The organism is Spirosoma arboris (assembly GCF_009754945.1).
Lineage (GTDB): Bacteria > Bacteroidota > Bacteroidia > Cytophagales > Spirosomataceae > Spirosoma > Spirosoma arboris.
Genome location: NZ_WPIN01000010.1, coordinates 57,672 through 173,014, shown reverse-complemented (window position 1 = coordinate 173,014; position 115,343 = coordinate 57,672). Strand labels below are relative to the sequence as shown.

The 115,343-nt window shown below is 46.5% G+C and carries 102 protein-coding genes and 1 tRNA gene (2 of these 103 cut by a window edge); 54 read left to right on the top strand and 49 right to left on the bottom strand.

What is annotated here, in order from left to right; translation table 11 throughout:
* Positions 1-124 carry the final stretch of a KAP family P-loop NTPase fold protein gene (locus GO755_RS24815; RefSeq protein ID WP_157588001.1) on the top strand. 2,447 nt of this gene lie to the left of the window's left edge, so only the last 124 of its 2,571 coding nucleotides appear in the window; the start codon falls outside the window, past its left edge; the stop codon is at positions 122-124.
* An 81-nt stretch (positions 125-205) separates the two neighbouring features.
* A complete protein-coding gene (locus GO755_RS24810; protein WP_157588000.1) occupies positions 206-931 on the top strand; it encodes a hypothetical protein in 726 nt (241 codons plus the stop codon).
* Between the two features lie 74 nt (positions 932-1,005).
* Here the strand turns inward: GO755_RS24810 and GO755_RS24805 are convergent, their stop codons facing one another.
* From GO755_RS24805 to GO755_RS24785, 5 genes are all read right to left on the bottom strand, one after another.
* Positions 1,006-1,485 (bottom strand): hypothetical protein, encoded by a 480-nt coding sequence (locus GO755_RS24805; protein ID WP_157587999.1) that lies wholly within the window; start codon positions 1,483-1,485, stop codon positions 1,006-1,008.
* Between the two features lie 459 nt (positions 1,486-1,944).
* Positions 1,945-2,169 carry a hypothetical protein gene (locus tag GO755_RS24800; protein ID WP_157587998.1) on the bottom strand — a complete coding sequence of 75 codons (225 nt, stop codon included), beginning with the start codon at positions 2,167-2,169 and terminating at the stop codon, positions 1,945-1,947.
* Between the two features lies 1 nt (position 2,170).
* A complete protein-coding gene (locus GO755_RS24795) occupies positions 2,171-2,884 on the bottom strand; it encodes a Rha family transcriptional regulator (protein ID WP_157587997.1) in 714 nt (237 codons plus the stop codon).
* Between the two features lies 1 nt (position 2,885).
* Positions 2,886-3,563, bottom strand: coding sequence for a hypothetical protein (locus tag GO755_RS24790; RefSeq protein WP_157587996.1), 678 nt, complete (start codon positions 3,561-3,563; stop codon positions 2,886-2,888).
* A gap of 214 nt (positions 3,564-3,777) precedes the next feature.
* Positions 3,778-3,987 (bottom strand): helix-turn-helix domain-containing protein, encoded by a 210-nt coding sequence (locus GO755_RS24785; protein WP_157587995.1) that lies wholly within the window; start codon positions 3,985-3,987, stop codon positions 3,778-3,780.
* Positions 3,988-4,163: 176 nt separating this feature from the next.
* On the opposite strand from GO755_RS24785, the gene GO755_RS24780 reads away from it, so the two are divergent.
* Positions 4,164-4,862, top strand: a complete 699-nt coding sequence (locus GO755_RS24780) for a hypothetical protein (RefSeq protein WP_157587994.1) — start codon at positions 4,164-4,166, stop codon at positions 4,860-4,862.
* A 15-nt stretch (positions 4,863-4,877) separates the two neighbouring features.
* On the opposite strand, the gene GO755_RS24775 is transcribed toward GO755_RS24780, so the two are convergent.
* Positions 4,878-5,246, bottom strand: a complete 369-nt coding sequence (locus GO755_RS24775) for a hypothetical protein (protein WP_157587993.1) — start codon at positions 5,244-5,246, stop codon at positions 4,878-4,880.
* Between the two features lie 178 nt (positions 5,247-5,424).
* Between GO755_RS24775 and GO755_RS24770 the strand changes: the two genes are divergently transcribed.
* The 5 genes from GO755_RS24770 to GO755_RS24745 all read left to right on the top strand — a co-directional run bounded on the left by GO755_RS24770 (position 5,425) and on the right by GO755_RS24745 (position 12,476).
* On the top strand, positions 5,425-5,607 hold the full coding sequence (locus tag GO755_RS24770) for a hypothetical protein (protein ID WP_157587992.1): 183 nt from the start codon (positions 5,425-5,427) through the stop codon (positions 5,605-5,607).
* A 64-nt stretch (positions 5,608-5,671) separates the two neighbouring features.
* Positions 5,672-8,977 carry a coiled-coil domain-containing protein gene (locus tag GO755_RS24765; RefSeq protein WP_157587991.1) on the top strand — a complete coding sequence of 1,102 codons (3,306 nt, stop codon included), beginning with the start codon at positions 5,672-5,674 and terminating at the stop codon, positions 8,975-8,977.
* A 19-nt stretch (positions 8,978-8,996) separates the two neighbouring features.
* Positions 8,997-11,090 (top strand): hypothetical protein, encoded by a 2,094-nt coding sequence (locus GO755_RS24760; protein WP_157587990.1) that lies wholly within the window; start codon positions 8,997-8,999, stop codon positions 11,088-11,090.
* Between the two features lie 20 nt (positions 11,091-11,110).
* Positions 11,111-11,830, top strand: coding sequence for a hypothetical protein (locus tag GO755_RS24755; protein WP_157587989.1), 720 nt, complete (start codon positions 11,111-11,113; stop codon positions 11,828-11,830).
* Between the two features lie 130 nt (positions 11,831-11,960).
* Positions 11,961-12,476, top strand: a complete 516-nt coding sequence (locus GO755_RS24745; protein WP_157587987.1) for a hypothetical protein — start codon at positions 11,961-11,963, stop codon at positions 12,474-12,476.
* A 942-nt stretch (positions 12,477-13,418) separates the two neighbouring features.
* Here GO755_RS24745 and GO755_RS24740 read toward each other — a convergent pair.
* The 6 genes from GO755_RS24740 to GO755_RS24715 form a co-directional block, all read right to left on the bottom strand.
* Complete coding sequence (locus GO755_RS24740; protein ID WP_157587986.1) at positions 13,419-15,383, bottom strand: sialate O-acetylesterase; 1,965 nt, start codon at positions 15,381-15,383, stop codon at positions 13,419-13,421.
* Between the two features lie 125 nt (positions 15,384-15,508).
* Positions 15,509-15,892 carry a hypothetical protein gene (locus GO755_RS24735; protein ID WP_157587985.1) on the bottom strand — a complete coding sequence of 128 codons (384 nt, stop codon included), beginning with the start codon at positions 15,890-15,892 and terminating at the stop codon, positions 15,509-15,511.
* A gap of 377 nt (positions 15,893-16,269) precedes the next feature.
* Positions 16,270-16,584 (bottom strand): LytTR family DNA-binding domain-containing protein, encoded by a 315-nt coding sequence (locus tag GO755_RS24730; RefSeq protein ID WP_157587984.1) that lies wholly within the window; start codon positions 16,582-16,584, stop codon positions 16,270-16,272.
* A 104-nt stretch (positions 16,585-16,688) separates the two neighbouring features.
* On the bottom strand, positions 16,689-16,928 hold the full coding sequence (locus GO755_RS24725) for a hypothetical protein (protein ID WP_157587983.1): 240 nt from the start codon (positions 16,926-16,928) through the stop codon (positions 16,689-16,691).
* Between the two features lie 213 nt (positions 16,929-17,141).
* Positions 17,142-21,050: a PAS domain S-box protein gene (locus GO755_RS24720; protein ID WP_157587982.1), complete on the bottom strand. Its 3,909-nt coding sequence runs from the start codon at positions 21,048-21,050 to the stop codon at positions 17,142-17,144.
* A 409-nt stretch (positions 21,051-21,459) separates the two neighbouring features.
* Positions 21,460-22,569 carry a DUF4249 domain-containing protein gene (locus GO755_RS24715; protein WP_317165956.1) on the bottom strand — a complete coding sequence of 370 codons (1,110 nt, stop codon included), beginning with the start codon at positions 22,567-22,569 and terminating at the stop codon, positions 21,460-21,462.
* Between the two features lie 246 nt (positions 22,570-22,815).
* On the opposite strand from GO755_RS24715, the gene GO755_RS24710 reads away from it, so the two are divergent.
* Complete coding sequence (locus GO755_RS24710; protein ID WP_157587980.1) at positions 22,816-25,113, top strand: tetratricopeptide repeat-containing sensor histidine kinase; 2,298 nt, start codon at positions 22,816-22,818, stop codon at positions 25,111-25,113.
* A gap of 257 nt (positions 25,114-25,370) precedes the next feature.
* Here the strand turns inward: GO755_RS24710 and GO755_RS24705 are convergent, their stop codons facing one another.
* The 3 genes from GO755_RS24705 to GO755_RS24695 all read right to left on the bottom strand — a co-directional run bounded on the left by GO755_RS24705 (position 25,371) and on the right by GO755_RS24695 (position 30,368).
* A complete protein-coding gene (locus tag GO755_RS24705; RefSeq protein ID WP_227687071.1) occupies positions 25,371-28,025 on the bottom strand; it encodes an ABC transporter permease in 2,655 nt (884 codons plus the stop codon).
* A complete protein-coding gene (locus GO755_RS24700) occupies positions 28,013-28,351 on the bottom strand; it encodes a PadR family transcriptional regulator (RefSeq protein WP_157587979.1) in 339 nt (112 codons plus the stop codon). Before GO755_RS24700 ends, GO755_RS24705 begins: the two co-directional genes overlap by 13 nt.
* Positions 28,352-28,829: 478 nt before the next feature.
* Positions 28,830-30,368 carry a T9SS type A sorting domain-containing protein gene (locus GO755_RS24695; RefSeq protein WP_157587978.1) on the bottom strand — a complete coding sequence of 513 codons (1,539 nt, stop codon included), beginning with the start codon at positions 30,366-30,368 and terminating at the stop codon, positions 28,830-28,832.
* A 448-nt stretch (positions 30,369-30,816) separates the two neighbouring features.
* On the opposite strand from GO755_RS24695, the gene GO755_RS24690 reads away from it, so the two are divergent.
* Together GO755_RS24690 and GO755_RS24685 are read left to right on the top strand one after the other, a co-directional pair.
* The gene (locus GO755_RS24690; protein WP_157587977.1) at positions 30,817-31,602 is read left to right on the top strand and encodes a hypothetical protein; all 786 of its coding nucleotides are present in this window, start codon (positions 30,817-30,819) and stop codon (positions 31,600-31,602) included.
* A 668-nt stretch (positions 31,603-32,270) separates the two neighbouring features.
* Entirely contained in the window at positions 32,271-32,564 is a 294-nt protein-coding gene (locus GO755_RS24685; RefSeq protein WP_157587976.1) for a hypothetical protein, read from the top strand.
* 439 nt (positions 32,565-33,003) lie between these two features.
* Here GO755_RS24685 and GO755_RS24680 read toward each other — a convergent pair whose 3' ends face one another.
* Complete coding sequence (locus tag GO755_RS24680) at positions 33,004-33,282, bottom strand: hypothetical protein (RefSeq protein ID WP_157587975.1); 279 nt, start codon at positions 33,280-33,282, stop codon at positions 33,004-33,006.
* Positions 33,283-33,722: 440 nt separating this feature from the next.
* Here GO755_RS24680 and GO755_RS24675 point away from each other — a divergent pair, with 440 nt between their 5' ends.
* The 5 genes from GO755_RS24675 (at position 33,723) to GO755_RS24655 (ending at position 36,737) form a co-directional block, all read left to right on the top strand.
* Positions 33,723-34,205, top strand: coding sequence for a DUF5681 domain-containing protein (locus GO755_RS24675; RefSeq protein ID WP_157587974.1), 483 nt, complete (start codon positions 33,723-33,725; stop codon positions 34,203-34,205).
* A gap of 488 nt (positions 34,206-34,693) precedes the next feature.
* Positions 34,694-34,885, top strand: coding sequence for a hypothetical protein (locus tag GO755_RS24670; protein ID WP_157587973.1), 192 nt, complete (start codon positions 34,694-34,696; stop codon positions 34,883-34,885).
* 157 nt (positions 34,886-35,042) lie between these two features.
* On the top strand, positions 35,043-35,492 hold the full coding sequence (locus GO755_RS24665) for a hypothetical protein (protein ID WP_157587972.1): 450 nt from the start codon (positions 35,043-35,045) through the stop codon (positions 35,490-35,492).
* Between the two features lie 165 nt (positions 35,493-35,657).
* Positions 35,658-36,125 carry a hypothetical protein gene (locus GO755_RS24660; protein ID WP_157587971.1) on the top strand — a complete coding sequence of 156 codons (468 nt, stop codon included), beginning with the start codon at positions 35,658-35,660 and terminating at the stop codon, positions 36,123-36,125.
* A gap of 132 nt (positions 36,126-36,257) precedes the next feature.
* Positions 36,258-36,737, top strand: a complete 480-nt coding sequence (locus GO755_RS24655; RefSeq protein ID WP_157587970.1) for a hypothetical protein — start codon at positions 36,258-36,260, stop codon at positions 36,735-36,737.
* A gap of 98 nt (positions 36,738-36,835) precedes the next feature.
* On the opposite strand, the gene GO755_RS24650 is transcribed toward GO755_RS24655, so the two are convergent.
* The 13 genes from GO755_RS24650 to GO755_RS24590 all read right to left on the bottom strand — a co-directional run bounded on the left by GO755_RS24650 (position 36,836) and on the right by GO755_RS24590 (position 50,619).
* A complete protein-coding gene (locus GO755_RS24650) occupies positions 36,836-37,759 on the bottom strand; it encodes a helix-turn-helix domain-containing protein (RefSeq protein WP_157587969.1) in 924 nt (307 codons plus the stop codon).
* A gap of 229 nt (positions 37,760-37,988) precedes the next feature.
* Positions 37,989-38,300, bottom strand: a complete 312-nt coding sequence (locus tag GO755_RS24645) for a hypothetical protein (RefSeq protein ID WP_157587968.1) — start codon at positions 38,298-38,300, stop codon at positions 37,989-37,991.
* Positions 38,301-38,362: 62 nt separating this feature from the next.
* Positions 38,363-39,490 carry a DUF6371 domain-containing protein gene (locus GO755_RS24640; protein WP_157587967.1) on the bottom strand — a complete coding sequence of 376 codons (1,128 nt, stop codon included), beginning with the start codon at positions 39,488-39,490 and terminating at the stop codon, positions 38,363-38,365.
* 345 nt (positions 39,491-39,835) lie between these two features.
* A complete protein-coding gene (locus GO755_RS24635; RefSeq protein ID WP_157587966.1) occupies positions 39,836-41,269 on the bottom strand; it encodes a DUF3987 domain-containing protein in 1,434 nt (477 codons plus the stop codon).
* A 173-nt stretch (positions 41,270-41,442) separates the two neighbouring features.
* A complete protein-coding gene (locus tag GO755_RS24630; protein WP_157587965.1) occupies positions 41,443-41,760 on the bottom strand; it encodes a hypothetical protein in 318 nt (105 codons plus the stop codon).
* 177 nt (positions 41,761-41,937) lie between these two features.
* Positions 41,938-43,245: a site-specific integrase gene (locus GO755_RS24625; RefSeq protein ID WP_157587964.1), complete on the bottom strand. Its 1,308-nt coding sequence runs from the start codon at positions 43,243-43,245 to the stop codon at positions 41,938-41,940.
* A gap of 182 nt (positions 43,246-43,427) precedes the next feature.
* Positions 43,428-43,498, bottom strand: a tRNA-Cys gene (locus tag GO755_RS24620).
* Between the two features lie 138 nt (positions 43,499-43,636).
* Positions 43,637-45,424: a 30S ribosomal protein S1 gene (gene rpsA, locus GO755_RS24615; protein ID WP_157587963.1), complete on the bottom strand. Its 1,788-nt coding sequence runs from the start codon at positions 45,422-45,424 to the stop codon at positions 43,637-43,639.
* Between the two features lie 259 nt (positions 45,425-45,683).
* Positions 45,684-46,199 (bottom strand): HNH endonuclease, encoded by a 516-nt coding sequence (locus GO755_RS24610; RefSeq protein ID WP_157587962.1) that lies wholly within the window; start codon positions 46,197-46,199, stop codon positions 45,684-45,686.
* Between the two features lie 190 nt (positions 46,200-46,389).
* On the bottom strand, positions 46,390-46,851 hold the full coding sequence (smpB, locus tag GO755_RS24605) for an SsrA-binding protein SmpB (RefSeq protein WP_157587961.1): 462 nt from the start codon (positions 46,849-46,851) through the stop codon (positions 46,390-46,392).
* Between the two features lie 260 nt (positions 46,852-47,111).
* Positions 47,112-47,711 carry an OmpH family outer membrane protein gene (locus GO755_RS24600; protein ID WP_317165954.1) on the bottom strand — a complete coding sequence of 200 codons (600 nt, stop codon included), beginning with the start codon at positions 47,709-47,711 and terminating at the stop codon, positions 47,112-47,114.
* Positions 47,712-47,767: 56 nt separating this feature from the next.
* Positions 47,768-48,130 (bottom strand): hypothetical protein, encoded by a 363-nt coding sequence (locus GO755_RS24595; protein ID WP_157587960.1) that lies wholly within the window; start codon positions 48,128-48,130, stop codon positions 47,768-47,770.
* A 62-nt stretch (positions 48,131-48,192) separates the two neighbouring features.
* Entirely contained in the window at positions 48,193-50,619 is a 2,427-nt protein-coding gene (locus GO755_RS24590) for a penicillin acylase family protein (protein ID WP_157587959.1), read from the bottom strand.
* Between the two features lie 251 nt (positions 50,620-50,870).
* On the opposite strand from GO755_RS24590, the gene GO755_RS24585 reads away from it, so the two are divergent.
* Positions 50,871-51,731 carry a glycerophosphodiester phosphodiesterase family protein gene (locus GO755_RS24585; RefSeq protein WP_157587958.1) on the top strand — a complete coding sequence of 287 codons (861 nt, stop codon included), beginning with the start codon at positions 50,871-50,873 and terminating at the stop codon, positions 51,729-51,731.
* A gap of 70 nt (positions 51,732-51,801) precedes the next feature.
* On the top strand, positions 51,802-53,325 hold the full coding sequence (locus GO755_RS24580; protein ID WP_157587957.1) for a GH3 auxin-responsive promoter family protein: 1,524 nt from the start codon (positions 51,802-51,804) through the stop codon (positions 53,323-53,325).
* 25 nt (positions 53,326-53,350) lie between these two features.
* Here GO755_RS24580 and GO755_RS24575 read toward each other — a convergent pair whose 3' ends face one another.
* A complete protein-coding gene (locus tag GO755_RS24575; protein WP_157587956.1) occupies positions 53,351-54,631 on the bottom strand; it encodes a hypothetical protein in 1,281 nt (426 codons plus the stop codon).
* A gap of 251 nt (positions 54,632-54,882) precedes the next feature.
* On the opposite strand from GO755_RS24575, the gene GO755_RS24570 reads away from it, so the two are divergent.
* A complete protein-coding gene (locus GO755_RS24570; protein WP_157587955.1) occupies positions 54,883-56,121 on the top strand; it encodes a 4-hydroxy-3-methylbut-2-enyl diphosphate reductase in 1,239 nt (412 codons plus the stop codon).
* A gap of 35 nt (positions 56,122-56,156) precedes the next feature.
* Here the strand turns inward: GO755_RS24570 and GO755_RS24565 are convergent, their stop codons facing one another.
* Entirely contained in the window at positions 56,157-57,869 is a 1,713-nt protein-coding gene (locus tag GO755_RS24565) for a family 10 glycosylhydrolase (protein ID WP_157587954.1), read from the bottom strand.
* A gap of 378 nt (positions 57,870-58,247) precedes the next feature.
* On the opposite strand from GO755_RS24565, the gene GO755_RS24560 reads away from it, so the two are divergent.
* A complete protein-coding gene (locus GO755_RS24560) occupies positions 58,248-58,718 on the top strand; it encodes an Lrp/AsnC family transcriptional regulator (RefSeq protein WP_157587953.1) in 471 nt (156 codons plus the stop codon).
* A gap of 68 nt (positions 58,719-58,786) precedes the next feature.
* On the opposite strand, the gene GO755_RS24555 is transcribed toward GO755_RS24560, so the two are convergent.
* Complete coding sequence (locus GO755_RS24555) at positions 58,787-60,004, bottom strand: tetratricopeptide repeat protein (protein ID WP_157587952.1); 1,218 nt, start codon at positions 60,002-60,004, stop codon at positions 58,787-58,789.
* Between the two features lie 131 nt (positions 60,005-60,135).
* Between GO755_RS24555 and hpt the strand changes: the two genes are divergently transcribed.
* On the top strand, positions 60,136-60,663 hold the full coding sequence (gene hpt / locus GO755_RS24550) for a hypoxanthine phosphoribosyltransferase (RefSeq protein ID WP_157587951.1): 528 nt from the start codon (positions 60,136-60,138) through the stop codon (positions 60,661-60,663).
* Positions 60,664-60,672: 9 nt separating this feature from the next.
* Here hpt and GO755_RS24545 read toward each other — a convergent pair whose 3' ends face one another.
* Complete coding sequence (locus GO755_RS24545) at positions 60,673-61,893, bottom strand: NADH-quinone oxidoreductase subunit D (RefSeq protein ID WP_157587950.1); 1,221 nt, start codon at positions 61,891-61,893, stop codon at positions 60,673-60,675.
* 159 nt (positions 61,894-62,052) lie between these two features.
* Between GO755_RS24545 and rpmG the strand changes: the two genes are divergently transcribed.
* The 17 genes from rpmG (at position 62,053) to GO755_RS24455 (ending at position 80,779) form a co-directional block, all read left to right on the top strand.
* Complete coding sequence (rpmG, locus tag GO755_RS24540) at positions 62,053-62,238, top strand: 50S ribosomal protein L33 (protein ID WP_111346404.1); 186 nt, start codon at positions 62,053-62,055, stop codon at positions 62,236-62,238.
* A gap of 92 nt (positions 62,239-62,330) precedes the next feature.
* A complete protein-coding gene (locus GO755_RS24535; protein WP_012929818.1) occupies positions 62,331-62,486 on the top strand; it encodes a DUF4295 domain-containing protein in 156 nt (51 codons plus the stop codon).
* Positions 62,487-62,723: 237 nt separating this feature from the next.
* Positions 62,724-63,680 (top strand): signal recognition particle-docking protein FtsY, encoded by a 957-nt coding sequence (gene ftsY, locus GO755_RS24530; RefSeq protein WP_157587949.1) that lies wholly within the window; start codon positions 62,724-62,726, stop codon positions 63,678-63,680.
* Positions 63,680-64,162, top strand: a complete 483-nt coding sequence (locus tag GO755_RS24525; protein WP_157587948.1) for a hypothetical protein — start codon at positions 63,680-63,682, stop codon at positions 64,160-64,162. The genes ftsY and GO755_RS24525 overlap by 1 nt, the downstream gene beginning before the upstream one ends.
* A 74-nt stretch (positions 64,163-64,236) precedes the next feature.
* The gene (rimO, locus tag GO755_RS24520) at positions 64,237-65,547 is read left to right on the top strand and encodes a 30S ribosomal protein S12 methylthiotransferase RimO (protein ID WP_157587947.1); all 1,311 of its coding nucleotides are present in this window, start codon (positions 64,237-64,239) and stop codon (positions 65,545-65,547) included.
* 95 nt (positions 65,548-65,642) lie between these two features.
* Positions 65,643-67,190: a bacillithiol biosynthesis cysteine-adding enzyme BshC gene (bshC, locus tag GO755_RS24515; RefSeq protein WP_157587946.1), complete on the top strand. Its 1,548-nt coding sequence runs from the start codon at positions 65,643-65,645 to the stop codon at positions 67,188-67,190.
* Between the two features lie 30 nt (positions 67,191-67,220).
* Complete coding sequence (locus tag GO755_RS24510) at positions 67,221-67,817, top strand: 5-formyltetrahydrofolate cyclo-ligase (RefSeq protein WP_157587945.1); 597 nt, start codon at positions 67,221-67,223, stop codon at positions 67,815-67,817.
* Positions 67,818-67,917: 100 nt separating this feature from the next.
* Positions 67,918-68,571 (top strand): hypothetical protein, encoded by a 654-nt coding sequence (locus GO755_RS24505; RefSeq protein WP_157587944.1) that lies wholly within the window; start codon positions 67,918-67,920, stop codon positions 68,569-68,571.
* 156 nt (positions 68,572-68,727) lie between these two features.
* Positions 68,728-69,741, top strand: a complete 1,014-nt coding sequence (locus GO755_RS24495) for an aspartate-semialdehyde dehydrogenase (RefSeq protein WP_157587942.1) — start codon at positions 68,728-68,730, stop codon at positions 69,739-69,741.
* 74 nt (positions 69,742-69,815) lie between these two features.
* Positions 69,816-70,592: an ABC transporter ATP-binding protein gene (locus tag GO755_RS24490; protein ID WP_157587941.1), complete on the top strand. Its 777-nt coding sequence runs from the start codon at positions 69,816-69,818 to the stop codon at positions 70,590-70,592.
* Positions 70,593-70,597: 5 nt separating this feature from the next.
* On the top strand, positions 70,598-72,268 hold the full coding sequence (locus GO755_RS24485; protein WP_157587940.1) for a hypothetical protein: 1,671 nt from the start codon (positions 70,598-70,600) through the stop codon (positions 72,266-72,268).
* 111 nt (positions 72,269-72,379) lie between these two features.
* The gene (locus tag GO755_RS24480; RefSeq protein ID WP_157587939.1) at positions 72,380-73,465 is read left to right on the top strand and encodes a creatininase family protein; all 1,086 of its coding nucleotides are present in this window, start codon (positions 72,380-72,382) and stop codon (positions 73,463-73,465) included.
* Positions 73,466-73,484: 19 nt separating this feature from the next.
* Positions 73,485-74,627, top strand: a complete 1,143-nt coding sequence (locus tag GO755_RS24475; protein ID WP_157587938.1) for a threonine aldolase family protein — start codon at positions 73,485-73,487, stop codon at positions 74,625-74,627.
* A gap of 184 nt (positions 74,628-74,811) precedes the next feature.
* On the top strand, positions 74,812-75,198 hold the full coding sequence (locus tag GO755_RS24470; RefSeq protein WP_157587937.1) for a hypothetical protein: 387 nt from the start codon (positions 74,812-74,814) through the stop codon (positions 75,196-75,198).
* A 610-nt stretch (positions 75,199-75,808) separates the two neighbouring features.
* On the top strand, positions 75,809-76,837 hold the full coding sequence (locus GO755_RS24465) for a phosphotriesterase family protein (protein WP_157587936.1): 1,029 nt from the start codon (positions 75,809-75,811) through the stop codon (positions 76,835-76,837).
* Positions 76,838-76,921: 84 nt separating this feature from the next.
* Complete coding sequence (locus GO755_RS24460; RefSeq protein ID WP_157587935.1) at positions 76,922-79,702, top strand: DUF7133 domain-containing protein; 2,781 nt, start codon at positions 76,922-76,924, stop codon at positions 79,700-79,702.
* Between the two features lie 39 nt (positions 79,703-79,741).
* Complete coding sequence (locus tag GO755_RS24455) at positions 79,742-80,779, top strand: sugar phosphate isomerase/epimerase family protein (protein WP_157587934.1); 1,038 nt, start codon at positions 79,742-79,744, stop codon at positions 80,777-80,779.
* Positions 80,780-80,897: 118 nt separating this feature from the next.
* Here the strand turns inward: GO755_RS24455 and GO755_RS24450 are convergent, their stop codons facing one another.
* The gene (locus GO755_RS24450; RefSeq protein WP_157587933.1) at positions 80,898-82,601 is read right to left on the bottom strand and encodes a tetratricopeptide repeat protein; all 1,704 of its coding nucleotides are present in this window, start codon (positions 82,599-82,601) and stop codon (positions 80,898-80,900) included.
* A 684-nt stretch (positions 82,602-83,285) separates the two neighbouring features.
* Here GO755_RS24450 and GO755_RS40990 point away from each other — a divergent pair.
* On the top strand, positions 83,286-83,462 hold the full coding sequence (locus GO755_RS40990; RefSeq protein ID WP_198174917.1) for a hypothetical protein: 177 nt from the start codon (positions 83,286-83,288) through the stop codon (positions 83,460-83,462).
* Positions 83,463-83,511: 49 nt separating this feature from the next.
* On the opposite strand, the gene GO755_RS24445 is transcribed toward GO755_RS40990, so the two are convergent.
* On the bottom strand, positions 83,512-84,024 hold the full coding sequence (locus GO755_RS24445; protein WP_157587932.1) for a phosphoribosyltransferase family protein: 513 nt from the start codon (positions 84,022-84,024) through the stop codon (positions 83,512-83,514).
* Between the two features lie 135 nt (positions 84,025-84,159).
* Between GO755_RS24445 and GO755_RS24440 the strand changes: the two genes are divergently transcribed.
* From GO755_RS24440 to GO755_RS24425, 4 genes are all read left to right on the top strand, one after another.
* On the top strand, positions 84,160-84,564 hold the full coding sequence (locus GO755_RS24440) for a DUF4783 domain-containing protein (protein WP_157587931.1): 405 nt from the start codon (positions 84,160-84,162) through the stop codon (positions 84,562-84,564).
* 127 nt (positions 84,565-84,691) lie between these two features.
* Positions 84,692-85,276 (top strand): YcxB family protein, encoded by a 585-nt coding sequence (locus GO755_RS24435; RefSeq protein WP_157587930.1) that lies wholly within the window; start codon positions 84,692-84,694, stop codon positions 85,274-85,276.
* Between the two features lie 117 nt (positions 85,277-85,393).
* Positions 85,394-87,589: a S9 family peptidase gene (locus GO755_RS24430; RefSeq protein ID WP_157587929.1), complete on the top strand. Its 2,196-nt coding sequence runs from the start codon at positions 85,394-85,396 to the stop codon at positions 87,587-87,589.
* A gap of 85 nt (positions 87,590-87,674) precedes the next feature.
* The gene (locus GO755_RS24425; protein WP_157587928.1) at positions 87,675-88,616 is read left to right on the top strand and encodes a carbon-nitrogen hydrolase family protein; all 942 of its coding nucleotides are present in this window, start codon (positions 87,675-87,677) and stop codon (positions 88,614-88,616) included.
* A gap of 77 nt (positions 88,617-88,693) precedes the next feature.
* Here the strand turns inward: GO755_RS24425 and GO755_RS24420 are convergent, their stop codons facing one another.
* Both GO755_RS24420 and GO755_RS24415 read right to left on the bottom strand, forming a co-directional pair.
* Entirely contained in the window at positions 88,694-89,101 is a 408-nt protein-coding gene (locus GO755_RS24420; protein WP_157587927.1) for a Dabb family protein, read from the bottom strand.
* A gap of 167 nt (positions 89,102-89,268) precedes the next feature.
* Positions 89,269-90,489 (bottom strand): NADP-dependent isocitrate dehydrogenase, encoded by a 1,221-nt coding sequence (locus GO755_RS24415; protein WP_157587926.1) that lies wholly within the window; start codon positions 90,487-90,489, stop codon positions 89,269-89,271.
* Positions 90,490-90,670: 181 nt separating this feature from the next.
* On the opposite strand from GO755_RS24415, the gene GO755_RS24410 reads away from it, so the two are divergent.
* From GO755_RS24410 to GO755_RS24395, 4 genes are all read left to right on the top strand, one after another.
* Positions 90,671-91,831: a hypothetical protein gene (locus GO755_RS24410; RefSeq protein ID WP_157587925.1), complete on the top strand. Its 1,161-nt coding sequence runs from the start codon at positions 90,671-90,673 to the stop codon at positions 91,829-91,831.
* 208 nt (positions 91,832-92,039) lie between these two features.
* Complete coding sequence (locus GO755_RS24405; RefSeq protein ID WP_157587924.1) at positions 92,040-93,743, top strand: amidohydrolase; 1,704 nt, start codon at positions 92,040-92,042, stop codon at positions 93,741-93,743.
* Positions 93,744-93,934: 191 nt separating this feature from the next.
* Positions 93,935-95,629 carry an amidohydrolase gene (locus GO755_RS24400; protein ID WP_157587923.1) on the top strand — a complete coding sequence of 565 codons (1,695 nt, stop codon included), beginning with the start codon at positions 93,935-93,937 and terminating at the stop codon, positions 95,627-95,629.
* Between the two features lie 55 nt (positions 95,630-95,684).
* Positions 95,685-97,403, top strand: a complete 1,719-nt coding sequence (locus GO755_RS24395; protein ID WP_157587922.1) for an amidohydrolase — start codon at positions 95,685-95,687, stop codon at positions 97,401-97,403.
* 55 nt (positions 97,404-97,458) lie between these two features.
* Here GO755_RS24395 and rdgB read toward each other — a convergent pair whose 3' ends face one another.
* From rdgB to GO755_RS24380, 3 genes are all read right to left on the bottom strand, one after another.
* The gene (gene rdgB / locus GO755_RS24390) at positions 97,459-98,040 is read right to left on the bottom strand and encodes an RdgB/HAM1 family non-canonical purine NTP pyrophosphatase (protein WP_198174922.1); all 582 of its coding nucleotides are present in this window, start codon (positions 98,038-98,040) and stop codon (positions 97,459-97,461) included.
* 73 nt (positions 98,041-98,113) lie between these two features.
* On the bottom strand, positions 98,114-99,025 hold the full coding sequence (locus GO755_RS24385) for an FKBP-type peptidyl-prolyl cis-trans isomerase (protein ID WP_157587920.1): 912 nt from the start codon (positions 99,023-99,025) through the stop codon (positions 98,114-98,116).
* Between the two features lie 27 nt (positions 99,026-99,052).
* The gene (locus tag GO755_RS24380) at positions 99,053-100,069 is read right to left on the bottom strand and encodes a DHH family phosphoesterase (protein WP_198174916.1); all 1,017 of its coding nucleotides are present in this window, start codon (positions 100,067-100,069) and stop codon (positions 99,053-99,055) included.
* A gap of 271 nt (positions 100,070-100,340) precedes the next feature.
* Here GO755_RS24380 and GO755_RS24375 point away from each other — a divergent pair, with 271 nt between their 5' ends.
* A complete protein-coding gene (locus GO755_RS24375) occupies positions 100,341-100,760 on the top strand; it encodes a nucleoside-diphosphate kinase (protein ID WP_157587918.1) in 420 nt (139 codons plus the stop codon).
* A gap of 70 nt (positions 100,761-100,830) precedes the next feature.
* Here the strand turns inward: GO755_RS24375 and nth are convergent, their stop codons facing one another.
* The 3 genes from nth to GO755_RS24360 all read right to left on the bottom strand — a co-directional run bounded on the left by nth (position 100,831) and on the right by GO755_RS24360 (position 102,410).
* On the bottom strand, positions 100,831-101,481 hold the full coding sequence (gene nth / locus GO755_RS24370) for an endonuclease III (protein WP_157587917.1): 651 nt from the start codon (positions 101,479-101,481) through the stop codon (positions 100,831-100,833).
* A gap of 103 nt (positions 101,482-101,584) precedes the next feature.
* Positions 101,585-101,836, bottom strand: coding sequence for a hypothetical protein (locus tag GO755_RS24365; protein WP_157587916.1), 252 nt, complete (start codon positions 101,834-101,836; stop codon positions 101,585-101,587).
* A complete protein-coding gene (locus GO755_RS24360; RefSeq protein ID WP_157587915.1) occupies positions 101,811-102,410 on the bottom strand; it encodes an RNA polymerase sigma factor in 600 nt (199 codons plus the stop codon). The genes GO755_RS24365 and GO755_RS24360 overlap by 26 nt, the downstream gene beginning before the upstream one ends.
* A 500-nt stretch (positions 102,411-102,910) precedes the next feature.
* On the opposite strand from GO755_RS24360, the gene GO755_RS24355 reads away from it, so the two are divergent.
* Positions 102,911-105,091 (top strand): tetratricopeptide repeat protein, encoded by a 2,181-nt coding sequence (locus tag GO755_RS24355; RefSeq protein WP_198174915.1) that lies wholly within the window; start codon positions 102,911-102,913, stop codon positions 105,089-105,091.
* A gap of 36 nt (positions 105,092-105,127) precedes the next feature.
* Here the strand turns inward: GO755_RS24355 and GO755_RS24350 are convergent, their stop codons facing one another.
* Positions 105,128-105,694 (bottom strand): hypothetical protein, encoded by a 567-nt coding sequence (locus GO755_RS24350; RefSeq protein ID WP_157587914.1) that lies wholly within the window; start codon positions 105,692-105,694, stop codon positions 105,128-105,130.
* A 222-nt stretch (positions 105,695-105,916) separates the two neighbouring features.
* Between GO755_RS24350 and lpdA the strand changes: the two genes are divergently transcribed.
* On the top strand, positions 105,917-107,317 hold the full coding sequence (gene lpdA, locus GO755_RS24345; RefSeq protein WP_157587913.1) for a dihydrolipoyl dehydrogenase: 1,401 nt from the start codon (positions 105,917-105,919) through the stop codon (positions 107,315-107,317).
* A 712-nt stretch (positions 107,318-108,029) separates the two neighbouring features.
* A complete protein-coding gene (locus GO755_RS24340) occupies positions 108,030-108,467 on the top strand; it encodes a LytR/AlgR family response regulator transcription factor (protein WP_157587912.1) in 438 nt (145 codons plus the stop codon).
* A gap of 43 nt (positions 108,468-108,510) precedes the next feature.
* Here GO755_RS24340 and GO755_RS24335 read toward each other — a convergent pair whose 3' ends face one another.
* Entirely contained in the window at positions 108,511-109,062 is a 552-nt protein-coding gene (locus GO755_RS24335) for an RNA polymerase sigma factor (protein ID WP_157587911.1), read from the bottom strand.
* A gap of 510 nt (positions 109,063-109,572) precedes the next feature.
* On the opposite strand from GO755_RS24335, the gene GO755_RS24330 reads away from it, so the two are divergent.
* Complete coding sequence (locus tag GO755_RS24330) at positions 109,573-110,475, top strand: glycerophosphodiester phosphodiesterase family protein (RefSeq protein ID WP_157587910.1); 903 nt, start codon at positions 109,573-109,575, stop codon at positions 110,473-110,475.
* Positions 110,476-110,765: 290 nt separating this feature from the next.
* On the opposite strand, the gene GO755_RS41530 is transcribed toward GO755_RS24330, so the two are convergent.
* From GO755_RS41530 to GO755_RS24310, 4 genes are all read right to left on the bottom strand, one after another.
* Entirely contained in the window at positions 110,766-110,993 is a 228-nt protein-coding gene (locus tag GO755_RS41530) for an IS3 family transposase (RefSeq protein ID WP_157587909.1), read from the bottom strand.
* 35 nt (positions 110,994-111,028) lie between these two features.
* A complete protein-coding gene (locus GO755_RS41525) occupies positions 111,029-111,337 on the bottom strand; it encodes a DDE-type integrase/transposase/recombinase (protein WP_227687070.1) in 309 nt (102 codons plus the stop codon).
* A gap of 58 nt (positions 111,338-111,395) precedes the next feature.
* Positions 111,396-111,557 carry an IS3 family transposase gene (locus GO755_RS41520; RefSeq protein ID WP_227687069.1) on the bottom strand — a complete coding sequence of 54 codons (162 nt, stop codon included), beginning with the start codon at positions 111,555-111,557 and terminating at the stop codon, positions 111,396-111,398.
* Between the two features lie 201 nt (positions 111,558-111,758).
* Complete coding sequence (locus GO755_RS24310; protein ID WP_157587906.1) at positions 111,759-112,010, bottom strand: transposase; 252 nt, start codon at positions 112,008-112,010, stop codon at positions 111,759-111,761.
* Between the two features lie 293 nt (positions 112,011-112,303).
* Here GO755_RS24310 and GO755_RS24305 point away from each other — a divergent pair, with 293 nt between their 5' ends.
* Together GO755_RS24305 and GO755_RS24300 are read left to right on the top strand one after the other, a co-directional pair.
* Positions 112,304-112,660, top strand: coding sequence for a winged helix-turn-helix transcriptional regulator (locus GO755_RS24305; RefSeq protein WP_198174914.1), 357 nt, complete (start codon positions 112,304-112,306; stop codon positions 112,658-112,660).
* Positions 112,661-113,251: 591 nt separating this feature from the next.
* A protein-coding gene (locus GO755_RS24300; protein ID WP_157587905.1) for a hybrid sensor histidine kinase/response regulator transcription factor crosses the window boundary here: on the top strand, positions 113,252-115,343 show its 5' portion. Its footprint extends 2,003 nt past the window's final position; only the first 2,092 of its 4,095 coding nucleotides appear in the window; it begins with the start codon at positions 113,252-113,254; its stop codon lies off the right edge, out of view.

The window sequence follows — 115,343 nt, the reverse complement described above, 5'->3', positions numbered from 1 at the left end:
TCCTCCTTCCGCTTGCAAAGACTTTGCGCTTAGCATTTTTAGTATGTTCGAATCAAATAGTTTTAAGCAAATTGACATGCCTGATTTTCAAAAAATAAATCCTTGTAGGCCTGATGAAAGCTGAGATAATAAGAGGACAATTTATTATTGTATTGATGCCGTAAGGGCAGACCTATCTTGCCATATATTCTCCTACTTTCTTAGCATGAAGTACCTTTTTCCCCTTTTCCTAAGTCTGCTTTCTTTTCAGCTTCAAGCTACTATCGTTGTCATTACACGGACGGATTCACTTATTACCATCGGAGCCGACAGCAAACGGGAAACCGTCTATTTCGATGGACGGCCATCGAGCTGGCAGTCGGACTGGTGTAAGATCCAGAAAGTAGGCCCTTTCTACTACGCCTTTGTTGGCGATAATGATTCATTACAGCGTTTCTGCGCCGAAGCAGCCGCTCGTCATACTCATACCCTTGACGAGTTTTATCAAGCCTTTGCCGAGCCAGTCCGGAAGAAATATAATAGCTATCTAAACTGGGTGTACCGCCACAATCAGGAACAATTCTTACGAGAGCATCCTCCAAGACAAGTAGTCGCTCGAATTCCATTATTTTGCTTCGAAAACGGTAAGGCTAACCTATTCATCGCTGTTTTTTATGTCGCTGCTGTTAATGATCAGGGCGTATTTGTCGGTTATGACAAACTTGATAATCCAGCCGAGTCATATTTAGGTTACCACCTTGACACAGAAGCTATTAAGCATCAGTACACCAGATTACTACCTAGTGATCCAATCAACTATATTGATCGGTATATTAAGGCTGTTGTCAAGATACAGCCAGATCATTTGGGTGGTCCAATTGATATTCTCCAGTTGAGGCCTACCGGGCACCGATGGATTCGGCGAAAGAAGAATTGTCTATCCTTTGATTAATTCCTGTTAGCCCACTCCAGCCTAGTAATTTTAGGAAATATCCTTGCCTGAGAATCTGCTAAGTTACTTTAGTCTTATTGCAATAACTTTATTTTTTCGTTCACCTTATCAATAAAGCTATGGTATTCATTGGGTACATTCCGCTTGGCCTGATCGATCAACCAAAACTGGCGACTTCCCTTGTAGTTTAATTCAATATATAAACCACCCCAGTCCCCCGCATCTGGCTGACCAATGACCCGACTGGTTTCCTTGCGTAAGGCATCAGGAAAACTATCCACCAAATCGCGAACACTGGCAAACTGCGCTTGAGTCAAGGCCACATAGTCACCTTCATAAAAATCACTGGCGCTAGGGTACTTATCATTTTTATCTTCCAGTAGGCGGCTTTGTTCCAGTTTAAAAATTTCAATGCAGCTCTCTCCCCCACACTCCCCGTAGAAATGACCGAAGATTAGATAATCAGAATCCGCCAGCTCAACCGGCAAATCGTTTTGGCAGGCGCTTAATAGATAAATTAAGACGCTAATTAATGCCCAATATGTCCTTTTCATAGCCTTGGATAGTTAGCAGATCTCATTCGTCTTCGCATGACTCTGAAACAGGTAAATAGGTTGTAGTGATCTGTAGTTTTTACGACTAGGTTTGTGCTGATTTGAACTGCCTAACCTCTGAGCCGCTCGATCTGAGCTATGCTCTTAAGGTGATTAGTTGGGACCATAGAGCTTACTTTATGCTGTTAATAATGTTATCATTTGAGTAAGTAGAGTTACGCAAGCGGACCAAAAACATGTAGATACATCGAATACGGGAGATCTCTGATAATAACTATATCAAGTCATACCAGATACTCGCTACAAACGGAACTACTTATTACCTGTTCGCTTCCGATGGCTTCGATAATTAATACCGCTACAAAAACAAGAAATCCCGGCCATATCAACCGGGATTTCCTGTTACTATTTAAGGTTATCTTTTAGATTATGATGTAAAGAAAGCACTATAAGAAAAGCTTATCGAGCAGGGCTTGCCAGTCGAATAATTGTTGCTCGACTGAGGTTTGAATGGCTCACCACATATGGATCGAGTGCTGTTGAGGTTGACCCATGGTTTATAATGGTTTGTAGACCCGATCCTCGGCGGGTCGCTACCCTATAGACAGCCCAGCGGACACTACCTGCAGCCAAGAGTAGCCATACACTAGCCACCACAAAAGGTCGGAGCGTTTGAAGGTTCATTTTAGTCTTCGGTATAGGTCAACTCAGCGCTGACAATGGCGTATAGCTTCTCCATGTGACCACTCCGATCGGCCACGTCCAGCCAGCTTTCCCGATCAGATCGTTTGTAGCTACGGATGCTAACATGATAGAGGTAGTACAAGCGGTCGTAAACCTTGCGCCATACCTCCTGTTGACCCACACCCTTGGCCCGGCAGTAGTTATTGACAATGCGCTGAATCTTCATGCGTGTCGTCTCCACTGGCAGGGGGTCTGAGCTGCGGGGTAGTTCGAGTAGCGATCGGGCAGCCTGCTGCTGGGACTCGATCATCTGGCTTAGTTGCTGCTCGAGGTGGGCCAGTCGCTGTTCCTGTTGCTGGAGGTAAAGTGGTTGAGCTACTTCCCGCAGCTGGCGCCGGGCTTCGGAGAAGGAGCGGACCAGCGTGGCTTTGAAAGCAACCACCCGCTGGGAGTTGCGGCTGAGCGTACCGATGAACAGCGCCTGATCTTCGGTCAGGTGAACAATGACCTTATTTTGTATACCACCTCCTGTCTGGAAGGGTTGCGTTTCAAACGTAACCCTTCCAAACTCGGTCTCAATCGCTTTTTGATGACTGCGGATCGTTTCCAGTAAGCTCCGGTGCTGGATACCCAGACCATTGGCAAAGTCTACACTACTGACGGTTAACATCTCTCCCGATGTGCGTACCGGTATCAGTTGGGTGGTTGGCTCCATCTCAGTATAGCCGACCAATGCCGCGTTTGTCAATACCAGGCGACTCAAACAGGTCAGGATGCTGGCCGTAATAGGAATACATACCCGTCTCCGATAAGCGCAGGTTATCGACCAGCTTAATGTCAGCCTCCAGTAGAATCTGGTACTGCCGTTCTACCTCATCCTCAAATTCGGCGGCATACAGGTCTTCGGCCGTTGGCCGGTGCCAGGTAGCGATGATCACCCCGTCAATGGTCCGATCACGTCGGGCTCTGCTTAGGACGCTGGTCAAATCAATTTCGGGATTATGCCCGCGTAGACGGTGTAGCCGCTCGATGGCGACGACCTGCTTTCCGTCGAGGTAACAGACAAAAGCACTAAAGCCTGAGTTGCCTCGGTGGTTTTCGGTGATGAACAGTAGGGCGGCTTGGAAGGGGGATTCGACGACCTGTGGCTTTGTTTTACCGGTCGGAATTGGATTCTGGAAGCCGGTAAGCTGATCCGTTGGCTGAACCGGAACGACCGATTGGGGCGATTTAGCGGCCTGCGCTTTTGATCGGGTAACCAGTGGAAGAATGGAAGATTGATTGGTCTGCCGTTTGTAATTGCGGGCAGTAGAATGGGCCTGCTTTGAGACCGTCTGTGGAGTTAGGGTTGTAGAATCCCCTACCCGCAGGTACATTTGTCCTGTGTTACACATAACTCGTAAGGTTAAACTGTTTCACATCGCCCCGTTGCTATGCCGTCAGAAAGTTTAGCACGGGGTTTTGCTTTATTTAGTTGAGTCAACTCGGTACATACGGTCCAGCGGGCAACCTCCTCGGTGCTATATCGCCTTTTCTGTTCCTGATTGACTTAACAATATTAAGCTTTATTTAGGATATATCCTAAATTATTGAACAAAAAAAATAGTCCTACTCAAAGGTTATTTTTGCTTTCACCCCCAAGGCCTCGGCAATTTTATCTAATGTATCAAGAGTTAAATTTTGCCTTCCGGTTTCATAGTCACTTATAGTCACGCCGACAACTCCTAATTTCTCCCCTAACTCCTTTTGAGTTAAGCCCTTTGATTTTCTGGCATCCCTAATTAATTGACCGACCTTTTTTTTTGTTTCCTCTGACATTATTAATGGGTTTATAGGTGTAAAAATAACGGCCTAGCCCTATTAGACAAGTGGTTCCGTATAAACGGTCGATTCAGTAGACGACAACTGCTTCTTGGCGCACTTATTTCACGTACGTACGTGCTTTGGCTCGATTAGCATAACATTTTATATTTACCCAAAACCATCCATTTTGTATGAGATTCTATCTATACTTTCTATTAATTGCTCTTACACGTTCCGTTACCTCACAAGATAAAGTTGAGGGTATTGGCAAATTTAAGATTGGTAAAACTCCTATTTCTATTACTCAGGAGATTGCCAAAGAGTCAGGGGATTCGATTCATATACTGGATGAATACCTGAATATGGATACGGAAAAGTTCGGAATTGCTGAAATCGTTGTCAATAAAGCTTATCCTGATCGCTCACCTGAGCAAGCTTTATTTTGTCCAGATGTTCGGATATTCCAGATACCAGCCTACCAGGTCGCTGGTATCGAAATTAAAAACCTTTGGCTCACTTTCAAAGGTGGCATACTGATCGGCCTTCAATGTGACAATTCAACTGATATCCACGAAGCGTTAAAGCTCAAATACGGCCCACCAGTCATAAAAACGGTTAAGAAGCCTATCGACTGTGTATACCTCAGCAATGGGAATAAGCTGCAGAGGGAAGAGTCAAAGTATACTAGTAGCTGGACTAACGGAAAGATTGTGGCCACAGAGACAACGCATAGGTTTTACGATAAAAACTGCGTTGAGGACATTACTACCCTCGTATTCATACGTGACCTAGTTGTTATGAATACGGTTACTCAATGTGATCTAACTACTAGGGCGAAGAGCCTGGTACGAAAACGAGAGGCCGCAAAAAAAGCTTTATCCGATTTTTAGAGATTCCGGTGTAGCTTAAACATAGGCCGGCAGAACGGTCAGGATAGCCACCTTGTCTTCGGGTGGTAATCGGTCCCATTTTTTTTGACAATCCTTGCGGCCTACTTTGTAGTCATAGGCATTCCAAAACACATCAAACGTCGGAACGACGGGCGCTTTATTTGTAGTAGGTATATAGGTAATAGGTATATCCTTATTAATAGGTGCGCTAGAGGTGCTAGTAGAGGTAGCACTAGAAGTGCATTTTTGCACCGCTACTTCAGGGGGTAGAGGTGTCAGTAGCGGTGCGTTTTTGCACCACAGCTTCGGTAGTAGAAGTATCACTAGAGGTGTAAAAAAACGCACCGCTACGGGAATCAAGGCACCCAGATGAAACCGGGCCATGATGTGTTCATGACGACCCGGTATACGTTAGCTAATAACCAAATTGACTAGTCCGGCCCATGCCGGATATTTTTATTTTAAAACTACGACTTGACGTAGTTTTCCCGACATAGCTCAGCTCCTGAATTTGCTGTCTACTTTCGCCCTACACCTCTAAACGGAGCAATCCAGGACAAGTATGGAAGCCGAAGTAACCCCAATCCAGAATACAAAATGCCAGCCCTGCCGGGCTAAGGGCATGAAGCGAATCGAAGCGTACGTTTCGCCCGAGCGAAAAAAAGAGATCATTCGCCATTGTAAAGAGCGCGGATTCAGCATGGCGGGACTGCTGGACAAGCTATTGCGGAAAGAGCACTTATAACCCCTTCGCTATTTTTCATTATACCGGCTTTGACGGTTTACCACACCTATAACGTATAACAATAATGGCACAAGAAACGGAACAGCTACTCTTTGAAGTAGTGCTCGATATTCCAAAAGTTAAAGAGAACGCTGAAATTGCCCGGGCGGCATTGGCCAGCCTGCGCATTGAAAAGGAGAAGACGCAGAAGATGTTCGAGAGTAAACTGCTGGGTGAAGAGGTCTATCGAAAAACGATGCAGGCCTTACTGGTTGAGATCGACAAAACCGAGAAGGAGCTGGTCGGCTATTCTAAAACCTTACTTGAGCATCAAACCAAACAGAAGTCTGCCAATGCCATCGCAGTCCAAGCGGTCAAATCATTCACTGCGCTGGAGTCGGGCCTGACCAGTCTCATCAATACCGAGAGCAAAAGCGCGAAGAGTTCACAGCAACTAGCCGAGCAAATAAAGCTGCTCAATGCTGAACGAAAGCGGGAACAGGCGATTTCTGAGGCCACAGCAGGCAGTATGGATGCACTGGATGACCTAATTTCTGAATTAGAGGATGAATATCGGGGGTTGACCAAAGCTAAACGTGATGATCTGTCAGTTGGCGGGGTCCTGCTTACGCAAATTAATGACCTGACCCGGATACAGGATAAGAACCGAAAGGTTATGTCGGATTCGGGGAAAAGTCTTAAAGACTATATTCGGGACACGAATATTTTAGGCGTCAACCTTGGTCAAACCCAGGATTCATTTAAATCAGCCTGGCAGGGTGCTGACCTCTTTGGCAAATTCCTGTTAACGGCCCGGGGGGCAGCCCTGCTTCTAGCCGCAGCGCTCCCGATTGCGATACTGACCGGTCTATACCTGATCCTGACCAAATCGCAGAAAGGAATGGACTTTCTGGCCAGAACGACCGCTGGCCTATCGTCGATCTTTTCGGCCTTTACCTCGAAAGTGATTGCTATCGGTGATGCGCTGGCCAATGCCTGGGAAAATCCAAAACAGGGGATCATTGACTTCGGTAAATTCGTTCAACAGAACCTCATCAATCGCTTTACCGCCCTGGGTGTGATTATCGACGGTATCCGGAGCCGGGATTGGGGTAAGGTTGGTGATGGCCTTATTCAGATGGGCACCGGTGCCGAGGGAGCAGCGACCAACCTAAAGAAGGCCTATGATCAGGGCGTCGCCCTAGCTAACCTCAGTATCCAAATCAAGGAAGATGAAATTAAGCTGAACACCGAGCGCGCCCGTAGTGAGAAATTCATCGAGCGTCAAAAACAGATCGCTCAAGATACTACTAAATCAGTTGAGACTCGATCAAAGGCTGAACGTGCTGCTTTTGCCGCAAGCCAGAAAATCCAGAGTGCCGAAGAAGCCTTACAGAAAAAGCGGGTACAGTTAGCCCAGGCTGAAGCAAAAGCCAACCAGAACAATCGCGAAGCTCGGGAGAAAGTATCTCAGGAAGAAGCCAAATTAGATGATATCGCCAAGAATCGGATCGGACAGCGTACCGAGTTGCAGAATCAACTCAATACCATTGAAGCCGAAGGCATACAGAAAGTCGAAGAGAATGCCAAGAAGTTGGCCGCTGAACAGGTCGCTGAAGCAGAACTTGCTCTGGTGGTGGCCAAACAGAAGGGCGATTCAACGATCGAAATTGAGGAAGAGGTACTTCGCCGGCAGGTTGCGTTAATTCATGCGAAAGCCGAAGCGGAGAAGGTTGGCGCTGATGTGACCGTCGCTCAGAAAAAACTCATCAACGCCAAAGCACAGGCCGAAGAGTTAGAAGCTATTAAAGCACATGCTCAATTGGTCCAACAGCGCACCTTTGCTATTATGGATGCCCAATTAGCTGCTCGGCTTTCATTGGTGCAAAAGGGAACACAGGCTGAATTTGACTTACAGAAAGATGCCTTATCAGCCCAGCTAGATAGAGAAAAATCGGACGCTGTCGATCGGATAAAGAACAGAAGACTGTTGACGGCCGAACTTCGGCGACTTGATGCCCAGTACAATGCTGATGTTGAGCAACTAACCCAACAATTTGAGCAATCTCAGATCACACAGACCGCTAATGCGGAAGCCCAGAAAATTCAAATTCGCCAGGATGCTTCTGAAGCGACCCTATCAGATCTACGACTTTTTGACGGTCAGCGCATTGATTTGGAAGAAAAAACCCAGTTGAAGTTACTCGAAATCGAAAAGAAGTTTGCTCTGGAGAAAGTCAATCCGACCGATACGAAGGCAAAAGAGAAACTGGAGGAAGATTTTCAAGTCCGTCGAAATTCAATTATTGCCAAAGCCGCGGCCGCTCGCCGGGACTTGAATCGTCAGATCGATGCGGACCAGATTGCGGATGCCAAAGCAGTAGCTGAATCACGGTTAGCCTTATCAAAAGCCGGCAGTCATGAGGAGTTACAGGCCCGGATTGACGGTATCAATGCGGAACGTGATGCAGCGCTTAACGTGGCCCATTTAACGGCAGACCAGAAAAAAGCGATCAATGACAAGGCTAACCGGGAGATAGAGGATGCCGAACTGGAGCACAATAAACGGATAATCGGTCAAGTTCTCGATGTGTATAGCCAGGCAACCTCAGCGGCTTCCAGTGTTATTAATGCCCAGATTGATAGTGCAACAAAAGCCCTCGATGACCAACAACAGGCTGCATTAGACTCGGCCGCGTTGAGCGCGGAGGCCCGGGAGGGTATCGAACGCAATTATCAGAAGAAGAAAGCAAAGCTGGAGAAGGAGGCCGCCGAGCAGCGCAAAAAAATAGCGCTCGTCGAAGCGACTATCAATACCGCAAAAGCGATTCTGGAAGCGGCACCTAATCCATTCCTGATGGCCCTCGCCGGCGCTGTTGGTCTTGTTCAGATTGGTATCATTTCATCCCAACAGTTTGCCAAGGGTGGTGCCGTAGATCCTAGTCAGGGTGGATTAGTGAATGGTCCCTCCCATGCCCAGGGAGGCATTCCGATGTATCATAAATCAGGGCGCTATGTAGGTGAAATGGAAGGGGACGAGATTATTTTGACCAGAGGGGTTTATCGAAACCCTGTACTACGTAACCTAGCCTCTTACGCAAATCAGATGGCGGGTGGTGTAGCGATTGAGGGAACACCCAAAATAGCCAGCCCCAGAACTTACACCCCATTTCAAATGGCCTATGGTGGTGTGATGAGCCTATCACAATCACAGCCAATGATTCAGCCGAGTACGATCAATCTGGATAGCATCAATCGGCTGGTCACCCAATCGGTGGTGAATGGGGTTGCTCAGGCGGTAAAGTCGATGCCCGCTCCTCAGGTACAGGTCAAGGATATTCAATCGGGTGTCGGTCGGCGGGTACGGGTTGAAAATCGGGCCGATTATTAAGTAACTATCCCACAACAATATGACCAATACGGACGGCCTTTTTCTGGAAAACGTTTGGGTGGCCACCGCCGATGGTATTGCCTCGACCTTCCAGAGCAACGATTTAAGTAAGCCAACGACGCTGCAAATCAGCCATACAAACACGTTTTCACTGGCTGACTCAATCGCAATTCGACAGTTAACGGCGAGCGCCGAGCAACTAGATAGTGCCTCCAAGTGGCCATACAAAACACTGAGGGCAAAAGTTGTCGTTCGGGGAGAAACGATCTTTTCGGGCTATGCCGAGTTCGATAAATTTTCAAATGGCTGGGATGTTACCCTGTTTCAGGAAAAAAAGAATTTATTTGACCGGCTTGACCGGTCGATTCGGACGGCTAATCTATCCCGGTATGATCATGACTGGACTCTGGAACAGGTCAACCTGCACGCTGAGGCAACCGAGGGGGTTTGTTATCCGTTGGTTGATTATGGTCTGTTAAGTGGCAATGCCACGGCTAACGATACGATTTTTCCCGCGGTTTACGTCAAGACGTTACTCACCCAACTGCTTTATGAAGAGGGGTATCGTTTGGTAGGTGAGCTAGGCAACGATGACTTGTTTAAGCGACTCCTTATCCCCTTTTCTGAATCAGACCCCACCAGTCACGATGACCAGTGGTCAGTTGATCGAAAAGCGCGCGTTACCTGGCAGGCTCCTACGGAGGAGGTGGATCGCGGCACGCTGGGTAGTCGCTATTTCATTGATCGGGTTCAGCCCTATAATTTAGATAACCTAGTCGATCAGGGTTTTGAGCAGGGCAAGCTACACAATTATACTACCTCCTCCTTTTCCTACGTCTGCGATACGGCGATGAGGGTTCGCGTGCAGGCTTTCCAGGCATTTAAGGGCCTGGTTGTAACGGGAGCCATTGAAGTGGTTTTAAGTGTGCTGGTGAATGGCAATGAAGTGGCCAACGAGCGCTTCTCAGAGGGCGCTCCCTATAATATCCTCTACTATGCGATAGGCAATGTAACGCTCGACGAAACCATCGGTTGTCAGGCAGGTGACCGGATTCAGATCCACCTCCGGGCCCAACGGCAGACCGATTTAGGCGCTTTTCGTTTCACCATGTATAACGACCCGAACAATAGCTGGGCGTCGTTCACCCCTGATCCCACCACCCATACGGGTGACCGTTGGCCGGTAGCCCGGAATCTTCCTGATGTGACCGGATTAGCACTTCTGAAAGGACTGGCCTTTCTGATGGGCGGTACCTGGTCGGTCGATCCATTTCGTCGTCAGGTCGCTTTTGTTAGTCTCTCCAAAATAGTTAACAATACGGCGAATGCCGTCGATTGGTCTAAACGCGTGGATACGGGTACCGAACCGGGCTGGATTCCTCGACTGGAGCCCTATGCGCAAATCAACTACCTGACCTGGAAGGAAAGCGACGAGACCAAAAAAGCGCAGGTAGCGCCCAGAGGCTTGAGTTCCGGGGAAACGACGAATTACGGCAATGGGGTTATTAGGGTGGATGCCACAACGCTCGACACCGACATGACGCTCTTTGAGATGCCATTTGCGGCCAGTACAGATTCGGATCAATCGGTACCTGGCTACGGCAATCCTCCGTTGATCAAAATTCGCACCGTCAGCGGCTCAGGTAGTAGCAGCTCCATCAACAACCAGAGCACCGTCCCTCGACTTCTGTTAGTAGCCCTAGGGGATACTCAGCCAATGCAAACCAAGCGGCTTAAGTCAGACGGCATAACACTGGAGGAGGTAACGGTAAACCTGAGACCGGCCTGGTTCGGTATGAGGCCTAATTCGGCTATTTCGAACGACACTCCATTTACACTCTCTTTTTCGTCGCTGCTTCTTAACCGAGGGGAGCAGTGTATCATCGATCGATACTATAGGGGCTTACTACGGGTTCTTCGTCGTATGCGCGTCTTAGAAGTCTCCGTACACCTTATGCCCACAGATATTGCCAGCCTGGATTTTGAACGCCCTATCCGCTTACAACGCGTACGGATTGGCTCACTTTCTTTATCGGATGGTCTATACTACATCAATAAAATCTCGGATTATGTCGATGGCCATGCCTGTATGGTCACCCTTGTTGCGTTTTAACTCTTTTCCTTCACACCTCCATGCTAACGATTAAAACCCCAGACGTCACCTTCACGGTACCTACCGAGTGGCCAGAAGTTACCCTCAAACAGTTTATTGATCTGAGTAGTCGCAGTGCCAAACTCGTCAATTCGGATTTAAATGAAACACAGATAGGATCAGCTTATAAACGACAGGCGCTGGAAGTGCTGGCCTCAGATGCTAATGCCCTAATACAGGTAATGGCTGGTATCGAGGATGACACCATCGACCGAATGCCATTTCTAAGTCAGCCACCCGATTTTCTCTCCTTACCCGTCCCGGAAGTTATAGCGGGGGTAAAGCCTCCCCAGGAGCTAGGTATGTGCACGCTGTTTCAGAAGTGGACCGTAGACGAGTTTGTCAATGAGTTGGCTGACGAGGAACTATCGGTTAATTATATGACCATGGCAGTATCGATACTATCGGTTTATCTCTATCCTGCCCTGATGAATGCCCGCTTGTCGGATCGAAGTCAGCTCACGGAAATAACCGCTCAGATCGAAGCACTGCCTGTTACGGAAGCCTTGCCGCTGGCCCATTTTTTTTTGACCAACTATCGAAGCTCGACGAGTTCTGGGCAGACCACCTTCATTCTCAGCCACCCAAAACAGCCTTCGAAGACCTGGCGGAGTCGATGGTTCCTGAACTGGAAGCCTATAAAGAATATGCGTTGGTATCGGCCGTGGCTGCGCACCGGGGCATCTCCTTTGAGCAGGTAGAGCAGCTCCCTTATGGTAATTTTATGGCCTCGATTGGCTATCTTCATCACCAGGCCCGCTATCAGCATGAGATCCAGTCGTTGATGAAACAGCGAAACGGGCATTGACCTGGTTCACCTATCCCAAAATCATGTTTACCTATCTATCCCGCCTTATTCGCCAGCATCGGCTGGTCCGACAGATTAAAACTATGCACCCCGACTTAAAGCGGCTCTCTGGAATGGCCTTGATCCGACGGTTTATCGATAACCGGCTGGCTGATCAGTTGCGGCAGGAGCAGCGCTTCGAGGCCTCGCTACGCAATCCGGCCCTTTTCGGGGGTTATATCCAGTATCCAACCCCTCAGCCGGAACTACTCCAGCAGGCATTGCTTTTTGTGGAGGTGAAACCTAAACAGGATGTTGAGGCTAAATTAAATACCCCGCTAAAACTCGTCAAGGCCCCCAACACCAGACAGGTGATCGTCGGTCTAAGTCCACTGGGCAAGGCCGTAAAATCGGCCAACCTGTTTCAGAGGTGGCTGACCGAACTGGAGAACCAGGGCGATCAGTGCGAAGAAGACCCGGCCATGATCGACTATTTACGTATGACGGTAGACTTCTATAAGCTGGAGGTTCACCGACTAACCCAGCAGCGAAGCAGGTAGCGGTTTCGGCTTTAAACAGAAGGCATAATGAATCGTATCTCCACTACTCAGTACATAGCGGAGTCAGTGATAATTTTAAGTAAGGCAAACAGCCGCCATCTGCTTAGGTGTCGGCTGTTTCGTTGACTACTCTAACTCCTTTCACCAACAGTCAAAACCCTGCCATCCACAACATGCAGTTGAGCAAGCCCTGGCCTTACTTTCGGTTAGTTCACCATGTCCAACCTTTCGGTCATGCATAAATCCTTAATCAACCGCAATGTCTTAAGGCTGGACTTATTGCCGCCTTTAGCTCCACGCATAGCCAGAGTTATACAGTTTCGCAGAGTTTTGGAATTGGTCCAATGGAAAGAGTACTGAGCTGTTTGAGGTTGTTGTTGGGACCCATAGAAGTCAATAAGTTCCTCAAAATCGCGCGTCATCATTAGTAGGTTGTTTTAACTATATACTTTTATTAAGTATATAAATACTTTCAATATGAAATTAAGCAACACCATTTAGACTGAAAAATTACGATATGGTAACAAAAAAAATGCTAACTCTAAAAGAATCAGCATTTCTACACATAATTAAACGATATCCCTCTATGAATAGCCAACGAAGCTCGGCACGTTGTCATTTCACTTGTCAGCTTGCTTTTATAACCACTAACCAATTAAAAGGTTGTTAACGCCTATTAGTATTCAAGTCAACTCCCAATTCTTACGTAAGGCTTGCACCATTTCTCGCAATTGCTCGTAAGTGGACTCTAAACCTCCAGCTGTGTATGTACTAAACAACGCTGATCTCACCAGAGCCAGCGTTGTTTAGTACATACACAGCTGGATTGCTGATACATGGGGCAATCGCATGGCTTAGACGATAAAAAAGAAGGCACCGAGAAGGTTAGGATCCTGAAACATATTGGGCTAGAGCGACTCACGAAGCTCCAGGTCCAGCCAGTTACAAGCTATTGATCACCCGTACATAGACATTGTTGTTTAAAAGTTCAGCCAAGTCATCCTTCACGTTTACAGTGATATGATCCGTACTGCCCGAATTAGCCGTTGTCCGGGTAATGCTGAAGCCTAAACTCGATTTGCCTCCCCCGCGGATAAAGGCTCCCAGGTTCATCGTCAGCGTCAACTGACGTGCTCCCACTGACTGACTCACTTTCCACTGTCCATTTGTCACTACTATGGGATTGTGATCTCCGCCCGACACATTGATGCTAGTGAGAGTAGGGGCAAAGGCAAGGGTATAGCCAACGGGAACGGTAATGGTGAGCTGCACATTGCCCGTGGAGGTGGGCAGGCCAGCTACCTCAAACACATTCACCACGAAATTACCCACACTGCCTGGGGCTGCGAAGTTAGCCTGAGGTAAGTCCAGGTTAGAACCGATGACTAAGTCGCCCTGCTGGGTAACGGGTGGGGTCGGCTCATTGCCAATGAAGAGCGTATTGCGGAAATCATGTAAGACCGTTTCGAGTTGATAGCCTGTACCTTTATCACCAACCGGGCGCACAGATAACCGATACCTTCCTGGTGATACACCCCCCGGTGCATAAAAACGTAAATACCCATAATCACTGAAGCCAGGATTGGCATAATCTGAACTATCTGTGATGGTAAGAGCAGACCAGGAGGTGTCAGTAAAATCACCACTATCCAACCGCTCCAACCGCCCTTCGACGGGCGAACTTGCCCCAACTAACAGGAAAAAATTGTGCAACGACGATTCATACCGATACCCGACCCGCTGTAGACTGCTAAACACGGTGCCGCTCGTAACTGCTTGCCAGCCTGCGTCGGTCCGAATCGTGTCGGCTGAAGGAGTGAATGGAATTGACTGACTGAAAAACAAGTCTGTCAGGCTCTGATTCCATAAATTGGCCACACGCACCAGGCCCTGACCGCCAAAATGAATGTCATCCACGCGGTTGTCGGGACCAATCAACCCATCGGTTGCCGGACCCGCATACACATCGGCGACCTCGTTACTTAACCGGTTCTGAGCCGCAATCACCTGGCCATTGGTTGCCCCTGAGATATAACTAGCCCGCGAGACCAACCAGGCCAGACGGCTATGGCTCAGTTGCTGACGACTTTTCGTGATCAGCGAGTTGACATTGTTGAAGTACGTCTGTTCAGATATACCGCTGTCGCTTTCACCCTGATGCCATAAGATCGCCCGCATACCCAGCCGACTAATGTAGTATAAGAGTGTAGCACTGACTCGCTGATAGGGGAGGGTGATGGGTGCTGCCGCAGCGCTGTTAGCCCACTCGGTACTGTTACTGCCTCCCTGGGCGGCCCCCAGAAACAGGATCGGCACATTGAGTCGTTTGGTCAAACTATCACCCAAAATTCCCCAGAGATAGGGCGCATTGGATGGTCCAATGCTGGCTCCTGCACTGACATGGCTGAACAGAAAAGGGAATGTCTGAGTGTCGATCTGGTCACGCTGGAAGAAGTCGATGCAGGAGACTCGGTCGTCGATGGCTGGTGGGACATCGGTGGCGATTCCCCCCTGGGCATTGGATTGTCCTGCAATGACGAACACCTCCCCAACGCCAACTCGGTTAACAGCGGTATCAGCAACCACTGTATTGGCTGATTTGGCTCGTATCTCAAGTCGATACCAACCGCCCAAAGCTGGTAGCGTTCCTCTAAATGTTTGATCATTGTTGACGGTAGCCACGAGCGTCCAGTCACTAGGCGTACCTTGTCCTACCACCATAGGTATGAGTCGGGCTTCGATCGTTGCGGCTGTTCCTGGGGCTTTACCGGCGATAGTAAGTTGAGCCCGATTGGCGGCATTTCGTTGAATGACCGACCGGGTCATGGGGGAGTTAATGATAAACTGAGCCTGGAGAAGGTAGGGTACTAGGCACAAAAAGAATGCTCGGCAACTAGTTTTAATCATAACGTATTAAGTAGAATCTGTTTAGTCAAGGAGTAGTGTGCTCCTACTGGAGTCCACTACTAGATAGGCGTTTGCTTCTCAGCTAACGCCTTTACCAGTGGCTTTAGCCCGTCAATCTCTTTTTGTTACTGTTGGCTATTCTGTGCTCTGACAGCCACCTTTTCAACGGGCTTAGGTTGGTAGGAATCCATGCCAGTTGTACTGGTTGGGCTTACCTCCGGAGCCTCCCTGAACCAACCCCACTCCTCGAGTCTGGCGAAAAAGACCTCAATGAGTAACTGGCTTTGGGTTGGTTTGGCGGAATCCAGAAGGGGTTTAACGCGGAGCGGATTTGCCAGCACATACACCTGACCAGGGGCACCAATTGGGCCGAACTCCTCAGGCTCTAACCGGTAGGGTAAGCCGTAGACATACTGAGGGCGTTTCTTGACCCATTGATCGGGCCCTAGTTGATAGAAGCTTTGACGGGATGGATTGTCGTACAGATGAAAGCGAAGCAGATACTTCATAGCGTGAATTGAAAGGAATCAGGGTATGGATTCCAACGAAAGCTAAGGGGTTGCAAATCGCTTAAATTAGTTAGATAAAGGTCCGCTAGCCTTCTTCGAGGCGAAGAAGAACGAAAAATGGCGCCTCTAGTGGAACCCCATCAATAAACCGGGTAAATGTTCAGGCGCCAATTATTGCCCTCTGACCAGGTCGTTATTACCAATATAGTGAGTGGGCAGACTTGGTCAGGTTATCGGATTAGTACGGAGAAGCCCAGTGACCCGTTGCTCTGGAGAAGCAGGTGGAATATGATTTGTTATGAAAGGTAGTGGAAAGTGGGCCATCAACTTTAGGCGCTCAAACAAATCCAATAGTTTTGTGAACTCGCTTTTTTTATTTAGTCATCTGCGTGAAGAGCCAGCTCAAACTGCTCGAGCACCCTGGAGATCCGGCGCCGAGCAATTCCTAATTGCCGATTGTCCTGCATGGTCAGGCTGGCCACGAATCGACTAGTTTTTAGCCAGCTCACTACATAGGCGGGATTGATCAATGCCTGTTTACTAATCCGAATGAAGCCAGGGTAGTAGGCCTGACACCACTTGAGTGTATGGCTCAGTAGCACCCTTTTGTGAGTAGTCAGGTGCACGATGCTGTAATTATCATCGCCCACGATGTAGAGGATTTGCTCGGCGGTCAGTTTGTTTTTCCGCATGTTGACAACAACGTTTGATCTAAAAAAACAGACCTTAGCTACCAAGGAAATTAGCCGTATATCTGTGGATAAATAGCTAGAGAGAGAGGATTGAGCGAATAGACTTATAGGGTTTGCTCTGACCAATCTTCGCTGAGCGGGGCAAACATACTCTGAAGCTGCTCGCAGAGCTGGGAATTCGGGGAGGCAAAATAGAATCCATTGGCCTCTGCATTTAAAACGATGTCAACCTGCGACCAGTCAATAGTGGGTGCCTGTTGAATGAGTCGTTCCTTGACTTTTTGGGCAAGTTGATCATGGATAAACTGATTAAACTGCCGAAGGCATTCTTGGGGGTCTACCATAGGATGGTGGGTACGAATATACCGTTGAAATAAGCAGCATTCAATAGCAAGCTCAAGCTACTTTATTTAGCCGAAATTCCACAACGGAATTGATTATTGGGCGATTAACCGCTTAGGAAAGCACATATTTTCCGCTATTGAACTTAAGATCTCTCCCCTTTGAATCGATCAGGCAGCCGTAGACTTAAGATGGCTGTTGATCGAGCTTGAAGACTAATCCGCCTGTAGTGATTCTTTCATTAAGGCGAGCACATTGCCCGTCTCCGAGCAAATGCCATCCACTAACTCACCTACCCACTTCAACTCAAATTGATCCAGATGTTCGACCCTATGGGCTAGTTGAGCTAAGATAGGCATACCGGCACTCAAAGCAGTGCCATTGAGTTTATGTCCAGCTGATTTTAATCCCGCTAGATTTTTATCCTCTGCTTGTTGGATCAGCGTAGACAATGAGCTAATAAGTTCACTTTCAGCCACTTCCATTAGCGTATTCAGAAAGTCCAGATCCTGACCGGCTATCGATTTTAATATCTGGACATCAAAATGGGCAGTAGGTTCATCAGTCGTATCAATCTCCTGCCCATCAACAGGGTCTGTCGCCAGCCATTTTTGCAACAACGAAGCCATCGATTTTTCCACAATCGGTTTGGTGATAAAGTCATCCATCCCCGCTGCCAGACACTTTTCCCGCTCGCCTTTTACCGTACCAGCCGTCAGGGCAATGATCGGAATACGACGTCCCTGTTCCAGCTCCCGAATGCGTTGGGTCGCTTCGTACCCATTCATAACGGGCATCTGAACATCCATCAGGACCAAATCGGGTTTCTGCTGTTGATACATGTCTATCGCTTCCTGCCCGTTAATAGCCTCCCAGATCTGGGCATTGGGGATTAACTTGGTTAAGAAGGTTCTAGCCAATAACTGGTTTACCTTATTGTCTTCAACCAGCAACACCTTCATGACATGGGTACCCACCTGAGTCGACGGATCATCTATCTCCATAGGTAGTGGCTGCTCATGCTGTCGGTCCAGTCGGGATAAAGCCCGGAACAAGTCCGTCATTTTGACTGGTTTGACCAAACGCTGGTTAATGGCTAACGACTCACTCGCCTTGATCAGGCGTTCGTCATCCGCTGAGCTATGCAGCAGAATAATGGCTTGCTTGTCGGTGGCCGACGAAAAATTAGCCCGGATCTTCTCAATGGTTTCCAATCCATCCATATAGGGCATATGGTAATCCAACAGAATCACATCGTACTGCTTATTTTGGGCCAGTAGCTGGAGGGCCTCAAAACCGTTGCTGGCTTCCTCAACGCTAATATTGCGTAACAAAAACATTTGCCGTAAGATCAGCCGATTATGCGCATTGTCATCCACAATCAATACATGCTTGATTTGGTCGATACCTTGCCAGTTGATGGGGTCACCTAGCTCTGTTTTTAGCCGCACATCGAATGAAAAACAGCTTCCTTCGCCAGGGGTACTAACCAACTCCAGCCGACTGTCCATCAAGCCTAGCAGCTTATTAGAGATCGTTAATCCCAGGCCGGTTCCGCCGTATTTTTTGGTGGTAGAAGCATCTTCCTGAGAAAAAGCGTCGAAGATCCGTTCCTGCATCTCCGGCTTAATGCCAATGCCGGTATCCCGTACCTCAAAGTGAAGCGTAACATACTCCTGGACTGGATCGGTTAACGGATTGATTTTTAGCTCGATCTCTCCCTTCTCGGTGAACTTGACCGCGTTGCTCAGCAGATTCACCAGGATCTGTTTCAAGCGCACCGAGTCAATATAAATAAATCGGGGCAAATCGGCGGGCAGATTCAGCAGCACTTCAAGCCCCTTGTGTTGGGCCTGATAGGTAATGATATCGGCGGCCTGGCTACTGATTTCGTAGATATCGACCTTCTCGACGGCCAGTTCTAGTTTGCCCGCTTCGATTTTGGAAAAATCCAGAATATCGTTGATGATGCCTAACAAGGCATTGGCCGATTGGTCGACAATGGAGAGGTACTGGTGCTGGGTTTCATTAAGTGATGTTTTCAGCACCAGATCGGTAAAGCCAATCACCCCGTTCAGTGGCGTTCTGATTTCATGGCTCATATTGGCCAGAAATTCGGATTTTGCCACACTGGCCTGTTCGGCGAGTTGTTTAGCTTTTTTCAGTTCATCTCGTTGGCGACAGGATTCGGTAATATCCTGGGTAAACATCATGATGCCCCCAATTGAACCGTCAAACTGGTACCAGGGCCTGATTTCCCAGCGAAGGTATTGATCATGGTTCCAGCCCGCTGGTCGGTGGATGTATTCATCACTCTTTTCTACGGCTCCATTAAGACAGCGCTCAAAGACGGCCTGCCACTCAGCCAATAACTTCGGCAGTAGCTTAGAGCCAACGATGTCCTGTTGCAGTTTGTAATCTTCTTTCCAGCGGTTACTCACTGCCAGGTAAGTCATCTGGCGATCAAACATAGCTACGGCCGCCGGTGCATGTTCAACAAAAGCCGCCAGTCGTAATTTCTCATTGACTAAGGCCTGTTTCGCTTTTTTCTTTTCGTCAATATCCTGAAAAGTACCGTACAGGCGCTTACAGGTTCCAGAGTCAAATTCAGCGGTTCCTACTGCCCGTACCCATAGTTCTTTCCCTTTCGCTGTTCTAATAGGTAATTCTAAATCATAGGCTTTTTGTTCATGAATTGCCCGGTCGACAGCATCCAGAATCCGTTTCTGATGTTCCCCCTGGAAAAAGGATATAGCCTGATCAAAGGTTGGTATATAGTCAGTAGGCACTTCATGAATCGCTTTGGTAACCGATGACCAATAGACGGTTTGCCGGATAACATCCACTTCCCAAGTACCAATGCGGGCCACCTCATTGGTCTGCTCCAGCATTTGCTTATTCCACTTTAAATCGATCTCTAGCTGGTGCCGACGGGTAATATCAATGGCATTTCCAATTACGTAGGAGTCCCCATTCAACTCCTGTTCCAGAATATTGGCAAATAACCAGATTTGGAGCGATCCGTCTTTATGAAGCGTATGCATGATTCCATGAGCTCGACCGGTTTGACGAATGGTGTTCAGATAAACCTCAAACCCAGCGTGCTGCTCCTGGGGAACGACATCTTGTAACCGATGGCCAATTAGGTCCTGGGGTTCATAGCCTAAGGCCTGAGCGCCGGCTGTATTAACCGACAGTAAGGTGCCCTTCAGGTCATGAATGCACATGAACCCCTGGGAGTTTTCGAAGAATGAGCGGAATCGCTTCTCCGACTGAAAGAGTTGAACCTCTTTTTGTTTTTCCTCTGTCACATCCCGGGCAATGGCAAACAAATAGCCCGTAGCCGCTTCAGGCGTTGCCACCCATTGCAGGTACCGATAGGTTCCGTTTTGACACTGAAAGCGGTAGGTAAAGTTGACTGCCGATTGGCCAGTTGCTATCTGATTGATTTCTTGTTCGAGAGCTGGCCGGTCATCGGGATGGGCTAAGTCGAAAAAAGAAGCAGTCAATAAATAAGCTTCATCCCAGCCCAAGACTTGGCAAAAGGCCGGGTTTATTTTTTTTAGGTGCCCCTGCTGATCGGCCACGAAGATCAAATCATTCGACACGGTAAACAGATGCTCAAAATAGATCAGCTCCTGTTGCTGTCGATGCGCCACAATCCGCTCAATCGCCATCTCAGCTAGTAGCTTGAGGGCTTTTTGCTGAGCCTCAGTAAGTTTTTTGGGCACTTGATCCATGATACAGAGCGTCCCTAGAGCAAACCCGGCGGGATCCGTCAGGGGATAGCCGGCATAAAAGCGAATAGCCGGATCGGCCGTGACTAATGGATTTTGCTTGAAGCGAGTATCGTTCAGCGTATCTTCTACTTCGAGCAGGTCACCGTCCAGGATGGTGTACTGGCAAAAAGCAATATCCCGGCTAGTTTCTTTGACGTCAAGTCCTACGCTTGATTTGCACCATAAGCGCTGCTTATCGATCAGGGAGATTAGGGAGATGGGTACCTGACAAATCAACGATGCTAGCCGAGTCAGTCTGTCGAATGCCTCTTCCGGCAAGGTATCCAGAATCTGATATCGGTATAACGCTTCTAAACGCTGATGCTCATTTGATGGAATAGACATAGGCTATGCTCGCTAAATACTTTAGTCAATAAAACTACTAAACCAGCCTATAAAAGTTTCTACTTATTGATATTAGTTAATTAAATGGTAAGATATATGAATAGTTTTTGCTTTATCGTTAATAAATAGTCCATGTTTGGCAATTATAAAAGTGAATTAGCTCGTTGGCATAGGACTGCGTTTACTTTCATGCGCTAGCAGGTGGTTGAACCTAGCTGTTGTAGCCAGCTTACACTGACTAGCCTATCAAAGCTAGTATACTGAAGTGGTGCGGTTTAGCGGCACATTGAATTGGCAAGTTTTGCTGGATAGTAGGGGCATCTGCCGTTTCATACCAAATCCGTTACTCAACCGTATCTCTCGTTGTTTCAGTACTTTTTATGATACCATTCACTTAGGCAACGGATAATTAATCTCTCCAGCCTTCGGGTTTATAGGGCGTTCGACTATCACTCGAAACACAAACCGCAGTGGGTGGACGATCCCGACCCGATGGGGGTTCATCGACAGGGCCACGAGCGTTCAGGGCGAAAAATAAGCCAGGGGCAATCCCACTCGCATCGGTTCGGCTTAACCAGTACCGAACCGAAGAAACACTTGATACGGTGAAGTAACCAACCACGGCTTCATTGGGCTTGGCTACATTCTGCACGTTGCCCACTAACAAAGCAGGCTGTCCACCTGCCAATCCGCCTGACGTCTGGCTTTGCTCCTGGAGTTGATTAAAGTAGTCGTACGCCTGTTTGGTTAAGGAGCTTTGGCGAAGCTCAACCAGGCAAGGCTCTTTGGAGTACAGAGGCACCCGACCAATCAGTAAGCCCTTGACCGGATTTCCATTGCTATACTTATCCGTGAACAAAACTAGTTCATGACTATAGAGAATTTCCCAACAGGCCGTTCGGCAATTGTAATCAAAACTAGCCGTGAAGGATGAATTTAGATTGGTACTGACACAATCTTCGATTAAGTTGCCTTGGGCATCCCTGACCTGGTAGAAGCCTCGATTGCAACTGCGGCACCACTCCTGGCGCTCCCAATCCATCCAGTCCCACCGGTAATAATTGGGTTGATCGGCCTGGTCGGTAAAGTCCACGTAGAAATCATGAGCGGCTGAGTAGGTATTATTTAAACGCTCTGTTGCGCTTAAACTAGTGGGATTAAATAGGGCTCGAACTTGCCCAATCGGCGCCACTGGCTGAAGTAGCTCAGGGGTGGATTCGTAATGGGTACCATCGGCTAAGGTGAACTTGAGTTGGTAAACATGACCGACTTGGCCCTTGAAGTCAGCGGGTAGTTGATAGCGACCATCCGTGGTTTCTTCGGCCATCACGACCTCAACGGAATCAACGACTAGCTGAACGTTGGCCTTGGTGAGGGGTACATACCCGAATCGACCAGTGAGTCGATCCGATTGGGAGCGATTCAGTCGAATAACCTGTGTTTCGGCTTTATCAGTAAGGGTACAATCCACAATTAGGACATTCAGCGAGCTATTGATGGTTGACTCAACTGGGTCCACACAGGTAAGCAGGCTGAAGCCAACACTTAAACAAATCAACAACTTCACCGTCCATGAGTGCATAGCTACTAAAAACAATTCCTCCTGTAAAGGAGAGTAATGGAATAACTTACTTTGATGCCTATTAGAGGTGTCCCAAACGTATCAGTCTTTGGCTCAAACGGGATAGTCTGTGGCGGCCAGTAGAGCTATATTTGAGAAGCCTAAGTAGTATCTTGGTGTTTGTTTTTCTCTTGCATTCTGACCATGCCGCGATTGATACTAATTTATTTGCTTTCCTGTCTAATTATTAGACCAGTCATCGCCCAAACCAAAAAGATTGACAGCCTGCGGGCGGTGCTAGCTAAACATCCCCAGGCCGATACTGTCTACGTAAATCAACTTAATGAACTGGCAGATGCTTTACGATTTCGAAAAAGGGGCTATGATACCCTGAGAGTACAGCAGAGTGACTCAGTGCTCAACCAGGCTTTTGAACTAGCCAAACGACTCAAGTACCTCAACGGACAAGCGCGTACCTTGGAAAATATGGCCTGGAGCTATATGGTCGCATCTAACTATCATGTTAGCAATCCTAAGAAGAGTCAAGCTCTTTTGAAGCAAGCCCTAGCACTCGCACAACGAAGTCGAGCAAAAGAACTTCAGCTGGACATCCTAAGCGATTTAGGAGCTTACAATGTGGATACGGCCAACGCCATACGTTACAACCTACAAGCCCTAGCCTTGGCCAAAAGATGGAACATGCCGAGTCGAGTGATCGATATATTGATGGGTATTGGTTACCAGTATGATAATCGAAGCAACTATACGCGGTCGTTATTCTACTTTTTCCAAGCCCAAAACCAGGCTCAGCGGGCACAGGATACTACCCAGCAGGTCCGGGCTTTAGTTCGTATTTCCAGTATCTATAGCAGCCTAACAGATTATGAGCAGGGATTACAGTATGCCCAACGAGCTCAGCGATTAAGAGGGGCACTGGCTTTAGTAGACCAACAAAATGTTGAGGTGAATCTGGCTAGAAGTTACGCTGATCTTGGCCGTTATCCACAGGCGATCGCCATCTATCAGAAGCTGTTAAAAGGCATTGACCCGAACAGCTTCCGGTTAAAGTCATTTATATTTAATTCATTAGCCGATTTATACCAACAAGTGGGTAACTTACCGCAGGCATCCCACTACGCACGTCAGGTAGTTGCTATGGGGAAGCAATTTCGAGTAGACGTTTTCCTAAGGGGTGCCTATCTTACCTTATGTCGAACTTATAGCCAGACCCACCAGACCGACAGCGCTCTTTATTATGGTCGGCAAGCACTTATAATCGCTGAACAATATCGAGACAAGGAAACCACACGTGATGCTAGTCAACTTTTAGCTGATCTACATGCCCAGCTTCATGAGTATGATCGTGCCTATAGGTATCAAAGCCGCTACATTAACCTGAAAGATAGCCTCAACAATGAAGACGTCACCCGCAAGGCCACAGCCATGCGGTTTACTGATCAGATGAGCCGTCAGCAAAGCCAGATTACTTTATTAAATAAAGATAAGCAACTCCAGGCCGAGGAAGTCCGTCGTCAACGCCAATTACTCTATGCCTCTCTCGCTATACTCGCCTTGATCGGTGGCCTGTTGGCCATACTTTACCACAATAACTTTCAAAAGAAGCGGGCCAATGCTTTACTCCAACGCCAAAAACAAGAAATTCAGCAGCAACAGGACAAAACCCAGCAGAGCCTGACCGAACTGAAAGCGACCCAAACTCAATTGATTCAAAAAGAGAAAATGGCCTCTTTAGGTGAGCTGACGGCGGGTATCGCCCATGAGATTCAGAACCCTTTAAACTTCGTCAACAACTTCTCGGAAGTATCTATTGAAATGATTGAGGAGTTGAAAGAAGAAGCCCAGGCCGGACATATCGAGGACGTACTAGCCATCGCCGACGACCTCAGTGGCAACCTCCAGAAAATCAACCATCACGGCAGTCGAGCCAGTAATATTGTTAAAGGCATGCTCGAACATTCCCGCACAGAAACAGGTGAAAAACGACCTACTGACCTCAATGCCCTGGCCGATGAATATCTCAAGATTGCCTATCAGGGGCTTAGGGCCAAAGACAAATCGTTCGAGTGCACTCTGGTGACTGAGTATGACGCTGACTTGGGACAAGTCAATGTAGTCCCCCAAGAAATTGGGCGTGTCCTATTGAATCTGTATAACAACGCCTTCTATGCCGTCAGAGAGCGCCAGCAGCACGCTGATTCATCCTACTTGCCGACCCTAACGGTTACGACCGAAAAGACGCCAGAAAGCGTTCAGATTCGGGTCGCTGACAACGGTACAGGCATACCTGAAAGCGTGAAGCAGAAGATCTTTCAGCCTTTTTTCACCACCAAGCCCACGGGTGAAGGGACCGGATTAGGCTTATCACTGAGCTATGACATCATCACCAAAGGGCATGGAGGAGCGCTTCGAGTTGAGAGCCAAGCGGGTGAAGGGACCACATTTGTTATTGAATTACCCCAAAGGCAAAAATCTGATTTTTAGGCGTAACCTCGTCTCCTGAAACGCCCATATTCTGAAGCAGACTCCTGGTGTTATAAATCCAAATAATTAAAAATAGTATCTTTGTTAACCTTGATAATCAAGGTTGTTGAAAAGAAAATGGGACGGCAAAGGCCACGCTCGAGCGTGGCCTTTGCCGTTATGAGATAGACTACTAAGTCGCTTAATAATGCCGTCTCACTAATGAGCCTTTAGTAAACAGACGTTTAGAGGTGAACTCTTAGACCTCTTCTGGGAGGCTATTCGCTTCGTAAGGACTTGACCGGATCTAATAAGGCCGCCTTGATGCTTTGAAAACTAATGGTCAATAGGGCGACGCCCATCGCCAGCAAGCCAGCCAACAGGAACACCCAGCCACTTATCTCAATGCGATAGGCAAAATCACTTAACCATCGATTCATCACATACCAACCTAACGGACTAGCCACCACAATGGCCAGGGCGACTAGTTTGAGAAAATCACTCGCTAGTAACGTTACCACACTGGCTACGGAGGCACCTAATACTTTGCGAACACCGATTTCCTTGGTCCGTTGTTCAGCCGTGAAGGAGGCAAGTCCTAGTAAACCCAGGCAGGAAATAAAGATGGTGAGTAAGGCAAAAATAGTGGTCAGCTGATTAATCACCTGCTCACTCTGGTAGAGCTTCTGATATTGTTCATCAACAAAATAGTAAGTAAATGGAAATTGGGGCTCCATCTGTTTAAATACCTTCTCCAGGCTGGCAAGAGCCTGCCTGGTTTGACCGGGCTTGGTTTTGACTAAAAATTTTCCCCAATCCAGCTCTTCATGAAAGAGAAGAACTAAGGGCTCAATGGGCTCATGCAACGATCGGATATGGAAATCTTTTACTACTCCAATAATGGTTCCGTGACGACCTAAAGCGGTTAGCGGTTTACCAAGCGGTTCTTTATAGCCGATCTGCTTGAGTGCTGATTCATTGATAATAAACGCGTTCGAATCGGTTGGAAATAGGGGCGAGAAGTCACGACCTTGTAGGAGTTGAAGTTTCATCATCGCCAAGAATCCATGCCCAACCGTATTATGAATGAAGACTTCTCGGGTATTCGGATTTTTACCAGCCCAGTCTATATCATAGGCATGAGCCCCCATTTGTGAGGGAGCGGAAGTAACCCGACTGATGGCCTGTATACCTGGCATACTGGCCAGTTGTTGTTTAAAAGCCTCATATTTCGTTCCTAAATCACCAACGACTTGAAAATAAATTAAATTCTCCCGGTCATAGCCTAGGTTTTTGGTTTGTACATAGTGTATCTGTTGAGAGACGATAATCGTGCCGATAATCATCAACATCGATAGCACAAACTGAAAAACAACCAGCCCCCGGCGGAATAATTGCGCTTGTGGGCTAAAACGCAACGTGCCTTTCAATACTTTGATGGGCTGTAAAGCGGACAAAAATAAGGCTGGATAGCTGCCGGCCACTAACCCTGTAATGACGAGCAGACTGGCTATTCCTACCCAGAATAGAGGCTGTAAGAGGGGTAAATTAATCTGCTTGCGTGTTAATTCATTAAAACTAGGCAACAGCAAGGCAACCGCGACCAAGGCAACCAGTAGGGCTAAGAACGTTACCAGCATGGCTTCACCCACAAACTGAACACCCAACCAGAAACGCAGGGCTCCAATCGTTTTACGAATGCCCACTTCTTTGGCTCGTTTGGCCGAGCGAGCCGTGGCTAAGTTCATAAAATTGATGCAGGCAATTAATAATAGGAATAGAGCCACAAAGGAGAAAATGCGAACATAGCCAATACGTCCCCCATCGGGTTGACCATCTTTGAAAGTGGAATGCAGATACATCTGATCGAAGCGTTGCAGCCCTAATTCGACATGAAAGCCACCACCATCTCCTTCGTGGAGATACGCTTTTAAGAAGTCTTTCAACTTAGCCTCTACCTTCACCGGATCGGCATTGTCTTGCAGATCAATGAACGTGGCGGGGCTACGATTGATCCAGGTTTGTAGCCAATCAACGTCCTGGGTATGCGCTTTCCAGTTCGACAGAAAATCAAATTGAAGCGAGGAAGTAACGGGTGGATTTTCAAACACGGTGCTTATCATCAGATCCCGCCGGTTATTGTAGCGAACGATTTTACCCATTGCCGCTTGAGGACTGCCAAAGAAGATGGTGGCCATCTTACGGGAAATGGCAATTTTGGTTGGATCGTTGAGGGCCGCTCGTGCGGTTCCTTGTAAAAGGGGAAAACTAAACATGGTGAAAAAATCCTCGCCCGCACTGGCTCCCTCGATATCCACGATTTTGTCCCCGACTTGAAAAGTGGCTGCATGCTGACGGTAGCTACAGGCGTATTTTACCTCGGGCACGGTGCGTTTTAGTTCCTGCGCTAACAAGCCGGGCGTCCAATGACCCGCCTGAACCTTTCCTTCCGAAAAGACCCGTTCATAGACACTATATAATCGGTCGCGGTTAGCATGAAATGAGTCGATGCTGCGTTCATCCTGGACCCATAACCAGATGAGCAGACTACAGCCCATGCCTAAGGCTAAGCCTAGAATGTTGATGGCCGAAAAGGCTTTGTTGTGGGTAAGCGTACGCCAGGCGATGAGAACATAATTACGAATCATAGTTGGGCTTAAGTTAGAGGTGGTTCGAACCGGTCCGCCGGTGCGGTCGGTCCGGTGACCTTCCGGTTGAGAATAGGTAAAAGGGCGGATTAGCCGCAGGACCGCCAAGCAATACCACCATTGGGCTTTTGAGATGCCTCCTATTTTTACCCAATAGGCGTACATTTCCAACAAATCGCCTTGCAATTCATCTTCCATGCCGGTGGGACTGAATCGGTTCAGTAACCACTCGGCCCATTTCGGTGGCCCTGGGTGGCGATCGTTACGGCCACTTAAGCGCCCCATAGCTGTAGAACTGGAGTTGGAATTTGCTGCCACAATTGGCTGCGCATTTGCCGACACTCGATCAGCGCCCGCTGACCGGCTGTCGTGACGGTAAACAGGCGTTTCTGACGACCTCCCCGCTCGGCGGTGGCTCCGCCCATCTGCGAGGAAACGAGGCTCTTCTCCTCCAACCGTTGTAGGGTGGTGTGGACCGTGGGAAAGCTGATGCTGCGGGCCATCTGCTGGTCAATGGTTTGGGTAATTAAGGCACAGTAAGCCGATACCTGGAGGGCTGCTACGGTTAGCAGGACGACTTCTTCCAACTCCCCTAAAAATGCTCGTTTCATACTAGAATTGGTCGTGGCTATTATTAGTATAGGCTTTGTCGTACAAATACTCGGCCAACTTTTCAAAGTACGCTTGAATGCGTTTAGAGCTAGTTTTACCGAATCAAGTGAGAGTAAATTGTCCACTTTTGGACAAATGCCGTGCAGAAGCGGACAGTAGTTTAGTACCTCCTAAAACGCCCGTGGCTGTTGCACAACTCATTTTAGGAAAGGCTTTGCTCCTGATACCTATAACGTTCCCCGTAATATGATCCTAGATATGGCCGTAAAACAGGCCTGATTAAGGCCAATTCGCTAGCAAAAAAACGACCATTTAAGTTGTGCAACAACAACGCCTAATTTACGAAGTAGATATATGACTATTCCTTCGTCTCAGCTAGGAGCATTTTGTGAGGCGATTAATTTTCATTAACTGTCACCTCCGGTTAGTAGCATACAATTTGCTGTCAGCCATCTCGCTATGAGCTCTTTGATTCGCCTACAGTTTAACGAACCGCTTGATGAGCGTTCGATTCGCAAACCGCAATTCAGCCACATAGTGACCAGCGGCTAAATGGCCAAAATTAAAGACTTGGGACCGGGCCGTAGTCACCCAATAAGCACTTAACACTTGACCTACTACATTCAGAATGCGTAACTGGTAGGGCTTGTAACAAAGATCCGTAATCAGCAACTCGGCTTGATCTTGAACCGGGTTGGGGAAGAGTTTAATGTTCTGGCCCGTACAGCCATCGTCTTGATCAAACGCGCAATCCAGAGGGAGTAAACCATTAAAGTAGTGTTGCATGAAATTCGGCAAATCGTTCGCATCGCCCACCCGGCCAACTCCTAGCTCCGCCGTCTGCAGCTGCACATTACAAGCAAAGCCGGGCTCGTTCGGGCGATTGATTACCAGAATATGCTGACTACAGTTCGAACAGGGATCACTGGCCACGGGGTTGCTATAATCCGCTACACAGTAAAGACGACCATCGGGACCCAGTTGCAACGAAGCCGCGTAGAAGCCCTGACGTTGGGAAAGATTCGTCGTTGGGAAATTGGTCAGGGGGTTCTGGTCAATAATGCTGCGACCCGAACCAATGATCGTTTTTGGGTCGGCCGAACGCAAATCATATTGCCGGATATACTCCACGCCCTGATTAGGCTGGCTTGGACGCAGAACTTGCTGAGTGGTCAAGTAAAGCTTGGAGTTATCCGGGGAGAAAGATACCCCGTACTGCAAGCGCAGATCACCTAGATTCACGTAGTTGGTTAATCGACCCGTGGCAGGATTAAAGTCAAATAGATCAAAGGCATGGGGCTGGGTGGTCATTGATGAAGAAGCGACTTTATGCCCATCAGGCGAAGCTTTAAGCATGCCATAGACCGCTTGTCCTTGATAAACAGATCCAATCCGTAGCGTATCAGCCGGACCGATCCCTTGGGCCGTCACCGGATAAATCAAAAACGCATCGGTATTATACTGGTGAGTCAATACCCAATAGTCGTAGCCGTTCTGGTGAGGAATTGCCGTCAGACGTCCAGCCAGGCCTTGAGCCAGGGTAGAGTCTTTCTTAGCTGTGACCACGTCGCCTCGCCCTTCATCCAGGCCCATATCAATGATCGAATAGGTTAACCGGGCAAAGTCAGCGGGACCGGTGTTAGTGCGGTTTGTCTCGACCAGATGAAAGAAGTAATACTGGCTGGGCTGGCCAGGCACGGGCACAAACAAGGAGCCTTGACTGAGAGCACCCCGCCCGGCATAGTCGGTGAGCTGACCGTGGGGCATGAGTTGATGCTGACGATTCCAGATGCGGTAGCTATCGGTATAGAATAGGAGTTGTCCCGTCTGCGCATCCGACATGACGGCACTGCCATAATCACTGCTCATCTGGCCGTCCTGGAGGGCAATGGGTTGGCAGTTGACGTCAAAGCGAAGGCCAGCGTTCTGGCCAAAGTACCAGTGGTTGGCTTGTTTTTGAGCTACGCTCAGCGTATTGGCTAGTAGCCAGAGCAGCACTACACCGCGGATGTTCATCGGATCGATCAGGGATTGCACTCGTTATTGGCTCAACGTATGAACTATCCATTTTAGTAGGTAGGTCAGATCGTATCAACAAAATAAATCAAGGTAGACCTAGCAACTCTGCTCCTAAAATCACTACCTGCACGTCACCTAAACGTCCGGTTTTTAAAGCAAACGCATGCAGGCTCCTTTGTCTCGCTTGGGAGCGTTTATATGAGATAAATAATTCGTATCCATAAATCAGGAAAACCATCAACAGTTAGGTGGCTTCGTGATTTTCATACGTCAAGTATCGATGCCTGAATGCTAGGATACGATTAAATTCAAACGATACTCACCTTTTACAGTCAATGCCGATATACAACCAGAACCGGTTAACTCAACGACCTGACCTGCCTAAGGTTACGTTATTGGTTGCCTTACACCTTGATCGCTTACCCTGGTCTAAATCGATAAAAGCTTGAAAGTACTACTTACCTATACGCTGGTCGCTCTTCTCTTCCTAGGCACACTCGCATCGTGTCAAGAGCCCAACGTCCAAGCCCCTCGGTATCGACTCAAAAAGTCGACCACTAGTACGACCAGTAGTTCGTCTCCACTTAGTTATACCACTATTACCAACTACACCTATAACCAAGCCAATCAACTGGTGTCTACCCGGACCTTTACGGGCTCGACGTATCTATATGCCCAAGATGACTATTATCTGACCTATAATGACACGGGATTAGTAAGCCAGTCAGAGTGGAAACAGGACCCCGAATACCCAGGTCATACGCTCAATTTTTACAGGCGGTATTTGTATACTTACGATGCTCAGAATCGACTAATGGAGGTGAAAGCTAACAAAATTGTGCTTGATAAAGCGATGCTGGAGTATGAAGAGCAGTATGTATACGGGAGCGGGAAGTACCCCACTAAAGGCGTTCGTAAAAATTACAATGATGAGGGTACGCTATGGATGGAATTTACGGCCACCTATTCCTATAGCCAGGATAATGTGGTTAACGTGACGACAACTTACGCTACAGGCGGCCCTAGTAATACAATCCGTTATCAGTATGATACTCATCCCAACCCTTGGTATGGTGTGCTCATCAGTGGAGGGTATTCGGCCCATAATCTTAGCAAAAATAATCTATTGGTGAGCGGTCAGGTATATTCCTATAACGCCCAGGAACTGCCCATCAAAAAAGTACAGATAGATGGCAGTGGGCAAACCGACTATGAATACGAAACCTACTGAACTAGTTTAACACCTGAAATTGAGTGGGTCATGATCTAGGCTGACAATCTCTCACTTTTTTTTCAGTTCTCATTTTCTTAAAACGCCCGTTTGTCTGAGACAACCTGTCAACGATGATAATGACGCTATTAGAATAGGATTGCTGTCGCAACTTGCCAGTTCACGAATCAACGTTCCACTTTCAGTTAGGGGTTTAGTTAACGCTACACCCAAGGATTGCTTATCGACTCGCTAGCCATTGCCAAGTGAAGGAGTTGACGATCCCCTGTGGCGCTATAGACTGGCCAAGGCCTCCAGCTCTGTTAACGGTTTCAAGAGAGGCATAGTCGATTGCCCGCAACCTACGCTATTGCTACTCACAGTAAGTTATATGCCTGACATGGCTGCCTATTCTTTCAATAAGGAGGGGGTATGAGAGGACGCTGATCAACTGTCACCGTTTGAACCCAGTTAAGCCGACCATGGGCACGGCTTGAGCGAGTGCGGTCAAGGTGAAGATAGCGAAATCAATGCCTCTACGAACTTACTCCGTTTAGCGAGTCAGCCTTAGGGATGCGGTGTCTACTCTGAGGACTGGCTGCTGGATGAAGAATCTATTAATAATGCGTCCTGGGGCTTCTTTACGCCTTTCCTGAAGGTATCTTTAAGTAACCGTAAACAACGCTCTCATGCCCCAACTCCTGCGCATCCAACTCTATGACGATCCCAGTCGACAGACCTATACCCTACTACAGGCTGATGTGGTGGTGGAGGCCCCACCCCACTACAGCTACGGTCAACCCTTACTGATTGGCGACGATGCCGACGCTCCGGCCACCTGGCCCACCTATATCGTGGCTCACTTATCGCACATGAAAATGGAGCCCGATCCCGACCGACCCGGTAAGAAAAATCTCATCTACGAAATCTTTGTGGCCCGGCAAGTGGATTGGGAACAGTTTGACGAACCCACCAGCCTGTAAGCGATCGGTGGCAGACCTATAGGCGACCCAACTACGATCAGGTATCCACCAGCATAGCGGTCAACCATCAGCTTGACTATTCTTAGCTGGGTAAGAGTAGTCAAGCTAATCATCGGTAGGAATATTTTTGATGGCTCAACTCCGATGGTTACGGATGAGCAAAGAGGCCTCAAGCCAGCACGGATAAGGGATTGATCGAGCAAAGGGTCTATCCCATTCGTAGCCTCAACCGCGTTTACAAGTATTTTGACGGCTTTCGTCAGATCGTAAACGGCCTTAAACCAGCTTCTACTCCCCCTTTCAGGCTTTGAAAAGTAGTAGAAACAGGGGAACAGGGGAACAGGGTTCTATTGTAGTGGAACACCCCTAAATAGAAAGAAGAAGCTACCAAAAAGGGGTGTTCCACTATAATGTAAACCTGTTCCCCTCTTCCCCCTTTTTAGTGGATTTCATGGAGGCTAAACGTAGGATTTTTAGTACTGGGACCGAGCCTAAACGCCCATCCCCTGCTATAGGCGTACCTTTTTACATAGTCGGTAAACCGTCTGGAGGGGCATTCTTTTTCGGACATGCCCGCAAACTCCCGGTAATCGGCCAACAATTCAGGGCGCTTATAGACCTGGTTGGGCAGCAGGCCTGTTCCCCCGTAAGAAGTCATCCCGGTATAAAACTCATCACGCGTCGACTGTAAGTCGATGGAAGGTTTTTCGTCGGTCATTTCCGCGCACAGTCGCCCACCAGAGAGGGCGTAACGTAGTTAACACCCCAATCATGTCCAGGCTATAGCCAGTCTGACGACTACCGTTTAGCCGGACCGGATCGGATAAACGGTATTTCGGACTAAGTACAGCTGTTATACTTCGCTTTCGTACTATCTACTCTTCTATCGTTTCCCCATCGACACGGTAAGTAGCCTTGAGTCGTATCCCATTCGGCACGGTACCCAAACGTATAGTCTCCCGTATTATAAGCATAATTTAAGATCAATTATGCCGAGGTGAGCAATCGGACATCAAGTGCGCCTGATGAGGTATTGACAGGCCGAGGTGAGTCAATTCAGAATAGGATAAATCCGAGCCTCTTGGAGAAATAACAGCGAAAGAACAGTGTAAACTCCCGAAATTCGGTTGTATTTTTCCAATAAGTAAGCACACATGTATGGATAGACCAGGCAGAAACGGAGGTACGCTCCGTAGTTTCCAGAAAGGCCAGTCAGGTAATCGGGCGGGCCGCCCCAAAGGGTCACGCAACCGCTCGACGGTAGCCCTCGAACTACTTCAGATGAGTCAATCCATTGTCAATCCTTTGACTGGAGAGCGTGACTTATTGAGTGTCGAGGAAATTATAACCATCCTGCAGATCCGGGAGGCCTTCAAGGGAAATACCCGCGCTTACGTTGCGCTGATGGATTCGGCCTATGGTAAACCGGACAGGGCAGTCGACTATGGAAACCCGGTCATCAACCTGAGTTCAGCGAGTAACCCCAGCCTGTTAATCAGGGAGCAGCTTGGGGAACGTATCCATTTATTACAAACACGAATTGTTGAGTCCCAACCCCTCCTGGATTCATCTCGACATGATGTCGAGGTAGACAAACCCCAAAGCTGCCAAGACCAAAATCGGACAGGCAGTCGGGGATAATCTCGAGTCCAGAACAGATCAGCAAATCCAGGACGAACTTAGGGAGTTACGTGCCCGGCGACTCGCCAGAGCGGCCCCTAGTTTATGAGGTCAATTTTGATCAATAACAGGAATAGAACAGGAATAAAATCCTAAAACGGGCCAGGTCAAATCGACCCCGAAAAAGCCTCGTCCAGGCCGGCCGAATCGCCACTACTGAGCCGATCTATTTTGAGCAATAACAGTGATAAAACAGTGATGAAATAGGGATTTTGGCTCACCTCATATCGATCGCTACACCCCTACCAAGAGACCTTTAAAAGGTGACTCCAGCTTGGGCAATAACAGGAATAGAACAGTAATAAAATACCAAAAACGGGCAGGTCGGATGGGTCGCAGAAAAGGTCTTTTGAAGACCCTGCGGAGGCCTCAACTCAGAGCAGTCACTAATCAGAAATAACGGAATAAAAACGGAATAAAACGCCCTTTTTGGATGTCGAACAGAGGGCATGATTAAGCAGATCCATTCGGGCGTTTTCGACCTTATGTCGGCAACATATCGACATCAGGTCGAGTTGCTCTGGATCTGTACACAGATCGAATCAGGGGTCTATAACTTGGGCAGTATTGCCAGTTCGTACGGCAGTGGCCGCCCGGAAAATCCGTCATTTCGATTATATCTTGTTGAAGCAAGGCTTTAGGTTAACATACTGCCCGTGGCTGTTGCAAACGTATGGAATGGGTTAGCTAAGCTAAATTGACGACCAACTCAGTAGCTAAACTTATAAAATAGCCCATAATCCAACCTTATTGGCTTTTAGGGGATCATATTGTCCGTGTGAACTAGCCTGTTGAACGATGAAAAATAGTGTTTTGAACTTGTTGCTACTAGTAGCTTTGGGCATCACCAGTTGTCAGAAAACAGCCGAGGTTGACCCTACTCTCTATCCCTTAAAAGACTATACCCTGGATTTGCCACAGGCAAAGATGTGGTTACCAGGCAAATGGAAGTTGATCAAGCAATCGTCCATGGTTCTTAACTCCACTCTACCGAATGTAGAGCTGGTTATCGGTGAGAATCAGATTCGCATTATAGACAATGGCATCCAAGTTGACAAGGTTGATTATGAAGTAGTTAAGTTAGTCTACCCGGTAGGGCACTATTTACAGATTACTACCAATGCCCAGCCCAGGGAAGACAACTGGTATGTGCGTAATCCTGTTTTATATATTAATAAGAATCGAATGTATATTGATTTAGGCAGGGCTCAAGACTTGCCGGCTTATGAATTCAGTAAAGTGAATTAACTCAGCTCGATTGGGCCTAAACGGCACTTAGGAGATAAGACCATAGAAGGATAAGTTTAAACCGGGTCCGACTTTTGCAACAGCTACGTAGATTATAGAACCGAAATGAGTAAAAGTAAGGGGTCCCCTGATTAAGTAACTAGGTAAACAAAAACTCAATGAATTATGAACGCAGTAAAACTAGTAAGCCTACTAGGACTCAGCATATTGAGCAAAGTGGATGGCTTTACCCAGTCCTCCTCAGCAGCCGTCACGCCAGCTAGCGCCCCAATGGCCACGGTGTACTTCTATCAAAGTACGCCCCCGACTTGGCTACAGATTAAGTATCGGCTCTACGACCAGGATAAACTCATCGGTAAATTAAGTCGGCATACCCACCGTCTAGTACAGCTACCAGCGGGTACACATACCTTCGCGACGAAAATAGGCTACCCCTGGTTTGGCCCCAAACCCAGTTTGACCTTAACCTTGGAAGCGGGCAAGACCTACTATATTCAAGGGGATGAAAAATTGGCTTTTTGGCCTCCGCAAGCCATCCTATCGCTGACCGAAGTGGTGCCCAACGCGGTCAAGCTTCGAGAGATCAATAACTCTCGGGAAGATGAGCCCATCACCGTTAGTTCCCTGGATTGATAAGCCAGCCAAAGGCCACAGCATACTAGGGGCGGCCTTTGGCTAATCCTAATGCCACTTATATAACAGCATCAAAACAGGTTTCAACCCTTAATCAAGAGTAGGGGTCTATTACTCAACGTATATGAGGCGATGAAAAACAGGAATCCATACTATCTCCTAGCTCTTATTTGTTTAAGCACTCTTTGGCTAAATCAGCGCTGCAAGAAGCAGGGCATTGATTACCGACTGGCGGGCGGTACAAGAGGCATTTTCGAGTGGGTCAGCACCACTACTCCCAGTCACGTTAGTACGCCCCAATCGGTTGGCTATACCAAGCAGTTAGCCGTGTTGACGGATGACCAGGGGGCTTATGTGGGCTTTTACAAGAACGATACTTTACAACGTCGGATTTATGAAACGTCGAGGGATACAGCTCACACCTTTACAGATGAAGCTCGCAATACAGTACTCATCAAATACAAGGGAGACGGTTTTATCAACTATTATCTAACAACCGACACCAATGGTGAAACGATCACCGTAAGTGAACTACTAAATCCTTACAGTTTATCCGCGGATACAACCCGCAGTGTATACCGGCGAACTAGCAAGTCGCTCTATCCTTATTAAGTACAAGATTTCTCAAAAGTCCAGCCCACACCATCCTCTGGCCAGCGGTCAATACGGGGATCAGCTAGGTTTGTGTGCAGTCAAGGGTATAGCCATGGTTAAACCTGCGTGTTGCCCACCTGCCGAACCCGTTCAGCCAGTAAATGAGTTTTCATCGAGACCGATTCAGAAAATTGGTCTCGATGCAGGAATCTACTGACCAGTTGATCAAACGCGGGCCGATCAGTCCGGATCAGGTTCTTAAGCGTCAAGATGGTGACGAATCGACAATTAGGTCGCTGGTGGGTAATATCCACGTCGGTAACCGGACATAGTCGCTTGGGGCGATGAGCACTCAGGAATTGACTCAAGGCTAATTTTTTAAAGTGGTCGGCCGGATACGTGTCGACAAGGGCTTGCACTTTAAGGGCCATGCTCATGCAACGGCCCGACATCGAGGAGTCATTCTTGGCCGACACCTCCAGGCGAGTCATGACCTCTTCGAACTGCTGTCGATCCGTTTTATAGAGTCGTTTGATGGTCGCGGCCGTCACGACCGGATAGTTTTCCCCCTGATGAGTAATATCAATGTCGGTAATGGGACACCTCCGGGCGGGACTATGAGTGATTCGCTCATAGTCTGGCTGAGTACTATCCGGTTTTGACGGATAGTCGGACGAGGTACTATGAGTCAATCGCTCATAGTCGGCTTGGGTACTATGAGCAAATCGCTCATAGTCTGATTGAGTACTATGAGTCAATCGCTCATAGCCGGCCAGAAGCTCACCTATAGGCATCAGGATGCGCCTATTGGCCTGACTAGCCTGGGTGGTGGTCTCTAGTAGAGTAGCCTCGCTTAAGCGGGTCACCAGGGTAGATACCGTCTGATGATGCATACCCAAAGCCTCGGCCAGTACGATATTACTATCGGTGCACTGGCCGTTCGCCAGGACCGCTTGCTGACAGATATAGGCCAGGAGTAGTTTCTCGGCGGGTGTTTGTTTGAGGGACAGGATACCAGGAGTGAGACGAAGGTCAGTCATACACAAAGGGATTTATTAATTTACTTATGGGAGATCATTCAAAAAGTGGTTTAAACTAGTTTGGATGGTTTACATCATATTGATCAGGTGGGCCTAAGGGAACAGCCTTCGACTCGTACCGAACACCCCTACCTGGAACCAAAACAGCCAGGAAGGGGTATTCCATCTTTGAGTGTACCTGTTCCCCTCTTCCCCCTTTACGAATAGTTTTGCGTGGACGAGCTAGCAGTTATGAAGGAGGGTTTCGGTTCGTCTGGATAAACGCAAGGAAATGGGTAGCATAATGCAGACCGGCCGCAACTGGAGAGTCCCAAAACTGCTGGGTATGACAGTAGTTCGACTCCCACCAGAATTCCTTTACCGGGCTTTTGTGTTCGACTTCCATAGCGGGCATAATCTGAAAAGCTACTTGATTTTTCCGTAGACCCACCCACCTTGCGTCGGCCGTTGCACAATCGACTGGGTGCTTAACAAGAGTACTGACTAGCCAGGCAATATGCTGGCGGTCTTTTTCGCTATACTTAGTTGCCTCTTTCATCATTTTTTTGGTTAACTGGTAAATGAATACGCTGACATTCCTGCGCAGGTACAGTAGTAGTTTGATCAGAGTTGTACTTTATTTTCACTAAGTAAGTCATTGCTTACATCCCAGTCTGGTGGATAACCCTTCCACTTATCTAAGATAAAGTCGGCCAGATCAAACCCATCAGCTCGCTCCTTATCCGTTGCATTACTCTCCAGTAAGCGAGAAACGCTAATCTGAAAGCCTACTTGATTTAGTTCGTCGGCGATACGGCTCCAGCTATCAAAAGCGCTGCCATCTTTTGATAGATCAGGAAAGAACGTCACAGGCCTGGCTCGTATCGGTGCCAATCGTTGCAAACCTGATTCGCTGGAATTCAAATAGGTTAACGAACCAACCGCCAGCCAAACGTAGTCAGGAAAGTAGGGGGTACTCAGGATGGCCGTCTTGGGCGCTTCAACGATCGCCACTGGCTGATCAGCGGAAACCGAGTGAAGCTGAGGCAATCCGAATAGGCAGGGGCAGCAGGCTCCCGTTTCCTGGTAGTCAATAAGCCATTGCGGTGGAGGTACCTGCTGGCTCCTGCAGCGATACAACAGGACTGAATGCACCCAGCTGGTCTTACTGCACTTTCGCCCATGCTGATCGTAGTATTTCTCCGTGTGCCAATCCTGCCCAAAGAGTTTAATCTGCCCTCCCCGCTTCCGATTCTGCTCATCGATGTACCAGAATACACAGGCTCCGGGCCAGCGTGATGAAGTACCTACCTGAAACCGGTTTAACAACTCCTGAGCTGCTCCCATGCCAAAGTGCTGACGTAACAGGCAAGCGAATTGATTACGCTCATAGTGCCCCAGAGATTGCTGGAATAACTCATCAGGTATGGCGATGACAGGGGTAATACGCTGTGGAGCTGGGCTATCTATAGCTGACCGGAAAGCGCCAGTACGTTGATAAGGTTTCTGATCAGTCCACTGCCGGCCCTCCTGCTCGTATAGCTGATCGGCATAGGTCAAGCCGGTTGAACTCTTGTGATAGGGACTAAGGTGATAGCCGCAGTTACTGACCCGGTCACAGAGACCGTAGATTTCTGGTAATGGGTCATTGGTGCGGGTATCGACATAACGACTTAAAGTCCGTCGATGCTTGGGTCCACATTGAGGACAATCCGACTTAATCGCTTTTTTGGGTAATTGATACCGGTACATAGTCGTTTTGGCACTTTGGCACTTTGTTTGGCACTTTTCCTTAACTCTAGCTCACTAACTATCAGGTGGTTACTCATCAAAGTGCCAAAGTGTCAAAGTGCCAGCAAGTAGTTAGAAATAATGGATTTAAAATCTAAATAATCTATAATATACTGATTATCAATATATTATAATAATTCATAAAAATGGTACGTTGTACGTACGCGAAAATCGATTTTCAAACATTCCTCGTGGCATTTTGGCACTTTGACACTTTCGTGTATTAATTAATTGAAAATCTGAATGTTATCTACGTTAAAAAGTGCCAAACAAAATGCCAAAGTGCCAAAGTGAGTTTTTCGCACCTTAATCACACTTCCTGTATTCGCCGTGGCCAACTCGCTTAAAGACGTCAGGTGTATTTAGAAGCCGCTTTACCGTTCGAGACGATATTGGTGGTATAAGCTTATCAGCAATTGCCGCTGCTTCTTTGGTGCTTATTTCATCTGGCAAGGCGTTGAATAGTCGTATTTGCTCCTTGGGTAGGCGATCAATAGCCGTCTGTTCCGTTAATACGAAATGGACCTTTTCGGTGTTTTGACGAAAGTATTCGACCAGTTGAATGGCCCGGTTGACGGTACTGGACCGGATTCGGGTTAAATCGGATAGGTCAAAAGCCCAGTCAAGCAGCTCCAGCAGCAGAGCGAACCGAATACAGTAGGCATCTAGTTTGGCGTAGATGCCCTTTAAAGTCAGATTTTCGGTCTGGTTGCCCCGGTCAGTATTCCGGTTTTTCCAGATCTTCATTTGCTCGAATGCTTCAGGTGAAAAGGGTAGCCACCTGGTCTCCGGATTGCCATTATCACTCAACTTCGATTCTTGACGCAAGCCGTAAAGCTTCATAATGCATTGCTTATAGTCTTCTAGGACAGCGCTATCGGGTTCACCCTCTCTATCGTAGGGCTTCAACTGGTTATCCGGATAAGCGAATAGGATGCGATCAATGAAACCGTTCTGATTACGGCCATCCTTGGCTAGTTCATTTAAGATACCAGGCTGAATCGTGCCAAGTATCGAAATAAAGGGGGTATCAATCTGAATAGGTGCTGACGTTTTCCGAATAACACTAATTGGGGAGAAAGACCAGTTTGATAGCCAGAACTCCTGATCACTACCTTTGCTATACCGGTTAAAGTTCTGAAACCAGCCTGCCAGTTCATCCATGAATAGACCCAATCCAAAAGGATTATTCTGATGGGTTTGTATTAGTGCCTCTGGCGTAACGTCCGATACCAGTAAGGTTTTGTAGGCTGGTGGTATCATCAATAGTGGTAGTCCTTCTAACTGTCGCTGCTTTTTACTTAACTTTTCCCATCGTTTATACTCCTCCATTTGCTGATTAAATAGCCGATTCGACTCTGAATTAAGCTGTCGAAGAGGTTTGATAGCCTCTTCAGCGGGACTACTTTTGTTCGTACCTGGCAGACCGACCAGTGCCAGATATAGTGTGGCCTTCTGTGCCCATCCCTTATACTTTGTCCCAATGCTATTACCAACGGCAACACTAGCAGCATACAATATTGATGAGCCTATCCATTCTGGCCGGAATTGCGAATACATCTCCGTCTGATTGATTAACTTTTGTAAGGGAGTCGGTAATACCTCAGTCGGAAACGAGTTAACCGTCGGTTGATCAGTCGTCGATTGGAACAACTGAGCCTCCTCTTTAAGCTTCTGTTGAAGCTCATTCATTGATAAGCCATTTAGGGAGGTGTCCGATTTCGGTTGTCGAGTGCTCATACGGACTCACCTCCTCTCTTTTGAACAAGTTCGAGCGCACATGGATCAAACCAGATCCAGAAAGTATTCATGTATTTTAGTACCGTGCTCATGCCATCTGAGGTTATCGTCAATTGGAATTAGGCTATTGTACTCCAGGCATACCGGACAAGGGTATACGTTTACTGCTTAACCTAAGCGGCCTTGAATCGACGGTACTCTTTGGCAACGGCCAATACTTCTTCCCACTTATAAAGAAGGCGTCTTCCCACTTTGCGCGGTACAAGCATGGCAGCTCCCTCGGGCGTATCTTTTGACATTTTATGGAGCGTCTGCCGTGTTATATGTAAAAAACTACATACTTTTTTGATCGTGGCCAACTCCAGTGGATCCTGTTCTTTTGTGATTTTAGCCGATAAGTGTTTTTGAAAAGCATTTTCCAGCCGGTCCTCAATGATCTTTTCGAATTGTTCCGGCGTAACGTGGATGACGACTTGTGGGGTCCCTACCATAACAACAAATAGTTGATTGTTTTATTTGTTGTAAAGTAAGGTTAAATAAGGCTTAAAAACAAAAATAAAAAAAACAGAAAACATCAGATAATTAATCACTTTCGTATGATACCGTTAAAACAAGCCTATAAAGGGCAATAAGAAATACAACGAATTACAAATCAAGCTTCGTTTTAACTACTGAAAGTGGGCATGATCAAGCATCAGCATTGCGTTTTGCTCGGAGGAAATCTTGATATAGCGCATAAACATCGACTCTGACTTGTGCCCGGTAATTTTCATGATCGAGATAGTAGGGACGCCAGCCAGGTAGGCATTGGTAGCAAATGACCGCCTGGCAGTGTGGGTCGTAATCAATTCCCATTTTTCTAATGCCCTAGTTTGCCTAAATCCCCCCTTAGTTCGACTGACCTCCGTGAGTTCAGAGAATCCAGCAAACTGACTCAACTCTTTCAGGTAGTTGTTCATACGCTGGTTGGTTATTGTCCGAGGGGGTATACCACCATATTTTTTGAGGATAGACAGTACATTAGGATTTAGAGGTATGGAAACCCGTTCTCCGGTTTTTATCGTGTTACGCGTCAGTATTTGGCCGTTATGGGTAATATTCTCTGGTCGCAACTCAGAGAAATCAGAAAACCGAAGGCCTGTATAGCATCCAATCAGAAATAGATCTCGTATTCGATCAAGTCGGGTGTTTTTCGCTAGGTCAAGATTGAACAGGTGATTCAGCTCGTCATTCGATAGGTATACGTTATCAACCTCCTCAACCATTCGTTTGAAATCCCGGTGTTGAAAGATCATATTGGTATGCAATCCCTCACTATGCGATTGCTTGAGAAGTAGTTTGAAGTCCTTTAGCAGAGCGCCAATGTAGTTTAAGGATAAGCCCAGGTCAGTCATCCATGACTTTAACTTATGATAATACTCGATTGTAAAATCAGGATAGTCTACCTTCTGATTCATTTCACGACTATACCGCTCCAGTATCCGTTTTAACTTGGCAAAACTTTTAATCGTAATCGGAGCGTATCGGCGGGACTTGCTATTAAGTCGCTTACCGGATTGGGCCTCCTCAACGAATTGATCGATATAGGCCAAGAAGGTGATCGGCTTGCCTGGCAAGGTCGAAGCCTTTTTAAGCCGCCCTAGCGCACTATCTAAGTGTTGCTTTATAATCTCATTGCTGAGCTGTATTTCGGCAAGCAGCAGCGAATGTAGCACTTTCAGTAGCGCCGAGCGCTGTCGTTCCAGATGAGCATTGACCGTTTCGTTTGATTCGCGTTCCCGTTTGTTCTTGACAAGCCTGGCATCCGTTTTCGCTCGCTGTCGTTCGGCATCCCAAAGAAAGGACTCAATCATTTGGCCAGTTGAGGTAATAAAGCGCTTGTTCTCGTATCGATAAACCAAATAGATCAACGTAGCCCGGTCAGACCCGGCATCTTTCAAAAGGAACTTGATTGACTTGTCAGTTATCGTCTTCATCGTGGTAGCGATCTGCTTAAACCAAAACTACGATAAAAAAGAAGCAGGTGACGGATTAGGTGACGGAATTTGTTTACAATAGATTACATAGATGTGTAAAGTACTGTAAATAAAAAAGGAGTTAACCAATTGAATTATAGCACATTTGCTATCGAATTGGTTAACTCCGGTAAAGAAGGGTGAGGTTCCGAGCGGATTCGAACCGCTGTACGAGGTTTTGCAGACCACTGCCTAGCCACTCGGCCACGGAACCTTATAAGACCGAATTTAGGACAGGTCCTCGATTCGGGAGTGCAAACATACGATTTTATCTTTAATGTAGAAAAGCCGATCATAAAAAAATGCCCCTAAACTAAAAAGTCCAAGGGCATTTTTTCGTTTAAAGCTCCGCTTAGTTGCGACCTTCCATTTGCTCCTTCAAAGCAGCCAATGCATCAAGGTCGCCCAAGGTAGCACCACGTTCAGCCTGAGCTGGCGCCGAAGCAGTTTTTGCAGCAGCGACTTTAGGGGCCTTCTGCTCTTTAACTGGCTCATTTTTCTCCTGCCACGTTTTCGTGTGCGAGAGCATAATGCGTTTCTCTTCTTTCGAGAACTCTGTTACTTTGAAATCAAGCGTTTCGCCAACTTCGGCAAACGTACCGTCTTCTTTGCCCAAGTTCTTAAGCGACGAGAAGCCTTCGATGCCATAAGGCAGTTCGAGTGTAGCCATCTTGTCGTTTTTGCTCAGGATTGTGCAACGGTGTACGGTACCAACAGCGAAAACAGTTTCAAACGTATCCCATGGGTTCTCTTCGAGTTGTTTGTGACCTAGCGCCAGACGACGATTGTCTACGTCAAGCTCCAGAACTACAACTTCGAGTTCGTCACCAACTTTGATGAAATCAGAAGGATGTTTGATTTTCTTGGTCCAAGATAAGTCAGATACGTGTACCAGACCATCGATACCTTCTTCCAGTTCAAGGAACAGACCGAAGTTGGTTAGGTTACGAACCAGACCTTTGTGCTTGGTGCCAACTGCATATTTCGTACGCAGTTCAGGGCGAGTCCAAGGATCTTCGGTCAGTTGTTTGATACCTAACGACATTTTACGATCGTTACGATCAAGTGTCAGCACTTGTGCCTCTACTTCATCACCAACTTTCAGGAATTCCTGTGGGTTACGCAGATGCTGCGACCACGACATTTCTGAAACGTGGATCAAGCCTTCTACACCTGGTTGAATTTCGAGGAAAGCACCGTAATCGGCTACGTTTACGATTTTGCCTTTCACTTTCGAACCAACCTGAATGTCCTCAGCCAGAGCATCCCAAGGATGAGCCTGGAGTTGCTTCATGCCCAGAGAGATACGTTTTTTATCTTCGTCGAAGTCCAGAACAACCACATTGACCTTCTGGTCGAGGTGCAGAACTTCGGATGGGTGACTGATGCGGCCCCACGAAATATCCGTGATGTGCAGCAGACCATCGACACCACCAAGATCGATGAACACACCGAAGTTGGTCATATTTTTGATAACGCCTTCCAATACCTGACCTTTTTCGAGGTTGTTCAGGATTTGAGCGCGTTGTGCTTCGAGGTCTTTCTCGATCAGGACTTTGTGCGAAACGACTACGTTGTCGTTTGCATAGTTGATCTTAACGACTTTAACCTCCATTTTCTTACCGACAAAGATGTCGAAATCACGAATCGGCTTAACGTCGATTTGCGATCCTGGCAAGAATGCTTCAATGCTGAAAATATCAACAATCAGACCACCTTTCGTCCGGCGTTTTACAAAGCCATCAATAACGAGGTCTTCATCAAGTGCGCGCTGGATTTTCTGCCATGCTGTGATCACTTTCGCTTTCTTGCGCGAAAGAACCAGTTGGCCGTTCGGGTCTTCCTGATTTTCTACGTAAACTTCAATTTCATCACCCATCTTCAGATCCGGCATATCCCGGAATTCAGAAGCTGGTACCAAGCCGTCCGACTTGAATCCGATGTTGAGTAATACTTCCCGATCCGTTATCCCAACGACGGTTCCCATTACTACTTCTTTCTCTTTAACTTCCGACAGGGTGTTGTCGTACAATTCCAACATCCGGTTATGTTCTTCAACCGAATAACCACTACCAAACCCTTTGTTGTCTGCCCGGTCCCAATCAAATGCCGGCAGTTCGCGTTGCTGCGTTTTGCTCATAAAAAATGTTTCCCTGACCCGCTCGGTACATCAGTTCGTGGGTCAATGGCGAACTGACTTTTAGTTATAAATTTTTGCCCTCAAAAAAGGACTGCAAAGATAGCAATTGCTTTCCGAAAAAAGTTTCGGAATCGTCAAAAGTCTTTGTGTTTAAGGCAGAAAGAGTAAAAAAGTGGAGTGGGTGCAGTACGTGGAGTGAGTTTATTAAGACTACTCCACATACTACACCCACTCCACTTTTTCTTTTCAACTAAAATTCCTATCGAAATGCCCTTTCTTTCTTCGCTAAAAATGGCATCCAGCTTTGCTCTATTGAGCCAGAAAACTCACGCAGAAAAACGAGGAACGTGGGTTTAAACGGCTTTTGGCGAAGTTTTAGATTAGCTTCTTCGGGCGTAAAGTCACCTTTGCGCGAGTTGCAGCGTTTGCAGGCGGTGGCCAGATTGTCCCAACTGGTTTTACCTCCCCGCGATTTCGGCAACACATGGTCAAGTGTCAGGTCTTCGGTGGTGCCACAATACTGACAATGGTGACCGTCGCGCTTGAAGATGTTTTGCCGAGTGAGCATTACGCCTTTGTAAGGCAGATTCACGTACCGATGCAGCCTAATAACCGTCGGCATCGGGAACTCGGCAGAAACGGTTCGGAGCATAAACTGCTCGGACTGGGCAACGAGTTCTGCTTTATCTAAAAAAACCAGCAGGAATGCTTTGGGAACGGAGCAAATGCTGAGCGCACTGTAATCTTGATTTAAGACTAATACTTTCCTACCCATATCGCGTTTAGATGCCTCTGTACGGTAGCAAGTTACAGAGTTATCCACATAACGGCAATAGTTCCAGAAAATTTAGTCGTTGTTGGTAGATTAAGTGTAGTAGATGCAGTAGGTAAAGAGGGTGGAGTGAGTGAAAACAGTTGTTGATACGTTCATTCACCCCACCTTCTTTACTTACTGCACCTACTACTTAATACCGTTCCCGCTGCATATCCCGCTCAACCTCGCGCTCTTTAATGCTATCCCGTTTATCGTAGAGTTTTTTACCTTTTGCCAGCGCAATCTCGACTTTAGCAAAGCCCCGTTCGTTTGTAAAAAGCCGGATGGGCACAATAGTGAGTCCCTGATCTTTCAGTTTTTCAGTAAGACGCTTGATCTCTCGTTTGGTGAGTAGAAGTTTCCGATCACGGAGAGGTTCATGATTGTAATGGGTACCCTCAGTATAAACGGCAATGCTCATTTGCCGAATGTACATTTCGTCATTATGAATCAGGCAGTAAGCATCCTGTAAATTCACTTTTCCCTGCCGAACCGATTTAATTTCAGTACCAGTGAGAACAATACCAGCCGTATAATTGTCCAGAAACGCATACTCAAACGAGGCTCTTCGATTCCGAATATCAACTTGTTTAACAATAGAAGCAGAAGCCATATATTGATATAGGATGTAGGATATATGATGTATTGCAACTTGATTGTCAGGTGGGTTGACACTAGAACGCAATACGCCAAATTAGGTTAATCTGGGTCACAAAGGTAACCGGGTAAGTGCAAGAACACCGGAAACTCTCAGGAGGTTTATGTCAAGAAAAGAAATTTGCAATATGATGTAAAAACAAACCCGGCTCATTGAACACTGCTGTTCAGCAAGCCGGGTTTCAGTTGTTCACAGCTTCTTTAGAAGCTTGAAGGCTATTTCTTCGTTTGTTTAGCCGTATACTCTTTATTCAGGCCATCCAGAATCGCTTTCGTTTGATCAACAGATGGATCAGCAAACAGGATACCGCCACCTTTGGTATAGCCCAGAACAAACTCGTATTTGTTCTGTCCGTTTATTTTTTTCAGATAATCGTAAATCTGGTCGTACAGTTGCTTGTTTTTAGCTTGTTCTTCGGCAGCCAGGCTTTGGGCAGCACGCTCACGATAAGCCAGGATGTCTTGCTGTTCTTTTTGAAGAGCAGCTTCTGTAGCACGGCCTTGCTCTTGAGTCATCGTAGCAGCCCGTTGTTGGAAAAACGTTACTTTGTTCTGCAGATTCCGGCCTTTACCAGCAAGGTCTGTTTCCAATTGGAAACGCTTACTCTCAAGAACTTTCTGAGTATCTTTAAAATATTCGTATTTCGTTAGGAGTGAATCAACGTTCACATATACAATGGATTTGCCTTTAGCTGCGGCAGGTGTTGTTATGGCGGGAGCCGCCGATTCAGGCTGAGCGCCTTTAAAATGCAGGTAGTACAGTACAGCTACGGCAATCGTCAGGATGACGTTTAGAATCAACGAGGCATTCTTCACAGGAAATGAATCAGTTAGTTATCAGTTTATTCTACAAAGGTAGAGGGATTTACGATTTACGAGATACGATTTGCGATTTCATTTCCGATAGCCCCTTTAACAAAGTAACCCGACAGCCCGGCTAACCCACCAACCAACCCGCCAACTATTGCAGTCACAAGTCCGGGAAGAATAGCGCTATTTGTTTTAAAGAGCAATTCGCTCATTCGTCCCGTAAAAACGCCATCGGTACGCGAATGGAGGAGAATGGCATACGCTAGCCACACCAGCGCTACCCCATAAAAGCCAGCAAAAAACGACTGGCCTGCGCTTGAACTACGCCAGAAACAAACCAGAAACGCAATAATGGCCAAACTCCACCAGGGAAGTACAAATTGAGCCAATAGACTTAAAACGGCTATGAGAATAATTTGAATCATCGTGTAGTGCGGCTGGAAAGCCGCTTTTTAAATTGAATGGACATCGCGACTTTCCGGCCACGTTACTTTAACGTCATTTTCCGTTTTATCCTCGAATTTTTATCCTGAGCTGTCTGCAGAAACAACAACTCATTAAGCTGGCCCGTGCGCCAGGTTTCGAGCATATTCAGATAATTGGGGCTACCTGGATTTCCAGACTGTCCACCCGGATACACACCATAGGCTTTAGGCGTTGGTCCTAAGGCTACGACCATTCGCCAGGATGGGCCGTGTCGCTCGCTAGTTGCATTGACTACGCTTCGTCCACCACCGATTTGTACATTCAGCGCACTAAGCGCATCCAGACGGGCTAAGTGAGTAATTCGTGTCGCTTTATGCGGACCCCATTGCCAGGCCGTACCCATGGCACCGTGCTGCCGAGTTAGCGAATCCACAGCGCCCCGAAAGCTTTGTGTTAGTACGCTACCAATAGTCTCTTTGGGAGAAGTCGTTATGTCGTCAAACCAGTGAGCCGTTGGTTCTTTCTCCGCCATATGCAGCGTCCGATCGAAACTTGGGTAACGTAGCGTCGTTGTGTCGTTGCTTGGAAAGTCATCTTTCCAAACGCCGTCCAGATATTGACGCATCCATTCAGTAAAAAGGGTTGGCCCTATTTCGGCAATGTCATTGTTGTAACGCCATTTCTTAATGACGTCAAATGCCTTTTTCTGCTCAGCCGATAATGACTTCTCCTCCATATAAGGTAGAAGGACTGGCAATGCATTGGCCGCCTGAAGGTTGAAGTTGTCATTTTGCAAAGCGCGCAGGCTATCGGGCGTGGCCTGTTGCATAACTGTTAAGCGCTGATTAATTCGCGTACCACGTTCAGATGGGGCGAACTGCCAATTGATATAATAAGGGTAGGTTGGATCAGTAGACGACTGATTGGCTGAACTAACAAACCCTCTGGGCGGATTCTTCACATGCGGATTCTGTGCAGCCGGAATCCAGCCTTGCCAGTCGTGAGCGGGATTAGTACCATCTAACAAAAACTTGCCCTGGTCTTTCCATTTGAGTGGGAAGCGTCCGTTTGGCGAGATAGCAATATCTTTAGCGGTATCGGCAAAAACGAAATTTTGGGCTGGAGCGCCGTAGTAACTTAACGCCTTACGATAGTCGTCATGATTTTTAGCACGATCAAGCAGGTAATAAGTCAGAAAATCGTTAGAAGCTTCATGGGCAATCCAACGAGCGGCATAACCTACCGGAACGTTTTTGGCAAAAGGCTTCTGGCCCACTTCGTACATAACAGGGCCGTGATGGGTATATAACACCGTATCAACTACATCAGGCATGCCCTTCACTTTAATCACTTCTAACCGACGGCTAACGGGCTTCCATTTGTTATCGTGCCAATATTCCCGCCGGGAAGCGTCTTTGAACCGAATCTGGTAAAAATCTAATACATCAGCTCCTACATTCGTAACACCCCAGGCCACTTGCTTATTAAACCCGATAATAACTCCAGGTGAGCCAGGCATAGAAGCCCCGTAAACATTCATCGTTGGTGTTACGAGTTGAATCTGATACCAGATCGAAGGCAGGCTCAATGATAAGTGTGGATCATTGGCCAGGATAGGATAGCCCGACGCTGATTTCTGCGGTCCAACTGCCCAGTTATTACTGCCAATCGTTGGGTCTTGCTCAGGCCAATTCATAGCGACTGACTTTTTATCAGGCAATACATTGGCAGGTACAGCGGGTATTTTGACAGGCGTAAAATCCCACTTCGTGCCAACTGGAATAATGGGGTCTTCCCGAAATGGATAATCAGGAAAAAGATCCGCGGTAACGACTGTGCCGTATTTTTTCAGTACGTTACTCATGTTCAGATCGTCGGCACCCAAGGCCAGTACGCCCGACATATATTTCAGAAAGTAAGCGCATTTAATAGGCTGCCAGGGCTCTGGAGCGTAGCCCAATAATTTGTATTCAAGCGGATAGTTTGCTGGCTTTAGTTGATTAATATAGGCATTTACCCCCGCCGTATAAGCCTCAACCGATTCGCGGGAGCGAGGATCAGCCATCATTGCCTTTACGGCTTTTTCAGCACCGAAACCCATGCCTAGATGCCGATTGAAACGATCCAGTTCCAGCGCTTTGTCGCCCACTAGCTCAGAAACGCGCCCGGCAGCAGCATGAGTTTGGAACTCCATCTGCCAGAGCCGATCGCGAGCAGTCAGATATCCTTGTGCGAAATAGGCATCCTGATCGTTCTGAGCGAAAACGTGCGGGATGGCTAAATCATCGAATATAACTGTAACGGGCGCTTTGGTACCGTTTAATGTAATTTCTTCATCTGTAGTATTGGCTGATTCGGCGTTTTGCCAGAAACCGACAAATGGACTTAAGAGAGGACCGAAGGCTGGAATACTGCCCCAGGGCCGATTCAGTGCCCAAATAAGCAGAATGGTAAGAACAGAACTAACTATTGCTTTTGTGTAGCGCATGATGAGGTGAAGGTGAACGAAAGGAGTCTTATTGCAAGTTTAGTATTGTACTGATCAAATAAAAAATATTCCTATTTTTAACTAAGCAATTTGTTCTTAAATATAGGAATAATGCCCGTTCAGTCGATTTTCAGTCCGTAGTATCTACGAATTCGGGTTGAGAAGAATAACAAGCGAAAAGTTGGACTAACGGAAATAGTATTTTTGAGTCTATCCCCTAGCGTATGCGTGTTCTTTTCTTCCTTTTTTGTATGACTAGTAGTGTTCTTCTTCTACAACCGCATGCTTTTGATTTACAAGGCCACCGAGGTTGTCGGGGTCTAATGCCTGAGAATACGATTCCTGCTTTTTTGAAAGCTCTTGACCTTGGTGTCACAACTTTAGAAATGGATGTGGTTATCAGCAAGGATAATCAAGTAGTTGTTTCACATGATCCTTACTTTAACGCAACCTTCAGTATTGCCCCTGATGGAAAGCCTGTGGATAAAAAAGATCAAAAAAATCTGATCTTGTACCAGATGAATTATGCCGACATCAAACGCTACGATGTGGGCTCGGAGGGCAACTCAGCCTATCCTGAACAGCAAAAACTAAAAACTTATAAACCGCTGCTGAGCGAGGTAATCGAACAGGCTGAAGCCTACCGAAAGACTAAAAACCTGCCTCTGTTCTCATACAATATCGAACTGAAAAGCGAACCATCAGAATACAACAAAAGTCAGCCCGAACCAGCCGTCTTTTGTGAGCTTGTTCAGGCAATTCTACATAAGCAGCTTTCGCCAGAAAGAGTAACAATCCAGAGTTTCGACTTTACCATATTGAAACAGTGGAAGCAGGGTGCCGATGAAGGTAAGTACCCCAAAGTCAGGCTGTCAGCTTTGGTTGAAAACCTCCGCAGCTCTGCGAAAAACATAGAAGAACTTGGTTTCAAACCCGATATTTATAGCCCGTACTTTCGGCTGCTGAGTCAGAAGAAAATTGTCTGGCTACACAAGCAGGGGATTAAGGTTATTCCCTGGACAGTGAACCAGCGCAAGGATATGACCCGGTTGAAAAAATGGGGAGTCGATGGCTTAATCACCGATTATCCTGATCGGGCCAGCGGTTTATAAATCAACCCGTACCATTAAATTTGTATCGCTAACTCGTTCAATATAGTTAGTTTATGCTATTTTTAGCCCTATGACTGTCCTAAACACCACGCTTAAATGGCTCCTGCAACGGCGATTGCCGCGGATTGAGGCAATGATGAAGCAACCGGGCGTGGTGCAACAGAAGGTTTTCCATCAACTCATTCGGGCTGGCCGTCGGACTCAGTGGGGCCAAAAATACCAGTACAAATCCATTCAAACGATTCGGGATTTTCAGCAGCAGGTACCCGTCTCGAGCTACGAAGATCTATTCCCCTACATTGAACGGGTTATGAAAGGCGAAAGCAAGGTTCTGTGGCCGTCGCCCGTTCGCTGGTTTTCCAAATCATCGGGAACCACCAATGCCCGTAGCAAATTCATTCCCGTTACTACCGAGTCGCTGGACGAGAGTCATTTCAAAGGTGGCAAGGATATGATGGCGCTTTACATCGCGAATAACCCAGATAGTAAAGCGTTTGAAGGGAAAGGATTATCCATTGGCGGAAGTCTTCACCAAAATCCGTACGGTACCAACAGTGCTGCTGGCGATGTATCGGCAGTGGTCATGAAGAACTTACCCAGTTGGGCACAATACATTCGCACTCCTTCTATTCAGGTTGCACTGATGGATGAATGGGAAGCCAAACTGGAGAGAATGGCCGAAATAACGTCGGAAGAAAACGTGACGAGTATGCTGGGTGTGCCGACCTGGGGCATGGTGTTAATTGACAAAATTCTGGCCCGCACAGGCAAATCGAATATTCTGGAAGTCTGGCCGAATTTTGAGGTTATGATGCACGGTGCAGTTAACTTTCAGCCTTACCGAGAGTTGTTTCAGCATCAGGTATTTCCCTCGTCAACTGTTCGCTATCAGGAGATTTATAATGCCTCCGAAGGCTTTTTTGCCATTCAGGACGACTTAAGTCGTGTTGGTGAAATGCTGCTTATGCTCGACTATGGCATCTTCTACGAATTTATTCCTTTTCATGAGACTGACCAACCATTTCCAAAAGCGTTGACCATTAATGAAGTTGAATTGGATAAAAACTATGCCCTTGTCGTTTCGACCAATGGCGGTTTATGGCGCTATAAAGTGGGGGATACGGTTCGATTTACATCCCTCTATCCACACCGACTGAAAGTTAGTGGTCGTACAAAGCATTTTATCAATGCCTTTGGAGAAGAACTTATCGTTGAAAATGCAGAAACGGCCATTACACGGGCCTGCGAAGCTACCGGTGCTATCATTTCTGACTACACCGCTGGTCCCGTTTATATGAGCAATGGAGCGAATGGCTGCCATGAGTGGGTTATTGAATTCACCCAAGAACCTGATAGTCAACAGCGATTCAATCAAATTCTGGACGAAACCCTCCGGCAAGTCAATTCCGATTACGACGCCAAACGTTATAATGATATGGTCCTCAAACGGCCTCGTATTCACATTGTTCAACCGGGCACCTTCTATGCTTGGATGAAACAGCGTGGCAAGGTAGGTGGTCAGCACAAAGTGCCCCGCTTGGCTAATTCGCGAGAGTACCTAGACGATATTCTAGGCAAAGTTCTTGAGTTGTAATCACGCAGACGTGCTGGTTCTGTCTTTACCGATTTGCTTCGGAAAGCCAATGAAATTGCCGCTCTGCTAATTGAAAATGGCGTTTCTGGCGTTTGAGACCTACAACAATCGAGTCATTTCTGATTCTTCCCTGTAACACAATGTTGTTCGTATCTGGCATTGTATAGTGCATCGTAAAAAGGGGAAGAGAATCTGTAGCAAACTTTTTAAAGGCAATCGTGTGCTGGAGCGAGTCAAGTGCGTAGCTAAAATACCCGCGCCGATACCGTTGTCGGAACAATGTATCGCCCGTTTGAACGCTCCCTGAGTTGTTCCGCTCAAAAACGACATCTTTCCAGCGTAAGCTATCAACTACATTGCCCTGAAATTGATCGACGGAGAAAAAGCCAGTCGCTAGTTTGTTTGATACCGACGAGCCTTTTGAACTCCGCGAATCAAAAAATAATCTTGTTAAAGGCATCACTAGAAATACACCAACAAACGCAACTTTTAGAACTGCCTGTCCCATACGCATCCATTTCGTGGGTAGCGTTAGGCGAGTCATTGGTTGGGTCGGCTTATTGAAAACGAAAAAGTTAAGTAAGCGTTTGACATCTCCAATCAGTAGAAAATTGCTGAATATAAACAGATGAATGGAAAACAGTTTGACCGGGATGTCATAGCAAAGATTCATCATCATGACGTTGAGAAATACGCTGGCAGCGACAAATGCGCCCAACGTACTGGTACGTCGAAATAGCAGCAGTAATCCTGCAACGACCTCAACCGCTCCCGAGAAAAACTGATATGGGACCGAATAGCCAATAAAATACCAGGAAAAGCGCATAGGCAAAAAATCACCCAGTGGAGTTGCCAGCGCACTTAACGAAGGAAATATCATTTGCTGCCCAAACAGCTTAATCAGACCATAGCTCAACGCAAACATCGCCACATAATACCTGACCAATACCAACAGCCAGTAATAAGCCTTATCATAATTCTTTCGTTTGTCTACGATTGTCCAGACAACCATGCCCACAACTGCCGCCAGAAGAAAGAAACAGAGTTGAGCGTATCCATACGATGTATCTCCACTTCCATTCAATGGGACAAGTACATCTTTTACATGGAAAATGTAGGTATTGGTCAAATTGACAAGCCAGTTTTCGGCTTTGCCGTAATACTCACTAATCAGATTAAGTACGGGTATATCGCCTAACCAGGTCAAGGGAGCCATGTAAAGCAGGAGATACACGCCGAAAAAACGGAAGAGTAATTTGCGCCATAAAGCCCATTGCTCAAGCGAATGAGTAGCAGTATTTACCATAAATAAATTGGCGAAGAGGAGGTTGTGACAACAATAATCAAATATAAAATTTTCTCCAATAGCTCATCTATCCTGTTCAATAACGTTAACACCGACAATACATCCAGTTGCTACCTTTGCAGCGAACGAAGCCCTATAGCTCGTTGTTCTGTTAATAACATGATCGAGTCAAGCGACAGATTCTTGTGTTACGCAGCTCTCGTAGGTGTGTTTCACCCTTTCGCTTCTCCACTCTTTCGTTCTTTCAACCAATGAAATCGTTTGACATTCCCGACTATTATCGCAGCAGTATTATTACTCCCCTGAAAGAATTTCGGCGGAAAAAGGATAAACTGAAACGTGACTTCACCCCTACTCTTCTTGATTTTGGCCCGATTCGGGTGTTAATCGCCCGACATTTTGGGTTTTGTTACGGGGTCGAAAATGCGGTGGAGATTGCCTACAAAGCCATCTCCGACAATCCGGGTAAGCGAATATTTCTACTGAGCGAGATGATTCATAACCCCGACGTTAATGCCGATTTGCAGGATCGGGGCATTCGCTTTATTATGGACACGAAAGGCAAACAACTCGTTTCGTGGTCCGATCTTAAGCCCGAAGATGTTGTCATCATTCCAGCCTTCGGGACAACCCTGGAAACCCAGAATCAATTGTCGTCTCTGGGGCTTGACGTTGCTAAATATGATACAACCTGCCCATTTGTCGAGAAAGTATGGAACAAGGCAGGACAAATTGGGCAAAAAAACTACACTGTTGTTGTGCACGGCAAACCTAGTCACGAAGAAACCCGAGCCACTTTCTCTCATAGTAAAGAAAGTGCGCCTACGGTTGTCGTGAAAGATATGGCCCAAACTCAACGCTTGGCAAAGTATATGCTAGGCGAGTTGCCACCCGATGCCTTTTATGCTGAGTTTGTCAATCAATATTCTGTTGGGTTCGACCCAGGTCGCGATTTGGAACGTATCGGTGTCGTAAATCAGACCACAATGTTGGCGTCTGATACCCAGAGTATTGCCGATTACTTAAAGCAGGTAATGATTCAAAAATATAACCTGACCGCAGACTCTGTTGATACGCATTTCGCCAACACCCGCGATACACTTTGTTATGCCACTAACGATAATCAGGATGCTACCTATGCGTTACTCGACTACCCAGCCGATTTCGCTATCGTAGCGGGTGGTTATAATTCCTCTAATACCTCACATATCGTTGAACTCTGCGAAGAGAAACTACCGACCTATTTTATCGAATCGGAACAGAAAATCCTGTCAGATAAGCTGATCCGTCATTTCGACGGTCATACTAAACAGGAGGTTGTTACGGAGAATTTCATTTCACATTACAATGGTCAAGAACCTGCCACAGTTTTGCTGACCTGTGGAGCTTCTTGCCCTGATGCTGTTGTTGAGGGTATTTTGTTAAAGCTCGTCAGTTTTTTTCCAGACGCTCATTCGATCAACGAGGTAATGGAAAATGTGATGAAGTAACTTTGGTAACGCGGCCGGGCGGCCGCGTTACTGAGTCATTGCACTTTTATAATGACTTCCTGGCTTTCGTTATGAAGGCGATCTACGGCAGTTATCGCGTACACATACTTCTTCTTAGGATCTGCGGTTTTATCTACAAATCGTGTGGTCGATTCACCAAGGCAACGCGCTACTATATAGCGGGTATCATTCAATTGTAAACGTGGTCGTCGTCCTTCGAAGCGATAAATAAGGTATTCGTTGGCTCCATCACCATCAGCGGCTTCGGCAGATTCTTGCCAAAATAACTCTACTCCATCAGAGGTTATAGCCGCTTTCAAGTCGCGGGGAGGCAGGGGTGGAATACTATCTAACCAGGGCATAGTCGGTACTAAGGCCACATGACGGTAGAGAGTCGTTTGTAGTGAATCTCGGAAAGCAAGTGGGTTAAGTTTTAAGTTTTTTGCGCTGAAAAAAACGCTACCCTGTACAACCTGGTGCTGGCGGTTATAGCGTATCTGATTCGGAAATTCCGTGGCCCGCCACCAACCCGGATCGCGCTCAGAGCCACGCCCAACCCGGTAAACAGCATGACCAATGTATAAATGCGCTTTCCCGGAATTGCGTTTCCACCAATCTATCAATGTTTTATAAGGCACCCGGCTAAATTCCGAACTAAAATAAACCTGTGGCACGATGTAGTCAATTGTGCCTTCTCGCGCCCATTTTCGCGAATCAGCATAATTGTCGTAATACGATTGTCCACCATTGGTAGCCGAGCCTTCAGGATCATTGCTCTGGTTTTTCCAGACACCAAACGGACTAACACCAAACTTTATCCACGGTTTATTCGCCCGAATTGAATCCCGAATTTCAACGATGAGTTTGTTAACATTATCACGTCGCCAATCGGCTTTGACCATGCCATTGTAATTAGCCTTGTAGGTACTGTCGTCCCGCAAAACCTGACCAGGTTCGGCATAGGGATAAAAATAATCGTCGAAATGAATCCCATCGATATCATACTCCCGAACTACATTGGCGACAATACCAGCAACATACGAACGCACAGCAGGTATACCAAGGTTGAACAATTTCCGTCCACCATAGCTCAACATCCAACCCGGCTTCCGGTAAATAATGTTGGTTGGAGCTATGCTGGAATATTTGCTGAATGTAGCTCGGTCGAGGTTGAACCAGGCATGAAATTCAAGGCCACGTTGATGAGCCTGATCAATCATGAGCTCCATCGGATCGTAGAACGGTTCTGGCGCGAGGCCTTGCTGACCCGTCAGCCATTCTGACCAGGGCTCTGAGCTCTTAGCATAAAACGCATCAGCTGCTGATCGAATCTGTACAATTACCGCATTCAGGCCCATCTGCTGATACATGTCGAACATGCTTATAATTTCACGCTGCTGATCGGCAACAGGCAGTCCTTTCTTACTTGGCCAATCAATGTTATCAACCGTCGCTACCCATACCGCCCGAAACTCGCGTTTTGGTGGTGGTGGTGTCAGAAAAGTCACGCCATCCGTCTCAAGAGAATCTTCCGGGATAGCTGTTACGACCACAGTAGCAGTTTTTGGGGGCGTAGTCTTAACGACTACGGGTTTCTGGGCAACTGGTGGCTGACTAGTTGTTGGGCGAGCGGGACTAACAGGTCTAACGGGTGGCCTTCTTGTAGCAACAGGAACGGGCTTCGCCTGACGGCAACTCCCCCAACCAATTACAGCAAGCAATAGAACGAAATAAGCAATCGAGCGCATTAACGAGGGTGGGTTAATCGACAAAAATAACGATCTGCTTTATTAATACGAATGTTAATGGCATTCGGTATACAGCGAGACAATTATATAAACGTCTTACAAGCTTAACTATTCAGGAATAATCGGTCTGTTAAATGACAGAAGCTGCTTTATGAGGAAAGTAACGGATTATAAATCATGCGGTTACTACCGAATGATAAAAATAGGATTTGGCAACTACTGTATAAAGCTTAATTTTGTGCCGTTTATGGTGCCGATAAGCAATATTTGTTTCGACTTTTCTAAAAATTCATAGGTTTTTAAGAATTTTCTATCGTAAAAGATAGTAGATTTGCACTGTTCTGCATACAAATTCTATTCAACAGACGACCGCCTTTTATGTCAATTCATAAATTAGATCAGATAGATCGCAACGTACTAGAGATTCTGCAAGCCAACGCCAAAATTACCAATGCACAGCTTTCTAAAGAAATCGGTCTTTCACCTGCACCCACACTTGAACGGGTAAAAAAACTGGAAACTTCTGGAATTATTCAGAGTTACCATGCCCAATTGAGTCGCGAAAAAATTGGCCTTGGAGTCACTACATTCGTTATGGTGACGCTGGTTGGCCACAAAAAGGATACAACGATGTCGTTCGTAGATCGGGTTAATCAAATCCCCGAAATCATCGAGTGCCACCACATCACCGGTTCAGGAGACTTTCTATTAAAAGTAATTTCTAAAGACATTTCATCGTATCAGGCCTTAATGCTTGATGTTATCAATGAAATAGATGAGGTAGCAAGCACCCAAACTATGGTCATCATGTCGACCTTTAAAGAAAGCAAAGTGCTTCCTATTCCTTGATCTATGCTATAGGATGTATGATCTAGTCAGGAAAACCTACATCATACATCCTATAGCACACATAGCCCTCATTCCTTCCTCTTTCGTCTTTCTTCCCGTCTCGACTTTTTAGCGTCGTCAAGCGCTTTTTTAGCTTCTTTATACTGACTGGATTTTCGTTCTGCTTTGTCTAATACTTCATTAAAGTACGTCTGAGCCAGGTCATAATTTTTCTCTCCATTTGCAATCTTGGCCAGTCCTATCAGGGACGACAAGTAGTAACCCGAAGTCGTCGAATTTGTCTGTTTAGAAAAATCCACTGATTGCTGATAATACTTTTTGGCTTCAGCCGTATTGTTATAAAATACGCTATTAACATAAGCCAGAATATAGGCTGCTGTTCGTCCACTTACGCCTTCATAACCTGATTGGGTACGGCTAACTTTTTCCAAAATATCCTTAGAAATTCGTTCTGCTTCATTCAGGCGTCCTGTTACAAAAGCCGACCGAGCAAAGTACCGCTCAAAAAATGGGTTGTCAGGATACTGCTCGTTCATGTATTTCGACATCTGGTAAGCCTTATCGTACTGATTCTCCATACTGTAAATCTGAACCAGAAAATAACGGGCTTCAACGCGTGTGTAGAACGCTGTGTTTGCGGTTTTCTCTAACTCCTTGATGCCATTTGCCTTGTTTCCTTTCGGAAAGAATATCAGAATTGGCTTCAACAATGGGTAATTTTCGGGAATCCACTGCGCATAATAGTTGTACATTCCATCGCCAAAGAGCAGTTCTGGGCTAAAATCAGCATTACCCTTACATTTCTCGAAATACTTCAATGCATTTTTACCGGCAAAAGTCGCCTTTGCCCATTTTTTCCGCTCCGAGTACAAGCGGCTTTTAAAGGCATAGGCAGCAGCCAGAAAAAATGCGGGTTCGAGTTTATTTTCGCTGTTATCGTATAGCTCTTCGGCCAGCGTAATGGTAGAATCCATGTACATCAGGCATTGGTCATCGTAGCCCGTTTCATCGGTATTCGGCACGATTTTCCACCACTCAGCCAGTCCCATCAAAAAGGTAGGCATTGGATGTTTTGGGTAACGCAGACGCAACCACCGAAACTCCTTATCCGCTTCGTAGAACTTGTAATTGTACATCTGGTTGATGGCCTCCGCCGACTCAATCTGAACACCGGGGTGTTTCAGCAGACCATCATATTTCTTATCAAACGCCGACGGATCATAGAGTTGAGCCTGGGCCAGAATAGCCATACCCATCAGCCAAACCGTCAACACGAGTTTCTTCATTTCGTCAAAATCAATTGGTTAGTATATCAACGTAATCCATCGGCTGTGCGTTTGCCAATCGTTATTTTTCCATCATTTTTTTGTCCACGACCTCTGTATCAACGTATCTTTGCCGCCCCACAGACGCTGATATGATAACCATAAAAGACAAAACGTTCGTCCCGTTTATTACCGCCGAAGCCATTCAGACGCGCATTCAGGAACTGGCCGAACAGATTAACCAGGCGTATGCTGGCAAAACTCCGCTCATGGTCGTTGTCCTGAATGGGGCCTTTCTGTTTGCGGCAGACTTAGCTAAGCAGTTAACGATTCCCTGCGAAATCACGTTTCTCCGAGTTTCGTCTTACAAAGGAACCGAGTCAACTGGGCAGCTCAAGGAAATTCTTGGCTTAACTGAGTCAGTTGCTGGTCGCGACTTAATCGTAGTCGAAGATATTGTCGATACGGGCAAAACACTCGGTGATATCCGTGATCAACTTCAGGCGCAGAGTCCGGCTTCGCTTGCTATTGCTACGTTACTATTTAAACCGGAAGCTCTCCGAAATCCAATTGATTTACAGTACGTTGGCTTTGAGATTGAGAATAAATTTGTACTTGGTTACGGTTTGGACTATGATGGTTTAGGGCGGAATACGCCTGATATTTTAGTATTGGAATAAGACGAGGCATTACCGATCTACCTCTCCCATTACCACATCAATTGATCCAATTATAGCCACCAAATCAGCTAACATAGCGCCCCGGCTGATTTCGTGAATGACCGACAGATTATGAAAACAGCATGAGCGGGATTTACAACGTACCGGAACATCTGATTTTCCATCAGTACGGAAGAAAAAGCCCAGTTCACCCTTGGCGCTCTCAGCACGGGCATAAAAATCCATCGCCTTCGGCCGAATCTTCTTCGGCACAACCGCTTGTGGATCATAGTCGCGAGTGCGTCGATGGTTGCCGGTGAGTTGATCGAGGCACTGCTCAATGATACGGATGGATTCATGACATTCCAGCACGCGAACATTGTTTCGGTCCCAACAATCGCCTACAACCCCCATTTTCCCTTCGCCAATTGGAATATCGAACTCTAACTCAGGGTAAACGGAATAGCCATCTACCCGGCGCAGATCATATCGCAACCCCGAACCACGTAGCATGGGACCTGTGCAACCATAATTGATAGCAACAGGCAACGGAAGTACCCCTACATTAGCAGTCCGCTTCACGAAAATTTCGTTTTCGATGACGAGTTGTTGCAACTCCACTAATTTGGGTTTTAGATAGGTAATAAATTCCCGGCATCGTTCCTCAAAACCTACCGGAAGATCATAAAACAAGCCCCCTACCCAAATATAATTGTACAACATCCGGGCGCCACTCACCCATTCGAGTAGCCGTTGGATGTGTTCCCGATCGCGCATGAGCCAGAGAAAAGGTGTATAAGCCCCGATATCGAGCGCATACGTACCAATGCCGACAAAGTGTGCGGCTATCCGGTTCAGTTCGGCCACCAGTACACGGATGTATTCGGTACGCTTGGGAATATCATTCTGAATACCGAGCATTCGTTCAACGCCCATGACAAAGGCATGTTCGCAATTCATAGCGGCCAGATAATCGAGCCGATCTACGAACGGAATTGTCTGGTTAAAAGGCAGCGACTGAGCATGTTTCTCAAAACAGCGGTGCAGATAACCAAGGTGTGGCACTACGTCAACAATGATTTCTCCATCCGTAACTACCTCTAATCGAAGCACGCCATGCGTTGAGGGGTGTTGCGGTCCCATGTTAAGAATCATCTCCCCCTCCTGCAACATATCGGGTCGATAGACAGTGGGTTCTGAGGTCCGAAAATGGCCGGGAGCGTACTCGTATTGAATTGTTTGCATGGTCATGACAAGATCAAAGGTCGAAATAGGGAATCCTATTGCCAAACTTTACGTGCTTTTCCGACCTAATTCACTACAAATCATCAGTTTTTATTAAGAAGCTATTGGCTAAATGAAAGTGATTTCGTACCTTTGCGCTCCTTATCGAGAAAACGAACATTAGCGATGGCAAAGAAAGGCGCCAATAGAATCCAGGTTATTCTGGAATGCACCGAGCAGAAAGACAGCGGTGTACCCGGCATGTCCCGGTACATCACCACGAAAAACCGGAAAAATACGCCGGCGCGTATCGAACGGAAGAAATACAATCCGTTCCTGAAGAAAGTAACGGTACATAAAGAAATTAAATAGGTTTTAGGTTTATAGTTTTCGGTTTACAGCAGATAGTATCTGATACTGCATCCGAAAACCGAGAACCGTAAACCGTAAACTACAAAATCGACATGGCAAAAAAGGTAGTTGCAACCCTGAAAACGAAGGATAACGGTAAGGCATTCGCCAAAATCATCAAAGCCGTGAAATCGCCCAAAACCGGCGCGTACACCTTCAAAGAAGAAATGGTCCCAGTTGATGAAGTTCAGGCTGCGCTGAAAAGCTAACCTTGCTTACGTCAATCGCGTCGACGAACCGTCGCATCGGCAAACCCTTTCTGTACAAAGAAATTTGTCCCACAGCCTTCATGGCTCTGTGGGACTTTTTTTGCTATAGTTTTGTTGAACCAGTCAATAGTCAACTGCCTATGCCGTCTTCTAGTAGTAATGATCTTGACGTTAGTAGGTTAATGACTCATTGCTAATCCACTATCGACTCACGACCGCACGGCGACCCTGTATATTATGGCTTTATTTGGCTTATTCTCGAAAGAAAAAAAAGAAACACTCGACAAAGGGTTAGAGAAAACGAAAGACAGTTTTTTCTCGAAACTTGGCCGAGCCGTCGTTGGCAAGTCGACCGTTGACGAAGAAGTTCTTGACGAAGTTGAAAACGTTCTGATTTCGTCGGATGTAGGCGTTGAAACGACTGTTAAGATTATTCGTCGAATTGAAGAACGTGTTGCCCGCGATAAATACATGGGCACCGACGAACTCGACCGAATTCTTCGCGAAGAAATTGCCGCGTTGCTTTCAGATAATAACACCTCCGACGTCCCGGATGACTTTGATTTACCCGTTGGCAAAAAGCCGTATGTAATTATGGTCGTAGGTGTCAATGGTGTAGGTAAGACCACGACAATTGGCAAACTAGCCGCCCAATTCCACAAGCGGGGCAAACAGGTAGTGCTCGGCGCAGGCGATACGTTCCGGGCAGCAGCTGTTGATCAGCTCAAACTCTGGGGTGATCGCGTAGGTGTGCCGGTCATTTCGCACGGTATGAATACCGATCCTTCAGCTGTAGCATTTGATGCGGTGAAAAAAGCAACCGATATGAATGCCGATGTGGTCATCATCGACACAGCTGGTCGACTTCATACCAAAATCAACCTGATGAACGAGTTGACCAAAATTAAACGGGTTATGCAAAAGGTTACTCCTGATGCACCGCATGAGGTTCTTCTCGTTCTTGACGGATCGACCGGTCAGAATGCGTTTATCCAGGCAACAGAATTCACTAAGGCAACGGAAGTTACAGCACTCGCTATCACTAAGTTAGATGGTACAGCTAAAGGTGGCGTAGTTATCGGCATTTCGGATCAGTTCAAAATTCCGGTTAAATACATTGGCGTCGGTGAGAAAATCGAGGATTTACAAACTTTCAATAAAATGGAGTTTGTGGATTCGTTCTTTAAGAAATAATGCGCATCTCATCCATCTTACTGGCTTTACTTCTTGGCTTTTCATTGACGACCTGTGCCCAGAAAAATCACCGTCGAAAAATAACAAAATCGATTGCTGTTCAGGGGATTTGTGGAACCGTACTAGTAAAGCGAGGTAATCATATGCCGGGCCCAGATTCTCCAAAGTCTAACGCTACCGGTTCTCCTGTTGAGCGTGAGGTACTTATTTTTCCATTGTTGAATATGAGCCAGGTGGAAGCAGGGGATAACGGCTTTATTAATTCCGTTGGAGCAGCCAAGCCTATTAAAACTATTAAATCAGAGAAAGATGGTACGTTCTGTGTCAGCCTGCCCACTGGACGCTATTCGGTGATCGTGCAGGAACCGAAAGGCTTATATGCCAACTTGTACGACACGAAGAACAATATTTTTCCAGTGACTGTCGAGAAAAATAAGACAGCACAGATAAAAGTTGAGATTACGCATCAGGCAGTGTTTTAATTTAACGCGGACAGTCCGCCGGAGCGGAAGAAGCGCTTTTGAATATAAATCGCGGGTTTCCACCCGCGTTACTAATGAAAACCAAAGGAGTACGTACTAATAAAATCAATATTGTCACGCTTGGTTGCTCAAAGAACCTTGTGGATTCGGAGGTGCTATTTACGCAACTCAAGGGCAACGGTATGAACGTGACGCACGAATCGAAGAAAGATGACGCCAACATTGTCGTGATCAATACGTGCGGTTTCATCGACAATGCCAAAGAAGAGTCGATCAACACGATTCTGCGCTATGTAGATGCCAAGGAAGCAGGCATTGTGGATAAAGTTTACGTAACGGGCTGTCTTTCGCACCGGTACAAAGATGAACTCGAAATCGAAATGCCGACCGTTGATGCCTGGTTTGGTACCAACGAGTTGCCCCGAATGCTGAAAACCCTTCGTGCCGATTACAAGCACGAACTCGTTGGCGAACGACTTCTGACAACACCAGCCCACTACGCTTATCTGAAAATTGCCGAAGGCTGCGACCGGCCTTGTTCGTTCTGTGCCATTCCGCTTATGCGTGGTGGACACGTATCGCGCCCGATGGACGAGCTAGTAACAGAAGCGAAATCCTTAGCCCGACGTGGCACTAAAGAGTTGATTTTAATCGCTCAGGATCTGACTTACTACGGCCTTGATCTCTATAAAAAACGAAATCTCGCTGATCTCATAAACCAGCTGGCCGATGTAGAAGGTATTGATTGGATTCGCTTACAATACGCCTATCCATCGGGTTTCCCACTTGAAGTATTGGACGTCATGCGCGACCGTCCAAACGTTTGCAATTACCTGGATATGCCGCTGCAAACCGGCTCGACTGAGTTACTGAAACTTATGCGTCGAGGCATTACACGCGAGAAAACAGAGGATTTAATTCATACCATTCGCGATCGAGTGCCTGGCATCACGCTCCGTACAACATTGATTGTGGGTCACCCTGGCGAAACAGAAGCCATGTTTGGCGAGACTTACGAGTTCGTGGAACGGATGCGTTTCGACCGGATGGGCGTGTTTACCTACTCGCACGAAGACCAAACACACTCGTATACGATGCCAGACGATGTTCCAGACGAAATCAAACAGGAACGCGCCGATGAGCTGATGGAACTTCAGCAAGGCATTTCGCAGGAACTGAATCAACAGAAAGTTGGCCAAACCTACAAAGTGCTCTTTGATCGAAAAGAAGGTGGTTATTTCATTGGCCGCACAGAAGCAGACTCGCCCGAGGTAGATAACGAAGTGTTAGTACCTGCTGCACAGTACGTCAGGCAAGGAGATTTTGCCAATGTGCGGATTGACCGCGCTGAAGATTTTGATTTATACGGGGAGATTGTTTCCTAAGTTTTATAAACCCGCAAGTGGATCGAGATATACAACCCGAACCTTGCGGGTTTTTCCGTTGTTGAGCCGAATAAATCCCAACCCCCGCCCATCGCATGGACTGTCAGTACCTGCCGCTTACCTCAACCGGCCAGTTTTCGTCACTATTCCTCGATTACATCAACAAAAAAGATAGTTTAACTCCTTTTTACAATCGTTTTCCAGAGGTAGCTGCTTTTGGCGGGCAGATAGCCGATAAGTCATTTGATACATCAAAACGACAGGTTTTAGTAGATGCGCTTGAGCGCCAATATCAGACTATTACCAACAAACCTGATTTTTCAATCCTGCTTCAGCCCAATACGTTTACCGTCACGACGGGTCATCAACTGAATATTTTTACAGGGCCACTCTATATCGTTTATAAGCTTATTACGACCATTAACCTGGCTCGAAAGCTGAAAGAAACCTATCCCGATTACAATTTTGTGCCGGTTTACTGGATGGCGACCGAAGACCATGACTTCGCCGAAATCAACCATTTTTCGATGTTTGGTAGAAGTTACGCCTGGCAAACCGAACAGCGTGGTGCCGTTGGGCGCATGAATCCAAAGGAGCTAAAAACGCTGTTTGCTGAAATTCCCGAAAAATTAACGCTGTTTGAAGAATCCTACCTCAAGCAGGATACACTAGCCAATGCTGTCCGGTATTACATCAATGAGTTATTTGGAGCCGAAGGCCTGGTCTGTTTAGATGCCGACGATGCCGCACTCAAGGGCGTTTTTGCCCCCGTTATGCGTGATGAACTTATAGAGCATCACTCAGGTGAGTTGGTTCAACAAAAAACGCAGGCGCTGGAAGCGCTAGGCTACAAAACGGTTATTACGCCACGCGATATCAACTTGTTTTATCTGGATGACCAACTTCGTGAACGTATTGAACGCAAAGAAGATGGCACCTACAAAGTAGTAAATACCAAGCTAAAGTTTTCGGAAAGCGAGTTGCTGGGCATATTAGACGAACACCCCGAACGATTCAGTCCGAATGTCGTTCTGCGTCCGCTCTATCAGGAGACTATTTTACCCAATCTGGCCTATATCGGCGGACCATCGGAAGTACCTTATTGGTTACAGTTGAAAGGAGTTTTCGAGCACTTTCAAACGGCATTCCCCATATTGATGCCGCGTAACTTTGCCATGTACGTTCCATCGGTAAGCGCAAAACGTATCAGCAAGCTTGGTCTTACCCCCGAAGAACTCTTCCAGGATACGCTTACGCTTAAGCACGCTTACGTTGAACATCATTCCCGGCACGCACTCAAGTTCGACAACGAGAACAAAACCGTAAATAAAGCGCTGGATGCTATTCTACACAAAGCGCAGATGGTTGACCCAACGCTCGAAAAGGCAGTTCTGGCCGAAACCAAGCGGTTTGCCAACGCTGTTGCCCGACTCGAAAAGAAAATGCGACGGGCCGAGGAGCGAAATCAGGAGACGGGTGTTCGGCAATTATTGACGGTTAAAAACGAGCTTTTTCCAAACGGTGGCTTGCAGGAGCGGAACGAAAACTTCCTAACGTTTTACCTGAATGATCGCCATTTCCTCAAAAAAATGCTGGCCGCTTTTAATCCATTCGATTACCGGATGCAGCTTTGTTTAGAGTAAAATCGACAGATAGAAGTCGGTCGTGAGTGTATGAACAAAGTTGACCTACGTCGCGAGTTTCTGACCAGGCGGAAAACCCTGTCGTTGGATGAAGTTAATCATCGGAGTCAGGCGATAGCGCAGCTTTTTCTAGACTTTCTAACTCAGAATGGATTAGCTTTCAATCCGCTCCTTATTCATACGTTTCTGCCGATTCAGAAGCAGCATGAAGTTGATACGTGGTTGATCATTAACTCAATCTGGCAACAGTTTCCGCAACTAAAATTTACTGTTTCGGTAACTGATATTACGTCTAATCAGCTTACCCACTACCCTTTATACGCAGACACTCGCTTACAGAAAAACCGCTGGGACATTCCCGAACCGATTGATGCGACTCAGCAGTCCGCCATTGACAACCAGTTAATTGATCTGGTTCTTGTCCCACTCCTGGTCTTCGATAAACGCGGACACCGCGTTGGTTATGGCGGGGGCTACTATGACCGTTTTCTGGCCGACTGTCGACCAGACTGTTTAACGATGGGCCTTTCGCTATTCGATCCAGTCGAACAAATCGACGATATTGAGCTTACTGATATCAGACTGGATGCCTGCCTTACTCCTAAACAGCTATTTAGCTTTAATTAACAACATCTAATCGGCATTAGTAATATCTAATCAAAGTTTATTTATATTTTAATATAAGGAATTCCTAGTTGTTATTAACTTTCTAAAAAGAACAACGACTATGAAAAAAGTTCTGCTTTTACTCCTCTTAGGCCCGTTGCATGTATGGGCGCAACAGGACAGAATACCTCCTCCGGTTTCTGCCGAGAATCTTAAACCCATTGAAAGCGACCTGGTTCCTGCCTACAATAGTCGCTATGGGACTAGCATGCGAACGCAGTATATGTATGATGGACTGGATGTTCGACATGCAAAAGACCTGGGCCCATACATTCTGGCGTCTAATAACCCTGATGCAATTCGCGAATTCAACAGCTATTTAACCAGTCGGCATGCTGGTGGATGGTTAATTGGCGGAGGACTCATAGCATCAGGTGTAGGTCTGATTGTGGGTATTTCCAATGATCATTCTGGAGAGGCCAACAAGGGTCCTTATTCGTCAACGGGCGTTGTCAGTAACGGAACCATATGCTATGGTTATTGCAATTCTGTTCCAGACCGGACAAACCAGGCGGCCGTAAAAGCAGGAGTAACAACCTTGTTTTCGGGTTTGATCGTGGCTGCCATTGGCGCCTATATGCTACGCCCAGGCCCACATCTTCGCCGATCTGTTCAGTATTATAATCGTTCTCTTAAACAGCAGGGCATCTCCTGGCAGTTAACGCCTTATTCGTCGCTGTCAAATTCAGGCGTAGGACTAGTTGGCCGATTCTAACTTTTTTAGAATATACTTCCTGTGCGTCAAAGTTTTGCCGTACTTTTGCACTCCAAATTGTAGGGCGGGTAGTCCGCCATTGCGGGGAAACTCGCTTTTTATTAACCACTTAAACGCGGATTTCCATGGCTTCGGCCAACCGTCCGCATTACTAAAATGAAAATCGCAGTCGTTGGCGCCACAGGCCTGGTCGGTGGCGAAATCCTGAAGGTTCTGGCAGAACGGAACTTCCCTGTATCTGAACTCATTCCCGTCGCTTCCGAGCGGTCGGTTGGTAAACAGGTTGAGTTCAAGGGTAAACCGTACACAGTCGTAAGCTTCGAAGATGCTATTGCTGCCAAACCTGCCATTGCGATTTTTTCGGCTGGCGGTGGCACATCGCTGGCGTTGGCTCCCAAGTTTGCCGAAGCAGGTATCATCGTTGTCGACAATTCGTCGGCCTGGCGTATGGACCCAACCAAAAAGCTGGTTGTTCCCGAAGTAAACGCCGATACGCTTACGCCAGAAGACAAAATCATTGCCAACCCAAACTGCTCGACCATCCAGATGGTGGTAGCGCTGAAACCCTTGCATGATCGCTACAAAATCAAGCGCGTTGTTGTATCGACCTACCAGTCGGTAACCGGAACGGGGAAAGCAGCAGTTGACCAACTTTTCGCTGAACGCGCAGGCAATACTGATGTAGCGAAAGTATATCCGCACCCAATTGACCTGAACGTACTGCCACACATCGACGTATTCCTCGACAACGGCTATACGAAAGAGGAGATGAAAATGGTCAATGAGACCAAGAAAATTATGGGTGATGACTCCATTCAGGTAACGGCCACGACGGTTCGGATTCCAACGATTGGGGGCCACTCTGAAGCCGTTAATATCGAATTCGAAAGTGAATTTGAGCTAAGCGATATTGTTAATATCCTCAGCAATACCGAAGGCGTTATCGTTCAGGATGATCCAGCCAACAAAATTTACCCAATGCCCTTGACGGCTCACGGTAAGGACGAAGTATTTGTTGGTCGTATCCGTCGTGATGAAAGTCAGCCCAAAACACTAAACATGTGGATCGTGGCTGATAACCTCCGCAAAGGCGCGGCAACTAACGCGGTTCAAATTGCAGAATACTTACTGAAACACAATCTGGTTGAAGCAGAGCCTGTAACTGCCTAACCAGTTATCCTGACTAAAAACCAAAAGTCCCATTCGGCTTGCTGCTGGATGGGACTTTTGGTGTATATTGATGTATGAATATGACGCCAATTATTCAACTCAACGACCTTTACAAGTCGTACGGATCTACACCTGTTCTGAAAGGTATTAATTTGAATGTATCGCCCGGACAGGTTGTGGGATACATCGGCCCGAACGGTGCCGGGAAGTCTACGACGATCAAAATCCTGATCGGCATGCTACCCGATTATGCAGGCGAAGCAACGGTTTTGGGTATGGACGTAAAAACCAACTCGCTCGAAATCAAACGTCGAATTGGCTACGTTCCTGAGAATGCAGCCTTATACGATACGTTGACGCCAATGGAATACCTGCAATTCATTGGGCAGCTTTATGGTTTAGAGACCGGGCAAATTGAACGAAAGGCGCTTGACTTGCTCCGCTTATTCCAACTCAATGATTACACAAATGCCCGCATGACAACCTTCTCGAAAGGTATGCGCCAGAAAGTGTTGCTCATTTCGGGGCTTCTGCATAATCCCGACGTTATTTTTCTGGATGAACCATTGTCCGGTTTAGATGCCAACGCAGTTGTGCTTGTCAAAGAAATTATCCGTCAGTTGGCGAACAGTGGCAAAACGGTTTTCTACAGTTCGCACATTATGGACGTAGTGGAAAAGATTTCGGACCGGATTATTATCATTAATCAGGGCCAGATCATTGCCGATGGCACCTTTGCTGAGCTGCAACACCAACGTCCCGAATCACTCGAACAACTGTTTGCTGAACTTACCGGTAGCGAAGGCCAGACGGGTGTTGCCGAGGAGTTTATTCATACCCTGAAAAACTAACTCGTATGACACCCATTATTCTCTGGCTACTCGACCGTTTGCGACCGCTGTTCAGAACAATGGGGGCTGATTATGGTCAACTGCGAGCTATTGTGCAGGTCAAACTAACGATGGACAACCGTCGAAGCTTTGTTAGTTTGGGACGTTATGGCAAACAATCTGAGGAAACGAACAACAGTTTTATTCGTATTCTGGGCATTTACATGCTCGTTGGTGGCTTTATCGCGCTAGGGATACTGTCCTTTCCCGAGCAAGATCGGATGTTCTTCCCGCTCACGCTGCAATTTTCCTATACCATGGCGCTATGTGCCATGACACTCATCTCCGATTTTTCATCGGTCATCCTCGATTCATCGGATAACCAGATTATTCTACCTCGCCCTGTTAGTAACCGCACGCTCTGGTTAGCCCGCGTCGTACATATTTCCAGCTACCTTTTCACCATTGCGCTCTCCTTGTCGCTCGGGGCGATTTTTATTCTATCGAACCGTTTTGGTGCGTTGGCGGGCGTATTAATGCTAGTACTAAGTCTATTATCAGCCGTGCTGATGGTATTCCTGACCAATGTGTTTTACCTGGTGCTGATGCGTTTCATCAGTGAGGAAAAGCTGCGTGAGGTAATCAATTATTTCCAGATCGTAATGGCAATTCTGGTCTACGGCGGGTATCAGTTATTACCACGTTTGATGGACCCAAAAACGCGACTGACTCAGGCATTTGAACACCAATGGTGGCATTATCTGGTTCCGCCGATGTGGATGGCGGGGGCAGTCGATACCGTTGTTCGACCAGCGATTGACCAAATGCACTTGATTTTTCTGGCGCTTGCTTTCATAGCACCTTTCGCCGGCCTCTGGTTCATGAACCGCTTTCTGACATCCGATTTCACGCAGAAACTAAGCGGGCTCGATCAGGAAAGCCGCCCGGTTGTGTCAGCTGTCTCGGCTCAGGAAACGCGGCAAACTCGTGTAGGCTGGGTAGAGCGGTTCGCAGACTGGTTCACGACTAATCCACTCGAACGGGCTGCTTTTGCCTTTACCTGGCGTGTAACTGGTCGCGACCGCAAGTTCAAACTCAAAACGTACCCACAGTTGGGATTTGGGCTGGCGTATGTGGTTGTTATGTCGATTCAGGGACAGACCTTCGGTTCGAGTAGCTTCTTTTATCTATTTGCTCTGTACTTCGCCAGTATTTATGTGATGGTAGCGCATTACCAACTCGGCGTTTCAGATAATTATCGGGCTGCCTGGGTCTACGGTAGTGCTCCTATTCGCGAACCGGGCGCTATTTTATCAGGCTCGCTAAAAGCTTTGATCATAAAACTTCTGACTCCTTTCTACCTTTTACTATCAGCTTATATTCTCTATCGATACGGCACCGATAAGATTAGCGACGTACTCCTGGCGTTCTGTAATTCACTGGTAATGTTAGTAAGTTCGGCTCTCCTTTCAACCCGGTACATGCCCTTCTCAACGGCACAGGATGCGTTGAAGCAAAACATCACCGCTCGTGGACTGTTGATTGGCATCGTTCTGGGGATAGTCGGTTTTTCGCATTATGGCCTGACGTTTGTGCCATATGGCGTTTGGCTAGCCATTCCTGTATCCATTGCCGCTTTCTGGCTATTGTTCAATCAATACAAAAAGACAGGCTGGGACCAGGTCGTTATGGGCTAGAAAAAAAAATGATTAAACACAGAGGTACAGAGATCACGAAGTTATAAAATATTTATTTTGAGCCATTTATTCTTATGTCGTCTCTGTGGTTAATCATTTTTTTCCAACTCTATGAAAATACAGTTTCCTCTTTTTCTGCTTTTCATTGCCTGGACGGCAGCCGCACAAACCCGAAATCCTGCGAACAAAGCTATTTATCTGGAAGATGTTTCCTGGACTAAAGCCCGCGAACTTCTCACGCCCGATGCTGTCGTTGTCATTCCACTGGGCGCAGGGTCAAAAGAGCACGGTCCGCATTTGCCTTTAGCTACCGACTACCTACAGGCCGAAGGTTACGCCAAAGAAATAGCGCTTCAGCGAAAGGTGCTCATTGCGCCCATTGTTAGTTATGGATTTTATCCTGCTTTTCTGAAGTACCCCGGCTCCACGAGCATCAATTTCGAAACCGCGACTAGTACTGTCGTGCAGATTGTGCGAAGTTTAGCGGCTTATGGGCCGAAGCGATTTTATATCGTCAACATAGGCGTCAGTACAACGCCGACTTTAGTGACGGCGGCTAAGACCCTGGCTGAGGAAGGAATTGTACTGTATTTCAGTCGCTATGATCGGCAAGGATTTGTGCAGGCCGAACAGCCTTTCCGTACCCGGTCGTATAGTGGTCACGCCGATGAACTGGAATCGTCCAATCTGCTCGCGCTACGTCCCGACCTGGTAGACATGAGCAAGGCCGTGAATGATTCATCAATGAAAGGAAAATCGGGTGGAATGACACCCGTGATGATTGCGGGTGGAAACCTGAACACCAGTGGCATCAATGGCTATGCCGCCCTGGCTACGGTAGAAAAAGGTCGAAAGGGAATGGCTTCCTTTGCCAAAGAACTCATTCGGGAAATTGACAGTGTAAGCACTTGTGCTTTACCCAAAGCTGTTGATAGAACAGCACTTTACGCAGCGTATGTGGGTAACTATGTGGATAAATCGGGAACAGAGTTGGTAATTAGCCAAAAGGATAACAAACTCTACTTCTTATGGAATAAGATCGACACGAGCAACTTCTTCCATTTATACCAGGACGCTCCAGACAACTTCTCCTCGATGAACCTGAATGTGTTGTTTATTCGCAACGACGCAGAGCAGGTAACGAAAGCGTGGTGCCAGTTTCGGGGAACCTCTTTTTGGGTAACGAAGTCGAAGTAAGTTCTGATCATACACAATCATGCGTAGAAAAGATTTTCTAAAAATAGGCGGCATGCTGGCCGCTACGGCTTCTCAAACAAGGTTGTACGGTAGCCCGATTAGTAAAGCCAGCCCAACTCATGGCCCAGTCGATTTCGTCCATGATGGCTTGTTGCTATCGCCGAAAGAATACGCAGCCCTGTTGATGAAATTGGCTGACGAAGGAAAAATCAAAACCGATTACTACTCTAATGGTGGCGTCGTGGAGGAACTGGAAGCAAAATTCGTCAGCCTTCTCGGGAAAGAATCGGCGGTTTTTATGCCGACTGGTACGTTGGCCAATCATATTGCAGTTCGTCATCTAGCCGGGCAAAATCGTAGGGTTATCGTCCAGGAACAGAGTCACTTGTATAATGATACTGGCGACTGTGCCCAAACTTTAAGCGGACTTACGCTTATTCCGCTGGGCGTAAATTCGGTCGAATTTAGTCTGGACGAGCTGGATAGTGTTGTCAAAAAAACACAAGGTGGCCGTGTAGAAACGCACATTGGCGCTATCTCTATCGAATCGCCGGTAAGGCGTCAGAAAGATCAGCTATTTCGGTACGAGAGCGTTCAGAAGATAGCCGAATACGCCAGAAGCAAAGACATAAAGATGCATCTGGATGGTGCCAGACTTTTTGTCCAGCCCGTGCATAACAACGTATCAGTTGTTCAGTACAGTGCGCCGTTTGATACGGTTTATACCTCACTTTGGAAGTGCTTCAACGCAGCATCGGGAGCGGTATTAGCGGGTACCAAAAGCTTTACGACCAACTTATTTCACGAACGCCGGATGTTTGGTAGCGGGTTGCCTGCCGCCTGGGCTTTTGCCGCAGTAGCCTTGTATTACGCCGACAGCTTTGCCAAGGATTATAAACAAGCGTGGACGAACGCGCAACAGTTATTCGGTCTGCTTCAAAAAGACGAACGGTTTAGCGTCACGCAGTTTGAGAACGGCTCACACATTGTTGAGCTGACCTTAAAAAATGCCAACCCAACACGTTTTAGAGAAGCTCTAGCCAAATCGAATATCGAACTGTCTGCTCCTACAAAAGCTAGCTTTTTACTAAAAGTTAATCCCTCCTTAAATCGAATCGCTCCTCAAAGTCTAGCTAGCCATTTTATAGAATCACTTAGCTAGCATGAATTCACTAGTTCATCGCGTCGATATCGTCGGAAAGGCATTTATACAAGGTTGAGCTTGTAGTTCCTATTGCTCCTACACGCCCCAGAGCTTGATAGAAATCGTATAGTTCGCGTTAAACTAGTAACTTAGAGCTATCAATTTTATCAAGTCCACCCAACCAACCTGTATAAACCTGCTTATGAAAAAATATAGTCTACTTCTACTCTTAACAAGTCTACTAATAGCCTGTAATCCGCCTGTTGGGCCTGATGTAGCTGGTTCGGTAGAGGGACTCTATCAACTTGTCGATTATCGGTCACCAACAGTAATTGATCTTGTTCCAAGTGGAACCTTAAATGCCATCAAGATTGATAATCAACATGTGCTTATTACTGTCACCGGTATGGTTGGTAAAACTAAAATTAATTATAAGCTCCCTAGTGTTTTAGTTACCAATATTGATCGGACTACCACAAGCTTAACCGTAAAAGGCAAGAGTGTAGGTCAGATAGTAGATAATGGAACTAGTCTTTATGTAAGTTTAACGCCTGCCCCGAACATAACAATAGGTGCTATGGTGTTTTAGTCAGAACGGTTTAAACAGGATTCTACACACTTCAACAGCTTATCTAAGCGACTCATAAACAAGTATATGGTGAAACAAAAGGAATCAATCACCTTTGTATCATCAACTAAAAACAACAACTACTGAAATGAAAACGAATCTTCTGAAAATTAACCGCCCAGCCCGGCCCCGCATCATCGAAATCGGTGGTCCGGTAATCGGTCAGGTTGGCCGCAGCACCTACCGGATGCGTGGACGTTAAGCCAATCGCATTGTATAGCAGAAGCCCCCTTCGTTCGCGTCGGGGGCTTTTTTGTTGGTATCTGTTGTTTTCAATTGCGGTAGTACCTCTTATTTTATATACACTTCTTTATTTAGCATTGGGCAGTTAATTGAGATAAACTCGTGGCTTCTGAACGAGCGTAATACCAACCGGAAATGCAAAGAGTGTGCCTTCGGGTCGGCAAACAACAGATTTTCTCGACCAACGGCGTTAATCCAGCAGGTTGGGTATTGGATATTATTAAATGTGTTGTTTGGCAAAATAAAAAACCGCTTATTGAAAGAAGGGTTTCCTTTGCTGAGTAAATGCGCCTATTAATCAGCTATATAAATCCTCACAATTCAAACCATGCTAAGCCGAAGAAACTTTATACAGAAAAGCGTTCTGGCAGGAGTTGGCCTTTATACAGCGCCTAAAAGCTTGTTGACCAATTTGAATGAACAAATCGTCATGACGGTGAAAGGACCTATCCGACCACGCGATATGCAGTTCACGTTAACCCACGAACATGTTCTGGCTGATTTTATAGGCGCGGAAAAATATAGTCGCGATCGGTATAAAGTCGACGAAGTCTATGCCCGAGCGCTTCCCTTTTTACAGGATGTGAAGAACAAAGGCTGCGTTACGTTTATCGATTGTTCCCCCGCTTATCTGGGACGTGATGTACAGCTGCTCAAACGCCTGGCAGACTCAACCAAACTACATATTATTACGAATACGGGGTATTATGGAGCGGTTAATGAACGGTTCTTACCCAAACACGTCTATACGGAAAGCGCTCGTCAACTGGCCGATCGCTGGATAGCGGAATGGACGGATGGGGTAGAAGGCACTGGCATCAAGCCGGGATTTATTAAGACAAGTGTCGATCAAGCTCCTTTGACAGTTGCCCAGCGAAAAATTATCGAAGCTGCAGCGTTAACTCACCTGGCTACCGGCCTAACAATTGCTGTGCACACCGACAATGGCGAAGCAGCCAACGAACAGCTCCGTATTTTAGCCGATAATGGCGTAGCGCCTTCGGCACGAATCTGGGTACATGCACAAAAAGAGCAGAATATGGCTTTTCATATAGACGCGGCAAAACGTAAGAGCTGGGTTTCTTATGACGGTGTTAATCCAAGAAGCATAAAGGATGACGTAACCTTTCTGCAAAGAATGAAGGCAAATGGCCTATTGAACCAGGTGCTGGTATCGCAGGATTCTGGCTGGTACAATGTCGGCGAACCCAATGGAGGCAACTATCGGGACTATCTTACCATTTTTACGTTACTTATTCCATCCCTAAAACGAAACGGTTTTTCAAGCCGGGATATCCATACTCTATTCGTGGAAAATCCGGCAAACGCCTTCTCAATTCAGGTAAGGAAACTATAATAAAAGGCCTTCAAAAAGGAAAAAACACAAGTTTAAGTAGGTTTTATACCTCTCCTGATTTAGTACTATATAAAGTCAAGAGGTATGCTGAAATCCTTCTCTATAACCACGTTAACAGGCGCTTTTCTGGCGGTTGTCTTATCGGCCTCCATTGGATTTGATCCAGTCCATCAAATTCGATTGCAATCAACTTACGTTGCGGGCGATACCTTACCCAAGGTTAAACTTCCCGAAGGTGCTGATCCCGAAGATCCCGACTGGAAAGGGATCGATTTGACCTCTAAAGAGCCGGTTTTACCTTTAAAACCGGCTGAAGAAGCCAATCTTTTTCTGTTGCCGCCGGGCTACAAAATTCAACCCGTTCTGACCGAACCCGCTATTCAGCAACCCGGTGCCATTTCTTTCGATGCCAACGGGCGAATGTATGTGCTGGAACTACGAACATACATGCTCACAGCTGATTCGAAAGACGAGTTGCAGCCTACGAGCCGGATTTCCAGATGGGAAGACAAAAACAACGATGGTGTCTACGAAACCGGAACCACTTTTGTCGATAACCTGATTTTCCCCCGCTTCGTGTTACCCTACGGTAAAGACTGTATTCTCACGATGGAATCTGATGCAGACAATGTCTACAAATACACCGATACCAACGGTGACGGCAAGGCCGATAAGAAAGAGTTTTTTACGAATAAATACGGTCGGTCGGGCAATGTAGAGCACCAGCAGGCTTTCATGTATTGGGGCATGGACAACTGGCTCTATAGCACGGTAAATGCTTTCCGTATTCGGGAAACACCCAACGGCATTATTCGTGAGAAAACGGGCGCTAACCGGGCTCAATGGGGAATTACGCATGATGATGATGGTAAACTCTGGTTTCAGGGCGGAGCCATTGGCTTGCCTTCGCATTTCCAGTTCCCGATCCAATATGGCAATTTCGATGTACCAGGCGAGTTTGCCAAGGGCTTTGATGTACCCTGGGGAGCTGCCGTCAAAATTGCCGATATGCAGGGAGGTATGGATGAAGTCCGCCAACCTGACGGCTCCCTAAACCATGTAACAGGCTCGGCTGGTAATGACGTATATCGCGGTGACAGACTACCCGCCGAATTGAAAGGACAATATTTTTACGGCGAGCCCGTCGCCCGAATTGTTCGTCAGGTCAATCCTGTTGTTACCGAAGGTTTGACTACGTTGCACAATGTTTATCAGGATCAGAAATCAGAGTTTCTGCGTTCGACAGACCCCTTATTCAGACCTGTTGATATGACCACTGCTCCCGATGGCACTCTGTACATTACTGACATGTACCACGGCATCATTCAGGAGGGGCAATGGACTCAAAAAGGAACGTACCTACGGACAAAAATTGAGCAGTATCAACTCGATAAAGTTGTGGGCTTGGGGCGTATCTGGCGTATCACCTACGAAGGAAAGGAACGCGATAAAGTCCGCCCAAATATGTATGCAGAAAAGTCGATTGATGTGGTAAAGCACCTAACGCATCCTAATGGCTGGTGGCGGGATGCCGCTCAACAAGTACTGGTGCAGCGAAAAGACCTCTCTGTGGTGCCGCAACTAACTACTATGGCGCTAACCGACAAAAATCCGTTAGCCCGAATCCACGCTCTTTGGACTCTGGAAGGGCTTGGCGCACTAAAAACAAGCGTGGTGCAAAAAATGGTACAAGATGTCAACCCTCGTCTACGCATCCAGGCGCTTCGGGCAAGTGAAACTCTGTATAAAGCAGGCGATAAAACGCTGGCAGCTACTTATAAACGGGCATTGGCTGATGCCAACACCGACGTGCAGATTCAGGCTATGCTCACCGCCAAGTTTTTAAAACTGCCTGATTTGGAGAATGACATCAAAACCGTAATGGCCAGCAACAAGGCAACGGGTGTCAAAGTGATCGGAGAACAAATTCTAACGCCACCCAAGCAACGAAACATGGGACCATTTGGCGCGCCAGAGTTGAGCGCTACGCAGAAGGCTCAGGTAGAACGTGGCGCCCTGGTATACAACGAATTATGCTCGCAGTGCCACGGAAACAACGGCATGGGCACTCCCGCTGGCAACGGGCGACTACTGGCCCCAGCCTTAGCCGGGTCAGTCCATATCCAATCGCATCCAGACTATGCCATTCGAGTTGTTCTACATGGGCTGGAAGGCCCTATTGAAGGCAAGACCTATGCAGGTGGGTTAATGGCCAGCATGAAAGAGCAGTCGGATGAGTGGGTGGCAGATGTGCTTTCGTATATCCGGAATGGCTTGTCAAACGATGCGTCATTGATTTCTCCACAACAGGTGGCTGCCGTTCGCAAAAAAACGACAGGCCAGCAGGGCGCGTATCAGTATGCTCAATTGTCGAAATTAATTCCGTATGAAATTCAGCCCCAATCGTTGACGGTTACAGCCAGTCATACAGCGTCGACCCGTATTGGTGGGAATGTATCACCAGCCACAGCCTTCACTTACGAAGGCTGGTCAACGGGAGTTAGCCAGCAAAAAGGCATGTGGTACCAGATTGAGTTTCCTAAAGAAGTAAATCTGGCCGAATTACAGTTCACCTCGCCCCAAACGATCAAAAAAGGCTGGAAACCAAAACCCGGTCAGTCTTTCGCAACAATGACTATTCCGTTCATTCACAACTACCCACGCGCCTTTACAATATCGGTGTCCTCGGATGGCCAGAATTGGCAACCGATTCAAACCGAAACGAAGGGTGTCGCCGGAGATAACATTATTTTGCTTAATGGCGCGAAAGCCAAATTTTTAAAAATGCAATTGAGCGAAGGTCTAGCAGACGATTCGGATGAAATCCCCTGGTCAATGGGTCATTTGAAAGTGTTTGCCCAATAATCAAACCTTTGATTTTTATCAGCCAATCAATACTAAAACATGGAAAATAAGCCAACACGTCGTCAGTTTTTGGGTGCCACGGCAGCACTTGTTTCAGGAGCAATTATAAATAGCAACCCGCTTTTTGGTTCACCCGCTATTATCCGTAATCTGGGCACGCCGAATTCGTTAATTAACGGCGTGCAGATTGGCGTCATTACCTACTCGTTTCGGGATATGCCTGACCAAAGTGCCGAAGCTACCCTGCAATATGTTTTGGATAGTGGCATCAGTGCTATTGAACTGATGGGTGGCCCTGCCGAATCATATGCTGGAGCGCCCAAAAATCCGGTCAATATGCAGACAATTTTTCCATTGATGCGGAAACGACGCGAAAATCAGCCGCTAACTGAAGATGAGCAAAAAACGTTAGCAGAAGCCGATGCACAGACGAAAGCCTATCGGGCCGAAGTAGCTAAATGGCGACTTTCTGCCCCTATGGACAGGTTCGAGAAGGTTCGTAAAATGTTCAATCAGGCTGGCGTAACGATCTATGGCTTCAAGCCTGATGCGTTCGGGATGCAGAATTCAGATGCCGATATTGACTACGGAATGCGGGCGGCTAAAGTCTTAGGTGCCAATCAGGTAACGGTCGAACATCCAGGGAACGATGCACAGACACTCAAACTAGGAAAAATGGCCGAGAAACACGGTCTACGGGTAGGGTATCATGGGCATGAGCAACAAACGCCCACCTTCTGGGATACCGCCCTGGCGCAATCGCCGGGTAATGCCATGAATTTTGATTTAGGCCATTATGTAGCAGCTGGTCAGCCCGATCCACTAGGCCTGATTCGGCAAAAACATACACGCATTGCGAGCATGCACATCAAAGATCGTCAGCTACCGGCTAATGGTAAGGGGAATTTACCCTGGGGGAAAGGGGATACGCCTTTGCTCCAGGTGTTGACACTAATGCGCGAACAGAAGTATACATTCCCGGCTACAGTCGAATTGGAGTACCAGATACCAGCAGGTTCAAACGCAGTAGCCGAAGTAAAAAAATGCTTAGACTTTTGCCGGAATGCCTTAAGTTAGGCATTGAGGTCTCCCCATTTTTTTACGCAACAGCACTATCTAATCAAGGCTTCCAGTTGGCGTCATAGCACGGTTGTGATACGGCGTCAAATGGAAGCCTTTGCATGAGAGCGGCCAATTAATAAACAGAAGAAGCCGGAATTTGCTCAGCCTTCGAGAAGGCTGTCTGGTAGTCTGCTTTAATCTTCGGCAGTTCAGCTCGTTTGCCTTGTAGGCTCAGTGCCTTATGAAGGCCCACTAAAGACCAACCATTCCCCGGATGATGAATCAGATCCTGGCGATACACGGCTTCTGCTTCCCTCTCCTTATGCATGGCAAGCAAATACGCCCCTAAAAACTGCCGGGCGGGTAAGGGCCAGTCGCTAGGTTCCGTATAAATTAATTGATCTTCAAGAAGGATTGCTTTTTGAAGGCTTGATACAGCCTGCTCATAACTTTTGTCGGCAAAAAATATGAAGGCTTCCAGAATATGATCAGCAATCTGAGCCACTGGAAGTGGGGCATTGAAGGGAATACGTCGCTTTTCAAGAATCGGATCTTTTAGAGCTTCCCCAAGCAGTTGTCGCTGCAGTCGGGCTTCGGCCGTTTTTCCAATACCCACAAGCGCCATTCCTCGTGAGAAATGATCTAACAGGGTGGCATAAGCCCAGTTCTCAGCGGGTTTCTCCGATGCTAAAATCTCATTCCATTTACCCAGCCTAACCTGTGTTAGCGAGGGCATCATATAGAGATATTGATCGTAGGGATTTGCGGCCAGCGGAGAGACAGATCGGCGGCAGCGCAGGGCGTCTCTTAGTCCAACCTGGTACATACCACCCGTCAAGGCACAATACGTCTGTACAGCAAAATAATGGGGCGAATGTTTCACCAGACCCAGTTGTGTTACCAGAGAATCATACCGTAAAAGATTTTCGGCCGCTTTGTCATTGACCATCACCCCTTCCTCAAAAAGGCCATTGCGTTGGTATTCATGACTCGCCATATGGACCATATGTGCTACACCAGAAAGCTGCGTCTTAAGCTTGTCGGCATTGGCTAGAGCTACCTCAGGGTGATTGGATGCTTCAGTAAGATGAATATGATAATGTAAGGCAGCCGGATGATTTGGGTATTGTTTCAGCACATTTTCACTTAGGGTAACCACTTCCTGAGTCCAATCTTTAGGCTTACCATCGCTCGTCCAGAAATCCCAGGCGTGTATCAGCATAATCGCGTCTACGTAGAGCATTTTAATATCCGGATCATCAAATTCGGTGAGGAGTTGCCTGGTAGCCGACGCATAGGCCAGATTGAGTTTTTTCCGTTCAGTATCAGCTGGGTCAGCAGAATACCGGGTGTTCATTACCTGAATCAGCTTTTTTTCTTTCGGATTGGCGTAAGTGGCTAGTTCGTTCATACGCGTCAGAATAGCGTCCATACCTGGCGGAACCGTATAGGTGTGAGCCGCATTATAATAGGGGCCTCCTGCCAGTGCTTGTCCCCACCAGGCCATCGGACAATTGGGGTCCAATCGCGCTGCTTCTTTGAAAGAAGCCATGGCCTCTTTCATATGATAGCTATAATACATCGTCAGGCCCTGATCAAAATAAAACTGGGCACTATCCTTTGTCGTAGAAATCTTGTAGGAATAGTTGCCCCAACCCGGCAGAGGAATCATAAACTTGCCGTTTTCCATTCGATTGACAGGGCCATCGGCTCCATATCCGCAAACGGGAATGCCTTCGTTTGTTTTCAGAACTAAGCTCCTAGCTGAATTAAACAAAATTAATGTCACTAAAAGGGCAGGTACTGACGTTAGCCGGATCAGTTTGTGACGTTTCATATCAGCCAGATTTGATGAGTATGGTTTTAAAATTAGCCAGGCTCCTCGTATAGTAGCAAGGAGCCCATTTAAGTTAAGATATAAACTAGTAATAGGAAAGCATGAAGACTTTTATTAAGCGGCCTGGTTCATGATTTTTCGACCAAGGTAGTTTCTTCCGCGTACGGGACAAATGATATAGCTACACGTCTTGTACGGCTAGCAAAAGATGCCTCTATTTTAAAATTATCATCAAAAAAATAAGTAGTAAAAACAACCGCTGAGGCTGTGGGAGTTAGCGCATTTAGTTTCCTAAACACTTCGCCAAATAATCAATAAGTTACCATTTGTTAATTCAGGGAACTAAATTAGGCTTGATTGCAGGCTTTCAAATTGTTAGTCTGCAAGCTCTTATGGGTTAGATGAAACGTTGGCGCTACTAGTGCCAACGTTTTTTTAATGTGTCCAAAATACGCTTTCAACGTCTTAATAGTACCAACGTGAATCTAACCCATAAGATCACTTTCATCACAAAGCAAGTATTAGCCCTGTCCGAGAAAGGACAGGGTTATTTTTTTGCACAAAAAACCACTTTATCCCTAATGCACATTAGTTAAAAACAAATTCAGAAATTCTGCGGGACTATATTGGTTCGCGTTAGTTATCTGTCTGATAATCTATCATTCGCGATAAATAACTCAACGCATGAACGTCAAAAGCATATTCGGTATCATTCTCACACTACTCGGTTTGGGTGGCCTGATTTATGGAGGAATGGATTTTACAAAAGGCGGGGTAGCCCAGGCATCCTTTGTATACCTTATTCTTGGGGGAATTTTCTTCTTTGCCGGAATCAGCCTGATTCGCGGAACAAAAGCTTGATTAATTATTGGGTTATTGGTTATTGAATTATTCGTTCAATAACCAATAACTACCTCAAATACACTCCTATTCGACTCTCATCGCTGAGCACAACATCCACGTGTTCAGTTAAGGTCGTACTTAATTCATACCCTTTATAATCGGCAGCAACCGGGTAGCGAGGGTGATTCCGATCAATGAGAACCGCTACCTGAAGTTTTCGGATGGGAATACTCAAAAAAGGTTGCAAACTAAACGCCAACGTCCGCCCTGTATACAACACATCATCTACGACTACGATTACTTTATCCGTGAAATCAGCAGCCGAACGGTCATGATGAACAACAGGCTGGGCTATCTGCAATTTGTCTAAGCTAAGCTGAATCAAATCGACCGAGAAAGGCGAGATTGTTCGCAATTCACGTGCCAATGCCTCAGCCAGTATATACCCTTCTCCCGAAATGCCCGCTAATAACAGGGCTGTTTCTTCAAAGTTATTTTCGTAAATCTGAAAGGCTATCCGTCTGATTTTCTGATATATCTGCTCAGAATTCAGGATAAGTGTTGACTGGGCGGTGTTCATGCGCGAATCGGCTAAACGATTTAGAGCTGCAAAGATGGCAAAAAAGAAGCTAGTCGGCGAAATAACTAATTGAGTTGGTTAGTTGGCACAATTTTCGCCATTAGTCGTACAAAATAACCTCTTCTTTGACCAGCTATGTACACAATTATCCACTTTACTTTTGGGCTGTTCCTTTGGATACTGCCTGGCAAACCGATTATAGAGACCGATATTACGCAAACCGTGAGTACATCGTTACGTAGTGGCGATGCCGGTCGATTATCAGCTCGTTTTGCGAAAACTATCGAGTTAGTTATTGACGCCGAGAAAATTGAATTTTCGGCAGTTCAGGCGACGCACGCTGAATTAATTTTACGGTCTTTTTTCCGAAAGTACCCGCCACATCGATTTGATTTTGTTTATCGTGGTGCATCAGATCGCTTGCGCTACAGTACAGGAACGTATGAAACCGACGGTCGGACGTTCTCTGTCTATGTGCTCATGCGTCAGACCTCCGACAACAACTACGTCATTAATGCGCTGCACTTTAGAAAAGAATGAGCCTGATAGGTATGCTCTATGATGTACGATGTATTGCAAAATGCTGAATGTCCTACATCATATATCCTACATTCTACATCATACATTGTAAATCCCCTGTATCTTTGCACTTTCATGTAGAGGTACTATGATTGTTAAGACTAAAAAGTACGCATTAGACCAAAAAACGTACATCAATATTGCCCTTCGGCAGTGGGTGAAAGATAACTGGAAATGGGCATTTGTGCCCTTGGCGTTGATTCTGCTAAATGTTGTTCTGAGCCTGACGAAAGTCTACCCCAACTATTGGATTTACATCGTGATTGTTGTGCTTACTATTCTGTATGTGCTGTTCTGGGCTGTGCAGATTACGGGTATTGCTCAAATGGAGCAAAGCAAGGCGCTATTTCAGAAGTACGTTTATGAAATCGACAGTCGCCAGATTCTGATGCGGATTAATGCTAAAGAAGGCGGCATTTTGAAATGGAGTCAGATTGACAGTGTTATTAAGGATAAAGACGCTTATATTCTTTTTCTGGACAACGCTGAAGCAATGACGAATGTAAAGGCAAACTGGCTGGCTAAGACGGTTACAAAAGGACTAGCCAAAGCGCAGTTTTTATATCTGCCGTTTAACATTTTCACCAGCGACAACGATCTGCGGTTTACCGAGGCCCTCCTGAAACGCAAAGGCTTATTACCGGGTAGTGTTCCTGCCGAAGCAGTGAAATAAGACTGTTTTTGTTATTGAGCACAAAGCCACAGAGAACACAGAGAAAAACCGGTTGGCGGTCATTCTGTGTTCTCTGTGGCTTTGTGCTTATCTCAATTCTTAAACTTGCCCACACGCATGAAACATTCGCGCGTTTTACTCTCTCTTTTCTTTTTTCTATTTAGTGCTGCGGCATTTAGCCAAACCAAGAAGCTGGTTACGCTCGATGACATTTGGGGGCGCAATGCAGGCACCTTCGCTCAGCGTACAGTTGAAGCGGTTAATTGGATGAAATCCGGTGGATTTTATACGACCCTTGATGGTGGTAAAATTGTTAAATTCAACATCACAACTGGCCTGCCGGTTGAAACACTATTCGATGAACGACAGACTAATGTGGCAGGTAAATCAATTCATATTGACGGGTATCAGCTATCGTCCGATGAGCGAAAGCTACTTCTAACAACACAGGAAGAACCAATTTATCGCCGATCAAGTAGGGCTGAATTTTACATCTACAGTCTGACAACAAAGCAGCTAACTCTGCTTAGTCGCGCTGGTAAACAGCAATATGCTAGCTTCTCGCCCGATGGTAAACGAGTCGCTTTCGTTCGTGACAATAACTTGTTTGCGGTAGAGTTAGCTAGTGGTAAAGAAACAAAACTGACATCCGACGGGAAACGCAATGCCATCATTAACGGCGGAGCCGACTGGGTTTATGAGGAGGAGTTTAGTATGGCACGCGCCTTTGAATGGTCTCCCGACAGTAAGCACCTGGCCTGGATTCGGTTCGACGAAAGTCGGGTACCCGAATATGACATGCAACTCTGGGGTGGCCTGTATCCAGTCGACTATCGCTTTAAATATCCCAAGGCAGGTGAAGCCAATTCGTTGGTGTCAGTTTGGATTGCTGATGTGCTGACGGGTAAGAAAGTGCAGGCACAAACAGGGGCGGAAACGGATATCTATTTGCCAAGAATTCAGTGGACAAAGAACGCTAATTTGCTGTCGGTTCGCCGGATGAATCGGCTTCAGAACAGACTCGACTTACTGCACATCAATGCCACCACGGGACAGGCTCAAACGATATTGACCGAGACGAGTGCCACCTATGTTGATCTGGAATTTACCGACGATTTAACCTACCTAAACAATAGTAAGTCATTTATCTGGAGCAGCGAACGGAGTGGCTATAAACACCTTTATCTGTATGACCTGACGGGTAAACTTATCCGTCCAATTACATCGGGCAACTTTGAGGTGGCAACCGTATCGGGTATTGATGAGAAGAGTGGCACGATTTTCTTCTCATCGACCGAAGCTTCTCCACTGGAAAGGCATCTATACAGCATTGGGCTGGATGGTCAGAACAAACAGAAATTATCCGTAAAGCCAGGTACGTACACCGCTAATTTCAGTCCTGATTTTGCCTACTATCTGCTGTATCATACAGCAACGAATTCACCTGTAACCGTTAGCCTACGCGATACTAAAACCACTAACGATCTTCGTGCTCTGGAAACAAATGATGACTTAAAAGCGCGCTTAGCCTCTTTCTCCGTTTCTCCGAAGCAGTTTTTTCAAACCAAAGCAGCCGACGGCTCACCGCTCAACGGTTGGATGATTCGTCCTACAAACTTCGATAGTACGGGTACAAAAAAGTATCCGATTTTGATGTTCGTCTATGGTGGACCTGGTTCGCAGACGGTTAAGAATGAATGGGATAGCCGTGATTTTTTCTGGTATCAGACGCTGGTTCAGAAAGGTTACATCATTGTGTCTGTCGATGGGCGAGGCACTGGCGCACGAGGAACGGCCTTTCGTACGTCGACTTACGCGCAATTGGGCAAACTCGAAACTGAAGATCAGATAACAGTGGCTCGTTCGCTCAAAACTCTGCCTTATGTTGATCCAAACCGTGTCGGTATTTGGGGGTGGAGCTATGGTGGTTATATGACGGCTCTCTGCATGACCTTAGGCGCCGATGTGTTCAATGCTGGCATATCGGTAGCACCCGTTACAAACTGGCGATTCTATGATACCATTTACACTGAACGCTACCTCAAACGTCCTCAGGAAAACGCAGCCGGTTACGACTATAACTCACCGGTAACGCATGCCTCCAAACTACGTGGACCCTACCTGTTAGTTCACGGCACTGGCGATGATAATGTGCATTTTCAGAATTCGATTGCGTTTGAGAATGCCCTAATTGAAGCAGGGAAACAGTTTCAGTCATTCTATTATCCCAACCGAAATCACGGTATTTACGGCGGCAACACCCGTATGCACCTGTATCAGATGATGACTGATTTTGTAGAGAAGAATTTGTAAATTTTAAACGCAAAGAGCGCAAAGTATTGCCGCAAAGATCGCTAAGAGTATATGCGTGCTCTTTGCATTTAACATTTCCCAGCTAATGAATTTCAAAACTATTCGAGTCGGAGTAGTGCAGGCAACTCCAGCCCTGTTCGATTTGGAGAAGAGCGTTGATCTGGTTATTGACTGGCTTGAAAAAGCAGCTCAGGAAGGTTGCCAGTTGGTGCTATTTCCCGAATCGTTTATACCCTGTTATCCACGTGGATTAACGTTCGATGCTATTGTTGGTCGACGCACCGACAAAGGCCGTAGCGTATGGTTAGATTATTGGGCAAACAGTCTGGAAGTTGATTCGACACAAACGAGCCGAATTCAGGAAGCCGTAAAAAAGGCAAACCTGTTTGTCGCGTTGGGTGTAACGGAAAAAGAACCCATTGGTGGAACGCTCCATTGCGCACTCCTTTATTTTGGGAAAGATGGGCGTTTATTGGGGAAGCATCGAAAACTAAAGCCAACTGGACTAGAGCGCTACATCTGGGGCGAAAGCGATGGTAGCACATTGGTCAGTTTTGACACGGAAGTTGGCAAATTAGGCGGACTCATCTGTTGGGAAAACTACATGCCATTGGCCCGAACTGCCCTCTATCAGCAGGGCATCGAAATTTATCTGGCACCCACTGCCGATGCTCGCGACTCCTGGCAAGCGACCATGCAGCATATTGCCCTGGAAGGTCGTTGTTTTGTCTTAGCCAGCAATCAGTTCGTCAGAAAAGTCGACTACCCTGACCGCTATCAAGCCGACTTGGCCGATGAACCGGAAATTATGAGCCCTGGTGGAAGTGTCATTATCTCGCCCATGGGCGAAACCTTAACGGGCCCTCTCTGGAATCAGGAAGGATTGCTGATTGCCGATCTTGACTTTTCGATATTGGCGAAAAGCAAATTAGACTTCGATTGCGTCGGGCATTATGCACGAAATGATGTGTTCAACTTGACGGTCACGAACCAACCACCTATACAGAAAATTGCTGATTACGACTAACATAACATACGCCATGTCTCCAAAGATATGGCGTATGTTATGTTAGTCGTAATCAGCAATTTGACCCTATCTGACGCTTATTTCGCCTGATCGGTGAAATCGACAACCGTTACTTCGGCTAGCCACGGGCCAACGATGGTACCAAATTTTTTGTGAGCCGGATGCGGTAAGTAAGCATCCCGATCTTTCTCGTTGTCGAAAGTCAGAATGAACGCATGTGTCAGCCCTTTATTAAGTTTTTCAGGACTGTTATTCGTGCCCCACTTAAATCCTTTGATCTCTTTTATTTGCGATGGTAGGGCTTCGAAGGCGGCTACAATTTCATTCACTTTTGCAGCCGTTGTTTCGGGCTTGAACTTAAACAGCACAATGTGTTGAACGGAGGTTGATTTCATGGTTTTTACAGGTGGATCGCCAGCAGGCGTGTGAGCGTATGTTGTGACAGAGAGCAGGGCTAAAGCCACAAGGGTAAGAATATGTTTCATAAAGAATAAAGAGTTTGGATGGCAAAGAAAATAAAAGTGCCACCCTACTACAAAGGTGGCACTTGTCTGAACCGGGATTTAGTTGATTTATGGATTTACAGGATTTTGCTCTCAGACAGTAGCAGTAAACAAAATCAGATTAATCCTTAAATCTGTTAAATCCCGGTTCAGGACAGTTTCGCTTTCAGATTCTCATCCAGCGCTTCGAGGAAATCTTCGGTGTTGAGGTAATGCTCACCAGCTACCAATTTCGTGCCTGCCGGATAGGCTGATAGCGCCAAATCTTTCGTCATTTTACCGCTTTCAACGGTTTCAACACAAACGGCTTCTAACGCATTGGCGAAGTTGATCAGCTCCTCGTTACCATCCAGTTTGCCCCGGAAAGCCAGACCACGTGTCCAGGCGTAGATCGAAGCAATTGGGTTGGTCGAGGTTTTGTTACCTTTCTGGTACTCGCGGTAGTGACGCGTTACCGTACCGTGAGCCGCTTCGGCCTCCATTGTTTCTCCATCGGGTGTAACCAGCACGGAGGTCATCAGGCCCAGCGAGCCAAAGCCTTGAGCCACCGTATCCGACTGAACGTCGCCATCGTAGTTTTTACAAGCCCATACGAAGTTGCCTTCCCATTTCAGTGCCGAAGCCACCATATCATCGATCAGGCGGTGTTCGTAATGAACGCCTTTTGCTTTGAATTCGGCGTCGTAGATTTCCTGGAAAATATCCTTGAAACGACCGTCGTATTTTTTCAGGATCGTGTTTTTGGTCGAGAGATATAACGGCCAGCCTTTTTGCAGAGCCATGTTGAAACAAGCCTGCGCAAATCCGCGAATCGACTCATCGAGGTTATACATACCCATAGCAACACCGGCACCTGGGAATTTGAAGACGTCGTATTCCAGTACGGTTCCGTCTTCGCCTTCAAACTTCATAGTCAGTTTACCCTTGCCCGGTACGATGAAATCAGTAGCACGGTACTGATCACCAAACGCATGCCGGCCAACGATGATAGGGTATTTCCAGTTGGTAACCAGACGTGGTACGTTGCTCATCACGATTGGCTCGCGGAATACGGTACCGTCCAGAATATTGCGGATCGTGCCGTTGGGCGACTTCCACATCTGCTTCAGGTTGAACTCTTTAACCCGATCTTCATCGGGCGTGATGGTGGCACATTTGATGCCCACACCGTATTCTTTAATGGCATTAGCCGCATCAATCGTTACCTGGTCGTTGGTTTCGTCGCGGTACTCGATGCCTAGATCATAGTATTTAATGTCAACGTCGACGTAGGGCAGAATCAGCTTGTCTTTAATGAACTTCCAGATGATACGGGTCATTTCGTCGCCATCCAGTTCGACAACCGGATTTGCTACCTTAATTTTTTCCATTTGACTTGATTATAAACGATTGAAAACGATACAAAAACTTGGCAGGGCCTCCTGTACGGATGCAAAAGTAGTGAATTAGGGGCATGGGTGAAACAGAAATAGATTCTCAATTAATGACTTCTTCTGTTGTTTTTATTGCTTTATTAGGCCAATCGTTTACTTCCACAGCTACCAACTTGAGATGAAACAAGTCTTCATTATTATTCTAGTTACTCTATTACATATTGCAAATACATCTGCTCAGCAATTTTTCTCGTCAGGCCGCGTCATAACTAGTCAGGGTGATACCTTACAAGGAGAAGTGCGAGCGAAAGGAAATAAACTTATTTTTCTACGAGCGAACAGCAGAGCTCCAGAACGAAGTTATACGCCAGATCAGCTTAAATCATATACGACCGAAGGCGTTAATCACATAGCCGCCCTATTGACCGAAGAAGGTATTACGAATCACTTATTCCTTCGCGAACGGATCAAAGGTTACATTAGTTTGTACAGCCTGGACAATCCGGAAGGAGAACTGGCTTACGTGCTTCAACTTCCCGATCAGTCGTTTGTACCGTTGCGTGGAAAAATGGCGTGGACGCTACTCAATAGAAGCCTGACAGAATGTACCGATCCAGCTTTTCTGGCCAGATTGGAATCTCATCGTTTTTTCTACGACTACTCGTATTTTGAGCAGATTGTTATCGCTTATAATCGCTGCGTAAAACCTGGAGAATTGTCGAGTTTAACCAAATCTCCATTTCATTATGAAGTTGGTGCAATTCTGGGAGTAGTTCGTAATCGCTGGGATTATAGCTTTGTTAGCTCTAATCCTTATTTCAATCCGAACGGCTTATATCCAGTTTACAACACATTTGTTTTAGGTGGGTTTCTTACATTAATGCCTCGTAAACGGCTATCGTTAATGCTAGAAGCGTTGTTTACTCAATATAAAGGTGGGCAATCTACAGTTGTTACGAATCCATTAGATCCCACATTTCAGGATTACCGCTACTACTCATTTCAGGAACAGTTTCTAGCCTTACCTATAACAGCTCGCTATGTATTCCTTAATCGGGCACTGCGTTGGTATATTAAAGCTGGGGTAGGATTTACATACAGCCTTACACTTACAGGTCATATTAGTGGTAATAATCTTGTGGATACTGAGATACAAATGAGGAATGGCTTGAGCATTGGATATCTGTTGGGTTTAGGCATTGATATACCATTAGCTACAAAACGGCGATTGTATGCTGAATTACGAACTCTGCCACACATTATCAAAGATGGTCCAACTCACATAGGCGACTTTCGGTCAGCGCAGTTAATTGTAGGTATGCCGTTATTTACACATTGAGAGGCATCTAACAAGTCTACCCAATAGTAGATAAGTATACAGATAAGAAGAATATTTCATAATATCCCTCTTACAGGATAGCCATTGTCAATGATCTTTATGTAATAGCATTTTTAGCCTGAAAGAACAAATTATGAAAAATCTAGCCCATTCCTAGTATATTTAATTGACAAAAGCCCAATCGTACTTATAAAATTTGGCAATACTCATGAAATACTGTACTAATCTTTTATTGGGTGCTCTATTGCTTCCTGCTCTTCTATTTGGGCAGACTAAGAAAGCCTCCAAGCCCAACGATAAACTTGACAAACTCAAAGCCGAAGCGGTTGCTTCTGTGGAGGCTAATAAGGTTCTAGCTCAACAAATCAATGATAAGCTCTTCAGTTTTGCCGAACTAGGTTTCCAGGAGGAAGAAACGGCAAACTACCTAACGGGCCTGCTGGAAAAGGAAGGCTTTACGATAAAAAAAGGTGTTGCGGGTATTCCCACGGCCTGGATTGCCACCTGGGGATCGGGCAAGCCACTCATTGCCGTTGGTTCTGACATCGACTGTATTCCGAAAGCTAGTCAAAAGCCCGGAGTAGCCTATAAAGATCCTATCGTTGAAGGAGCTCCCGGACATGGCGAAGGTCATAACTCGGGACAGGCGCTTAACATCGTGGCTGTATTGGCGGTCAAGAAGTTGATGGAACGGGACAAAATTCCCGGTACACTCATGCTCTGGCCGGGCGTTGCCGAAGAGCTTCTGGGCACCAAAGCCTTCTACGTTCGGGATGGGTATTTCAAAGATGTGGATGCCTGTATATTCACCCACGTAGGTAACAATCTCGGCGTATCCTGGGGTGACAATGGCTATAACGGGTTAATCTCAGCGAAATTCAATTTTGAAGGTCAGGCGGCTCACGCAGCAGGTGCTCCCTGGCGCGGACGCAGTGCCCTGGATGCCGTTGAATTGATGAACGTCGGCTGGAATTTTCGGCGCGAACATCTGGAATTAACTCAGCGCTCACACTATGTTATTTCTGACGGTGGTGATCAACCCAACGTAGTGCCTTCAAAAGCGGCAGTATGGTACTTTTTCCGTGAACGAACCTATCCTAAAATCAAAGCCTTGTTTGAGACGGGAAAGAAGATAGCTGAGGGAGCAGCTATGATGACGGATACTAAGTTTACCTACGAAATTCTGGGATCGGCCTGGCCGGTGCATACCAATCGCCCGATTGCAGCCGCAGCCTATGACAACATCAAGAAAGTAGGCTTACCAACCTGGTCAGACGAAGATCAGTTGCTGGCCAGAGCTTCGCAACTTGAATTACAGGCTCCCAAAATGGATGGGCTAGCCACGAAATTAGATTCGATGGGTATGCCCACTTCCTCCGCTCCAGTAGTGATGATGGGGGGACAGGCCATGACGCCCATGGGCGGTGGCTCCGACGACATCGCCGATATCTCCTGGTCGCTACCTACCATCGTGCTACGTTACCCCAGCAACATTCCTGGTCTGCCGGGTCACCATTGGGCCAATGCCATTTCGATGGCAACGCCAATCGCGCATAAAGGAGTGGTATATGGAGCAAAAGCCGAAGCCATGACTTTGCTAGACCTGTTACTGAAACCTGAGTTGATTAAAGATGCCTGGGCCTATTACAAAGACGAACAAACCAAAGACATTAAGTATGAGCCGCTGATTTCGCCAAAAGAACAGCCCGCGATTTATTTGAACAAGAAGATTATGGCCGAATTCAAGCCCAAGCTGGAGAAGTTTTACTACGATCCCAGCAAGTACAAGACGTATCTGGAACAGTTGGGCATCACTTATCCAACTGTACGTGACGATCAACGGGCGGCTGTGAAAAAAGAGCTGGATAAAGCAGCAACAGCGTCTAAGGTTTCTTCATCATCCTCACGATAGGTAGGTTTTATTAAGGTTTGTGTTTCGAAATCGATTCAACAAAAAAGCGATGAAGTATCTCATCGCTTTTTTGTTGCCTTCCAGTTTACAGACCTACGCAATCTTGACCATACATTGTATTATAAGATTTCATAAAACCGTATCTTTATCGGCTAACTACCCAATCATCCTTATAAAATTTGGCATTTCTGATGAAAAACTGTACGAATCTTTTATTTGGATTACTATTGCTGCCAACGCTCCTGTTTGGACAAGTCAAAAAAGCGCCAAAGTCCACTGTACCAGCAGACCGAATTGAACGGTTAAAGCAGGAAGCCGTGGCTTCTGTGGAGGCTAATAAGGTTCAGGCACAGCAGATCAATGACATGCTGTTCAGTTTTTCGGAGCTGGGATTTCAGGAGGAAGAGACATTTAAGTACTTGACCACAATCCTCGAAAAAGAAGGCTTCACTATCCAAAAAGGGGTTGCAGGTATTCCTACAGCCTGGATCGCCACTTGGGGAACGGGCAAACCACTCATTGCCGTTGGTTCTGACATCGACTGTATTCCGAAAGCTAGCCAGAAACCGGGTGTGGCTTACAAAGATCCGATTGTCGAAGGAGCACCCGGTCATGGTGAAGGTCATAACTCGGGTCAGGCGCTTAATATCGTAGCTGTCCTGGCAGTGAAGAAGCTGATGGAACGAGAGAAAATTCCCGGTACGCTCATGCTCTGGCCGGGTGTAGCAGAAGAGCAGCTTGCCACGAAAGCTTTTTACGTTCGGGATGGGTATTTTAAGAATGTAGATGCCTGCATTTTTACCCATGTTGCCAGTAATTTCGGAGTCGCCTGGGGTGACAATGGAACCACAGGTATGATCTCAGCCAAATTCAATTTTGAAGGTCAGGCGGCTCACGCAGCCGGTGCGCCTTGGCGGGGGCGCAGTGCCTTGGATGCCGTCGAGTTAATGAACATTGGTTGGAACTATCGTCGCGAACACCTCGAACTTACTCAGCGCTCGCACTATGTCATTTCTGATGGGGGTGATCAACCCAACGTTGTCCCTTCTAAAGCAGCTGTGTGGTATTACTTCCGCGAGCGTACTTATCCCAAAATCAAAGAGTTATTTGAGACGGGCAAGAAAATAGCTGAAGGAGCGGCTTTGATGACTGATACCAAATTCACTTACGAAATCCTTGGCTCAGCCTGGCCGGTGCATACCAACCGACCAATTGCAGCGGCTATGTACGAGAACATAAAGAAGGTGGGTTTACCAACCTGGTCGGAAGAAGATCAATTACTGGCTAAAGCCACACAGCGCGAACTTCAATCGCCCAGAACGAATGGTCTGGATACCAAAATAGATTCCGTTGGTCTACCAGTTTCCTCGGCACCCGTAGTGATGATGGGCGGACAGGCAATGACGCCATTATCAGGTGGTTCAGATGATATTGCCGATATTTCATGGTCAGTTCCGACGGTAGTTTTAGGATATCCAAGCAATATTCCCGCTTTGCCTGGTCACCATTGGAGTGATGCTATTTCGATGGCTACGCCTATTGCCCACAAAGGCGTTGTTGCTGGCGCTAAAGCCGAGGCTATGACACTGCTGGATATGCTACTGAAGCCCGAGATCATTAAAGACGCCTGGTCGTATTACAACGATGAACAGACCAAAGGCATCAAATATGAATCATTGATCAGCTCGAAGGAACAGCCAGCAATTTACCTCAACAAGAAAATCATGGCCGAGTTCAAGCCGAAACTGGAGAAGTTTTATTACGATCCGAGTAAGTACAAAACGTACTTAGAACAGCTAGGTATCAAGTATCCAACTCTTCGCGACGATCAGCGAGCAGCTATTGCCAAAGCCGCAGAAAAAGAGAAGGAAATAAAAGGGAAATGACGCTTTCTTAACTAATAACTAACTCAATCACTTCAATACAACTCTCATCTCTGGTATGAAAAAGTACACAATGCTTTTTAGCCTATTTTTGCTCGCTCCTGCTCTGCTGTTCGGACAGGCAAAAAAAGCTGTTAAATCCAACGATAAACTCGACAAACTCAAAGCCGAAGCAGTTGCTTCTGTGGAAGCCAACAAGGTTCTGGCCCAACAAATCAACGATAAGCTCTTCAGCTTTGCCGAGTTAGGGTTTCAGGAAGAAGAGTCATTTAAGTATCTGACGGAACTACTCGAAAAAGAAGGGTTTACAGTAAAAACAGGTATTTCTGGCATTCCTAGCGCCTGGATCGCCACTTGGGGATCGGGCAAACCACTCATTGCCGTTGGCTCCGACATCGACTGTATTCCGAAAGCCAGCCAGAAACCCGGTGTAGCCTACAAAGATCCTATCGTGGAAGGCGCTCCCGGCCACGGTGAAGGTCATAACTCGGGACAGGCGCTTAATATCGTGGCTGTATTAGCGGTGAAGAAGTTGATGGAACGCGAAAAAATTCCGGGTACGCTCATGCTTTGGCCGGGCGTCGCCGAGGAATTGGTTGGTACGAAAGCGTTCTATGTTCGGGATGGGTATTTCAAGGATGTGGATGCCTGTATCTTCACCCACGTAGGTAACAATCTCGGTGTATCCTGGGGTGACAATGGCAACAATGGTCTGGTATCGGTACGATTTAATTTCGAAGGTCAGGCAGCTCACGCGGCTGGTGCTCCCTGGCGCGGACGCAGTGCGTTGGACGCCGTCGAGTTAATGAACATTGGCTGGAACTTCCGTCGTGAACACCTCGAACTTACTCAGCGCTCGCACTATGTCATTTCTGATGGGGGTGATCAACCCAACGTTGTCCCTTCTAAAGCCGCCGTTTGGTATTACTTCCGCGAGCGTACTTATCCCAAAATCAAGAAACTCTTTGAAACTGGGGTGAAGATTGCCGAGGGAGCTGCAATGATGACGGACACCAAATTTACTTACGAGATTCTGGGGTCGGCCTGGCCGGTGCATACCAACAAAGTAATGGCAGCGGCAGCTTATGACAACATCAAGAAAGTAGGCTTGCCAACCTGGTCGGAAGAAGACCAACTACTAGCCAGAGCTTCACAGATTGAGTTGCAGGCACCAAAGACCGAAGGTTTAGCAATGAAACTGGATTCGATGGGTATGCCCACTTCCTCGGCCCCGGTAGTGATGATGGGGGGACAGGCCATGACGCCCATGGGCGGTGGCTCAGATGATATTGCCGACATCTCCTGGTCGCTGCCGACCATCGTCTTGCGTTACCCCAGCAACATTCCTGGTCTGCCAGGTCACCACTGGGCAAATGCCATTTCGATGGCAACTCCGATCGCCCACAAAGGGATCGTTTATGGTGCTAAAGCTGAAGCAATGACCTTATTGGATTTGTTGCTGAAGCCAGAACTGATCAAAGAATCCTGGGCTTATTACAAAGACGAACAAACCAAAGATATCAAGTATGAGCCACTGATTTCACCCAAGGAACAGCCAGCTATCTACCTCAACAAGAAGATCATGGCTGAGTTTAAGCCGAAACTGGAGAAGTTTTACTATGATCCCAGTAAGTATAAAACGTATCTAGAGCAGTTGGGCATCACTTATCCAACTGTACGTGATGATCAACGAGAAGCCGTTAAAAAAGTAATTGAAAAGGAGAAAGAAAAGGAAAAATCGTCGGCGTCGAAAGTTGGATCGTCGCGATCTGAGTAGTATTTCTCTCTAAAACAAAAGTGGGGCAGATTCTCAAACCTGCCCCACTTTTGTTTTAGAACTTCATTTGCGTTTCCAGATAAGCTACCATTTTGGCTAATGCCCGCGATCGGTGACTCATTCCGTTTTTTTCTTCGATACTCATTTCGGCAAAGGTTCGATCATATCCATCCGGCTGAAAAACAGGATCATAGCCAAAGCCACCTGTACCGCGTGGTTCTTCTAGAATCTGCCCTTCAATAATTCCTTCAAATTGGTGCTCGACGCCGTGCAGGATAAGCGTAAAGACTGTCACGAACTGCGCTTTACGATTGTTCGTATCACCTAGTTTACCAAGTAGTTTTTCAATATTTTTCTGCGCGTCTCGACTCCCAGAGTAATATGCTGAATCAACACCCGGTTCACCATCAAGCGCGGCAACCTCCAGACCCGAATCATCAGCGAAGCACGAAATGCCGAAATGCGTCCAGACATAATCGGCTTTCTGGCGTGAGTTGCCAGGAATTGTGCCCGTGGTTTCAGGCAGTTCATCGGCACAGCCAATGTCGTGCAAGGTTTTGAGTACAAACGAATTGCCGAGTTGACCGGCAACTTCGTCGAGTTTGTGTTGATTGTTGGTGGCAAAACAGAGTTCCATCATAAACAAAAAAAGCCGTTTACAGCAACAACTGCAAACGGCTTACTAAAAAAGTCAAACCCTATCGATTGGATTAACGGCTTGGTTGTGGCATTCCAGGCTGAGGTGCCTGACCTTTCTGAATATCGATCAGCTCGATATCAAACAACAGTACCGAATTGGCCGGAATTGCCTGATTTCCGCGTGGACCATACGCCAGTGAAGATGGAATAATCAGCGTTGCTTTTTCGCCTTTATGCAATTTGCTGACGCCTTCTTCCCAACCCGGAATCACCATGCCAACGCCAAGTTGGAATTGAGCTGGTTTGCCACCTGCCTGTGGGTTTGTGCGCGAACTGTCGAAGACTTTACCGTCTAACAGTTTACCGGTATAATGCACCTGAACTACCTCGCCTTTCTGGGGCGTTGGGCCACTACCTGGTTGCGTTACCACATAATATACACCTGATTCCGTTTTCTGGGCTTTCCCAGCCATTCCGTTCTTAGCAATATAGTTTTCGATAACTTTTGCATCGATACCTTTTTGCTTTTCCATGTCGGCAGCCTGGGTTTTCTTGTATTCATCCTCTGTCTGCACATTCACTACTTTCACCGCAATACCAATGTCAGTACCTTTCTGAACACCTGGAGGTAGTGGCTGCATTGCCCGTGTGAACAGCGAGTCGGCACTTACGTAGAATGTAGCGCTATCACCTTTACCCAACATCGTCAGACCTTCTTCGTAGGAGCCTTTGAAAGGCGGAACCTGCAATAACATCTGAAACGGAGCACCTTCTTTGTGCGTGTCGCGCAGAACCGAATCTTTGTTGTTCATCAGCGTAAGATGTAGTGTCAAAATATCGCCGACTTTGCCTTTACGCGTTCCTTCCGATTGTTCGTGAATTGTGTACTTCAGGCCGTTTTCCGTCACCTGTTGGCGGTTTTTACCGCAGGCTGCTACCACAGCAACAAGTAGGGCGGCTTTCCCGAAATTTTTAAGAGACATGAGAGATTACTTGGTTTATACTAATTTTTAAACGGTTTCCAGCAACTGTTGCTGATACAGGGGTACTACAGACAAAAGTTTTTTCTCGGTTTCAGCCAGCGACAATTTAGATCGTCCACCAGCTGCATTTCGGTGGCCTCCTCCATCGAAATGAGTACTGGCCAGATTCCGTACCGAAAAATCACCAACCGATCGGAACGATAGACGAATTTCTTCGTTTCGGTCAATTAGAATTGCGGCCATTACAACTCCTTCAACAGCCAGCGCATAATTGACCATACCTTCGGTATCGCCGGTTTTAGAACGATACCGCTTCAGTTCAGCATCAGTCAAGGTAATATAGGCGAACTTGTATTCGGGAAGTACTTTCAGTTTTTCGTTCAGTACGTAACCTAGCAAACGGAATTTATCAAGCGTCACATTGTCGAATATCCGCCGATGAATGCTGCTCACATCAATATGGAGGTCCAGTAACTGAGCTGCCATGCGGTGTACATCACCTGTAGTATTCGAATGACGGAACGAACCCGTGTCGGTCATCAGACCTGAGTACAGACATTCGGCAATCGGAACATCAATCAGGTCTTTGTCTCCTAACTCTACAATAAGCCGGAAAATTAATTGAGTGGTTGACGCAGCACTTGGGTCCCAAAGCGCTAAATCGGCGAATGACTCCGGTTCAAGGTGATGATCGATCAGTACTTTTTGGGCGCGTGACTGTCGTACCATAGGCCCGAGATCACGGATTCGATCGAGATTCGAAAAGTCCAGGCAGAAAATAACATCTGCTTCCTCCATTAACTGACTGACCGATACCCGCACTTTTTCCTCAAACGCAATTACGTCGTCGTTACCCGACATCCAGTGAAGGTTTTGCGGATAGTCAGTCGGAGTCACCACAGTAACCCGATGGCCTTTTTTGCGGAGGTAACCTGCCAGCCCCAGCGATGACCCCATAGCATCGGCATCGGGATTCTGGTGAGTGGTAATCAGCACGGTTTGCGGATGACTAATAATCGTGCCAATTGCTTCAATGTCTTGCATACATAAACAGCCGAAGCCGTAATCGAAACCCAAAAGTACGAATAATACTAATTGGGATGGACGATTTACAGTCTATAGAAAAATTGTAACACAGAGATTCACAGAGTATAAAAGAGATTCACAGAGAGTTTTGTAGTTATTTCTCCGTGAATCTCATTTATGCTCTGTGAATCTCTGCGTCAAAAACCAATGAGCATTAGCGAATTCAATGGCATTTAAGTCGAAAGTCTGTACCTTCGCGCCGAATAAAATTTGGATACAAAGAATTAGAATGGCAACGAACCGAACATTCACAATGATTAAGCCCGATGCCGTAGAGGCTGGGCACACAGGTGCAATTATTAAGATGATTGAAGAAGCGGGTTTCCGGATCGTAGCTCTCCGAAAAACGCAGCTGACCGGCGAACGGGCTGGTCAATTCTACGCTGTTCACCGCGAACGCCCATTCTATAACGACCTGCGTACTTACATGTCGTCAGGCGCCATTATCCCAATGATTCTTGAAAAAGAGAATGCCGTCGCGGACTTCCGTAAATTGATTGGTGCTACTAACCCAGCTCAAGCTGAAGAGGGCACTATTCGTAAGCTATATGCCAAGTCAATCGAAGCCAACGCCATTCATGGCTCGGATTCTGACGAAAACGCTGAAATAGAAGGTAGCTTCTTCTTTGCTGGCACAGAACAGTATTAAGGAAGTAGTTGAGTGAGTGAAGTGAGTGTACTAAGTTTATCAATTCCTGAACTTATTACACTCACTACACCTATTTCACCACTACACTCTTCTCATAATACTTACAAAACTCCCGCAATGCACACTCTTCGCACTTAGGAGCGCGGGCGAGGCATATATAGCGACCATGCAAAATAAGCCAATGGTGCGCTTTGGGAACGTATTGCTTGGGGATGTGAGCCATTAGGGCTTTTTCAACGGCCAGCGGAGTCGTTGCGGTGAGCGGTGCCAAGCCAATTCTGTGGGATACGCGGAATACGTGCGTGTCGACCGCCATAGTTGGCTCGTTGTACACCACCGACAAAATTACATGGGCTGTTTTTCGGCCTACACCGGGTAGCGTCTGCAATTCTTCGACTGTTGCCGGAATTTCTCCATCAAATTTTTCCATTAATGTTCTGGCCATTCCAACCAGGTGCTTTGCCTTATTATTCGGGTAGGAAACGCTACGAATATAGGTGAACACTTCATCTGCCGATGCTGCCGCCAGAGACTCAGCTTCTGGAAATCGGGCAAATAGCGAAGGCGAAATCTGATTAATCCGTTTGTCGGTACACTGTGCCGACAAAATTACGGCAACCAGTAATTCGTAAGGATTGCTGAAATTCAGTTCTGTTTTGGGCTCAGGATAATGCTCAGTGAAGTACTCAATAAAACGCCGGAACCGTTCTTTTTTTTGCATAGCATAAGGCACCTTGAGCGTTCAGGTAAGGATGTGAAAAAACTAATTCTCACACCCGAACATGAGCGCTCAGGATACAATACATAGTAAACCCATCTGTTCGTTACGAACGTCGTAAACGAGCAGGTGGGTTTGCTGGATGGTGTTTGGAGTAATTCAGGATAGCCTGAACCGTATTGACCCGTGGTTGGCGTTCTATTTTGTTCATCAAAGCCCTAAGTTCCAGGGCTTCGAGGAAGAACGTCATCAGATCCGGCTCCGACATTAGGGCATCTTCAATGAGCAGACTCTCCTCGGGTGAGGTCTCCTCATAGACATACCGGATTACATCATCTTGGGTAAAGGTTTTTATCATAACTCGGCGAACGTTTGCTTAGTTGTTTGCGCAGATTAATCAGCGCATAACGCATACGTCCCAAAGCCGTGTTTATACTGACGCCGGTTGCATCGGCAATCTCTTGGAAACTCATTTCCTCGTAGTGCCGCATGATGAGTACCTGACGCTGTTGTTCTGGTAACCGCTGAATCAACTCACGCAGGTGCTCGTGTGTTTCCTGCCGAATCTGGAGTGATTCGACTGAATCCTCCGCAAATTCAAGCGTATTGAACACACTGCTTCCGTCCTCAAACACCACACTGGGGTAGCGTTTATCCTTTCGGAAATAGTCAATGGCCAAGTTGTGAGCAATTCGAATAATCCAGGGTAGAAATTTTCCCTCCTCGTTGTATCTACCCGACTTAAGCGTGTCCACGGCCTTAATGAACGTGTCCTGCATTAAATCTTCTGCTACATACTGATCTTTTACAATCAGATAAATAGTTGTGTAAATCTTCGATTTGTGCCGTTGCACTAATTTAGCAAAGGCTTTTTCATTACCACGGATGTACAGGGAAATCAACTCACTGTCGTTTACCTGGGCTTTTTCCATTTTCAGTAAGACAATTAGGTAACGTAGAGTTGTGTGCCGATAGTGTATAGGGAGGTTATGTTTTTTACAATCTTTATGCGATCCAGCCTTGAAGATACTAAATTATTCTGCTTAAATCCAAATATACAGTGCAAAAAATCTGCCAAACGGTATTTTTTTCCTTTAAAACTTCTATTTCTGACAAGAAATAATACTGTAATACCGAAATAAGATAAATATAGCTTATTCGTGGAAATAATTGGACTTACGTTTGATTTACTAGTATAGATTCAATTAGAATGCTATCCGTTTAAATGGAGATTAATTTTTTTTAATGATCGAGCACAAAGGTAACTTTAGTCGCCATAGAAGCAATTGCTAGGCTTCTTTTTCTTGAGATTATCTACTAGCACGTTATCGCTATACGAGAATCAAAAAATAAGCTTCTGATTTTGCCAATGCCTTGATTTACTGTACTAAATGAGTATTTTCGTGCTTTCTATTACGTTAGTAATATTCCTATGAGATCAGTTTGGCTTGGAATGGCAATGCTCGGCTGGTGTGCCACCTGCTTTGCCCAGTCATGTCCGAAACTGCCGGAACTAAATTTCGACCGGCGGGGCGATGCCGCTTATATGGATAGTTTGCTGACCCTTGGCCGAACACACCGCCAGCTAGCTGCTCGTTTACCACGAAGCCGAACGAATGATACGCTCAGGTTAGAGGGCTTACGCTTTATGGCCCTTGTGTTCAAGCAAATGCGTGGCCAGCAGCGTGACAGTAGTTTTCTGTATGCGAAGCAACTGGAAGAACAAGCCCTTGTCTACCATAATAATCTCTATGCTGTTCGGGCTTTAATGTTTCAGGAATATTACCTCCGAACGGTTAAAGGTGACTACCCTCACGCGCTCCAGATTAATCAGCGAGCTTCCGAACTATGTGTAAAACTACCTCGCGAAAGCTCTCCACGCTGGCAAGTACAAATGAATATGGGCGATATTTACATGCTCTTGAAAGAGTATAACAATGCCCTGTCGAGCTATCAACTTTCGCAGACACTACTCAGTTTTAATACATTACTAACACCTAAAAATCGGAAGTTACTGACCAGCCAGGCAATTAGCCAGATAGGCGAGGTATATGAAATTCGGGGGCAATATGAACAGGCTCGTCAACAGTATGAAGCGAGCCGCCAAATCGCATTAGAAACCCGCTCCCAGATTAATCTGGCTTATGCCGATGAGCGATTGGGCGACTTCTTCATTAGCCGTCAAAAACCTGAACAGGCCATTAAGGTTTTTGACGAGGGATTAGCTGTTTGGACCCAACTAAACGACCGTCCAGGACAGGCCGCCGTCTGGGCTCGACTATCCGAATGCTATACCCAGACGAACCAACCCAAATTGGCTATTGAGTTTGGCGAAAAAGCGGTAGTTGTAGCACGGGATGCTGGTTATATTCGAATTCAACAAATGGCTACGCAATCGTTATACAGGGCGTATCGTCTGGCAAATCAGCCTGCTCAAGCATTGGCAATGTATGAAGAGTACAGCGCACTGCGGGATAGTCTGACAAACCTCAAGCGAGTAGAAGAATTGTCAGCCGTGCAGAAAAAGTACGACATTAATCAAGTGACAATAGCGGCAGAAAAAGAACGATTTATTCAACAGCAACAATTGATCAACGTGCGTCGGCAAGCCGAATTGGATCGGTTGCGGGCCGAAGCAGAACGCGATCAACTAGCAAGTGAGACCCGAATGAATCACCTTAAGCAATCGATTGAAACTGAGCGTCTGCGGGCCGAATCACAGAAAACTCGTCTGGAGCAACGAGCCCACATTGATCAACTCAGTCACGATATTGAGCAGGCTAGCCTTTTACGGATTGTTCTGGTTGGAGGTTTAGCTATGTTGTTCGGTTTTGTTGCGGTTTATTACCGTAAAAATCGCCTGATAAACCGTCAGAAACTGGAAATCGAAGCGCTGAACCATGATCTGGAAGATAAAGTATTAGCTCGGACGATCGAACTAAAACTCGCAAATGACCAGCTACGGGCCAAAAATCGTGAAATTGAGGAAGCCCTGTTACGTGGTCAAACGCTCGAACGCAAACGCATGGCTGCTGATTTGCACGATAGTCTTGGCGGATTACTAGCTGCTATTAAAACCAGTTTGTCAGCGTTAAACCCTGCAAAGATGGCCGATCGCGAGCAGCAGATTTATCACAATTTGCTGAATATGAGCAAAGAGGCTTTTGCCGAAATACGTTACTTATCCCACAACCTACAACCCGACGAACTAGAGAAACAAGGCTTATCGCAGGCGCTTATGCGATTGGTTCACAAGCTCAACCTCAGCCAGAAGATCGCATTCAGCCTAGAAAACGCGGAGTTACCACGTCTAGACAAAACTGCTGAGTTTAATTTGTATTCGATTTGTATTGAACTATGCAGCAATATTCTTCGACACTCCGAAGCAACGGAAGCTCAAATACTGTTTAGGCGATTCAATAACGAGTTGAATATGATTGTAAAAGATAACGGTTGTGGTATGGACCCCCGTGATGCAACGGGTATGGGGCTTCATAATATTCAGGCACGTATGGATCTAATTCAGGGGCGCTATGAAATTCACTCTGGTCCCAACGAAGGAACGACCTTTATTTTTATCCTGCCAGTTTTGTCAAATCTCGAAAAAGCTTAATAATGGCACGCAGATGATGCGAACTGCCTGCTTTTTTTATTGTACTCGCCCTTCTACTAAAAAATCGTTTTTGTCGAAATACGGGAGTTTCTGAAAACCAGACAATTTATAGTGCTGTACGCGCCACTGTCCAGCTACTGGTCCACTTTCGAGCAGAAGATTACGTACTGACGAATAGAGTGGATTATTGGTTTGCAGAACAGCTTCTATCCGGCGTGGCTGATGAGTCACCGAGTCAACTTGCACGCTAAGTGATCGCACAGTTAAATGCTCCTCCGAGTTTTTTAATGTATACCGAAATGTCATCGAATCAGGCCGGGAAATCTGGTAACTGCTTCGAAGAGCTGGTTTATTGATATCTGCCTGAGTAAATAACTCCAGTTCATGACTCCAGTTAATATCTCGAATAGCTTGCTGACTTCTGGCCTCATTAATAGAGACAACTTTGTTAACAAGCGGCTTTTGGGCTGAGAGGTCCGAAATTTGCTGTTTGACAAAGCTTAGTACGTCATAATAAACATTGGCCTGAGCTTGCTGAGCAGAATCGGTACAACTACTGATTAACAGCGTAACTAGAAGGAAAGAAGGATAAACGAAGCGCATAAATCACAACAAAACAGCTCCAGATAAGCGAGCCTTACGGAACAACCAACACGAATTTTTACAAATCGGTTTAGGTAATCAAATTCTGAACCAAATTTGCAGTCGGAATGCTATCTATAATAATGGTTTCAGGTTTCAAGTTTCAGGTTCGTCGCTTGTTAAAAGCAGGTCGATAACGGGGAATAGGGAACATGAAACCTGAAACTTAAGAACAACTGTTTCATGGAATACGATGTGATTATGATTGGTTCGGGGCCAGGCGGCTACACCGGCGCCATTCGTTGCGCCCAACTCGGACTGAAAACGGCCATTATTGAAAAATACCCGTCGCTGGGGGGCACTTGCCTTAATGTTGGTTGCATTCCGTCGAAGGCACTACTCGACTCGTCGGAGCATTTTTATAATGCGGCACATACTTTTGCCGAACACGGCATCAAACTGGCTGATTTGCAGGTTGACCTGGCGCAGATGATTAAGCGTAAACAGGAAGTTGTTGATGTGACGACGAAAGGCATCAATTTTTTAATGAAGAAAAATAAAATCGACGAGCTACACGGCGTCGGTTCGTTTGTGGATCCCCACACCATTAAAATTACAAAAGCCGATGGTTCTGAGCAGACGATCACAGGCAAGAATATTATTATCGCGACGGGCTCAAAACCATCGTCGTTCCCGTCGATGCCGATTGATAAGAAACGCGTCATCACATCGACTGAGGCTCTGAAACTTGAGGAAGTGCCGAAACACCTCATCGTGATTGGCGCAGGTGTAATCGGTGCCGAATTAGGATCGGTTTATGCCCGACTTGGTGCGAAGGTGTCATTTGTGGAGTTTGCCGATTCGATGATTCCAACAATGGATAAAACGATGGGCAAGGAGCTGCAAAAAGCCGTCAAAAAACTCGGTGCTGATTTCTATTTCAGTCATAAAGTCACGAAAGTAGAAAACACAGGTAACGAAGTGGTAGTAAGTGCTGATACCCCAAAGGGAGAGCAAATTACACTCACCGGCGACTATTGCCTGGTTTCGGTAGGTCGTCGTCCCTATACCGACGGATTGAACCTTGAAGCTGCTGGCGTGAAAGCCGACAATCGCGGTAGAATAGAAGTAGATGATCACCTACGTACAAATGTCCCGCACATTTATGCCCTTGGCGACGTAATTCGTGGTGCTATGTTGGCGCACAAAGCCGAAGAAGAAGGTACCTTCATTGCAGAAACCATTGTAGGTCAAAAACCACATATTCATTATCGTCTTATTCCGGGCGTAGTCTATACCTGGCCCGAAGTGGCATCAGTAGGTTATACGGAAGAGGAAGTAAAACAAGAGGGAATTCCCTACAAGGTTGGTTCCTTTCCATTTAAAGCCCTTGGTAGAGCGCGGGCGAGTATGGACGTAGATGGTCTCGTAAAGGTATTAGCGCACAAAGAAACCGACGAGATTTTGGGGGTTCATATGATTGGTGCCCGTGCTGCCGACATGATTGCTGAAGCCGTCGTAGCGATGGAATTCAGGGCATCTGCTGAAGATGTTTCGCGCATGTCGCACGCTCACCCAACTTACACTGAAGCGTTCAAAGAAGCTTGTCTGGACGCTACCGATAAACGAGCGATTAATATGTAATTTCTCGTGCCAGAAAAAGAGAAAGCCCGGTTGTTAGAAAGCAGCCGGGCTTTCTCTTTTTTCTAGCATGAAGTCAATTCGACTTATGCTTGCATTTGTAAATGTCGGCTAGCTAACTAATCATCAGGTAAACAGAAATAGAGCATATCTAATCAAAGTTACTAGTCTACCTATCGCCTTCAATTGTAAAAATAGGTGCGAATTAATTTTCAGTTCTGTATTGATTTAGGGCAATTATTACAATTATCAGATAAAATTTAAGGCGCTTAATATGGACAAATAGGGCTTAATGCATCAGATTCAGTCTTTTTGACTTCTTGAAAGATTATTTTGTAAAAAATTTAGCCAAAACAAGCTTTTATGCAATCTCTTCCTTGCATATTTACGTATATACCCGGCATGCACCCATAAGAGCTCTATCGGCGTAGTTTTTGCTAGACTCCTAGCCAAATTAGTCGGATACTTAATCAGATAGAAGTTGATACTCACTCTTTCTGGTTAGCGTATCGTAAGAAAGACTATATGTATCTACTTTGGTAATCAAGCCTAATTCAATCTGTAGATTTTGTAGACAATATACTGGATATGGCATATTGTTTGCGTAAGGTACTAAGCACACTAGAAACGTACTCATTGCATTGGCGCTATAAAAGCCTCTCTTGTTACGTTAGCGGTTGCTCTGTTTCGCTCAATCACTCAACTACTAGATATTATGGCATTTTATGTAGATCGCAAACAATGGATTACTTCCGAGTTAATCAACTGGCCACGATTACGCGTTTACGACAATTGTAATGGGGCTCAATGGCTGTCTGTAGCCGATTTAGTGTATCTAGAGGGTGAACTAAACTATACATGGTTGCAGTTCGCCGACGGTCGACGAATACTGGTTCCATACACCATAAAACGGATTGAGGCCAAATTGCCTGACGCTTGGTTTATCCGGTTGCATCGCCACTATCTGGTTAATCGCCAGTTCATTGAACGGGTGGAATATAATTCACCCAGGCCCATATTTTATCTCGTTACCGGCGTAGCGCTTCCTGTATCGCGTCGTCGCTGGTTTATATTGCGACGGCAACTTGATTTCCAACGGCCAATAAATCTGGCGAAGAATAGGGTTATTGAACCAGATGTAGCTTATGTATAACTACAATAGATACCTCGTGTGCTAATCGTACGGGTTCTGGACTTTATGCTGCGTAATGTAAAGCGCAAAACTGTTGTACTTTCTCCCGACTTCTCTTCAACCGCATCTTAACGGCGCTGGGTTTGAGGTTATATAGTTGTGCAATTTCCTCAATACTCATACTATCTTCATATTTCAAGTGGAGTAACGTGCGCTCCTTGACTGAAAGGGCGGCCATAGCCTGTCTGACGAGCTGAATTGTTTCTTCATGCAACATGGATTCCTGTGAATCAGGCAATTCAAGACTCAGACCTTCTTCGATAGAAGCGAAGTCAAGTCGCTTGGCTAATCGAAGCTGGTCTGAACAATAGTTATAAGCAATTGAGTAAAGCCAGGTTGAGAAACTAGATCGTTCCTGAAAGGCATCCAACTTGCTGAATACTTTCAGAAATATGTCGTGAGTAAAATCTTCGGCTTTCTCAGTGTCTTTAGTCATCGATAAGCAACGCCTATAAACTTTATTGACATAACGATTATAGAGTGTTTCGAAACACTGATTGGGCTTGTCTGGTAAAAATTGACGAATTGTTTCTTCGTCTGTTAAAAAAGTGCGCATGATTTATGGGTAGTGATTAGGTGGAATGGGCTAGATAGTATATTGCTAAGTACATACGTAGTTACCCTATCTTCTGGATGACTCATTACTAACTAAAATATAATAAATCTATTAAACGGTGTGCATACGCTAGACCTAACCTAAGCCAGAAATACCCATTTTTATGACCAGAAATGGATACATTTACTCATATAAATAACTAAATTTATACTTACAAAAATTGTAATTTACCAGTATTGTAGAGCTATTACTGGCAGGAGAATTTGCTGACTTAATAGTAAGAATATGAGCACCTGGAAGTGTCACTTAGCTACCCCAAGCTTAATGTGATGTAAAAGCTGGCCAACTTATTAGAATACCATATATACAACTGACGACGTACGTTTGTAAAATCAAATTACAAGTGTCTTACGAAAGGATAGTTTAATTAATTTGACGATTATTTTCCTATCTGGCCCACTGAACTAGGGCATACAACTGGTGAAACAGCGAATTCTTCTCTCTTCAGTAATGGCTCTGCTAGCCTTTACCTACCCGACACTCCTACAGGCACAGCCTCTGCATCGGCTACCCATAAAAACAGTTCAGGATCTTCACGCCTATTTCAAATGGACTAACAAGAAAACGCCCATCATCAGTGGACACCGAGGTGGGATGGGCAAAGGGTTTGCGGAAAACTCACTGGCCTCCTTCGAGAATACTCTAAAATATACCCCTGCTTTTTTTGAGACAGACCCTCGGCTCACCAAAGACAGTGTTATTGTGCTGCTCCACGACGCCAACTTAGACCGCATGACAACCGGCACCGGCAAGCTCTCGGACTACACTTGGGAAGAACTTAAAAAACTCCACCTGAAAGATGCCGAGGGTAATGTAACACAAGATCGAATTCCTACCCTAGCCGAAGCCATCGAATGGGCAAGGGGTAAAACGGTACTTAATCTGGATCGAAAAGATGTGCCGTTTCCGATGACGGCGGCCATCATTCGCCAGCATAAAGCTGACGCCTTTGTGATGCTCACGGTTCATTCGCCGGAGCAGGCGCGGTATTATTACGAGGACAATAAAGATCGGATGTTCTCGGCCTTTATCAAAAACAAACAGGAACTGGAAGCCTACGAAAAAGCGGGCATTCCGGCGGCCAACCTGATTGCCTACATTGGGCCAACGATCAAACCTGAAAACAAGGAACTCTACCAATTGCTCAATGGCAAAGGGATTATGTGTATGATTTCGGCCGCATCGAGTTATGATAAGCTGCCTAATGAGCAAGAACGATCAAGTGCTTACCGGTCTATTATTGAGGATGGAGCGAGCATATTGGAATCAGATCGCCCCCTAGAGGTGGCCCAAGCGCTTAAGCTTCTACCAGCTACTAAGTCTAGCTCAGCTAATTCTACTAAAATAAAGTAGGTAATTCTTTTTAGGGAAACAGTCTATTGAGTCAGGTGAAGTCGTGCAGGTGCCTGGTTCACAACCAATATATTTCCTTTTGGCTCAACCGAAGAGCAGGTACGCTAATCAAGCCGGAAGGCTATAAAGGCATCCGATTATATTGGACGCCGGTTAACATTCATGAGACGAGGACTAAATTGAAGCAACTTGGCTACGAAGTATCGGCTATAATTGACCGAGACCTAAGCGTAGAAATAACGTACAGTCACAGTTTAAACTATCATCCAGTTGAGGTGAGGTGGTCCAGTTTAGCGGCACACTGAATTTGTCAGATTTATAATGTATTCCTGCTCAAACTGCTCAGGGCTTTTATAGCCCAGCGACGAATGCTTTCTCTCCCGGTTATAATAAATCTCAATGTAGTCGAAGATTTCCGTACGAGCATCTTCAACACTCAGAAATACCCCGCCTTCCAATAACTCTGCCTTTAGGCGGCCGCACGGGCGGCCCCGTCCATAACGATTCCGCAAAAGCATTGTCGTAAGGATCGTCGGCCCGACTCATGCTGGGCCTAATATGCCACAACCGGATTAACTCTTTTAACTCCGTGGATACATATTGGCCACCCCGATCTGACCGGGTCGCCGGAGCGATGGATAATCAGGCCCACAGCAGGTTGGCGTACCTGCAAGGCACGGCGTAATGGAAGTACAACCAATTCATCTTCCATCGTTTCGCCCACCTGCCAACCCACCACTTTACGCGAAAATAGATCCATCCAAGTGGCCAAGTAGCCCCATTCACCGTTGACCAGCGGCAGATAAGTTATATCGCTGACCCAGACTAAATTAGGCGCTTTGGGCAAAGGCTGATCTAACAATAAGGTTGGCCAGTAGCCTCTACCATGCGTGCTATCTGTCGTTCGTGGTACAAATGATTTAGCCGGGCCGCCGGAGCGGTTGAATAGCCTGTAAACCAACCATCTTCATTAGCGTTCGAACCTGATAGCGTCCTACTGAATGGCCTTTTTCCTGCAACTCTGCCGTAATGCGTCGACTGGTACGCCAGCCCGGTGCCCTATCGTCGTTTATGTTTAGCAAAAGTCCGCTCGACCAATTGCTGGTATTCAGCTTTTTCAGAAGTTAGTTGATAGCTGTCGCCCCGTAAATACCGATAGTAGGCCGTCCGACTTACTTCCAGCACTGAGCACAGAGTTTCAACCGCAAACTCAGAAGCCAACTCTTGAACCAATTCATAGCGTAATCTCAGGTCTGTCGGCTGATAATGCCTAAGGCTTTTTTTTAGATTTCGCGTTCTGCTTCTAACTGACTAATACGCTGTAGTAGCAGCTGAGTATCAGAAGCTGGATTCAAAAGGTGGTATTTTTCTTCCCCTTTGTTCCGTTGTTTCCATTTGTAGATGAGTGCTTCACTGATACCCAGTGCTTGAGCTATGTAAGCTACGCTTTGTCCATTAGCAATCATTTTCAGCACATCGGCTTTGAAGGTAGCGTCGTATTTACGACGTTTAACGGGTTTGTTTTTAGGCTGCATGATCTTGCGAAATTAGACAAGTTCACTGTGCCGATTAATTAGACCATCTCAATCGACAGCCTCAATAAGTTGTCGTAAAGCCAACGGTTTTGAGTGAATGTCAGGTTATGCTGTATTTCTCAATCGTGATGTAGTAACTGGAGATTCCCAAGATAAGGTTAAGCGCTTTTGATTCATTTGGCTGACTTCTTATTGATCTAGAAAGGCTTGTTTCACTTGGCAAAGGTCAGTACTTTTATTTTTCATCAATACGCAGTTACCTGTACGTAAGCCATTACCTGAACGTAAGCGATATGTTGTTAACCAAGGGTGAAACGAAGTATCTTGATTGTATCGAACAGATGCTTCCACTCCGGGATGCACTGGATGTGATCAGCGGCAAATGGAAAGTGTTGATTTTAACGTCAATCATGCATGACAATCGACGTTTTTCAGAAATCCAGAAGAGTATTCCTAAAATCAATCCGAAGGTTCTAGCCAAAGAATTGAAAGATATGGAAGAACATCAGTTAATCAGACGAATCGTTCATGATAATCAGCCGGTTCTAATTGAATATGTTGCTACTGAATATTCACATTCGCTGAAGAAAGCGATGATGGAACTACTAAACTGGGGGATCAATCACCGTAAACAGCTACTCGGGAAATAGACCGTTGGAGAGATTGACTAGCTTATTTTATAATAGCTAAATTGTTACAGTTGAATACTACCAATTCTCACATTTAGAGACTGCTCGACCTTTGTATTCGCTTTAGCTTAATCCCTTAACAACCCTATTTGAAAAACACATCTAAGTTCTTCAAATAGGATTGAAGGTTAACGCCGTTTCGTCCAGTTATAGATCAATCGTATTTTTTTTCAAACCAATTAAACTTCTGTAAATTACATAGTTGTCTCATTTTTTACATTTACAAAATTCGTCCACGAAAACCTCCGATCAACTTCATAGTCAGGCATAAAGCATTGAATAGGAAACTAACTTCCTATTCGATAAAACCTGTTGCCAACAGCTATGCCTTATAAGACAGGTTTCTTCATATTTCTCCTCGATTGTGAATAACACAATCAGGGGAACCTATGGAAACAGTCGACCGCTTAACAACATCCTTAATCCCTATATTTTTATTCTTATTTAATGGCAGATGTATTTTTACAAAGTTGAAAATACTGATTGGTAAACGAGCGGCTTACCCGGTACAGCCAACTTGTTTTTCATGCCCAAATTTCACATATTTCCACAATGCGGTTCGGTTGTTTAATAATTCTGATCAGTTGGTTGCTGAAACCCTGGTTACCTGCTCAGGCACAGGCTAACTTTCAGTTGCTTAATACCGGCGATGGGCTCTCTCACAGTACCATTCATGACTTATTGCAGGACCAAAAAGGGTTTCTATGGCTGGCAACCGCCGACGGCCTGGACCGCTATGATGGCCAGAGCTTTCAGGTATATCGTCGCTCTCAGCGAGACCCCAAAAGTTTGAGCAGCAACGAAGTAACCTGTCTTTTTGAGGACAAGCAAGGCCGACTGTGGGTGGGAACACGCTCCGGCGGCTTATCACAATTAGACAATACAGGCATCCATTTTGACCATTTAGTTCGGACATCAACGGGCGTCAATATATCGACGGCTACCATAACGGCACTGGATCAGGACAGATCGGGCAAAATCTGGGCAACAACGAATGAGTTGGGACTTCTCTGGATTAATCCGGCTACGCGGGAGGTTAACCAGTTATCGTCGGATAAATACCATTTACCCAAAACACGACCGTTTACAGTTTGTCCAGATCATGATGGCAACATTTGGATTGGCTACGAAGCTGGCGTTGTCGTGAAGATGCGTTTGTCTGATTATCACGTGCAAACGTATCAGGTACCGATCCGCAATGCCGTTTCTACCGGGAATGTCATGACACTGCTTTGCGATAGCCGGGGCCAACTGCTGGCAGGCACTCAGGGCTGGGGCCTATTTCGATATAACCCTGCTCAGGACTCATTCTCATCGATTTATTACCAGGAGAGAACAATTGAGGGGGTGAATTTCGCGCGGAGTTTGTTCGAAGATGCTACAGGAAAGTACTGGCTGGGTACAGACGATGGTGTACTGGTTTCGGCGCAGGCGGATTTCGGGCAACCAACACACTACCGGGCGGAGCCAACTGTGCGAAACAGCCTCAGCACCCACGCCATTCTGTGCATCCGGGGCGACAGACAGGGTAATATCTGGATGGGAACGTGGGAAGGTGGGCTCAATGTGTGGTTTGCCCGACCCAGCTTATTTGAGCAATATACCCACCAGATCGGGCAACCCAACAGTCTGATGACGCCCCAGGTTTCGTCGGTATCTGCTGATAAACAGGGCAATGTCTGGCTGGGAAGTACGCAGGGGCTCACGTATTTAAACCGCAAAACAAACACGTTTCGCCATTTTAAGCATCGGCCCGGAGACCCCACTTCGCTGGCAGGAAACGATGTTACGTTTCTTAATAGTTTGTCAGATCGAACCTTACTGGTTAGTATCTGGAACAAAGGCACCGATGTTATGGACACCGAGACAGGCCGGGTTTTGCGCCACATAACCCAGTTACATCCGGAACAGATTCACAGCGTTCTTCCGACTGGTTCTCACAAAGCCTGGGTTGCCACCAATCGTGGGACACTCTGGCAATTAGACACAAAAACCTGGCAGATCGAGCCGGTAAACGGATTTACACGTACCAATAATTCGTTCAGGACAGTTCTGGAAGGAAGTGACAGCACCCTTTGGATTGGAACACTGGGCCGAGGGTTAATTGAGTGGCGAAGACGCACAGGGCAGATTCGTCGACATCACTTTACCTTGCCCGATGGCCTGGATGATAGCCATGTGACCTGCCTGCTGGAAGACCGGCAGCACCGCCTTTGGGTGGGTAGCCTGGGCGGTTTGCACCGGTTCAATACCAGCCGACAGCGTTTTGAGTTGATTTCGACCGACAACGGCTTATCCAATGACGCTATTATGAGCCTCAGTCAGGATCAGCGGGGCAACATATGGGCGGCCACAAACGACGGCCTTTGTCAACTGAATGAAGCCGGTCAGGTGGTACGTACGTATCGCAAAAGCGACGGCTTACCAGGCAATGATTTTACGGAGAAAGCCGTTAGTCAGAGCCCCGACGGTACGCTTTTCTGGGGGGGAAAGTATGGTTTAACGGTTTTCAATCCCGTTCGTTTCGAAACCAATGCCCAGCCATTTCCGGTTTACATCACCGGTATGAAACTCTTCAACCGCGCCGTGGTTCCGGGAGCCGCCGATTCTCCACTAACCCGCAATCTGCCCGACACGAAGTCCA

Excerpts from the sequence above, each read along its gene's own strand:
- GO755_RS24580 (WP_157587957.1), top strand. The coding sequence starts at position 51,802 with ATGACTGTCCTAAACACCACGCTTAAATGGCTCCTGCAACGGCGATTG.
- GO755_RS24450 (WP_157587933.1), bottom strand. The coding sequence starts at position 82,601 with ATGAAACGTCACAAACTGATCCGGCTAACGTCAGTACCTGCCCTTTTA.
- bshC (WP_157587946.1), top strand. The coding sequence starts at position 65,643 with ATGGACTGTCAGTACCTGCCGCTTACCTCAACCGGCCAGTTTTCGTCA.
- GO755_RS24655 (WP_157587970.1), top strand. The coding sequence starts at position 36,258 with ATGAAAAACAGGAATCCATACTATCTCCTAGCTCTTATTTGTTTAAGC.
- lpdA (WP_157587913.1), top strand. The coding sequence starts at position 105,917 with ATGGAATACGATGTGATTATGATTGGTTCGGGGCCAGGCGGCTACACC.
- rimO (WP_157587947.1), top strand. The coding sequence starts at position 64,237 with ATGAAAACCAAAGGAGTACGTACTAATAAAATCAATATTGTCACGCTT.
- rdgB (WP_198174922.1), bottom strand. The coding sequence starts at position 98,040 with ATGGAACTCTGTTTTGCCACCAACAATCAACACAAACTCGACGAAGTT.
- GO755_RS24335 (WP_157587911.1), bottom strand. The coding sequence starts at position 109,062 with ATGCGCACTTTTTTAACAGACGAAGAAACAATTCGTCAATTTTTACCA.
- GO755_RS24645 (WP_157587968.1), bottom strand. The coding sequence starts at position 38,300 with ATGATGAAAGAGGCAACTAAGTATAGCGAAAAAGACCGCCAGCATATT.
- ftsY (WP_157587949.1), top strand. The coding sequence starts at position 62,724 with ATGGCTTTATTTGGCTTATTCTCGAAAGAAAAAAAAGAAACACTCGAC.
- GO755_RS24560 (WP_157587953.1), top strand. The coding sequence starts at position 58,248 with ATGTCAATTCATAAATTAGATCAGATAGATCGCAACGTACTAGAGATT.
- GO755_RS24465 (WP_157587936.1), top strand. The coding sequence starts at position 75,809 with ATGCTAAGCCGAAGAAACTTTATACAGAAAAGCGTTCTGGCAGGAGTT.
- smpB (WP_157587961.1), bottom strand. The coding sequence starts at position 46,851 with ATGGCTTCTGCTTCTATTGTTAAACAAGTTGATATTCGGAATCGAAGA.
- GO755_RS24440 (WP_157587931.1), top strand. The coding sequence starts at position 84,160 with ATGTACACAATTATCCACTTTACTTTTGGGCTGTTCCTTTGGATACTG.
- GO755_RS24405 (WP_157587924.1), top strand. The coding sequence starts at position 92,040 with ATGAAATACTGTACTAATCTTTTATTGGGTGCTCTATTGCTTCCTGCT.
- GO755_RS24565 (WP_157587954.1), bottom strand. The coding sequence starts at position 57,869 with ATGCGCTCGATTGCTTATTTCGTTCTATTGCTTGCTGTAATTGGTTGG.
- GO755_RS24490 (WP_157587941.1), top strand. The coding sequence starts at position 69,816 with ATGAATATGACGCCAATTATTCAACTCAACGACCTTTACAAGTCGTAC.
- GO755_RS24675 (WP_157587974.1), top strand. The coding sequence starts at position 33,723 with ATGGATAGACCAGGCAGAAACGGAGGTACGCTCCGTAGTTTCCAGAAA.
- GO755_RS24495 (WP_157587942.1), top strand. The coding sequence starts at position 68,728 with ATGAAAATCGCAGTCGTTGGCGCCACAGGCCTGGTCGGTGGCGAAATC.
- nth (WP_157587917.1), bottom strand. The coding sequence starts at position 101,481 with ATGCAAAAAAAAGAACGGTTCCGGCGTTTTATTGAGTACTTCACTGAG.
- GO755_RS24650 (WP_157587969.1), bottom strand. The coding sequence starts at position 37,759 with ATGACTGACCTTCGTCTCACTCCTGGTATCCTGTCCCTCAAACAAACA.
- GO755_RS24380 (WP_198174916.1), bottom strand. The coding sequence starts at position 100,069 with ATGCAAGACATTGAAGCAATTGGCACGATTATTAGTCATCCGCAAACC.
- GO755_RS24710 (WP_157587980.1), top strand. The coding sequence starts at position 22,816 with ATGCCGCGATTGATACTAATTTATTTGCTTTCCTGTCTAATTATTAGA.
- GO755_RS24665 (WP_157587972.1), top strand. The coding sequence starts at position 35,043 with ATGAAAAATAGTGTTTTGAACTTGTTGCTACTAGTAGCTTTGGGCATC.
- GO755_RS24805 (WP_157587999.1), bottom strand. The coding sequence starts at position 1,485 with ATGAAAAGGACATATTGGGCATTAATTAGCGTCTTAATTTATCTATTA.
- GO755_RS24630 (WP_157587965.1), bottom strand. The coding sequence starts at position 41,760 with ATGGTAGGGACCCCACAAGTCGTCATCCACGTTACGCCGGAACAATTC.
- GO755_RS40990 (WP_198174917.1), top strand. The coding sequence starts at position 83,286 with ATGAACGTCAAAAGCATATTCGGTATCATTCTCACACTACTCGGTTTG.
- GO755_RS24575 (WP_157587956.1), bottom strand. The coding sequence starts at position 54,631 with ATGGTAAATACTGCTACTCATTCGCTTGAGCAATGGGCTTTATGGCGC.
- GO755_RS24425 (WP_157587928.1), top strand. The coding sequence starts at position 87,675 with ATGAATTTCAAAACTATTCGAGTCGGAGTAGTGCAGGCAACTCCAGCC.
- GO755_RS24455 (WP_157587934.1), top strand. The coding sequence starts at position 79,742 with ATGGAAAATAAGCCAACACGTCGTCAGTTTTTGGGTGCCACGGCAGCA.
- GO755_RS24420 (WP_157587927.1), bottom strand. The coding sequence starts at position 89,101 with ATGAAACATATTCTTACCCTTGTGGCTTTAGCCCTGCTCTCTGTCACA.
- GO755_RS24545 (WP_157587950.1), bottom strand. The coding sequence starts at position 61,893 with ATGACCATGCAAACAATTCAATACGAGTACGCTCCCGGCCATTTTCGG.
- GO755_RS24755 (WP_157587989.1), top strand. The coding sequence starts at position 11,111 with ATGCTAACGATTAAAACCCCAGACGTCACCTTCACGGTACCTACCGAG.
- GO755_RS24720 (WP_157587982.1), bottom strand. The coding sequence starts at position 21,050 with ATGTCTATTCCATCAAATGAGCATCAGCGTTTAGAAGCGTTATACCGA.
- rpmG (WP_111346404.1), top strand. The coding sequence starts at position 62,053 with ATGGCAAAGAAAGGCGCCAATAGAATCCAGGTTATTCTGGAATGCACC.
- GO755_RS24635 (WP_157587966.1), bottom strand. The coding sequence starts at position 41,269 with ATGAGCACTCGACAACCGAAATCGGACACCTCCCTAAATGGCTTATCA.
- GO755_RS24340 (WP_157587912.1), top strand. The coding sequence starts at position 108,030 with ATGGCATTTTATGTAGATCGCAAACAATGGATTACTTCCGAGTTAATC.
- GO755_RS24800 (WP_157587998.1), bottom strand. The coding sequence starts at position 2,169 with ATGAACCTTCAAACGCTCCGACCTTTTGTGGTGGCTAGTGTATGGCTA.
- GO755_RS24640 (WP_157587967.1), bottom strand. The coding sequence starts at position 39,490 with ATGTACCGGTATCAATTACCCAAAAAAGCGATTAAGTCGGATTGTCCT.
- GO755_RS24610 (WP_157587962.1), bottom strand. The coding sequence starts at position 46,199 with ATGGGTAGGAAAGTATTAGTCTTAAATCAAGATTACAGTGCGCTCAGC.
- GO755_RS24475 (WP_157587938.1), top strand. The coding sequence starts at position 73,485 with ATGCGTAGAAAAGATTTTCTAAAAATAGGCGGCATGCTGGCCGCTACG.
- GO755_RS24705 (WP_227687071.1), bottom strand. The coding sequence starts at position 28,025 with ATGGGGCGCTTAAGTGGCCGTAACGATCGCCACCCAGGGCCACCGAAA.
- GO755_RS24485 (WP_157587940.1), top strand. The coding sequence starts at position 70,598 with ATGACACCCATTATTCTCTGGCTACTCGACCGTTTGCGACCGCTGTTC.
- GO755_RS24775 (WP_157587993.1), bottom strand. The coding sequence starts at position 5,246 with ATGGCCCGGTTTCATCTGGGTGCCTTGATTCCCGTAGCGGTGCGTTTT.
- GO755_RS24460 (WP_157587935.1), top strand. The coding sequence starts at position 76,922 with ATGCTGAAATCCTTCTCTATAACCACGTTAACAGGCGCTTTTCTGGCG.
- GO755_RS24555 (WP_157587952.1), bottom strand. The coding sequence starts at position 60,004 with ATGAAGAAACTCGTGTTGACGGTTTGGCTGATGGGTATGGCTATTCTG.
- GO755_RS24410 (WP_157587925.1), top strand. The coding sequence starts at position 90,671 with ATGAAACAAGTCTTCATTATTATTCTAGTTACTCTATTACATATTGCA.
- GO755_RS24590 (WP_157587959.1), bottom strand. The coding sequence starts at position 50,619 with ATGCGCTACACAAAAGCAATAGTTAGTTCTGTTCTTACCATTCTGCTT.
- hpt (WP_157587951.1), top strand. The coding sequence starts at position 60,136 with ATGATAACCATAAAAGACAAAACGTTCGTCCCGTTTATTACCGCCGAA.
- GO755_RS24510 (WP_157587945.1), top strand. The coding sequence starts at position 67,221 with ATGAACAAAGTTGACCTACGTCGCGAGTTTCTGACCAGGCGGAAAACC.
- GO755_RS24445 (WP_157587932.1), bottom strand. The coding sequence starts at position 84,024 with ATGAACACCGCCCAGTCAACACTTATCCTGAATTCTGAGCAGATATAT.
- GO755_RS24305 (WP_198174914.1), top strand. The coding sequence starts at position 112,304 with ATGTTGTTAACCAAGGGTGAAACGAAGTATCTTGATTGTATCGAACAG.
- GO755_RS24535 (WP_012929818.1), top strand. The coding sequence starts at position 62,331 with ATGGCAAAAAAGGTAGTTGCAACCCTGAAAACGAAGGATAACGGTAAG.
- GO755_RS24795 (WP_157587997.1), bottom strand. The coding sequence starts at position 2,884 with ATGGAGCCAACCACCCAACTGATACCGGTACGCACATCGGGAGAGATG.
- GO755_RS24350 (WP_157587914.1), bottom strand. The coding sequence starts at position 105,694 with ATGCGCTTCGTTTATCCTTCTTTCCTTCTAGTTACGCTGTTAATCAGT.
- GO755_RS24765 (WP_157587991.1), top strand. The coding sequence starts at position 5,672 with ATGGCACAAGAAACGGAACAGCTACTCTTTGAAGTAGTGCTCGATATT.
- GO755_RS24330 (WP_157587910.1), top strand. The coding sequence starts at position 109,573 with ATGGCTCTGCTAGCCTTTACCTACCCGACACTCCTACAGGCACAGCCT.
- GO755_RS24585 (WP_157587958.1), top strand. The coding sequence starts at position 50,871 with ATGACTAGTAGTGTTCTTCTTCTACAACCGCATGCTTTTGATTTACAA.
- GO755_RS24365 (WP_157587916.1), bottom strand. The coding sequence starts at position 101,836 with ATGATAAAAACCTTTACCCAAGATGATGTAATCCGGTATGTCTATGAG.
- GO755_RS24735 (WP_157587985.1), bottom strand. The coding sequence starts at position 15,892 with ATGAAGTATCTGCTTCGCTTTCATCTGTACGACAATCCATCCCGTCAA.
- GO755_RS24570 (WP_157587955.1), top strand. The coding sequence starts at position 54,883 with ATGAAATCGTTTGACATTCCCGACTATTATCGCAGCAGTATTATTACT.
- rpsA (WP_157587963.1), bottom strand. The coding sequence starts at position 45,424 with ATGAGCAAAACGCAGCAACGCGAACTGCCGGCATTTGATTGGGACCGG.
- GO755_RS24760 (WP_157587990.1), top strand. The coding sequence starts at position 8,997 with ATGACCAATACGGACGGCCTTTTTCTGGAAAACGTTTGGGTGGCCACC.
- GO755_RS24625 (WP_157587964.1), bottom strand. The coding sequence starts at position 43,245 with ATGAAGACGATAACTGACAAGTCAATCAAGTTCCTTTTGAAAGATGCC.
- GO755_RS24790 (WP_157587996.1), bottom strand. The coding sequence starts at position 3,563 with ATGTGTAACACAGGACAAATGTACCTGCGGGTAGGGGATTCTACAACC.
- GO755_RS24385 (WP_157587920.1), bottom strand. The coding sequence starts at position 99,025 with ATGTCTCTTAAAAATTTCGGGAAAGCCGCCCTACTTGTTGCTGTGGTA.
- GO755_RS24660 (WP_157587971.1), top strand. The coding sequence starts at position 35,658 with ATGAACGCAGTAAAACTAGTAAGCCTACTAGGACTCAGCATATTGAGC.
- GO755_RS24430 (WP_157587929.1), top strand. The coding sequence starts at position 85,394 with ATGAAACATTCGCGCGTTTTACTCTCTCTTTTCTTTTTTCTATTTAGT.
- GO755_RS24470 (WP_157587937.1), top strand. The coding sequence starts at position 74,812 with ATGAAAAAATATAGTCTACTTCTACTCTTAACAAGTCTACTAATAGCC.
- GO755_RS24360 (WP_157587915.1), bottom strand. The coding sequence starts at position 102,410 with ATGGAAAAAGCCCAGGTAAACGACAGTGAGTTGATTTCCCTGTACATC.
- GO755_RS24595 (WP_157587960.1), bottom strand. The coding sequence starts at position 48,130 with ATGATTCAAATTATTCTCATAGCCGTTTTAAGTCTATTGGCTCAATTT.
- GO755_RS24680 (WP_157587975.1), bottom strand. The coding sequence starts at position 33,282 with ATGACCGACGAAAAACCTTCCATCGACTTACAGTCGACGCGTGATGAG.
- GO755_RS24810 (WP_157588000.1), top strand. The coding sequence starts at position 206 with ATGAAGTACCTTTTTCCCCTTTTCCTAAGTCTGCTTTCTTTTCAGCTT.
- GO755_RS24730 (WP_157587984.1), bottom strand. The coding sequence starts at position 16,584 with ATGCGGAAAAACAAACTGACCGCCGAGCAAATCCTCTACATCGTGGGC.
- GO755_RS24395 (WP_157587922.1), top strand. The coding sequence starts at position 95,685 with ATGAAAAAGTACACAATGCTTTTTAGCCTATTTTTGCTCGCTCCTGCT.
- GO755_RS41530 (WP_157587909.1), bottom strand. The coding sequence starts at position 110,993 with ATGCTTTTGCGGAATCGTTATGGACGGGGCCGCCCGTGCGGCCGCCTA.
- GO755_RS24525 (WP_157587948.1), top strand. The coding sequence starts at position 63,680 with ATGCGCATCTCATCCATCTTACTGGCTTTACTTCTTGGCTTTTCATTG.
- GO755_RS24740 (WP_157587986.1), bottom strand. The coding sequence starts at position 15,383 with ATGATTAAAACTAGTTGCCGAGCATTCTTTTTGTGCCTAGTACCCTAC.
- GO755_RS24780 (WP_157587994.1), top strand. The coding sequence starts at position 4,164 with ATGAGATTCTATCTATACTTTCTATTAATTGCTCTTACACGTTCCGTT.
- GO755_RS24700 (WP_157587979.1), bottom strand. The coding sequence starts at position 28,351 with ATGAAACGAGCATTTTTAGGGGAGTTGGAAGAAGTCGTCCTGCTAACC.
- GO755_RS24375 (WP_157587918.1), top strand. The coding sequence starts at position 100,341 with ATGGCAACGAACCGAACATTCACAATGATTAAGCCCGATGCCGTAGAG.
- GO755_RS24685 (WP_157587976.1), top strand. The coding sequence starts at position 32,271 with ATGCCCCAACTCCTGCGCATCCAACTCTATGACGATCCCAGTCGACAG.
- GO755_RS24770 (WP_157587992.1), top strand. The coding sequence starts at position 5,425 with ATGGAAGCCGAAGTAACCCCAATCCAGAATACAAAATGCCAGCCCTGC.
- GO755_RS24745 (WP_157587987.1), top strand. The coding sequence starts at position 11,961 with ATGTTTACCTATCTATCCCGCCTTATTCGCCAGCATCGGCTGGTCCGA.
- GO755_RS24725 (WP_157587983.1), bottom strand. The coding sequence starts at position 16,928 with ATGGTAGACCCCCAAGAATGCCTTCGGCAGTTTAATCAGTTTATCCAT.
- GO755_RS24480 (WP_157587939.1), top strand. The coding sequence starts at position 72,380 with ATGAAAATACAGTTTCCTCTTTTTCTGCTTTTCATTGCCTGGACGGCA.
- GO755_RS24415 (WP_157587926.1), bottom strand. The coding sequence starts at position 90,489 with ATGGAAAAAATTAAGGTAGCAAATCCGGTTGTCGAACTGGATGGCGAC.
- GO755_RS24435 (WP_157587930.1), top strand. The coding sequence starts at position 84,692 with ATGATTGTTAAGACTAAAAAGTACGCATTAGACCAAAAAACGTACATC.
- GO755_RS24310 (WP_157587906.1), bottom strand. The coding sequence starts at position 112,010 with ATGCAGCCTAAAAACAAACCCGTTAAACGTCGTAAATACGACGCTACC.
- GO755_RS24355 (WP_198174915.1), top strand. The coding sequence starts at position 102,911 with ATGAGATCAGTTTGGCTTGGAATGGCAATGCTCGGCTGGTGTGCCACC.
- GO755_RS24505 (WP_157587944.1), top strand. The coding sequence starts at position 67,918 with ATGAAAAAAGTTCTGCTTTTACTCCTCTTAGGCCCGTTGCATGTATGG.
- GO755_RS24400 (WP_157587923.1), top strand. The coding sequence starts at position 93,935 with ATGAAAAACTGTACGAATCTTTTATTTGGATTACTATTGCTGCCAACG.
- GO755_RS24695 (WP_157587978.1), bottom strand. The coding sequence starts at position 30,368 with ATGAACATCCGCGGTGTAGTGCTGCTCTGGCTACTAGCCAATACGCTG.
- GO755_RS24670 (WP_157587973.1), top strand. The coding sequence starts at position 34,694 with ATGATTAAGCAGATCCATTCGGGCGTTTTCGACCTTATGTCGGCAACA.
- GO755_RS24785 (WP_157587995.1), bottom strand. The coding sequence starts at position 3,987 with ATGTCAGAGGAAACAAAAAAAAAGGTCGGTCAATTAATTAGGGATGCC.